The sequence below is a fragment of the Novosphingobium marinum genome (assembly GCF_013408095.1).
Classification (GTDB): Bacteria; Pseudomonadota; Alphaproteobacteria; order Sphingomonadales; family Sphingomonadaceae; genus Novosphingobium; species Novosphingobium marinum.
The window spans coordinates 225,093-339,059 of record NZ_JACBZF010000002.1; the positions used below are offsets into that span (position 1 = coordinate 225,093).

107 protein-coding genes, 2 tRNA genes and 2 pseudogenes (2 of these 111 running past the window's edge) are annotated in these 113,967 nt (G+C 61.4%); 66 read left to right on the forward strand and 45 right to left on the reverse strand.

Annotated elements, in window-relative coordinates:
- From FHS75_RS05720 to FHS75_RS05760, 9 genes are all read left to right on the forward strand, one after another.
- Nucleotides 1–46, forward strand: partial view of an SDR family NAD(P)-dependent oxidoreductase gene (locus tag FHS75_RS05720; RefSeq protein ID WP_179406778.1) — the 3' portion only. It extends 749 nt beyond the left edge of the window; 46 of the gene's 795 nt are visible here — the last part of the coding sequence; its start codon lies off the left edge, out of view; it ends in the stop codon at nucleotides 44–46.
- A 48-nt stretch (nucleotides 47–94) separates the two neighbouring features.
- The gene (locus FHS75_RS05725) at nucleotides 95–883 is read left to right on the forward strand and encodes an SDR family NAD(P)-dependent oxidoreductase (RefSeq protein ID WP_218845151.1); all 789 of its coding nucleotides are present in this window, start codon (nucleotides 95–97) and stop codon (nucleotides 881–883) included.
- Nucleotides 884–893: 10 nt separating this feature from the next.
- The gene (locus tag FHS75_RS05730; protein ID WP_179406779.1) at nucleotides 894–1,235 is read left to right on the forward strand and encodes a hypothetical protein; all 342 of its coding nucleotides are present in this window, start codon (nucleotides 894–896) and stop codon (nucleotides 1,233–1,235) included.
- 55 nt (nucleotides 1,236–1,290) lie between these two features.
- Nucleotides 1,291–2,688 (forward strand): aromatic ring-hydroxylating oxygenase subunit alpha, encoded by a 1,398-nt coding sequence (locus FHS75_RS05735; RefSeq protein ID WP_179406780.1) that lies wholly within the window; start codon nucleotides 1,291–1,293, stop codon nucleotides 2,686–2,688.
- Nucleotides 2,685–3,380, forward strand: a complete 696-nt coding sequence (locus tag FHS75_RS05740) for an SDR family oxidoreductase (protein ID WP_179406781.1) — start codon at nucleotides 2,685–2,687, stop codon at nucleotides 3,378–3,380. The genes FHS75_RS05735 and FHS75_RS05740 overlap by 4 nt, the downstream gene beginning before the upstream one ends.
- Before the next feature lie 109 nt (nucleotides 3,381–3,489).
- Complete coding sequence (locus tag FHS75_RS05745) at nucleotides 3,490–4,092, forward strand: TetR/AcrR family transcriptional regulator (RefSeq protein WP_179406782.1); 603 nt, start codon at nucleotides 3,490–3,492, stop codon at nucleotides 4,090–4,092.
- Nucleotides 4,093–4,237: 145 nt separating this feature from the next.
- Nucleotides 4,238–4,804: a VOC family protein gene (locus FHS75_RS05750; RefSeq protein WP_179406783.1), complete on the forward strand. Its 567-nt coding sequence runs from the start codon at nucleotides 4,238–4,240 to the stop codon at nucleotides 4,802–4,804.
- Nucleotides 4,805–4,880: 76 nt separating this feature from the next.
- On the forward strand, nucleotides 4,881–6,839 hold the full coding sequence (locus tag FHS75_RS05755; protein WP_179406784.1) for an oxidoreductase: 1,959 nt from the start codon (nucleotides 4,881–4,883) through the stop codon (nucleotides 6,837–6,839).
- A 4-nt stretch (nucleotides 6,840–6,843) separates the two neighbouring features.
- Nucleotides 6,844–8,457, forward strand: a complete 1,614-nt coding sequence (locus FHS75_RS05760; protein ID WP_179406785.1) for a GMC family oxidoreductase — start codon at nucleotides 6,844–6,846, stop codon at nucleotides 8,455–8,457.
- Nucleotides 8,458–8,494: 37 nt separating this feature from the next.
- Here FHS75_RS05760 and FHS75_RS05765 read toward each other — a convergent pair whose 3' ends face one another.
- From FHS75_RS05765 to FHS75_RS18240, 3 genes are all read right to left on the reverse strand, one after another.
- Complete coding sequence (locus FHS75_RS05765; protein WP_179406786.1) at nucleotides 8,495–9,481, reverse strand: 5'/3'-nucleotidase SurE; 987 nt, start codon at nucleotides 9,479–9,481, stop codon at nucleotides 8,495–8,497.
- Nucleotides 9,482–9,557: 76 nt separating this feature from the next.
- The gene (locus FHS75_RS05770) at nucleotides 9,558–10,064 is read right to left on the reverse strand and encodes a nuclear transport factor 2 family protein (protein WP_179406787.1); all 507 of its coding nucleotides are present in this window, start codon (nucleotides 10,062–10,064) and stop codon (nucleotides 9,558–9,560) included.
- Nucleotides 10,065–10,080: 16 nt separating this feature from the next.
- Nucleotides 10,081–10,296, reverse strand: a complete 216-nt coding sequence (locus tag FHS75_RS18240; RefSeq protein WP_373285040.1) for a response regulator transcription factor — start codon at nucleotides 10,294–10,296, stop codon at nucleotides 10,081–10,083.
- A 165-nt stretch (nucleotides 10,297–10,461) separates the two neighbouring features.
- Here FHS75_RS18240 and FHS75_RS05780 point away from each other — a divergent pair, with 165 nt between their 5' ends.
- Complete coding sequence (locus tag FHS75_RS05780) at nucleotides 10,462–12,789, forward strand: TonB-dependent receptor (RefSeq protein WP_373285036.1); 2,328 nt, start codon at nucleotides 10,462–10,464, stop codon at nucleotides 12,787–12,789.
- A 224-nt stretch (nucleotides 12,790–13,013) separates the two neighbouring features.
- Here FHS75_RS05780 and FHS75_RS05785 read toward each other — a convergent pair.
- Nucleotides 13,014–13,100: transfer RNA gene (locus tag FHS75_RS05785), tRNA-Leu, on the reverse strand.
- Between the two features lie 206 nt (nucleotides 13,101–13,306).
- On the opposite strand from FHS75_RS05785, the gene acs reads away from it, so the two are divergent.
- Nucleotides 13,307–15,265, forward strand: coding sequence for an acetate--CoA ligase (acs, locus tag FHS75_RS05790; RefSeq protein WP_179406790.1), 1,959 nt, complete (start codon nucleotides 13,307–13,309; stop codon nucleotides 15,263–15,265).
- A 19-nt stretch (nucleotides 15,266–15,284) separates the two neighbouring features.
- Here the strand turns inward: acs and FHS75_RS05795 are convergent, their stop codons facing one another.
- Nucleotides 15,285–16,325 (reverse strand): zinc-ribbon domain-containing protein, encoded by a 1,041-nt coding sequence (locus tag FHS75_RS05795; RefSeq protein WP_179406791.1) that lies wholly within the window; start codon nucleotides 16,323–16,325, stop codon nucleotides 15,285–15,287.
- A 140-nt stretch (nucleotides 16,326–16,465) separates the two neighbouring features.
- Between FHS75_RS05795 and ftsE the strand changes: the two genes are divergently transcribed.
- Genes ftsE through FHS75_RS05815 form a run of 4 tightly spaced genes read left to right on the forward strand, consistent with a single transcriptional unit; the run spans nucleotide 16,466 to nucleotide 19,370 of the window.
- Nucleotides 16,466–17,206, forward strand: a complete 741-nt coding sequence (gene ftsE / locus FHS75_RS05800) for a cell division ATP-binding protein FtsE (protein ID WP_179406792.1) — start codon at nucleotides 16,466–16,468, stop codon at nucleotides 17,204–17,206.
- Nucleotides 17,207–17,217: 11 nt separating this feature from the next.
- Nucleotides 17,218–18,138, forward strand: a complete 921-nt coding sequence (locus FHS75_RS05805) for a cell division protein FtsX (protein ID WP_179407391.1) — start codon at nucleotides 17,218–17,220, stop codon at nucleotides 18,136–18,138.
- A gap of 9 nt (nucleotides 18,139–18,147) precedes the next feature.
- Nucleotides 18,148–18,675, forward strand: a complete 528-nt coding sequence (locus FHS75_RS05810; protein WP_179406793.1) for a YdcF family protein — start codon at nucleotides 18,148–18,150, stop codon at nucleotides 18,673–18,675.
- Nucleotides 18,675–19,370 carry a lysophospholipid acyltransferase family protein gene (locus tag FHS75_RS05815; protein WP_179406794.1) on the forward strand — a complete coding sequence of 232 codons (696 nt, stop codon included), beginning with the start codon at nucleotides 18,675–18,677 and terminating at the stop codon, nucleotides 19,368–19,370. The genes FHS75_RS05810 and FHS75_RS05815 overlap by 1 nt, the downstream gene beginning before the upstream one ends.
- On the opposite strand, the gene FHS75_RS05820 is transcribed toward FHS75_RS05815, so the two are convergent.
- The 3 genes from FHS75_RS05820 to hisC form a co-directional block, all read right to left on the reverse strand.
- Nucleotides 19,367–20,143, reverse strand: a complete 777-nt coding sequence (locus FHS75_RS05820) for a transglutaminase-like domain-containing protein (protein ID WP_179406795.1) — start codon at nucleotides 20,141–20,143, stop codon at nucleotides 19,367–19,369. The genes FHS75_RS05815 and FHS75_RS05820 overlap by 4 nt on opposite strands.
- A gap of 90 nt (nucleotides 20,144–20,233) precedes the next feature.
- A complete protein-coding gene (locus tag FHS75_RS05825) occupies nucleotides 20,234–21,148 on the reverse strand; it encodes a prephenate/arogenate dehydrogenase family protein (RefSeq protein WP_179406796.1) in 915 nt (304 codons plus the stop codon).
- A complete protein-coding gene (gene hisC / locus FHS75_RS05830; protein ID WP_179406797.1) occupies nucleotides 21,145–22,263 on the reverse strand; it encodes a histidinol-phosphate transaminase in 1,119 nt (372 codons plus the stop codon). The genes FHS75_RS05825 and hisC overlap by 4 nt, the downstream gene beginning before the upstream one ends.
- 96 nt (nucleotides 22,264–22,359) lie before the next feature.
- On the opposite strand from hisC, the gene metX reads away from it, so the two are divergent.
- Together metX and metW are read left to right on the forward strand one after the other, a co-directional pair.
- Complete coding sequence (metX, locus tag FHS75_RS05835) at nucleotides 22,360–23,469, forward strand: homoserine O-acetyltransferase MetX (protein ID WP_179407392.1); 1,110 nt, start codon at nucleotides 22,360–22,362, stop codon at nucleotides 23,467–23,469.
- Nucleotides 23,466–24,074: a methionine biosynthesis protein MetW gene (metW, locus tag FHS75_RS05840; RefSeq protein ID WP_229735640.1), complete on the forward strand. Its 609-nt coding sequence runs from the start codon at nucleotides 23,466–23,468 to the stop codon at nucleotides 24,072–24,074. Before metX ends, metW begins: the two co-directional genes overlap by 4 nt.
- Here metW and fdhD read toward each other — a convergent pair whose 3' ends face one another.
- Nucleotides 24,075–24,896, reverse strand: a complete 822-nt coding sequence (fdhD, locus tag FHS75_RS05845) for a formate dehydrogenase accessory sulfurtransferase FdhD (RefSeq protein ID WP_229735639.1) — start codon at nucleotides 24,894–24,896, stop codon at nucleotides 24,075–24,077. It lies immediately after the preceding gene.
- Nucleotides 24,897–24,963: 67 nt separating this feature from the next.
- On the opposite strand from fdhD, the gene FHS75_RS05850 reads away from it, so the two are divergent.
- Nucleotides 24,964–25,380, forward strand: coding sequence for a hypothetical protein (locus tag FHS75_RS05850; RefSeq protein ID WP_179406798.1), 417 nt, complete (start codon nucleotides 24,964–24,966; stop codon nucleotides 25,378–25,380).
- 104 nt (nucleotides 25,381–25,484) lie between these two features.
- Nucleotides 25,485–26,156, forward strand: coding sequence for a glutathione S-transferase family protein (locus FHS75_RS05855; protein ID WP_179407395.1), 672 nt, complete (start codon nucleotides 25,485–25,487; stop codon nucleotides 26,154–26,156).
- 3 nt (nucleotides 26,157–26,159) lie between these two features.
- On the opposite strand, the gene FHS75_RS05860 is transcribed toward FHS75_RS05855, so the two are convergent.
- Nucleotides 26,160–27,116, reverse strand: a complete 957-nt coding sequence (locus FHS75_RS05860) for a complex I NDUFA9 subunit family protein (protein WP_229735638.1) — start codon at nucleotides 27,114–27,116, stop codon at nucleotides 26,160–26,162.
- Between the two features lie 183 nt (nucleotides 27,117–27,299).
- On the opposite strand from FHS75_RS05860, the gene FHS75_RS05865 reads away from it, so the two are divergent.
- The 3 genes and pseudogenes from FHS75_RS05865 (at nucleotide 27,300) to FHS75_RS05875 (ending at nucleotide 30,249) form a co-directional block, all read left to right on the forward strand.
- Nucleotides 27,300–27,386 (forward strand) — tRNA-Leu (locus FHS75_RS05865).
- Between the two features lie 398 nt (nucleotides 27,387–27,784).
- Entirely contained in the window at nucleotides 27,785–28,774 is a 990-nt protein-coding gene (locus tag FHS75_RS05870) for a GSU2403 family nucleotidyltransferase fold protein (protein WP_179406799.1), read from the forward strand.
- Nucleotides 28,775–29,090: 316 nt separating this feature from the next.
- Nucleotides 29,091–30,249: pseudogene (locus FHS75_RS05875) on the forward strand (IS3 family transposase).
- 205 nt (nucleotides 30,250–30,454) lie between these two features.
- On the opposite strand, the gene FHS75_RS05880 reads toward FHS75_RS05875, so the two are convergent.
- On the reverse strand, nucleotides 30,455–32,371 hold the full coding sequence (locus FHS75_RS05880) for an AMP-binding protein (protein WP_179406800.1): 1,917 nt from the start codon (nucleotides 32,369–32,371) through the stop codon (nucleotides 30,455–30,457).
- On the reverse strand, nucleotides 32,368–33,297 hold the full coding sequence (locus FHS75_RS05885) for a DMT family transporter (protein ID WP_179406801.1): 930 nt from the start codon (nucleotides 33,295–33,297) through the stop codon (nucleotides 32,368–32,370). Before FHS75_RS05885 ends, FHS75_RS05880 begins: the two co-directional genes overlap by 4 nt.
- A 79-nt stretch (nucleotides 33,298–33,376) precedes the next feature.
- On the opposite strand from FHS75_RS05885, the gene FHS75_RS05890 reads away from it, so the two are divergent.
- The 9 genes from FHS75_RS05890 to FHS75_RS05930 all read left to right on the forward strand — a co-directional run bounded on the left by FHS75_RS05890 (nucleotide 33,377) and on the right by FHS75_RS05930 (nucleotide 43,144).
- Entirely contained in the window at nucleotides 33,377–34,813 is a 1,437-nt protein-coding gene (locus tag FHS75_RS05890; RefSeq protein WP_229735637.1) for an aromatic ring-hydroxylating oxygenase subunit alpha, read from the forward strand.
- A gap of 24 nt (nucleotides 34,814–34,837) precedes the next feature.
- On the forward strand, nucleotides 34,838–35,362 hold the full coding sequence (locus tag FHS75_RS05895; RefSeq protein WP_179406802.1) for an aromatic-ring-hydroxylating dioxygenase subunit beta: 525 nt from the start codon (nucleotides 34,838–34,840) through the stop codon (nucleotides 35,360–35,362).
- Between the two features lie 42 nt (nucleotides 35,363–35,404).
- A complete protein-coding gene (locus tag FHS75_RS05900; protein ID WP_066762443.1) occupies nucleotides 35,405–36,502 on the forward strand; it encodes an NAD(P)-dependent alcohol dehydrogenase in 1,098 nt (365 codons plus the stop codon).
- A gap of 74 nt (nucleotides 36,503–36,576) precedes the next feature.
- Nucleotides 36,577–39,243, forward strand: a complete 2,667-nt coding sequence (ppdK, locus tag FHS75_RS05905) for a pyruvate, phosphate dikinase (protein WP_179406803.1) — start codon at nucleotides 36,577–36,579, stop codon at nucleotides 39,241–39,243.
- 53 nt (nucleotides 39,244–39,296) lie between these two features.
- A complete protein-coding gene (locus FHS75_RS05910) occupies nucleotides 39,297–40,259 on the forward strand; it encodes a dihydrodipicolinate synthase family protein (RefSeq protein WP_066762435.1) in 963 nt (320 codons plus the stop codon).
- Nucleotides 40,260–40,284: 25 nt separating this feature from the next.
- On the forward strand, nucleotides 40,285–41,298 hold the full coding sequence (locus FHS75_RS05915) for a ketopantoate reductase family protein (protein ID WP_066762432.1): 1,014 nt from the start codon (nucleotides 40,285–40,287) through the stop codon (nucleotides 41,296–41,298).
- Nucleotides 41,299–41,311: 13 nt separating this feature from the next.
- A complete protein-coding gene (locus FHS75_RS05920; RefSeq protein WP_066762429.1) occupies nucleotides 41,312–42,379 on the forward strand; it encodes a tartrate dehydrogenase in 1,068 nt (355 codons plus the stop codon).
- A gap of 44 nt (nucleotides 42,380–42,423) precedes the next feature.
- Complete coding sequence (locus tag FHS75_RS05925; protein WP_066762426.1) at nucleotides 42,424–42,708, forward strand: DUF1330 domain-containing protein; 285 nt, start codon at nucleotides 42,424–42,426, stop codon at nucleotides 42,706–42,708.
- 10 nt (nucleotides 42,709–42,718) lie between these two features.
- The gene (locus tag FHS75_RS05930; RefSeq protein WP_066762424.1) at nucleotides 42,719–43,144 is read left to right on the forward strand and encodes a BphX family protein; all 426 of its coding nucleotides are present in this window, start codon (nucleotides 42,719–42,721) and stop codon (nucleotides 43,142–43,144) included.
- Here FHS75_RS05930 and FHS75_RS05935 read toward each other — a convergent pair.
- The 3 genes from FHS75_RS05935 to FHS75_RS05945 form a co-directional block, all read right to left on the reverse strand.
- A complete protein-coding gene (locus FHS75_RS05935; protein WP_066762421.1) occupies nucleotides 43,130–44,062 on the reverse strand; it encodes a 2-dehydropantoate 2-reductase in 933 nt (310 codons plus the stop codon). The two genes, FHS75_RS05930 and FHS75_RS05935, sit on opposite strands and share 15 nt — an antisense overlap.
- Before the next feature lie 4 nt (nucleotides 44,063–44,066).
- Nucleotides 44,067–45,356, reverse strand: a complete 1,290-nt coding sequence (locus FHS75_RS05940) for an LLM class flavin-dependent oxidoreductase (RefSeq protein WP_229735636.1) — start codon at nucleotides 45,354–45,356, stop codon at nucleotides 44,067–44,069.
- 92 nt (nucleotides 45,357–45,448) lie between these two features.
- Nucleotides 45,449–46,378, reverse strand: a complete 930-nt coding sequence (locus FHS75_RS05945) for a fatty acid desaturase (protein WP_066762417.1) — start codon at nucleotides 46,376–46,378, stop codon at nucleotides 45,449–45,451.
- A gap of 193 nt (nucleotides 46,379–46,571) precedes the next feature.
- Between FHS75_RS05945 and FHS75_RS05950 the strand changes: the two genes are divergently transcribed.
- Nucleotides 46,572–47,423, forward strand: a complete 852-nt coding sequence (locus FHS75_RS05950; protein ID WP_229735635.1) for an IclR family transcriptional regulator — start codon at nucleotides 46,572–46,574, stop codon at nucleotides 47,421–47,423.
- Nucleotides 47,424–47,523: 100 nt separating this feature from the next.
- On the forward strand, nucleotides 47,524–48,756 hold the full coding sequence (locus FHS75_RS05955; RefSeq protein WP_229735634.1) for a multidrug effflux MFS transporter: 1,233 nt from the start codon (nucleotides 47,524–47,526) through the stop codon (nucleotides 48,754–48,756).
- Nucleotides 48,757–48,765: 9 nt separating this feature from the next.
- Here FHS75_RS05955 and FHS75_RS05960 read toward each other — a convergent pair whose 3' ends face one another.
- From FHS75_RS05960 to hpaH, 3 genes are read right to left on the reverse strand one after another with little or no spacing between them, the layout of a single operon-like run.
- Nucleotides 48,766–49,932 (reverse strand): CaiB/BaiF CoA transferase family protein, encoded by a 1,167-nt coding sequence (locus tag FHS75_RS05960; protein WP_066762408.1) that lies wholly within the window; start codon nucleotides 49,930–49,932, stop codon nucleotides 48,766–48,768.
- A gap of 2 nt (nucleotides 49,933–49,934) precedes the next feature.
- Nucleotides 49,935–50,723: an HpcH/HpaI aldolase family protein gene (locus FHS75_RS05965; RefSeq protein ID WP_066762406.1), complete on the reverse strand. Its 789-nt coding sequence runs from the start codon at nucleotides 50,721–50,723 to the stop codon at nucleotides 49,935–49,937.
- Between the two features lie 9 nt (nucleotides 50,724–50,732).
- Nucleotides 50,733–51,548 carry a 2-oxo-hept-4-ene-1,7-dioate hydratase gene (gene hpaH / locus FHS75_RS05970; protein ID WP_179406804.1) on the reverse strand — a complete coding sequence of 272 codons (816 nt, stop codon included), beginning with the start codon at nucleotides 51,546–51,548 and terminating at the stop codon, nucleotides 50,733–50,735.
- Between the two features lie 139 nt (nucleotides 51,549–51,687).
- Here hpaH and FHS75_RS05975 point away from each other — a divergent pair, with 139 nt between their 5' ends.
- The 10 genes from FHS75_RS05975 (at nucleotide 51,688) to FHS75_RS06020 (ending at nucleotide 62,358) form a co-directional block, all read left to right on the forward strand.
- Nucleotides 51,688–52,548, forward strand: coding sequence for an alpha/beta fold hydrolase (locus FHS75_RS05975; protein ID WP_179406805.1), 861 nt, complete (start codon nucleotides 51,688–51,690; stop codon nucleotides 52,546–52,548).
- A 119-nt stretch (nucleotides 52,549–52,667) separates the two neighbouring features.
- Nucleotides 52,668–53,171 (forward strand): TIGR02444 family protein, encoded by a 504-nt coding sequence (locus FHS75_RS05980; RefSeq protein ID WP_179406806.1) that lies wholly within the window; start codon nucleotides 52,668–52,670, stop codon nucleotides 53,169–53,171.
- A gap of 43 nt (nucleotides 53,172–53,214) precedes the next feature.
- Entirely contained in the window at nucleotides 53,215–54,132 is a 918-nt protein-coding gene (locus FHS75_RS05985) for an SDR family NAD(P)-dependent oxidoreductase (protein ID WP_179407400.1), read from the forward strand.
- Between the two features lie 10 nt (nucleotides 54,133–54,142).
- Nucleotides 54,143–55,312, forward strand: coding sequence for an acyl-CoA dehydrogenase family protein (locus tag FHS75_RS05990; protein ID WP_179406807.1), 1,170 nt, complete (start codon nucleotides 54,143–54,145; stop codon nucleotides 55,310–55,312).
- 108 nt (nucleotides 55,313–55,420) lie between these two features.
- Nucleotides 55,421–56,635: a CoA transferase gene (locus tag FHS75_RS05995; RefSeq protein WP_179406808.1), complete on the forward strand. Its 1,215-nt coding sequence runs from the start codon at nucleotides 55,421–55,423 to the stop codon at nucleotides 56,633–56,635.
- A complete protein-coding gene (locus tag FHS75_RS06000) occupies nucleotides 56,632–57,846 on the forward strand; it encodes an acetyl-CoA C-acetyltransferase (RefSeq protein ID WP_061939684.1) in 1,215 nt (404 codons plus the stop codon). Before FHS75_RS05995 ends, FHS75_RS06000 begins: the two co-directional genes overlap by 4 nt.
- A 2-nt stretch (nucleotides 57,847–57,848) precedes the next feature.
- Nucleotides 57,849–59,441 (forward strand): acyl-CoA dehydrogenase family protein, encoded by a 1,593-nt coding sequence (locus FHS75_RS06005; RefSeq protein ID WP_179406809.1) that lies wholly within the window; start codon nucleotides 57,849–57,851, stop codon nucleotides 59,439–59,441.
- Nucleotides 59,438–60,298, forward strand: coding sequence for an HTD2 family dehydratase (locus tag FHS75_RS06010; protein ID WP_061939682.1), 861 nt, complete (start codon nucleotides 59,438–59,440; stop codon nucleotides 60,296–60,298). The genes FHS75_RS06005 and FHS75_RS06010 overlap by 4 nt, the downstream gene beginning before the upstream one ends.
- Before the next feature lie 22 nt (nucleotides 60,299–60,320).
- Nucleotides 60,321–61,196: a MaoC/PaaZ C-terminal domain-containing protein gene (locus FHS75_RS06015; RefSeq protein WP_061939680.1), complete on the forward strand. Its 876-nt coding sequence runs from the start codon at nucleotides 60,321–60,323 to the stop codon at nucleotides 61,194–61,196.
- On the forward strand, nucleotides 61,183–62,358 hold the full coding sequence (locus FHS75_RS06020) for an acyl-CoA dehydrogenase family protein (RefSeq protein WP_179406810.1): 1,176 nt from the start codon (nucleotides 61,183–61,185) through the stop codon (nucleotides 62,356–62,358). Before FHS75_RS06015 ends, FHS75_RS06020 begins: the two co-directional genes overlap by 14 nt.
- 94 nt (nucleotides 62,359–62,452) lie before the next feature.
- Here the strand turns inward: FHS75_RS06020 and FHS75_RS06025 are convergent, their stop codons facing one another.
- From FHS75_RS06025 to bphC, 18 genes are all read right to left on the reverse strand, one after another.
- The gene (locus FHS75_RS06025) at nucleotides 62,453–63,637 is read right to left on the reverse strand and encodes an acyl-CoA dehydrogenase (protein WP_179406811.1); all 1,185 of its coding nucleotides are present in this window, start codon (nucleotides 63,635–63,637) and stop codon (nucleotides 62,453–62,455) included.
- 12 nt (nucleotides 63,638–63,649) lie between these two features.
- Entirely contained in the window at nucleotides 63,650–63,943 is a 294-nt protein-coding gene (locus FHS75_RS06030) for a hypothetical protein (protein WP_179406812.1), read from the reverse strand.
- Nucleotides 63,944–64,054: 111 nt separating this feature from the next.
- Complete coding sequence (locus FHS75_RS06035; protein ID WP_179406813.1) at nucleotides 64,055–64,420, reverse strand: c-type cytochrome; 366 nt, start codon at nucleotides 64,418–64,420, stop codon at nucleotides 64,055–64,057.
- Nucleotides 64,421–64,451: 31 nt separating this feature from the next.
- Nucleotides 64,452–65,918, reverse strand: a complete 1,467-nt coding sequence (locus FHS75_RS06040; RefSeq protein WP_098108426.1) for an FAD-binding oxidoreductase — start codon at nucleotides 65,916–65,918, stop codon at nucleotides 64,452–64,454.
- 13 nt (nucleotides 65,919–65,931) lie between these two features.
- Nucleotides 65,932–66,156, reverse strand: coding sequence for a non-oxidative hydroxyarylic acid decarboxylases subunit D (locus FHS75_RS06045; protein ID WP_098108427.1), 225 nt, complete (start codon nucleotides 66,154–66,156; stop codon nucleotides 65,932–65,934).
- Nucleotides 66,153–67,607 (reverse strand): non-oxidative hydroxyarylic acid decarboxylases subunit C, encoded by a 1,455-nt coding sequence (locus FHS75_RS06050; protein ID WP_098108428.1) that lies wholly within the window; start codon nucleotides 67,605–67,607, stop codon nucleotides 66,153–66,155. Before FHS75_RS06050 ends, FHS75_RS06045 begins: the two co-directional genes overlap by 4 nt.
- 19 nt (nucleotides 67,608–67,626) lie before the next feature.
- Nucleotides 67,627–69,072, reverse strand: coding sequence for an aldehyde dehydrogenase family protein (locus FHS75_RS06055; RefSeq protein ID WP_179406814.1), 1,446 nt, complete (start codon nucleotides 69,070–69,072; stop codon nucleotides 67,627–67,629).
- Nucleotides 69,073–69,114: 42 nt separating this feature from the next.
- Nucleotides 69,115–70,674, reverse strand: coding sequence for an FAD-binding protein (locus tag FHS75_RS06060; RefSeq protein ID WP_229735632.1), 1,560 nt, complete (start codon nucleotides 70,672–70,674; stop codon nucleotides 69,115–69,117).
- Nucleotides 70,671–71,240, reverse strand: a complete 570-nt coding sequence (locus tag FHS75_RS06065) for a hypothetical protein (protein WP_179406815.1) — start codon at nucleotides 71,238–71,240, stop codon at nucleotides 70,671–70,673. The genes FHS75_RS06060 and FHS75_RS06065 overlap by 4 nt, the downstream gene beginning before the upstream one ends.
- A 2-nt stretch (nucleotides 71,241–71,242) precedes the next feature.
- The gene (locus FHS75_RS06070) at nucleotides 71,243–71,848 is read right to left on the reverse strand and encodes a UbiX family flavin prenyltransferase (RefSeq protein ID WP_280526256.1); all 606 of its coding nucleotides are present in this window, start codon (nucleotides 71,846–71,848) and stop codon (nucleotides 71,243–71,245) included.
- A gap of 166 nt (nucleotides 71,849–72,014) precedes the next feature.
- Nucleotides 72,015–73,487, reverse strand: coding sequence for an NAD-dependent succinate-semialdehyde dehydrogenase (locus FHS75_RS06075; RefSeq protein WP_179406817.1), 1,473 nt, complete (start codon nucleotides 73,485–73,487; stop codon nucleotides 72,015–72,017).
- Nucleotides 73,488–73,619: 132 nt separating this feature from the next.
- Complete coding sequence (locus tag FHS75_RS06080; protein WP_179406818.1) at nucleotides 73,620–76,190, reverse strand: TonB-dependent receptor; 2,571 nt, start codon at nucleotides 76,188–76,190, stop codon at nucleotides 73,620–73,622.
- A gap of 30 nt (nucleotides 76,191–76,220) precedes the next feature.
- Nucleotides 76,221–78,407: a TonB-dependent receptor gene (locus FHS75_RS06085; RefSeq protein WP_179406819.1), complete on the reverse strand. Its 2,187-nt coding sequence runs from the start codon at nucleotides 78,405–78,407 to the stop codon at nucleotides 76,221–76,223.
- A 28-nt stretch (nucleotides 78,408–78,435) separates the two neighbouring features.
- Nucleotides 78,436–79,023 (reverse strand): 2-hydroxychromene-2-carboxylate isomerase, encoded by a 588-nt coding sequence (locus FHS75_RS06090; RefSeq protein WP_179406820.1) that lies wholly within the window; start codon nucleotides 79,021–79,023, stop codon nucleotides 78,436–78,438.
- Nucleotides 79,020–80,282, reverse strand: coding sequence for an aromatic ring-hydroxylating dioxygenase subunit alpha (locus FHS75_RS06095; protein ID WP_179406821.1), 1,263 nt, complete (start codon nucleotides 80,280–80,282; stop codon nucleotides 79,020–79,022). Before FHS75_RS06095 ends, FHS75_RS06090 begins: the two co-directional genes overlap by 4 nt.
- A 24-nt stretch (nucleotides 80,283–80,306) precedes the next feature.
- On the reverse strand, nucleotides 80,307–80,798 hold the full coding sequence (locus FHS75_RS06100) for an aromatic-ring-hydroxylating dioxygenase subunit beta (protein ID WP_179406822.1): 492 nt from the start codon (nucleotides 80,796–80,798) through the stop codon (nucleotides 80,307–80,309).
- On the reverse strand, nucleotides 80,795–81,121 hold the full coding sequence (locus tag FHS75_RS06105) for a non-heme iron oxygenase ferredoxin subunit (RefSeq protein WP_179406823.1): 327 nt from the start codon (nucleotides 81,119–81,121) through the stop codon (nucleotides 80,795–80,797). Before FHS75_RS06105 ends, FHS75_RS06100 begins: the two co-directional genes overlap by 4 nt.
- Nucleotides 81,122–81,165: 44 nt before the next feature.
- Nucleotides 81,166–82,065: a biphenyl-2,3-diol 1,2-dioxygenase gene (bphC, locus tag FHS75_RS06110; protein ID WP_179406824.1), complete on the reverse strand. Its 900-nt coding sequence runs from the start codon at nucleotides 82,063–82,065 to the stop codon at nucleotides 81,166–81,168.
- Nucleotides 82,066–82,294: 229 nt separating this feature from the next.
- Here bphC and FHS75_RS06115 point away from each other — a divergent pair, with 229 nt between their 5' ends.
- From FHS75_RS06115 to hcaB, 18 genes are all read left to right on the forward strand, one after another.
- Nucleotides 82,295–83,710 (forward strand): SRPBCC family protein, encoded by a 1,416-nt coding sequence (locus FHS75_RS06115; RefSeq protein WP_179406825.1) that lies wholly within the window; start codon nucleotides 82,295–82,297, stop codon nucleotides 83,708–83,710.
- Complete coding sequence (locus FHS75_RS06120) at nucleotides 83,707–84,204, forward strand: aromatic-ring-hydroxylating dioxygenase subunit beta (RefSeq protein WP_229735733.1); 498 nt, start codon at nucleotides 83,707–83,709, stop codon at nucleotides 84,202–84,204. The genes FHS75_RS06115 and FHS75_RS06120 overlap by 4 nt, the downstream gene beginning before the upstream one ends.
- Entirely contained in the window at nucleotides 84,188–85,180 is a 993-nt protein-coding gene (locus tag FHS75_RS06125; RefSeq protein ID WP_179406826.1) for a PdxA family dehydrogenase, read from the forward strand. The genes FHS75_RS06120 and FHS75_RS06125 overlap by 17 nt, the downstream gene beginning before the upstream one ends.
- 10 nt (nucleotides 85,181–85,190) lie before the next feature.
- A complete protein-coding gene (locus FHS75_RS06130; protein WP_179406827.1) occupies nucleotides 85,191–86,471 on the forward strand; it encodes an aromatic ring-hydroxylating dioxygenase subunit alpha in 1,281 nt (426 codons plus the stop codon).
- Nucleotides 86,468–86,956 (forward strand): aromatic-ring-hydroxylating dioxygenase subunit beta, encoded by a 489-nt coding sequence (locus FHS75_RS06135; protein ID WP_066762504.1) that lies wholly within the window; start codon nucleotides 86,468–86,470, stop codon nucleotides 86,954–86,956. The genes FHS75_RS06130 and FHS75_RS06135 overlap by 4 nt, the downstream gene beginning before the upstream one ends.
- A gap of 42 nt (nucleotides 86,957–86,998) precedes the next feature.
- Nucleotides 86,999–87,604 (forward strand): glutathione transferase GstA, encoded by a 606-nt coding sequence (gene gstA / locus FHS75_RS06140; protein ID WP_179406828.1) that lies wholly within the window; start codon nucleotides 86,999–87,001, stop codon nucleotides 87,602–87,604.
- Between the two features lie 168 nt (nucleotides 87,605–87,772).
- Nucleotides 87,773–88,624 carry an alpha/beta fold hydrolase gene (locus FHS75_RS06145; protein ID WP_179406829.1) on the forward strand — a complete coding sequence of 284 codons (852 nt, stop codon included), beginning with the start codon at nucleotides 87,773–87,775 and terminating at the stop codon, nucleotides 88,622–88,624.
- Between the two features lie 19 nt (nucleotides 88,625–88,643).
- On the forward strand, nucleotides 88,644–89,567 hold the full coding sequence (locus tag FHS75_RS06150) for a catechol 2,3-dioxygenase (RefSeq protein WP_179406830.1): 924 nt from the start codon (nucleotides 88,644–88,646) through the stop codon (nucleotides 89,565–89,567).
- Nucleotides 89,568–89,569: 2 nt separating this feature from the next.
- On the forward strand, nucleotides 89,570–90,001 hold the full coding sequence (locus FHS75_RS06155; protein WP_010891019.1) for a GlcG/HbpS family heme-binding protein: 432 nt from the start codon (nucleotides 89,570–89,572) through the stop codon (nucleotides 89,999–90,001).
- Between the two features lie 39 nt (nucleotides 90,002–90,040).
- A complete protein-coding gene (locus FHS75_RS06160) occupies nucleotides 90,041–91,525 on the forward strand; it encodes a 2-hydroxymuconic semialdehyde dehydrogenase (RefSeq protein WP_179406831.1) in 1,485 nt (494 codons plus the stop codon).
- A 4-nt stretch (nucleotides 91,526–91,529) separates the two neighbouring features.
- Complete coding sequence (locus FHS75_RS06165) at nucleotides 91,530–92,324, forward strand: fumarylacetoacetate hydrolase family protein (protein WP_179406832.1); 795 nt, start codon at nucleotides 91,530–91,532, stop codon at nucleotides 92,322–92,324.
- 22 nt (nucleotides 92,325–92,346) lie between these two features.
- Nucleotides 92,347–93,285, forward strand: coding sequence for an acetaldehyde dehydrogenase (acetylating) (locus FHS75_RS06170; protein ID WP_066762514.1), 939 nt, complete (start codon nucleotides 92,347–92,349; stop codon nucleotides 93,283–93,285).
- Nucleotides 93,282–94,313 (forward strand): 4-hydroxy-2-oxovalerate aldolase, encoded by a 1,032-nt coding sequence (dmpG, locus tag FHS75_RS06175; RefSeq protein ID WP_010891015.1) that lies wholly within the window; start codon nucleotides 93,282–93,284, stop codon nucleotides 94,311–94,313. The genes FHS75_RS06170 and dmpG overlap by 4 nt, the downstream gene beginning before the upstream one ends.
- A gap of 1 nt (nucleotide 94,314) precedes the next feature.
- Nucleotides 94,315–95,085, forward strand: coding sequence for a 2-keto-4-pentenoate hydratase (locus FHS75_RS06180; RefSeq protein ID WP_179406833.1), 771 nt, complete (start codon nucleotides 94,315–94,317; stop codon nucleotides 95,083–95,085).
- Between the two features lies 1 nt (nucleotide 95,086).
- The gene (locus tag FHS75_RS06185; RefSeq protein ID WP_179406834.1) at nucleotides 95,087–95,323 is read left to right on the forward strand and encodes a 2-hydroxymuconate tautomerase; all 237 of its coding nucleotides are present in this window, start codon (nucleotides 95,087–95,089) and stop codon (nucleotides 95,321–95,323) included.
- Nucleotides 95,313–95,594 (forward strand): 2Fe-2S iron-sulfur cluster-binding protein, encoded by a 282-nt coding sequence (locus FHS75_RS06190; RefSeq protein ID WP_082924270.1) that lies wholly within the window; start codon nucleotides 95,313–95,315, stop codon nucleotides 95,592–95,594. Before FHS75_RS06185 ends, FHS75_RS06190 begins: the two co-directional genes overlap by 11 nt.
- A gap of 30 nt (nucleotides 95,595–95,624) precedes the next feature.
- Nucleotides 95,625–97,118 carry an aldehyde dehydrogenase family protein gene (locus FHS75_RS06195; protein ID WP_229735734.1) on the forward strand — a complete coding sequence of 498 codons (1,494 nt, stop codon included), beginning with the start codon at nucleotides 95,625–95,627 and terminating at the stop codon, nucleotides 97,116–97,118.
- 31 nt (nucleotides 97,119–97,149) lie between these two features.
- Complete coding sequence (hcaB, locus tag FHS75_RS06200) at nucleotides 97,150–97,950, forward strand: 3-(cis-5,6-dihydroxycyclohexa-1,3-dien-1-yl)propanoate dehydrogenase (RefSeq protein ID WP_179406836.1); 801 nt, start codon at nucleotides 97,150–97,152, stop codon at nucleotides 97,948–97,950.
- A 60-nt stretch (nucleotides 97,951–98,010) separates the two neighbouring features.
- Here the strand turns inward: hcaB and FHS75_RS06205 are convergent, their stop codons facing one another.
- The 7 genes from FHS75_RS06205 to FHS75_RS06235 all read right to left on the reverse strand — a co-directional run bounded on the left by FHS75_RS06205 (nucleotide 98,011) and on the right by FHS75_RS06235 (nucleotide 106,862).
- Nucleotides 98,011–99,051, reverse strand: a complete 1,041-nt coding sequence (locus tag FHS75_RS06205; RefSeq protein WP_179406837.1) for a 2Fe-2S iron-sulfur cluster-binding protein — start codon at nucleotides 99,049–99,051, stop codon at nucleotides 98,011–98,013.
- 82 nt (nucleotides 99,052–99,133) lie between these two features.
- The gene (locus FHS75_RS06210; RefSeq protein WP_179406838.1) at nucleotides 99,134–100,237 is read right to left on the reverse strand and encodes an alkane 1-monooxygenase; all 1,104 of its coding nucleotides are present in this window, start codon (nucleotides 100,235–100,237) and stop codon (nucleotides 99,134–99,136) included.
- Nucleotides 100,238–100,328: 91 nt separating this feature from the next.
- Nucleotides 100,329–102,899: a TonB-dependent receptor gene (locus FHS75_RS06215; protein WP_179406818.1), complete on the reverse strand. Its 2,571-nt coding sequence runs from the start codon at nucleotides 102,897–102,899 to the stop codon at nucleotides 100,329–100,331.
- 52 nt (nucleotides 102,900–102,951) lie between these two features.
- Nucleotides 102,952–103,503 (reverse strand): 3-phenylpropionate/cinnamic acid dioxygenase subunit beta, encoded by a 552-nt coding sequence (locus tag FHS75_RS06220; RefSeq protein ID WP_179406839.1) that lies wholly within the window; start codon nucleotides 103,501–103,503, stop codon nucleotides 102,952–102,954.
- Between the two features lie 14 nt (nucleotides 103,504–103,517).
- Entirely contained in the window at nucleotides 103,518–104,885 is a 1,368-nt protein-coding gene (locus tag FHS75_RS06225) for an aromatic ring-hydroxylating dioxygenase subunit alpha (RefSeq protein ID WP_179406840.1), read from the reverse strand.
- Between the two features lie 38 nt (nucleotides 104,886–104,923).
- The gene (locus FHS75_RS06230) at nucleotides 104,924–105,451 is read right to left on the reverse strand and encodes an aromatic-ring-hydroxylating dioxygenase subunit beta (RefSeq protein WP_179406841.1); all 528 of its coding nucleotides are present in this window, start codon (nucleotides 105,449–105,451) and stop codon (nucleotides 104,924–104,926) included.
- Entirely contained in the window at nucleotides 105,444–106,862 is a 1,419-nt protein-coding gene (locus FHS75_RS06235) for an aromatic ring-hydroxylating dioxygenase subunit alpha (protein WP_229735690.1), read from the reverse strand. The genes FHS75_RS06230 and FHS75_RS06235 overlap by 8 nt, the downstream gene beginning before the upstream one ends.
- A 142-nt stretch (nucleotides 106,863–107,004) precedes the next feature.
- On the opposite strand from FHS75_RS06235, the gene FHS75_RS06240 reads away from it, so the two are divergent.
- Both FHS75_RS06240 and FHS75_RS06245 read left to right on the forward strand, forming a co-directional pair.
- Entirely contained in the window at nucleotides 107,005–108,651 is a 1,647-nt protein-coding gene (locus tag FHS75_RS06240) for a sigma-54-dependent Fis family transcriptional regulator (protein WP_179407404.1), read from the forward strand.
- Nucleotides 108,652–108,758: 107 nt separating this feature from the next.
- Complete coding sequence (locus FHS75_RS06245; RefSeq protein ID WP_179406842.1) at nucleotides 108,759–109,982, forward strand: NAD(P)/FAD-dependent oxidoreductase; 1,224 nt, start codon at nucleotides 108,759–108,761, stop codon at nucleotides 109,980–109,982.
- Nucleotides 109,983–110,001: 19 nt separating this feature from the next.
- On the opposite strand, the gene FHS75_RS06250 is transcribed toward FHS75_RS06245, so the two are convergent.
- Nucleotides 110,002–110,790 (reverse strand): 1,6-dihydroxycyclohexa-2,4-diene-1-carboxylate dehydrogenase, encoded by a 789-nt coding sequence (locus tag FHS75_RS06250; RefSeq protein WP_066762559.1) that lies wholly within the window; start codon nucleotides 110,788–110,790, stop codon nucleotides 110,002–110,004.
- 151 nt (nucleotides 110,791–110,941) lie between these two features.
- Here FHS75_RS06250 and FHS75_RS06255 point away from each other — a divergent pair, with 151 nt between their 5' ends.
- The 3 genes from FHS75_RS06255 to FHS75_RS06265 are packed head-to-tail and all read left to right on the forward strand — an operon-like array spanning nucleotide 110,942 to nucleotide 113,640.
- Nucleotides 110,942–111,928, forward strand: coding sequence for a dihydrodipicolinate synthase family protein (locus FHS75_RS06255; protein WP_179406843.1), 987 nt, complete (start codon nucleotides 110,942–110,944; stop codon nucleotides 111,926–111,928).
- Nucleotides 111,929–111,970: 42 nt separating this feature from the next.
- Nucleotides 111,971–113,146, forward strand: coding sequence for an aromatic ring-hydroxylating oxygenase subunit alpha (locus FHS75_RS06260; RefSeq protein ID WP_179406844.1), 1,176 nt, complete (start codon nucleotides 111,971–111,973; stop codon nucleotides 113,144–113,146).
- Nucleotides 113,143–113,640, forward strand: coding sequence for an aromatic-ring-hydroxylating dioxygenase subunit beta (locus FHS75_RS06265; RefSeq protein WP_179406845.1), 498 nt, complete (start codon nucleotides 113,143–113,145; stop codon nucleotides 113,638–113,640). The genes FHS75_RS06260 and FHS75_RS06265 overlap by 4 nt, the downstream gene beginning before the upstream one ends.
- Before the next feature lie 227 nt (nucleotides 113,641–113,867).
- Here FHS75_RS06265 and FHS75_RS06270 read toward each other — a convergent pair.
- Nucleotides 113,868–113,967 (reverse strand): annotated as a pseudogene (locus FHS75_RS06270) (IS256 family transposase); its annotated part runs 479 nt beyond the window's last position; the annotation flags it as partial.

Here is a 113,967-nt window from a genome sequence, read left to right on the forward strand (position 1 = left end):
GGGCCAGACCTTCATGCTCGAAGGCGGGATGCACACTTTTCCGTGACCGGAACAGGCTGACTGCCTGACCGAGAGATAGGGAACATCGGGGCGCATGGCCCCGCAAATGCGACAGGAGAGCGAGATGGGACAACTGGAAGGCAAGGCCGCACTGGTTACCGGCGGCGGAAGCGGCATCGGACAAGCGGTGGCGATCGCATTCGCGCGCGAGGGTGCGAAGGTCATGATCTGCGGCCGCCGCGAGGAAGCCGGCATGGAAACGGTCGGAATGATCGAAAAGGCCGGCGGGACCTGCAAGTTCTTCCAGTGCGATGTCACGCAGGCCGATCAGGTGGAAGCGCTGGTTGCCGAGACCGTCAAGGCATACGGCCAGCTGGACGTCGCGTTCAACAACGCAGGCGTGTACTTCGGCATCGGGCAAGTGGCCGACCTGACCGAGGAAGACTGCGTCAAGAGCTTCGACAGCAATATCCGCTCGACGTTCCTGTGCCTGAAGTACGAAATCCAGCAGATGCTCAAGCAGGGCAAGGGCGGCTCGATCATCAACAACGCATCGGCCCAAAGCCACCTCGCGCTTGGCTATTCGGCGCATTACACCTGCGCGAAGCATGCGATCCTGGGGTACACGCGGGCGGCCGCGGTCGACTACGCCAAGGACAACATCCGCGTGAATGCGGTGGCACCGGGCGTGGTCCTGACCCCGATGATGGCCGGATTCGATCCCGACGCGCCCGAAAACGCGACGCTCATGTCTCGTCTGCCGGCGGGCCGCGTTGCGACGCCCGACGAGATCGCGGGTACCGTCGTCTTCATGGCCTCCGATGCTGCGCCTTACATGCACGGAGCGTCGGTCGCCGTCGATGGCGGCTGGACGGCGCACTGAGGGGAACGCCATGGCCAAGCGATATCGCTACATCGCCCTCGTCAACGCCGCGCCCGGCAAGGACGACGAATTCAACGAGTGGCACACCCATACGCACATGCAGGAGGTGCTCGACGCGACCGGTTTCGAATACTCGCAACGTCTCAGGCTCGTGCCGGGGACCAGCGGCGAGGGAGAGAAATATGGCTACCTGATCACGATGGAGATCGAGACCGACGATCCGCAAGGCGTGATGGCCAGGATGGGCGCGGCAGTCGAATCGGGGGAGATAGGGCTTTCCGACACCCTGGCTCCCCCGACCTGGGCCGGCCTGTTCGAAGAGATACCGGGCGCCAGGAAGGAGCACACCTGATCCCCGCAAATGCAAGCCACGGCGAGCGGAAAACCCGCCGCCACTGGAGAGGACGATGAGCAACGACGTGACGAGCACCCCACCCGGAGCGGCACGATGCCCCGGGGTCAGTGTGCAGGACATCCTTGCGGATGATAGTCGCCCCGTTCCCGACTACCTGACCGACCAGAGCTACGAATTCCTGGGCGACGAGGACATTCCGGTCGAACGCTACACCTCGCAGGCGTTCTTCGAGCGGGAGATTCGCGAGATGTGGCCGCGCGTCTGGCAATGGGCCTGCCGCGAGGAGCACATCCCCGAGGACGGCGACTACGTCGTCTACGACGTCGGCCCCTACTCGGTCCTTGTGGTGAGGCAGCGGGACGGTTCGATCAAGGCTTTCAGGAACGCCTGCATGCATCGCGGCACCATGCTCAAGCCGCAGGGGAGCGAAGGCAGCGCAAACTTCGTCCGCTGCCCGTACCATGGCTGGCAGTGGGACCTCGACGGGACGTTGCAGACGCTGCCGTGCCAGTGGGACTTTCCCCATGTCGATCGTGCCGAGTACGCCCTCGCACCCGTGAAATGCGATACCTGGGGCGGGTTCGTATTCATCAACCTCGACGAGGATGCCCAGCCGCTCCTCGACTATCTCGATCCGCTGCCGAAGCATCTTTCGGGAGACATCTTCGCTAACCGCTATGTCGCGATGCACATTCGCAAGGAGCTGAACTGCAACTGGAAGATCGCTTCCGAAGCGTTCCTCGAAGCCTATCACGTCATGGAAACGCATCCGCAACTCATGCGGACCAATGGCGATGCGAACACGCAGTACGATTTCTACGGCGACAACATCAACCGGCTGATCAACGTGGCCGGAAGCCCGAGCGCGTTCATCGACGAGGAGCTGTCGGAGCAGGATATCCTCGACAGCTTCCTGATGGGCGACAAGGGCGACATCGGCGAGAAGCTCACGGTCCCGGAGGGAAGCAGCGCCCGCAAGGTCATGGCGCAATTCTTCCGCGACGTTTCCAAACAGAAGGGCATGCGCGATCTCGACCAGACTTCGGATTCGGAAATCGTCGATTCGATCGCCTATTTCGCATTCCCCAACCAGCAGTTCTTCTCAGGCGTCGCCTTTCCGATCGTCTATCGCTTCCGCCCCGACGGCATGCAGCACGACAAGTCGGTCTTCGACCTGATCATCCTGAAGCAGCGCCCGACCGACGGAACGAAGTGGGAAACCGCCGAAGCCTTCCGTCTGAAGTCCGACGAATCCTATACCACCGTGCCCGGCATCGATCCGTATATCGGGAACGTCTACGACCAGGACACCGGCAACATGGAGGCCGCGCAGCTCGGCTGCGCCACGCTCGGCCGACCGGGGGTCACTCTCGCCAACTATCAGGAAATCCGGATTCGCCACATGCACCGGACCCTCATGAAATATCTCGAACCGGAGAGCGAACGATGAAGAACATACTTATTACCGGCGCTTCCCGGGGGCTCGGTTACCAGATGGCCCGCCAGTTCGCAGAGCAGGGAGAACGCGTCTTCGCAACGTGCCGCAATCCCGACGGTGCCAAGGCCCTGCAGGAAGCCGCCGCCGCGAGCGACGGCCGCCTCACCATCCACCGCATGGACGTGGGCGAGATGGAATCGGTCAGTGCCTGCAGGGAGGAGCTGGGCGATACCCCTATCGATATCCTGATCAACAACGCCGGCGTCTTCGGCGGTCTTGCCACCCAGACCTTCCAGAACATGGACTACGACAACTGGGCACGCGAACTGAATATCATGCTGATGGGGCCGTTCCGCGTGATCCAGACTTTCCTGCCGAATGTCCGCGCCGGGAACGACAAGAAGATCGTCTCGCTGACGAGCCAGGTGTCGGCCCATGCCTACGATCACCTGATCGGGTATTCCTATGCAACCGCGAAGGCAGGCCTCAACCGGGCGATGACGGCGCTCGCGCAGGAAATGGCCGACGAGGACCTGATCTTCTCGCTCCTTCATCCCGGCTGGGTAAAGACCGAGATGGCCGGCGACGTCGCCGATCTCGAACCGGCGGCCGCGGCGGCCGACAATATCGCAACGATCCGCAAGCTGACCCGAGAAGACAGCGGCAAGTTCCGCAAGTGGGATGGCGGAATCCATCCCTGGTAGACCAGAGACGGAGAGCGCGGAAGATGAGTAGAGCCTAAGGCCCTTCATTTGCTTGGAATTGGAGGCTAGGGACGCTGACTTGTTGTTCCGGGACACTATGGGGCGTTGAATGCCATTGATTGTCGACCACGATGAGCGGCGCGCGATTATCGCGGACATCGTGAAGGAAATGATCGCGGAAACCGGCATGGATTCGGTTACGGTTCGTGCCGTTGCCCGCAAGGCCGGCTACAGTTCCACGATTCTCTCGCACTATTTCCGCGACAAGCAGCACCTTCTCATCTCGGCATTCGCCTCGGTCCTCGGCGAGGCGCCGAAGCGCGTCGAAGCGGTGATGGAAGCGCGCGGAACGATGCTGGAGTGCCTCTGCGCACTTCTGCCCACGACCGAATCCAACCTTCGCGACTGGCAGGCCTGGTTCGGCTTCTGGGGCAAGGCGACGCACGACCCGGCGCTGGCGGAGGAAAGGCTGATAGGCATCGAGGAGACGCGCAAGATGCTGCACGTGATCCTCGAATACGGTATCAAGCGAGACGAGGCGCCAGCCAACCTGGATATCCCGTATTATGCCAATCACGTGCAGATCTACCTGAACGGACTGGCCGCGATGGTCATCACGAAGCCAGAGGACTGGCCGATGAAAGATCAGCACGCCGCACTCAAATCGCAGGTCATGCTGATGAGCGCATACCCGGAGGGCCCCGAAGATTAACCACGGCAGGGCGCTTCTTTTTATTGTGCAACTGACGCATTAAACGTATCGTTTGGAGCCGGCGATCGGAGTCCGGCACGGCGCCGGCGGGCGACCGCCCCGGCGAAATGCCGGAATCGGGTCGGAGAAAATTGGGGGAGAGCCTATGACCGCGACGCGCGAACTATTCCAGTATGCCTACTTCGTGAACAGCATCGACGAGGCCGCCCGCAAATGGTCTGAAGCTTTCGGCGCCGGCCCGTTCTTCATGATCCGCCACCACGAATGCGACGAGTTCACCTATCGCGGAACGTCCGAGGAAGCCGATGTTTCCTATGCTTTCGGCTATCTCGGCGACATGATGATCCAGTTCATCGAGCAACACGACGAAAAGAGGTCGATCTATCGCGACATGTACGCGAAGGGCGAGGAAGGCTATCACCACATCGCCTACCTCGTTTCCGACTTCGATGCCGAGCGCAACCACTGGCTCGGCCTTGGCTACGAGCTCGCCACCGAACTCTATGCCGACGAGGTCAACGCGGCCTACTTCGACACGCGCAGCCTCAATGGCGGCTTCACCGAAATCCACGGGGATCCGATGCACATCATGGGCATGTTCGGCCTTTGGAAGCGGGCACACAAGGCATGGAAACCGGGAATGCCATGGAAGGTCGAAGGCGAGTACATCACCGATTACGAAAGGGCGACGCTGATTCCCAAGAAGGGCTGAGTTGAGCCTCACGCGGCGGCAAACGCTAGAGCCCGGAAAAGGCCCGCCACTGCCGCGTCACCTGGAGAGGAACGCGATGAAACTGCTCGAACCGATCACGATCGGCCCGGTCGAAGTGAAGAACCGGGTCGTTATCACGGCGCATGCCGCCTATACCGATTTCTTCCGACCGGATTGCGATGGCGAGCGGTACATGGCCTATCTGGAGCGACGCGCGCGGGGCGGCGCCGGGCTGATGATGACCACGGCCATGCACGTCCACGAAGCCAGCCAGATGCTCAATCACTGGGTCTTTGATGCCGGGACGATGGGACCCAAGTTCCGGCAACTGAGTGAGCGCGTGCATCGCCACGGGGGCAGGATCCTCGCCCAGGTCTTCCATTTCGGCGTGATGGGCAAGTCCGAGACCCACGCCGATTTCAAGCCGATCTGGGGCTTCTCGCCGGCGACGAGCGCGGATGGCGAAGCGTGCCACGTCATGACCGACGCCGAAATCGAGGAAGTCCTCGACGCCTTCGTCGCGGCATCGGTCTGCGCCGTCGAGAACGGCATGGACGGGATCGAGCTGCACGGCACGCACGGCTACCTTTTGCAGCAATCGTGGACCCCTGCGGCCAACTACCGCGAGGACAAGTGGGGCCAGCGCACCTTCTTCGCGACCGAGCTGATGCAGCGCGTCCGCGATGCGATCGGGCCGGACAAGGTCCTCGGCATCCGGGTGTCGCTCGACGACTTTCGTGGTCGCGAGAAGAGCGGCCTCGACTTCGACGACATCTGCGACATCGTCGACGAACTTACCGCCACCGGGATGCTCGATTACGTGAACACCTCGGAGGGCAGCGGCAATTTCGACTACGCGCAGGTCATAACCAACTATCGCCACAAGTTCGGCAAGACGCTGCCGGCCGTTCATGCGCTGCGCGAACGGATCGGGCAGCGGGTCCCGGTGATCGGGGTCAACAAGATTCCGACCGTCGACCTGGCCGAGCAGGCGCTTCTCGACGGCGACTGCGACCTTGTGGGCATGACGCGGGCGCAGATTGCCGATCCCGACCTTGTCTACAAGCTCGAGCACGGGGAAGCGCCGCGCATCCGCACGTGCACCGGTGCGAACCAGGGGTGCATCGATCGTGTCAGCATGTATCCGATCACCTGTATCCAGAACCCCGAGGTGGGCGAGGAGAACCGGTTTCGCGAGCTCGACGCGCAGCCGGTACGGCCCAAGCGGGTCCTCGTGATCGGCGGCGGCCCGGCCGGGATGAAAGCCGCCGAGGTCGCGGCAAGGAGCGGGCATCAGGTTACGCTGGCCGAAGCGGGGCACCGGCTCGGCGGACGGCTCAATCTTGTCGAGACGCTGGGAACGTCCTCCAACCTGCTTGCGATGACCTCGTGGCTCGAACAGGAACTGTCGCTGCTGCAGGTGAAGGTCATGCTGCAGACAACGGTCGACGAAGACCTCATCGCCGAGTTGCAGCCGGAAGCAATCATCCTTGCCAGCGGGGCGAAGACCCGTTCCGCCCTCGACTGCGAGACCGACGACAGCGTCCCGATCCTCGACCTCGATGCCGCGGTGAACGGCGAATTCGACGGGCAGACCTTCGAAATGAAGGGCACGAATGCCGTGATTGTCGATCGGCGCGCGAATTACGAGACGTCGCTTTGCGTCGAGGCGCTCGTGCGGCGCGGTGCATCGGTAACGGTCGTCACGCCCTTCCTCCACTTCGGCGCGAACCTTGGGTTTACGCACCTCGCCGACTACTTGCGGCTCCTGCCCCAGTGGAAAGTGAAGGTCATGCCGCAATCGATCGCGATCGCGATCGAGGACGGCTTCCTGCGGGTGATGGACCACTCCATCGCCGAGGAAGTGCGGCTTCCCTGCGACTTCGTGGTGGCAGGCGTTCCTCCCGTGCCGAGCGACGACCTGACGGCGGTCTGCGAGCGGCATGCGCCGACTTCGCTGGTCGGAGACGTGCATGCGCCCCGCTCCGCACTGGAGGCCATCCGCGAGGGCGACCGGGTCGGTCGCACGCTGTAACGCGATGAGCTTCGACTATATCATCGTGGGCGGGGGAACGGCGGGATGCGTGCTCGCCCATCGCCTTATCAGACACGGCGGCAACAAGGTATTGCTGCTGGAGGCAGGGCCACCCGACCACTCTATGTACGTCCACATCCCGATGGGCCTGGGCAAGGTCGCGGGCGATCCGCGGTACATGTGGTACTACCCCAGCGAGCCCGAGAAAGCGACGGGCGGCAAACCCGGCGTATGGCTCCGGGGCAAGACGCTTGGCGGGTCCAGTTCCGTGAACGGCATGGTCTATGCCCGGGGTAACCCCGCCGACTACGATCGCTGGGAGGCAAGCGGCGCCACGGGATGGGGCTGGGACACCATGCGGCGCGCCTTCGTGGAAATCGAGGACCACGAACTCGGGGCGACCGAATGGCGCGGTGCCGGCGGCCCGCTGCACATCACGATCCACAAGACGCGCTCGCGGCTTGGCGAGGCGATCCTTGACGGCTGCGAGCACCTCGGTACGCCGCGCAAGGAGGACATCAACAGTCCCGATCAGCACGGGGTCGGCTATTCGCCGCAGACGATCGGCAAAGGCCGCCGGATGAGCGCGGCCACGGCGTTTCTCAGGCCCGTCATGAGCAACCCGAACCTGACCGTGGTAACCGACGCCCTTGTCGAGAAGATCGAAATTTCCGCCGGTTGCGCGACGGGCGTGAAGTACCGGAAAGGCGGAAAAGTCGAGACGGTCGGGTGCCGGGGCGAGGTGATCCTCGCGGCCGGTGCCGTGGGCTCTCCAAAGATCCTCCAGCTTTCGGGAGTCGGGCCGGCAAACCTGCTGTCCCGGCTGGGGATCGACGTGGTCGTCGACCGCCCTGCCGTCGGAGAGAACCTCTCCGAGCACAAGGGGACCTGGATCGAGAACCACATCACGACTCCGGACAGCCTGAACGTCTGGCTGAGCGGCTGGCGGCTGGTGCGCGAGGCGATCCGCTATCAGCTGTTCCGGACAGGGCCGCTCGCCAACGGCGTGCTGATCAATGGCTTCATCAAGACCCAACCCGACCTCGAACTTCCCGACGCGCAGATCAGCTTCTTCGATCTCACCGTGGTCAAGGGCGCCACGAGCATGACCCTCGAAAAGAAGCCCGGTTTCATGGCCGGCGCCTGGCAATTGCAGCCCGAAAGCCGGGGATACATTCGCCTGCGGTCGCCGGATCCCGAAGACTTTCCCGAAATCCGCGCGAATTTCCTGACCGTCGAGAAGGATCGCGAGGTCATGGTGCGGGCATTTCGCTATCTGCGGCAGCTGATGCAAACGCCGCAGCTATCGCCGCTGATCGAGCGCGAGACGGTCCCCGGACGGGAAGTGCAGAGCGACGAGGAGATCGTCGAGGCGTCCTACGCGGGCGAAAATGCCTATCATGCCACGGGCACCTGCCGGATGGGATCGGACGCCGACGCGGTCGTCGATCCGTACTTGCGCGTCCGCGGCGTCGAAGGCCTGCGGGTGGTCGATTGCTCGGTGATGCCGACCCAGGTCTCTTCGGGCGTGAACGGCCCGGTCATGGCGCTGGCGTGGCACGCCGGCGGACTGATCGCCGGCCAGGCGGCGGGCCCGAAGTCTCCTCTCACGAACTGAAACCTGTCGGCGCGACGGGAAGGGCGTGACGAACGGCTCATTCGCCTTCCGCGAAGAGATCGTCGAGCTGCCAGGCGACGAATGCAGCGCTCGACGATGCAGCCGCGTAGCCCGCCTGCATCGGGCTGACCGCGATGCCGTTGCGGAAGACCACGCCTTCGTCGTTTTCCTGCCCAGGCTCGGGAGCATTTCGGTTAATGTCGAAGCTAAGGCCCGGCAGCGGCGGCACCTGGGCGCCGCGCGCTTCGGCCATCGCGCGCATCGCAGGCGAGGCGCTTTCCGCCATGTTTTCGGTGAATTCGATCCTGTACGCCATGTACGTCCCGACCCGGGTAAGCCGCCATTGTGCGCCTTCCAGAGTATCGGGGAAGTTGACGTTGAGCGCGAGGCCCTGGGGTAGCAGCGGTCCGCCGCCGGCATTGTCTTCGAGCGCATCGATAAGTTCGAGCACGCGCGCCGCGATCCGTGCCGACAGCGGGTTGGCAAGGTCGTCCCCCCGGCTGTTCGTTCCTGCCGAAAGGGCCATTGCCGGAATGCCGCGCACTGCCGCCAGCTGCGCATTGCTGACCGTACCCGAAGCCATGATCATGGCGCCGACATTCTGGCCTTCGTTGGGACCTGACAGGACAAGATCGGGCTGCCCGCCCCAACGCTCCATTCCGGCCACGTCCAGCCCGTAGAGCAGCGCCATGACCGGAGTACCGTCGACGTGGTGGAAATCGCCTGCGGGAAGGTCGTCGCGGGTCATCATTCCGGTGGCCGGGTCGCCGGCCTGCGCGGCATCGTTGAGACAGGGTCGATCGAGCGGGGTCAGGGGGCGGGCGATCGAAATTGCCGCGCTCATACCGCTCTGGTTCGTACAGGGGACCGACACGACGACGTCATGCCCTGCATGCCTGAGGGCGCGATAGAGCGCGACCACGTTGCTGGTCAGCCCGTCATCGTTGGTGAGCACGATGTTGCGCGCCTGGGCTGTCGGGGAAGCAAAGAGGAAGGCGCAGGCAATGAAGATCGAAAAGCGCATGGAAAGGGTGTCCCGTTGCCGACAGGCGCAGAGCGCTACACGCAAACGACGGTCGTCCGCAATTCGCGCCAACCGCCTAGAAAACGAACTTGTACGAAGGGTCGTTCTTGTCCCTCGTTCCCTTGTAGGTCGTGCCTTCGTAGGCGCCGGCATCGCTGTGGGTCGACTTCTGGTTCCTGGCGTAGTCTACCAGAATGCGACGGGCCGAAAGCTTCCAGACTCCGTCGTTCCGCCTGAATTCATCGAGATAGCGACCGCCGAACACGAGCTCCATTTCCTCACCCTCGACATCGAAGAATGCCGTCCCGATCACCTGCGCCTCGCACTTGGCCGTATCCCCGTCGAGAAGGATGATGTGATTGCTTACGGCGTGCTGGGTCCGGCGCATCGAGTCGCCGATAATCTCGAACATCTGGCGGCCGACATCGGGCATCTGGCCCGATACCAGTCCGGCATCGAAATGCGCGCCCTCGATAAAACAGTCGCAGAATAGATCGACGTCCTTGCGATCGACCCCGCGCGCCACCTTGTGCGTAAGCTCCATGATCTCGAGCTTTGCAGCCGTTTCCGTTTCCGAACTCATCTTTCAATCTCCCCGGTCATCCTAGATCATTCCCTCGAGCGCGGCGGTGTACACGGCCGGTCGCACAGCGGTTTCTGGTTTCAAGCTTCGTCATGGCATTGCGCAGGTGGAACCGGACCGTCGTCGAGGTGATCGCAAGCATTTCGCTCGTCTCCCTGTCGCAGTTTCCCGCTGCCATGAGCTTGAGGCAGTCGAACTCGCGCGACGATAGCCTACTTTCCTTTGTCGAGATTTCCCACCCCCGAGCGCTTGCGACGCCTCATCGCTCCGTTGCGTCTTCGTCGCTCGCCTGCGGACGCCAGCCGTACGCCCAGGCAAGTCGCGGGCTATCCGTCGTCCGGACAAGCGAAAGGAATTGTGGTGGCCTTCGGGTTTGCATCTGCCCCCCGAACGGGCGATGCGTGGCCTGATGAAAGCCCGTGTCTGTCTGCTCCTGTTATGCTGTGCATCCCCGGCATTGGCCTCCGGGACGGGGGAAGGTCCTTCCAGAGAAGAAGTGATCATCGTAACCGCCCCCGGCGGCGCGTCCGACCTCGAGGATGCTCTCGGGCTCGAGCGGCAGGACATCCGGGTGGCCGGGACGCCAGACCTGCTGGGTGCGCTTACACGCAATTTTGCCGGGGTCACCTTGCAGGATGCGCAGAATAACCCGTGGCAGCCCAACCTTCTCTATCGCGGTTATGTTGCTTCGCCATTGCAGGGGCAGGCACAGGGGCTTGCCGTCTATGTCGATGGCGCGCGGTTCAACCAGCCGTTCGGAGATACGGTCAATTTCGACCTGATCCCCGATGCGGCGATCGAGGCTGTGACCCTGCGCGATGCCAGCCCGTTATACGGCCTCAATGCGCTGGGCGGAGCGCTTGTCATCGAAACCGCCACAGGCCGCAGCGTGCAAGGGATCGAAGGTGCTGCGGCCATCGGCTCCTACGGCGAGCGCGATATCAGCCTTTCGGCAGGCGATGCCATCGGCTCCTTCAGTTATTTCGGCGCGCTCCAGTATCGCGAGGAAGAAGGGTGGCGCGATTTCAGCCCGTCCGATCTGGTCAACGGCTACATCGATCTGGGGTTCGACGGCGAACGGGCCGGCGTGCACGTAAAGTTCATCGGAGCAGATACCGATCTGACCGGTAACGGCGTTGCGCCGGTGGAACTGCTGGCGGCGCGGCGCAGGTCCGTATTCACCTGGCCCGACAACACGCGAAACCGATACGGCAGGATCAGCTTGCACCCCTGGTTTGCCATCGCCGACGGCCTTCGGTTCGAAGCCACGCTCTATCGCCAGCGGCGCAAGGCCGCGACGCTGAACGGCGATGCTGCCGATATCGAGGGATGCGAGGCGGACGAACTGGAGGGGCTCATTTGCCTTGAAACGGTCGGTGCCGATGAGGAGGAGCAACAAGGCGTCCTCACCGACGCCAACGGCAATACCTTTGCCGATGTTCTCGCCGGCAGCGATTATGGCGTGCTCAATCGCGGAAATATAAAGACGCGGTCCGAGGGGATCCTTGCGCAGGTCGTCGGCGAGCACGACTTCGCAGGGCGCACCAACCGGCTGACAGCGGGCTTCAGCTATGATTCCAGCGAGAGTGAATTTTCTACCTCGACCGAACTGGGCGAGCTGACCGACGAACGCAGCGTGACAGGGCTTGGCCTGTTCATCGACCAGGGGGATGGCTCGATCGCCCCGGTCGGGCTGGAAACCCGCACCCGGTTCTGGAGCGGCTTCCTTAGCGACACGCTGCCGCTTGGAGATACGCTGACGGCGGAAATCGGCCTGCGCTACAACCATGCCCGCGTACGGCTGATCGACCAGCTTGGCACCACGCTCAATGGCGACCACAGCTTCAGCCGCTTGAACCCCGGAATCGAACTCGATTGGAGAGCTGCATCCGGCTTGACGTTGCGCGCGGGGTATTCCGAGACAAACCGTGTGCCTACCGCTGCGGAACTTTCGTGCGCAGATGAGAATGCGCCATGCAGCCTGACCAATTTTTTCATCGCCGACCCGCCGCTTGAGCAGGTGGTGGCCAGGAGCTTCGAACTTGGCGCGTCAGGGAGCCGGGAGCGCGGGGCATGGACTTTCGACTGGCTGCTTTCGGGCTATCGCACGACAAATACCAACGACATCCAGTACGTTGCGGCGGACATCCGGGGACGTGCTTTCTTCAGGAACATCGGAGAGACCCGGAGGCAGGGCGTCGAGGCGTCCATGAAAGCGCGCCGCGGCGGCCTGCAACTGCTGTTTAGCTATGCCTTCATCGATGCAACCTACCGCTCTGCGATCACGCTGAGCAGTCCCGCGAACCCGGAAGCTGGCGAGGGCGGTCTGGTCGAGGTTGCGCCGGGAGATCGCCTGCCCGGCCTGCCGCGCCACAGCGCAACGCTCAGCGTCGACCATTCCGGCCGACTGAGCGGACGCGGCTTCACCATCGGTGGCGACGTGGTCGCGCGCTCGAGCCAGTACCTTGTCGGCGATGAAGCAAACCGGAACAGCCCGATTCCGGGTTATGTCCTGTTCAACCTGCGTGGCAGCGTCGAACTTGCAGGGGGAATCTCGTTTTTCGGCGAACTGCGAAATGTATTCGACCGAAGATATGAGACTTTCGGCACGTTCAGCGAAGTCGATGAAATAGAGCTGGTCGAAGCGCCGGATGCTTCCGACCCCCGTGCTCTTGGCCCCGGCGCTCCGCGCCGATGGACGGCAGGAATGCGCTTCAGCTTCTGATCCGTTTTCCCGGCCCGGGAATGCGAATTCGCAGCCGGCGACGCGAAATAGTTCGCAAGTCAATGCGGGACGGTCGGTGTGGAAAGAGAACCCCGAATGCCGGGGCTGGACCAAGACTCCGGTTTCACCCAGCATGCGACGCTTCGCAAAAGCGTCGCAGAACTGCGCCACTCGACGGGCGAAGATCGCCCGAGGGCGAAAATCCGGTCCACTACAGAACTGCCTGGTGCGGTCGAGAAGACTCGAACTTCCACGGGCTTTCGCCCACAACGACCTCAACGTTGCGCGTCTACCAATTCCGCCACGACCGCTAAATCACGAGGTGCGCTTCGAGGCGCCCCGTCGGCAGGAGCGCGCCCTTAGCAAAGGGCCTTGAGGCCTGCAAGCGGCGATTGACGCAAATCGCGGGACGCGGCTGCCGGTCGCCACGGTTTTCACTGTTTGAACTGCGGCGCGCGATGCGCGATGTACCGGTATCGGAACGAGAGAATATCGAGGCTAGGAGCAGAGGACCCGCATGACGCAAGCCCACGACCAACTGGTACCCGTCCCCGATGCCGCCGTTGCAGGCACCTCCTGTACCCTCGAGCAGTACCGCGAAATGTACGGACGCTCGATCGAGGATCCGCATGGCTTCTGGCTGAAGCAGGCCCAGCGGCTGAACTGGGTGGCACCGCCGACGCGCGTCGGGGACTGGTCCTTCGATCCGGTCCGGATCAACTGGTTCGCAGACGGAACGCTCAACATCTGTTTCAATGCGGTCGACCGTCACGTGAACGCCGGACGCGGGGAGGACATCGCGCTGATCTTCGAGCCCGACGATCCTGTCGCGGACGTGCGCAAGCTGACCTACGCGCAGCTGCTCGAAGAGGTTGTCCGGATGGCAGGCACGCTGCTCAGGATGGGCGTGGCTAAGGGCGACCGGGTCACGATCTACATGCCGATGACGATCGAAGGCGTGGTCGCGATGCTCGCCTGCGCGCGCATCGGCGCGATCCATTCGGTGGTTTTCGGCGGTTTCTCGCCCGATGCGATCGCCGGACGGATCGAGGATTGCGCGAGCGACTGGGTGATCTGCGCCGACGAGGGACTGCGCGGTGCCAAACGCATTCCGCTCAAGGCCAATGTCGATGCCGCCTTGAAGAAGGTGTCGGTCAGGGGCGTGCTCGTCGTTCGCCATACCGGCGGCGAGATCGACATGACCGAGGGGCGCGACCACTGGTACCACGAATTGTCACAGGGCGTCCCTGCCGAGTGCCCTTGCGTCACGATGAATGCCGAGGACCCGCTGTTCATCCTCTACACCTCGGGTTCGACCGGAAAGCCGAAGGGGGTGCTTCATACCACGGGCGGATACGCTGTCTGGACCGAAACGACCTTCCGCTACGTGTTCGACTATCGCGCCGGCGAAATCTACTGGTGCACCGCCGACATCGGGTGGGTAACAGGCCACAGCTACATCGTTTACGGCCCGCTGCAGAACGGCGCGACCGCCCTGATCTTCGAAGGCGTGCCCAACTACCCCGAGCACGACCGCTTCTGGCGCATCGTCGACAAGCACAAGGTCGCCATTCTCTACACGGCTCCAACGGCGATCCGCGCGCTGATGCGCGAGGGCGACGACTGGGTGACGCGGCACGACCTTTCATCGCTCAGGCTCCTCGGATCCGTGGGCGAACCGATCAATCCGGAAGCCTGGCGCTGGTATCGCGATGTCGTGGGCAAGAGCCGCGTGCCCGTGGTCGATACCTGGTGGCAGACCGAGACCGGCGGCGTGATGATCACGACGCTCCCCGGGGCCCACGCCATGAAGCCGGGGAGTGCGGGGCGGCCGTTTTTCGGCATCCGGCCACAGATCGTCGACAATGAAGGCAAGGTGCTCGCCGACGAGGACAAGAACGTCGCGGCCGAGGGCAACCTGTGCATCACGGCAAGCTGGCCGGGCCAGGCGAGGACGGTCTATGGCGATCACGACCGCTTCGTCCAGACCTACTTCTCGCACTACAAGGGCAAGTATTTCACCGGTGACGGCTGCCGGCGCGACGGCGACGGATACTACTGGATCACCGGACGCGTGGACGATGTCATCAACGTATCGGGCCATCGCATGGGCACGGCCGAGGTCGAGAGCGCGCTTGTCCTGCACGAAAAGGTGTCGGAGGCCGCGGTGGTTGGATATCCGCATGACATCAAGGGCCAGGGCATTTACTGCTACGTCACGCTCAAGGCGGGCGAGGAGCCGGACGACGATCTGGCCAGGGAACTGCGCAACTGGGTCCGGACCGAGATTGGCCCGATAGCCTCTCCGGATCATATCCAGTTCACTCCGGCGCTGCCCAAGACGCGCTCGGGCAAGATCATGCGCCGGATCCTGCGAAAGATCGCGGAGGATGATTACGGCTCGCTCGGCGACACCTCGACGCTCGCAGATCCTTCGCTCGTCGACGGGCTGATCGCAGGCAGAAAGAACCGCTGAGCGTCAGGGACGGCCGGGGTCAGCCCGGTTTCCAGCCGATCTCCGCTGCGGTCGCCGACTTGGGAACGTCGGTGACCGCTTCGTTTACCGTGACGCTCTCACCCGGTGCGAGCTGGCGCTGCGGCGGCGCGACCTCCCAGCTGTAGACGATTCGTTCGCGTGCATCGCGCAACACGATGAGGATCGCCGGAACCGTGCGCCTTGACTGGCCGACGTTGGTGATCGTCCCGCTCGCCCCGAAAAACTCGGTTCCGTTGGGCAGGGTGCGCCGTTCCTGCCTGTTCGGCGGAAACTCGAGGACGAGGTCTGGCTGTGCCTCGGCGAAGGTCGCGCGTTTCACCGGCACCCAGTCGGGCAGGCCGTAATAGGAAACGGCAGCCGCGGCCCCCAATGCGACGAGCGCGAAAAGGATCGCACCGATCATGAGAATCTTCGCGCGGTTGCGGCGGGGACGGAACGGTGGTTCGAATTCGAAGCTCGATGGCGCTTCGTCGAAATACCGGCCCTCGGTATCGTCGTCGTACCTTGCCCCCGCATTGTCTCCCCTGTCGCCGATTTCGGCCAGCGGCGGTTCGGGTTCCTCACGCGGTCCGATAGGGCTCTGGCGCCAATGCAATGCGGCGTCCGGCGTCGGGCTCGCCATTTCTGGAACTGCTGCAGGCTGCGCAGGCTGGAAAGCCGTCTGCGGTCGCGGCGCGGGCCCTTGTTCGGCGTCGCCGACCTGTGGCGTCACCTCTTCCTCGGCGGCATGGCCGTGGCGCGCCTCTCCAAAAGGCTTTTCGCCGCTTTCTTCCTCCGCGACGGGTTCCGCCTCGGGCGCAGGTTCGGCAGGCTCGGGCTCGGGCTCGGGCTCGGGCGGAAGAGGTACGGGTGCTGCCGTCGGCGCGGGGACACCGGCTTCCTCGAAAGGATCTTGCGAAGCAACCGGGTCCGCAAGATCCGGACCTTCCTGAAACCAGCTGTGCCGGCACTTGGCGCAGCGCACCGTGCGTCCTTCGGCCCCGATCGCACTGTCGGGCACGACGTAACGGGTCGAACAGGCAGGGCAGGCGATGATCATGGCACCACCGCTTAAGCACGAGCGAAAGCGAACCGGCAAGACAGCGGCTGCCGGACGGCCTGCTTAACGCCCTTTTTTCCACATTCATTGACGGGTATAGGCCTGTCCGCACCCCGCGAGACCGGACTATAGACAACAAGATGAGCCAGAATTCCGACGGGGAGATCGTTCACTTCGACAATGTCGGGCTGCGTTACGGCACCGACCGCGAGGTGCTGAGCGACCTGTCATTCACACTCTATCCCGGCAGCTTCTACTTCCTGACCGGCGCTAGCGGTGCCGGCAAGACGTCGCTTCTCAAGCTGCTGTACCTCGCCCAGCGGCCTTCGCGCGGCATGATCCGGATGTTCGGTTCGGACGCGATCACGCTTTCGCGCGAACGGCTTCCCGCGCTGCGGCGCAGGATAGGCGTCGTCTTCCAGGACTTCCGGCTCGTTCCGCATCTATCGGCATTCGACAACGTCGCGCTGCCGCTGCGCGTAGCGGGGGTCACCGAACGCGAGCTTGAGAAGCCGGTTCGCGACATGCTCGACTGGGTGGGCCTCGCCGATCGCATGCAGGCGCGCCCTGCGACGCTTTCGGGTGGCGAGCAGCAGCGCGTCGCGATTGCCCGCGCGGTGATCGGGCGGCCCGAGATGCTGGTGGCCGACGAGCCGACCGGAAACGTCGATCCTGACATGGCAGTCAAGCTGCTGCGCCTGTTCGAAGCGCTGAATGGCCTAGGCACGACCGTTGTCGTCGCGACCCACGACGTGCACCTCCTCAAGAAGGTGCCCGATTCGCTGATCATGCGGCTCGACAAGGGGCGGCTGTCCGATCCGACCGGGGCGCTGCGATATCCGCCCAGGCGGATGCCCGCGATGGCGGGACAGCGCGCGTGAGCAGCGCCGAAATGCCGAGCCTCGTGGCGCGAAGCTGGCGCAGCCTGTCCGCGACCGGAGAGACCGAGATCGTTCCTCAGGCCCGGCTTTCCGGCCCGATGCCCTGGGTTATCGCGATCATGGTCGCGATGACGGTTATCGCGCTCGCCGCGGGCCTCGCTCTTCGCAACACCGCCCAGGCGGCCGCCGCCGAGCTGGAGGGCGGGGTGACGGTGCAGGTCATGGAAGCCGATCCGGACGCGCGCAATGCGCAGGCACAGAATGCTCTGACCGTGCTTCGCGAACTGCCGCAGGTCGCTTCGGTCAGGCTGGTGCCTCGGGAGGAAGTCGACCAGCTAATCGAACCCTGGCTCGGCGAAGCGGGCGGAGGTGAAAGCGCCTCTATTCCGGTTCCGGCGCTGCTCGACGCCCGCATCGACGGAAAAGTGACCGCCGATGCCATCGAAGGGATTCGCGCGGCCGTTGCGGAGGCGGCACCAGCCGCGCGCGTCGATGCCCAGTCGAGCTGGCTCAAGCCGGTATTCGACGCCATCGTATCGCTCCAGTGGCTCGCCGCCGCGCTCGTCGTACTGCTATCCGTCGCGCTGACTGCCGCGGTCCTGCTTGCTGCGAGGAGCGCTCTCGGCACCAATCGCGACACGATCGAGATCGTTCATCTGCTCGGCGGTACCGATGCCCAGATCGCGCGCGTGTTCCAGCGATCGATCGGAGTCGATGCGGCGGGTGGCGGTCTGGTCGGTTTCGCACTTGCGGCGGTCGTCATCCTGTTCCTCGGACGACGTTTCGCGGGACTTGGGGCCGGGATGGTCGACGGGGGCGCGCTCGGCGTGACGGATTGGTTGCTGCTGGCGCTGGTTCCGATCGTGTCCGTGTTGCTGGCGATGGCCACGGCCCGCGTTACTGTGCTCCACGCCTTGCGCAAGATGCTGTAGGGCACACCGATGGTTCGCCGTGTTGCCGCCCTGGCCGTGCTTGCATGGCTGCTCGGATTTCTCTGGTTCGCGATCGCGTTGCCGCAACCGGAGTCAGAGACGCGCACCGATGCCGTCATCGTGTTCACGGGCGGTAGCGGCCGTATCGACCGTGCGATCGAGGTCCTGAGGAAGGGGTGGGCCGACCGCCTTCTTGTCTCCGGTGTCGATCGCGAGGTTCGTCCCCGGGAATTCCGGACGGAGTATGGCGTCTCCCGGCGCCACATGGAATGCTGCATTACGCTCGGCTACGAGTCGGTGGATACGCGGACCAACGCGACCGAAGCAGCCGCATGGATCGCGGAAAACGACTTCTCGTCAATACGCCTGGTGACGACAGACTGGCACATGCGCCGGGCCGACTTCGAGCTCGAAAGGAACGTTTCGGGAGTCGAGATCCTGCGCGATGCGGTACCCTCGCAACCAAGCCTGCGGATCCTCTTCCTCGAGTACCACAAGTTGCTGGCCCGGCGCGTTTCGTCGATCTGGGAAAAGTGATGGCGCGAGCCGTAGAAGTCTTTCGCAGCCTTGCGTTCTATGCGGCCTTCTACATCGGCACCGCGGTTTACGTGGGCGCCGCGCTCGCCACGCTGCCGTTCAGCCGAGGCGGGTTCATCCGGGTAGTGGACGGCTGGTCGCATTTCCACCGTTGGTGCGTGATCCACGTACTGGGAATACGGGTCGAGATCGAAGGCGAGGTTCCCGACAGCGGCGTGCTCGTCGCGATCAAGCACGAAAGCTTTTTCGAGGCGATCGACCTGCCTACGGCGCTGAACCATCCGGTGGTCTTCGCAAAGGCCGAATTGCTTCGCATACCCTTCTGGGGCCGTGCCGGCGGCGCTTACGGCCTGATCCCTGTGGAGCGGAACCAGGGGGCGAGCGCCTTGCGCGCCATGATCAAGAAGGCCCGCGCCCTCACCGCGGAAGGACGGCCCCTGGCGATCTTTCCCGAAGGCACGCGCGTCGCCCACGGCGAGCGCCCCGAACTGCGTTCGGGATTTGCAGGAACCTACAAGCTGCTCGGGCTTCCGGTCGTTCCGGTGGCGGTGGACAGCGGCCCGCTCTACCACCGGCGGTGGAAGAAACGCGGCACGATAACCTATCGGGTGGGCGAGCCGATCCCGGCAGGCCTGCCGCGCCCGGAACTGGAAGGTCGCGTCATCGAGGCGATCAATTCGCTGAATAGTCCTTAGGCTTCCTCGACCCAGACCTGCTGCGCATTCAATTGCGCAAAGCCGTAACTTGTCAGGAAGGACACGTCGGCGGCGTCACGCCCGACGCCGATCTTGGCCATCTGCTGCGCGGTCGACATTCCGGTCGGATCGATGAGGTACCACGTGTTGTCGAGGAAGACTTCGGCAACCGCGTGAAAGTCCTGCGGCTGCACGCCGATGCCGTAGACGCTTGCAAAACGCGCCGGGATGCCGCTCGCCCGTACCAGCGTGATCATCAGGTGGGCGAAATCCCGGCAGACCCCTTGCCGGCTGACATAGGTTTCCATCGCGCCGGTGAAGGCGGTGCTCGATCCGGGGCAATAGTCGATCGCGTCCTCGATCCAGTCGCGTATTGCCATGACCCTGCTGCCGCCGCCGCTCTCGCCGAATTCGGCATCGACAAGGTTTTGGAATTCGTCCGAGGGGCAATAGCGCGAGGGCATCAGGTATTCGACCGTCTCACCGGGCAGAAGGTGCGGCTCGACGGACTCGAGCGCGCCGCAGTCTGCAGTGAGGCGGTGTACGTCCACGGTAGCAGTGTAGGTGACTTTCAGATTGCCCTGGTGGCGAAGCCAGATGCGCTCCCCGATCGTGTCGTGACCGGGAACGCGTGCGAAATGATCGGTTGGCGGCAGGTCGATGTGAGCCGCTTCCACGGTCTGTTCGGGAATGGCCGCGGCTTCCAGTTGCAAGAGCACGTCGGTTTCGGAGGGGAGGTCGTAATCGAGTTCGGTACGGATCGAGAGTTTCATGGCTTACCCGGATTCAAGGTCTGATGCGCCCCCAAAGCGCGAGCGGCGGCGCGGCTCCATGGTTGCAAAAATTTCGTGCGGCGATCCGGTTCAGCCCGCGTCGTGATCGCTGCGGCCGAAATCGGGGCGTGCATCGTCCTGACCTTCGGCGATGATCGACCGCCTGATGGCCCGCGTCCGCTCGAACTGCGCGAACAGGGCGTCCCCGTCGCCGACACGGATCGCGCGCTGCAGCGCCGTCAGGTCCTCGGTAAAGCGCTGAAGCATCTCGAGCACGGCGTCCTTGTTGGACAGGAAGACGTCGCGCCACATCGTCGGGTCGGACGCGGCGATCCGAGTAAAGTCGCGGAAGCCGCCAGCCGAGTACTTGATGACCTCGCTGCGCGTCACTTCCTCGAGATCGGATGCCGTACCCACGATCGTATAGGCGATGAGGTGCGGGAGATGGCTGGTGACGGCGAGGACAAGATCGTGGTGGCGCGCATCCATGATCTCAACGTTGGCCCCCAGCGCTTCCCAGAACGTGACGAGTTCGGACAGCAGCACGAGATTGGTTTGCTCGGGCGGCGTGACGATGCACCAGCGATTGCGGAAAAGGGTCGCGAACCCTGCGTCCGGCCCGGAATTCTCTGTACCCGCCACCGGGTGGGCAGGGATGACCGGGTTGTTCGGAAGCGCGGTCGCCAGCGCTTCTGCGACGGATTGCTTGCATGAACCGACATCGCTGACGAGCGCGCCTTCGGGAAGCGTGCCGGCGATTTCGGTTGCCGCATCGGCCATCGCCCCGGGAGGGACGCAGAAAATGACGAGATCGGCCCCGCGAACGGCTTCGGAGGCAGTCTCACAGACCGTCCCGACGAGCCCGCGCGCCGCGGCGCGGGTGCGCGTGGCGGGATCGCGGTCATAGCCGGTCGTCTCTATCTCGCCGAGGTACTCGCGCACGGCGAGGCCGATCGATCCGCCGAGAAGGCCAAGGCCGATGATCGCGACGCGCTCGAAGCTCATTGCGCGCCTTCTGCCATTTCGCGGAGCGCCGCGGCGATGGCGTCCATCTGGTCGCGCGTTCCGATCGTTATGCGCAGCCCGTGCGGCAGGCCCTGCCCCGGCAGCCAGCGCACGATGTAGCCGCGTTCGGCGAGACCTTCGTAGGCCTTCTCTGCGGTGAGAGCGCCTTCGAAGAGCACGAGCACGAAGTTCGCCTCGCTGGGCAGCGGACGGAGCCCATGATTGCCCAGCGCCTCGATCTCCGAGGTAAAGCGCGCGCGCTCCTGCGCATTGTGGACGCGCGACCGTTCGACGAAGTCGCGGTCTTCGAGCGCGGCGAGCGCCGTCGCCTGTCCCGTCGACGTGACGTTGAATGGCCCCCGAATGCGGTTGAGCGTAGCGACGATCCCCGGTGCGCCGGTGGCCCAGCCGATCCGCTCTCCGGCAAGGCCGTAGATCTTGGAAAAGGTCCGCGTGACGAGCACGTTGTGGTGACCGGCCGCAAGCAGCAGGCCGCCGTCATCGTCTTCCGGCGCAAGGTACTCGCCGTAAGCTTGGTCGAGCACGAGCAGGACGTCGCCGGGCAGGGCCGCGTGCAGCCGCGCGATCTCGCCCTTCGGCAGGAAGCTGCCGGTCGGGTTGTTGGGATTGGCGATGAACACGACCCGCGTGCGCTCGCTGACGAGCGAGAGCAGCGCATCGACATCGGTGCCGTAATCGCCGTCGGGCGCGACGACCGGCGTCGCTCCGCACCGTCGCGCCGCGATATCGTAGACCGAGAAGCCATAGCGGACATAAAGCACCTCGTCGCCCGGACCGGCGTATCCCTGTGCGGCGAGGTTGAGCAGTTCGTCGGACCCCGTCCCCATGACGACGCGCGCCGGGTCTATGCCGTGCATCTGACCGATTGCCCCGCGCAATGCCTTTGCCTCGGGATCGGGATAGCGCGACGGCGCGAGGGCATCGGCCCTGGCGGAAAGCGCGTGTTCGCTTGTCCCGAGCGGGTTCTCGTTCGCCGAAAGCTTGACGAGCGGACGTCCGTCCGGTGCCGCAGACTTGCCGGGAACATAGGCATGGAGCGCCTCGATCCACGGCTTGGGCTGGGGCGTTCGCATTGTCGTTTCTGTATCGGCCATAGCGCCGTGGCCCTTAGCGAAAGCATGCGCCGAATGACAGCCTCGCTTTCGCGCACAATTGACAGCTTACCTGCGCTCGCCCAAGTGCCGCTCACCATGGCCACGGCCCCGACCACCGTTGCGAGCGAGACCCTGACGCTCCCCGGTCCGCTGCAGCTTGACTGCGGACGGCAGCTCGACCGCGTCGATGTCGCGTATGAAGCTTATGGCGAATTGTCGCCGGCAAGAGACAACGCCGTGTTCGTCGCCCATGCCCTGACCGGTGACCATTACCTTGCCAGTCCCCACCCGATCACGGGCAAGCCGGGCTGGTGGGCGCGGATGGTGGGGCCGGGAAAACCGATCGATACCAACCGCTTCTACGTCATCTGCGCGAACGTGCTGGGGAGCTGCATGGGCTCGACCGGCCCGGCCAGCCTTGCGCCCGACGGCAAGCCCTACGGGATGCGCTTTCCCGTCATCACGATCCGCGACATGGTGCGCGCGCACGTCGCGTTGCTCGACGCGCTTGGGATCAAGCGGCTCCATGCCGTCGTCGGCGGCTCGATGGGGGGCATGCAGGCACTTTCGCTCGCCGCCAATTTCCCGGAGCGTGCATCTGCGGCGCTCGTCCTGGCCGCAACGGCGCGTCACTCCGCGCAGAACATCGCGTTCCACGAGGTCGGCAGGCAGGCGATCATGGCCGACAGTGCCTGGCAGGACGGCGACTACTACGCATCGGGCAATCGGCCTGAAAAGGGGCTCGCGGTGGCGCGCATGGCCGCGCACATCACCTACCTGTCCGAAGCGGGGCTGACCGGGAAGTTCGGGCGCAACCTTCAGGACCGGGCGGAGAAGACGTTCGGCTTCGATGCCGATTTCCAGGTCGAAAGCTACCTGCGCTATCAGGGCATAAGCTTCACCGACCGGTTCGACGCGAATTCCTATCTCTATATCACCCGGGCGATGGATTATTTCGACCTGGCCGAAGAGCACGGCGGATACCTGGCCAATGCCTTCCGCACCACGAAGGCCCGGTTCTGCCTCGTCAGCTTCGATACCGACTGGCTCTATCCCACGGCGGAATCGCGGAACATCGTCCATGCGCTGAACGCTGCTGGCGCGCCCGTCACCTTCGTCGAACTGTCCGCGCCCTATGGCCACGACAGCTTCCTTCTCGAGGTGCCCGCGCTCGACCGGGTCGTGACGGGGTTTCTCGATCAGTGAGCCCGGCGCTCACCTCGCTGCGGCCCGACCTTTCGGTCATCGCCCAGAACGTCGAGCCGGGAGCCCGGGTGCTCGACGTCGGCTGCGGCGATGGTGCGCTGCTGGCGGCGCTGCGCGACGAGCGCGGCTGCGATGCGCGGGGCATGGAGATCGATCCGGCCAACGTGGCAGAATGCGTGGCAAAGGGCCTGCCCGTCATTCAGGGCGATGCGGACGAGGACCTTGCCTTCTATCCCGACGCCAGCTTCGATTACGCGATCCTCAGCCAGACCTTGCAGACCACGTTGCGTCCCGCCGTCATCCTCGAGGAACTGCTGCGCATCGGCGGGCGCGCGTTCGTCAGTTTTCCTAACTTCGCGCACTGGCGGGTGCGCCTCTCGCTCCTGTTCGGTGGACGCATGCCGGTTACGCGGCTGCTGCCCGTGGCGTGGTACGAAACGCCCAACATCCACCACGTCACGGTCGACGACTTCCGCTCGCTCCTCGACGAGCGCGGTATCGCGGTCGAGAAGTCGTGGTTCCTCAACGGAGACAAGCAGACGAGCGCGGCGGCCGCCAACTTCCGTGCCGAGCATGCGATCTTCCTGCTTTCGAAGCAGCGCTAGTCAGTCGCTCCCCGAAGCGTCGTTGACGAAGAGCACGCTGTCGTCACGGGCAAGCGCCCAAAGGCTGAGGCCGGCTTTAGAGGCTCGCTCGACGGCCATCGATGTCGGGAGCGATATCGTGACCAGGCTCGTCGCGCCGCCGCGCACGGCCTTCTCGACGATCTCGTAGCTGCATCGCGCGGTCGACAGGACAAGCCCGGGCGAGAGCGGATCGCCCGCGATCGCCATCGCGCCGACCAGCTTGTCCATCGCATTGTGCCTCCCGACGTCTTCGCGGACGCAGCCCAGGTTCCCATCCGGATCGGCCCAGGCCGCTGCATGCGCAGCGCCGGTCGACTGTCCCAGCGGCTGGTACTGGCGCAAGGCGGCAAGCGCCCTGAACACCGCAGCGTGCGAAAGCCGCGGATGCTTCGTCACCGCCGGAAGCGGCCTTGCCACCTGTTCCAGATTCTCGATTCCGCACAGGCCGCAACTCGATTCCGCGACGCGGGTTCGTATGCGTTCGGTCAGTTTCTCGATACCCAGACCAGATAGCCGCGTGCGCACGATCCAGCCCGTCTCGACTTGTGCGATGTCCGGCTCCGCGATGTCCGACGCATCTGCAGCCAGCCCCTCGCACAGTGCGAAGCCCGTGGCGAAATCCGCAAGGTCGGCAGGCGTCGCCATCATCACCGCGTAGGACAGGCCGTTGAATTCCAGCGCCACGGGAACCTCCGGAACCCAGTCGCCGAACGCAGGCTCGTCACGACCGTCGGGAAATATGCGAACCGGCTGCGCCATCGGGGCAATGTCGGCCACCCTCTCCGGGGCGTCAATCGCCATTCACGGCCGGGCAATGCACGATCGCTTAGGATGCCTCCACCAATCCGCCACCCAAGGGTTCGCGAAAATGACACGTCTCGCCAGGATGATCCCGGCCATTGCAGCGCTTTCCCTCGCCGTTCCCGCGATGGCTCAGGACAGCGGCGCTGCCGATATTGCCGACGAACTGTCCGATCCGGTCAACCAGATCGCCGTCACCGCCGCGATTTCCGCCATGAGCGAAGCCCTGCTCGATCTCGAGATCGAACCCTTCGTGAAGGCGATGGAGGCGGTCGGGCGCGACGACAGCGTGCGCGATCTCCCGCCCGACGCGCGCCTGCGCGATCTCGCCGGCCCAGAAGCCGAGGCGCTTCCCGCCGAAATGGCGTCCGAAGTGCCGAGAATGATGGGCCGCATGGCGCAAATGGCCGATGCCATGGACGCCATGCTTCCTGGCCTGAGGGACATGGCTGAGCGAATGAAGGATGCCATCCCGCGCGAATGATCCGCGCCTCCTGTGTATTCGCGGGGACTTATCCACCCCATTAAACGCGACCACATGTGCTGGCCGGGTGGACGCCGCGCGCGGCCTTGGGCCATACCGGGCGCATGTGGCAGCTTTACCAGTTTCCCCTCTGTCCCTTCAGCCGCAAGGTGCGCCTGCTGCTGAGCGAGAAGGGTGTCGAATACGAACTCTGGCGCGAGAATCCCTGGGAAGGCCGGGACGAATTCTTCGCCATGAACCCGGCAGGGCGCGTGCCCGTACTCCACGATCCGGAACGCGGTATCTCGCTGTGCGACAGTCGGGCGATCTGCGAGTATTTCGAGGAAACGGTCGATCGCAACCAGATGATCAACGGCACATCGGTACAGAGAGCCGAGATCCGTCGTCTTGTTGCCCTTTTCGACGAGAATTTCTTCGGAGATGTCTCAGGACCGCTGCTGCACGAACGGATGACCAAGCGCCTCGTCTACCGCCAGTCACCCGATTCGCGGGTCCTGCGTGAGGCGATGAGGCTGGCGCACGAGCACCTCTACTACATCGATTACCTGATCGACCATCGGCCCTGGCTCGCCGGTTCGACGATGAGCCTTGCCGACCTTGCCGCCGCCGCGCAGATCTCGGTTGCCGACTATCTCGGCGGGATCGACTGGTCGAGCCACGAACAGGCGCGGGGATGGTATTCGGTCTTCAAGAGTCGACCGAGCTTCCGGCCATTGCTGTCCGAGCGGATGGAAGTGATCCAGCCGCCCAGCCATTACGCCGAAGTCGACGCCTGACCGTCAGCGGGCGTCGGCACTTTCCGTGAAGCGGCCATGTTTGCGGAACCTGACCATCCAGCGATCGAGGAACAGGCCAAGCGGGCGCGGCGCAATGCCGAGCGCCTCCATGCCCGGATAGTCGCCCGTTGCCACGTTGCCTTTTTCCAGTAGCGCCCACTGATCGCTGGTGATCGGCGTGCCGGGAACCGCTGCGACTGCCGAGGAAACCGCATCGGGCAGCGGGAGAAAGTGCCGCTTGCGCGCCTGAGCCTTCGCGATGCGCTCGTTCAGGTCGAGCATGGTGAGAACTTCGGGGCCGCAGATTTCGTACGTCTCGCCGCCGTGTTCCGCGGGTCTCGCCAGCGCATTCCCGATCGCTTCCGCGGCATCGTCGACGAACACCGGCTGCAGCCTGGCGTCCGGTCCGAATACGGGCAGGATCGGAAATGTCGAAATAAGGCCTGCGAACATCATCACGAAAGAATCGTCCGATCCGAACAGGATCGAAGGGCGGAATATCGTTGCTCCGGGGAAGGCGTCCCGTACCGCGATCTCTCCCTCGCCCTTGGTGCGGGCATAGGCGACCTCGGACTGCGCGTCTGCGCCGTTCGCCGAAACGTGCAGGAACGAAGTCGCACCTGCTTCCTTCACCGCTTCTGCGATGCGGCCAGCCCCGCGCCCCTGGATCGCATCCAGATTGCCGGTAAAGGCCCCGACCAGGTTGACTACCGCATCGGCGCCGCGAACGGCAGCGGCAACGCTTTCGGGCCTCGTCACGTCGCAACGCACGAACTGTGTCTGGCCAAGGTTGCCCAGAGGCTTGATCTGGTAAGCCTTCTCGGGGTTCCGGCTCGCGATCCTGATGCGCGCGCCGCGGCCGAGCAGTTCCTGAGCCACGTGCTCGCCGAAAAAGCCGCTGCCGCCCAGCACGGTCACGACCTTGCCGTAAAGGTCCATCCCGTCGTTCGCCTGTGTCATCGCCCGTCCGTTTAGTTTCACGCCAAGTCTTTCGAACCGCCCCATGCACTGCCGGTAATGGCGGCGCAACAGCCTTGGCCCGCACCACCTGAAAACGACGCATCGGCGATTGACAAAACCCCACCCCCGCCGCTATCCGCCCGCACCTACCCGGCGCAACGCAAAACGGCGTTCGCGCCCCGTGCCCAGATGGCGGAATTGGTAGACGCACCGTCTTCAGGTGGCGGCGCTCGAAAGGGCGTGGAGGTTCGAGTCCTCTTCTGGGCACCATTAGCTTAAAGCATTGAAATACATAGAAAAAATGGGATACTTTGAGGACTCACATTGGTTCTCCAAATTCTTGTCTCGGCTTGTCTTTTCCCTTCTCTTTCAATGCCTATCGGTCTCCAGCGTTCGAATCATCGATAGTCCCGGATCATTCTGGCTTGAAATTCTTGCGGGCCTTTCTGTGGGCCTTCTGAAAATCCGAATTCGGAGGCCCGCATCGTCATTCCCGTGAGGAACGCCTCTTTCCTGTCTCTTGAGCGATTGCCACGCTTGGGGAAGTTTGGGGAGCGGTCTAGGCAACTTACCCTGCAATTCGTATGAATTGAGGAGATGCTGCGTAAATCTTGCATTTCCGGTCTTTACCCTGCATTTTCGTGAAATCGCAGATTGCAGGGTAATACATGAACTTCAAACCGTTTTCCGACGAACAGGCAAGGGTGATCGTCAATCTCGAGCAGACCTACCAGGTCTGGATGGAGGCCCTGCGTGCGCTGAATGAGATGCCCTACAACATGCGCATCAAGGAGGTTTCTGGTCGAGAATATCTTTATGAGGTTACAGATCGGCGCGGATCGATGAAGAGCAAGGGCCCGCTCGATCAGGAAAAGCAGGCTGAATTCGACGATTACAAGGCTGAGAAGGCAGAGCTCAAGGAACGTCTTTCAGGAAGCAAGGACGCGCTCAAGGAACAAGCGAGCCTGTACCGCGCGCTGCGTCTCCCAATGCTCCCGGCGGAGGCGGGCAAGATCCTGCGCGAAGCTGACCGCCTTCGTTTTCTTGGAGATCAGGCCATGGTAGTCGGCACCAACGCTCTGATTGCATATGCCTTGGAGGCAAATGGATTCATTCGAGATGCGCCCGACACAACACTGGATTTTGACATGGCGTTGACCGGAATCGAGGCTGATGAGGACCGACCAACCTTATGGAAAGTGCTTAAAGAAGCCGACTTGACCTACTCGGTGAACACCGAGCGGCCTTTCCAGGCACGCAACGCCAAGGCATACGAGGTGGAAATTCTTTCGGCCCCTAGCCGCATTAGCGGACAAGTTTTGCAGGACCGACCTCGGCCCATACCGCTACCCGAACAGGAATGGCTGTTGAATGGACGACCGGTCGACCGCGTCGTTGGTGTACGCGACGGCGAAGCTGCGCGCATGGTTGTTCCCGATCCGCGATGGTTCGCCTTGCAGAAACTGTGGATGGCAGAAAAGCGTGAGCGCGATCCGCAAAAGAAGCCCAAGGATCGCAAGCAAGGAAATGCCGTGCTTGATGCAGTCTGGGTTGCCATGCGGCATTACCCATTGGATGAAGAATTCTGCAAAGAGCTGCCCGAAGTATTGAAGCCGCATTTTGAACGATGGGATGCCAAGAAACCGCAGCGCGATTAAGCGATCCGACGCCGGCTCCCTTGTTATCGGTTGCTTTCAGGTCATCGGTAGGTGTCGCCGTACTAAGCTTTCCGGGATCACTGTCGTAGCGATGGTGACAGAAACTGGGCCGATTGCGGACTGTCGGCTTTTTGGGAAATTTGTACGGATATTACATGTAGCGGCGCGAGGCTGGTCGGAGCGAGAGTCTCGCGCTGAATTTTGTCTTCCGACATGCGTTGTGAGCGGGGTGGGTTATTGCGCCGTCGCTCTCCAGTTGAATAGCCCCTAGATTTGTGGACGCCTTCTTTCCTAAATTTGAGGACAGGAGGCGACGATGGGGAAAGCTAATTTCAGCGACGAGTTCAAGCGTGATGCGGTGGCCCAGATCACCGAGCGCGGCTACCGGGTGGCGGAGGTTTCGCAGCGGCTCGGGGTCAGCCAGCATTCGCTGTATGCATGGAAGCGGCAGTTCGCACGGCGGCCCGAAGATGGGTCGAAGGATGCCGAGATCCGCCAGCTGAAGCGCGAGCTGCTGCGGGTGACCGAGGAGCGCGACATCCTAAAAAAAGCCACCGCGTATTTGACCTTTGGCCACTTCGTTCCACCAGGGATGCAAAGTGAGATACGCGTTCGTTGCCGAGCATCGCACGCTGTTCCCGGTGCGTGTGATGTGCCGGTGTCTTCGCATCCAGCCCAGCGGCTTCTACGCCTGGTTGAAGAACCCGTTGAGCAGACGGGCGAAGGAAGATGCTCGGCAGACCGAGCTGCTCCGGCAGGCGTGGGAAGACAGCGGCAAGGTCTATGGCTACTGCAAACTGCACGACGACCTGCTCGATCAGGGCGAGACCTGCTGCCCGAACCGCGTGGCGCGTCTCGCCAGTCTGGCGGGTATTAAAGCGAGGATCGGCTACAAGCGCAGGCCGGGCAGCTATGGTGGCAAGCCATCCAGGGTGGTCGACAATACGCTGGCCCGCCAGTTCGATGTCGCGGCACCCGACAAGACATGGGTGACCGACATCACCTACATCAGGACGCAGGAGGGCTTTGCCTATCTGGCGGTGGTGATCGACCTTTACTCCCGCCGAGTGGTGGGCTGGTCGATGCAGAACCGCCAGATCACCGATCTGGTCCTGCAGGCACTGCTGATGGCGGTGTGGCGCAGGAAGCCGAAGAACACCGTGCTGATCCACTCGGATCAAGGATCGCAGTTTACCAGCATGGACTGGGCCTCGTTCCTGAAGGCGCACAACCTGGAGCACTCGATGAGCCGGCGTGGCAACTGCCATGACAACGCCGTGGTCGAGAGCTTCTTCAACCTGCTCAAGCGCGAACGCATCCGGCGACGGACCTATCGCTCACGAGACGAGGCCAGGCAGGATGTGTTCGATTACATCGAGATGTTCTACAACCCGATACGCAAGCATGTGAGGAACGGGATGCTGTCACCCGTAGAGTTCGAACGGCAGCAGATGATGAGCACCGAGGGCGTCTAGACAACTCGGGGCTATTCACAGTTCCGGCAGGTGATAAGCAACATGGTCGAAATGGAAGCGACCAAGCTGGCGGTCATTCACGTTTTTTGGGCAACCTCCGCCATGCTCTTAATGGCCACGGCCCTCATCTGGCTCGCCCCGCGACCGACGAAATCGGGCGGCATGTCAATGGGGCATTGAATCGCGAAACGAGCTGCCGCGATAGTCATTTCGCCGACTTGGCCTCCACTAACGTGGCAATTGCCGCGGGAACAGAAGTGTCCTCAATTGTGGGAGGAATTTCAAAAGGCTCGCTGTTGACGATCTTGCGCAGCAAGTTGCGCAGAATCTTGCCGGAACGGGTTTTGGGCAATTGCGGCACAACATGGACTTTCTTCAGAGCCGCCAGCGGGCCGAGCTCGTCGCGCACGGCTTCAACTATGCGGCTTGCCAGAGCCTCGTCGCCGTCGTGCCCGGTGCGGGCAGAGACAAAGGCAATCGGAATCATGCCTTTGATCGGATCATCGGCGCCAATTACAGCACATTCGGCAACGCCGTCCTGGCTCGCGACGATCTGTTCCATCTGACCGGTCGAAAGCCGGTGACCAGCGACATTGATGATGTCGTCGGTGCGCCCCATGATGTGGAGAAAGCCGTCGAGGTCGCGATAGCCGGCATCGCCGGTTTCATAGAAACCGGGAAAAGTCGCAAAATTCTTCTCATAGCCCGCCTTGTTGTTCCAAAGGGTCCGGAAGGCCCCAGGCGCTAGCGGCGCACGAATGACGACATTGCCGCTGTCGCCTTCGGCAACGGGCTTTCCGTGATCGTCCAGGATCGCGAACTCATAGCCCGGCACCGCCAAGCCGGCGCTGCCGCGCTTGCGGCGTCGATCACCCAGGCCAATGCAGGTGGCGATGGCGGGCCAGCCCAGCTCTGTTTGCCACCAATGGTCGATCACGGGCAGGCCGCTGTTCTGTTCAAGCCAGTCTATCGTATCGGGATCGGCGCGTTCGCCAGCCAGAAAGATTGCCTGGCATCGTCCGGTGCCGATCTGCCCGAGCAACCTTCCGTCAGGGTCTTCCTTGCGGATGGCGCGGATTGCGGTCGGCGCGGTGAAGAACGACTTCACGTGGTGACGGGCGATGATCCGCCAGAATGTCCCGGGGTCGGGTGTCCCGACCGGCTTGCCTTCGAACAGGACGGTTGTCGCTCCGACGAGCAAGGGTCCATAGACAATATAGCTGTGACCGACCACCCAGCCGACATCGGAAGCCGCCCAGAACGTGTCACCGACTTCGATACCATAGATATTTTCCATGGACCAGGCCAGCGCCACAGCATTTCCGCCATTCTCGCGCACCACGCCTTTGGGCAGGCCAGTTGTTCCCGAAGTGTAGAGTACATACAGCGGATCGGTTGCCGCTACCGGAGCGCAGGGCGGTATTTCATCGCCAATGGTGCGTGTACGAAGTTCCATCCAATCGATATCGCGGTACGGGTTTAGCGTGGCGGCAACCTGTTCGCGCTGGAGGAGCACGACGTTCTGGACCGGGTGAGAGGTCAGCGCGATCGCCTCGTCCACCAATGGCTTGTAAGCGATCGTTCGTCCGCCTTCGATCCCACAAGAAGCGGTCAGGACAAGTTTCGGCGTGGCATCGTCGATGCGTTTGGCGAGTTCGAGTGGCGAAAAGCCGCCGAACACCACCGAATGAACCACACCGAGCCGGGCGCAGGCGAGCATGGCAAAGACGGTCTCCGGGACCATCGGCATGTAGATGACCACCCGATCTCCTTGCGCCACTCCCAGGTTCTTGAGCATTGCTGCCACCCGACCCGTTTGTTCGAGAAGTTCGGAATAGCTGTACCGCTTGATCGTCTTGGTGACCGGGCTGTCGTAAATCAGCGCAGTGGATCCGCCGCGACCTGCTGCCACATGCCGGTCGAGACAATTATGGCAGGTGTTCAGCTTGCCGTCCGGGAACCATCCCTCAATATCATCAAATGCCACATTCGGGGGCGTGAACCAGTCGATGGCTTGGGCTGCCCGCCCCCAGAATTCGGCTGCGTTCTCGCTGGCTTCTTGCTGTGCCCTCTCAAGGCGGCGTATTGCGCCCTGCGACGATGGGTTTCCGGTTGAACTCATTTTTTGACTTTCCTCGACAACAGGATCGACGCGATTATGATCAGCGATCCAAGTACATGATATTGCTCAAACCTCTCTCCCAGGAGCGGTACAGCCATCAATACGCCAAACACCGCCGGAAGGTTCATGTAGATGCCGGCCCGCATCGATCCAATGAGGGCAACCGCCCGGTTGAACAAGGCATAGGAAACGAGTGAAGGAAAGATGCCAATGAACACCAGCGCACTTGCCGAGGTTAGCGAGAGAGCGGACGCGCCTTCGAGCAACAGGTGCAATGCGTAGGGGATGGCAAGCGAGACGATACCCGCCGCAAACAACACCACCAGCAGGCTCAGGTGATGCAGCTGGGGTGCCTTGCGCAAGGACGTCGCATAGGCGGCGTAGAGAAACACCGCGGCCAACGCTAGCAGATCGCCAGTGTTGAGCGCCTCGAGGCGCAGGTTCGCCAATTGCCCCTTGGTCATGAACCATGCGACGCCCAAGATCGACAGTCCGGCGCAGGCAAAATGGAGCAAGGCCACGCGTTCGCGGAAAATCACTGCCGGCATGACCAGCGTCATGATCGGCATGGTGGATTGGAGCAGCAGATTGTTTGTTGCCGTAGTCAGCTGGAGACTACTGTAGACGAGCAAGGAAAAGACCCCGACACCAAAGAACCCCAGCAATCCCAGGAAGGGCCAGGACCGGCGAATAGCCGGAAGGTCATCGCGAAGATGCGGCCAGGCGAATGGCAGGACACATGCCGCGGCGATAAGCCATCGCCAGAAGCCTATCGTCACTGGGGTCAGGTCGTCTCGAATCGCCCGACCGACAATCGGGTTCAATGCCCAAAAGAAACTTGCCAGGCACAGCAGCAGCGTCGGAGTGTGCCAAAAACTGGACACAATTCCGTGCCTGAAACGTCGGACGTGATCGACTGTCGACATTGCACTCTCACCCGGCACCGGGGACCGAAAGATACGGCTTGCACCCCACAAGAGTATTGCATATCGTGCATCGCGTTGCATGTATAGCGCGAATCGCCTATGCAGTACTCAGACAAAAAAGCATGGGAGCGATGTGATGAATGGATCGTCGGCACTCGTCGACAACATCGGTGCGAGCCAGTCTCGCCGGGTGTTCTGGGATCAAGATGTCTATCAGCTGGAGCTGGAGCGGATATTCTCGCGGTGCTGGCTCATGATCGGACATGATTCGCTAGTTCCCAAACCGGGCGACTTCATTACGACGTACATGGCAGAAGACCGTGTCATCTTGTCGCGGCAGCCGGACGGTTCGCTGAAGGCGTTCATTAATTCCTGCACTCACCGCGGCAACCAGATCTGTCATGCCGACAGCGGCAGCGCCAAGGCGTTCGTGTGCAATTATCATGGTTGGGTTTTCGGTCAGGATGGTTCGCTCGTCGATGTTCCGATGGAAGAGCGGTGCTATCACAGCGATCTCGACAAATCCAAGCTGGGGCTCGCGCCGATCCGGGTCGAAACTTACAAGGGCTTCATCTTCGGCTGCCATGATCCCGAAGCGCCCTCGCTTGAGGACTATTTGGGGGACTTCTGCTGGTACCTCGATACGATCTGGGATGGTCCGGACGGTGGTCTGGAACTGCTCGGGCCGCCGTTGAAGAGCACCCTCGCCTGCAATTGGAAAGTCCCGGCCGAGAACTTCGTCGGCGATGGGTATCACGTGGGCTGGACGCATGCCGCCGCTCTCCAGATGATCGGGGGCGAGCTGGCTGGCCTGTCGGGCAATCGCGCCGACATGCCGTTTGACGACCTTGGTCTGCAATTCACCATGCGGCATGGCCACGGGTTTGGCCTGATCGATAACGCTGCGACTGCGATCCACGTCAAGCGCGACGGGTACGTCAAATATCTCGAGGAGACGCGGGGCGGAATTCGCGAAAAATTCGGGCCGGAGCGCGAACGGCTTTATGTCGGTCACTGGAATACGTCGATCTTCCCAAACTGTTCGTTCCTCTACGGAACCAACACCTTCAAGATCTGGCATCCGCGCGGGCCGCATGAAATCGAGGTCTGGACCTATACCATGGTACCGAAGAATGCCGACACCGAAACTAAGCGGTCGATCCAGCGCGAAGCGATCCGTTCATTTGGTACGGCGGGAACGCTCGAAAGCGACGATGGCGAAAACATGTCGTCGGCCACCTACAACAACAACGGTATCATCACCCGCAAGGGGTGGATGAATTCGAGCATGGGCAAGGACCGCGAAGGGCCGCACCCCGTCTATCCAGGAATTGTCGGGGTCAGCTTCATCGGCGAAACCTCGTATCGGGGCTTTTATCGTTTCTGGCAAGAAATGCTCGATGCGCCGGATTGGGCCGCCATCCGGGCCAATGACGACACCTGGGATGCAATGTGGACCAACCGTAATTTCTGGCCTGATCGTCTGTCGGCGAAGCAAGCCGAGCCGCAAGACTGATCCGACAGCAATCTGGACCGCAAGATGACCGAAACACGCAAGCCCGTAGGCATGGAACTGCATCATGCCATCGTCAGTCACTATTCCGCCGAGGTGCGGATGTTGCAGAACCAGCAATATCGCGAATGGTTCGATACTGTAATCGCCGAAGATATCCATTACTGGATGCCAGTTTACGAACAGCGGTACGCACGTGACCGCCGCCCGGATCCAACCCCGGGGGATGCCGCAATCTACAACGATGACTATGCCGAGCTGCAGCAGCGGGTCGACCGGTTGCTGACGGGTCAGGTATGGATGGAAGATCCGCCATCACGTATCCGCTATTTCGTCACCAATGTCGAAGCATTCGAAATTGCACCGTTTGAATTCGAGGTCTTCTCTAATGTTCTGGTGCACCGCAATCGCCGACAGAACGAAGTTTACGTGCACACGCTGGGACGCGAAGACAAGCTGCGGAAAACAGACAGCGGCTTCAAGGTATTCAGCAGAAAGCTGAATATCGACGCGCGCGTCGTGCAGGACAAGAATCTCTATTTCTTTGTATAAGCAAATTCAATCAACTGGAAATCAGGAAACGGGAGAGGAAAAATGGACGCATACGCGGCAATTATCGAGCGTCAGGGCGGCGAATTCGTTCTGGATAACGTCTCTATCGAGGATCCGCGCGACGGCGAAGTGCTGGTCAAGGTTGCCGCAGCTGGCATGTGTCATACCGACCTGACGGTTCGCGATCAATATTACCCGACGCCGCTGCCGGCGGTGCTGGGCCATGAAGGTTCGGGCGTTGTCGAAAAGGTCGGACGTGGCGTCACCACTGTCAAGCCAGGCGACAAGGTCGTGCTCTCCTTCAGCTATTGCGGCACCTGTCCATCGTGCCTCAAGGGGCATCAGGCCTATTGTCCGAGCTTGTTCCCGCTCAATTTCATGGGCCGCCGCCTGGATGGTTCGACGCCGATTACCCGCAACGGCCAAGAGGTCAACGCCTGCTTCTTCGGGCAATCCTCGTTCGCGACCTATTCGATCGCGTCGGAAAACAACTGCGTCAAGGTTGCCGACGACGCACAGATCGAACTTTTGGGCCCACTGGGCTGCGGTATCCAGACCGGGGCGGGCAGCATCCTCAATGCGCTTTGTCCCGAACCTGGCTCCTCGATCGCGATCTTCGGGGTCGGGTCGGTCGGCCTCAGCGCAGTGATGGCCGCCAAGGCCTCGGGCTGCCTCAAGATCATCGCGGTTGACCGCAACGCAGACCGCTTGGAACTGGCGCGCGAACTGGGCGCCACCGATGTGATCGACGCCAACACGGTCAACGCTCAGGAAGCGATCGTCGCGATGACCGGTGGCGGCGCCGACTATGCCATGGATACCACCGCCATTCCAGCGGTGCTGCGCTCGGCGGTGGACAGCACGCACAACATGGGTGAAACCGCAGTGGTCGGCGGGGCGAAGCTGGGCACCGAATTTTCGCTAGACATGAACAACATGCTGTTTGGCCGCAAGTTGCGCGGCGTAGTCGAAGGATCGAGCACCCCGCAGGTCTTCATCCCGCAACTGATTGCGATGCAGGAAGCCGGGCTGTTCCCGTTCGAGAAGCTCTGCACCTTCTATGATCTCGACCAGATCAACCAGGCCGTCGAGGATACCGAAAAAACCGGCAAGGCGATCAAGGCCATCCTCAAGATGTAGGCCCGCGACCCAGTGGGCAGCAGCGGGTACATCGCGCGCTGCCCACGGGGCGGTCACCAGGACTTCCAGCTGAAATGAATAGCGTATTTTCCTTTGGCTCGGGCATTGGACCCGAAGGCGCGCTCGTGCTGGACAAACGCGTCCTTGGCGGGAAGGGCGCAAATCTTGCCGAAATGGCGCAAATCGGCCTTCCGGTCCCGCCGGGCTTCACTATTGCCACCGGCGAATGCCTGGCCTTTCTCGAACAGGGCCGGGCATCGCTCGGACGAATTCGCGATCAGGTTGTGAAGGCCCTCGAACGGATCGAACAGGCCACGGGAAAGGTTTTCGGCGACCCTGACGATCCGCTGCTGGTCTCGGTGCGTTCGGGCGCGCGGGTATCCATGCCGGGGATGATGGACACGATCCTGAACCTTGGCATCAATGATGCGACCGTCACCGGCCTGGGCCAGACCTCCGGGGATGAGCGGTTCGCGCTCGACAGTTATCGCCGCTTCATCCAGATGTATTCCAGTGTCGTGCTCGAAATCGAGCATGGCGTATTCGAGGCAGCCCTTGACCGCATCAAGGAAGATCGCGGCGTCGATGAGGATATCGATCTTCGAGTGGAGGATCTGCGCGGCGTGATCGCGACCTTCAAGGATCTCGTGCTTGCCCATCACGGCGCGGCCTTTCCTCAGGATGTACAGGAACAACTCTGGACGGCAATCGAGGCGGTGTTCCGCTCATGGGACTCACCGCGAGCCAAGGTCTACCGGCGCCTGAACGATATCCCCGGAGATTGGGGCACGGCGGTTAACGTCCAGGCCATGGTGTTCGGAAATCTTGGCGAGACCAGCGCTACCGGCGTCGCCTTTACCCGCAACCCTGCAACCGGCGAGAAGGCTTACTACGGCGAATGGCTGGCCAACGCCCAGGGTGAGGATGTTGTCGCCGGCATCCGCACGCCCCAGTATCTGACCAGGGCTGCCCGCGAAGCCGCAGGTGCGCGGCTTCCCTCAATGCAGGAAGCGATGCCGAAGGCCTATGCCCAACTTGCTGAGGTGTTCGAACTGCTGGAGCGCCACTATCGCGACATGCAGGACATCGAATTCACAGTCGAACGCGGCAAGCTCTACCTCCTTCAGACCCGTTCGGGCAAGCGCACCGCCAAGGCCGCGCTCAAGATTGCCGTCGACATGGTCGAAGAGAGCCTGGTCGACGAAGTGACCGCGCTGCTCCGCCTCGACCCGGCCTCGCTCGACCAGTTGCTTCACCCCTCGCTCGATCCGAATGCCCCGCGGGTGCTGCTCGGAAAGGGTTTGCCTGCCTCGCCCGGGGCAGCCTCGGGAGGTGTGGTATTCGATGCGGAAACAGCGGCACGGTGGGCCGAATTGGGAGAGAAGGTCATCCTCGTCAGGCATGAAACGTCGCCTGACGACATCCATGGCATGCACGTCGCAACCGGCATCCTGACGGCGCGCGGCGGCATGACCAGCCACGCGGCCGTGGTCGCGCGGGGTATGGGCCGGCCATGCGTGGCGGGCAGCGCCAGTCTCAAGATCGACCCGGTCGCGCGGGTCGCCGAGATCGGCGGCCAGCGGCTCGAAGAGGGCGCATTCATCACGATCGACGGTTCGACCGGCGAAGTGTTCCTGGGCGAACTGCCGACGATCCTGCCCAATCTTTCGGGCGATTTCGCAACGGTGATGGCATGGGCTGACAAGCATCGCCGCCTGAAGATTCGGACCAACGCGGAAACCCCGCTCGATTGCGAAATGGCCCGCCGGTTCGGGGCCGAAGGGGTCGGGCTTTGCCGAACCGAGCACATGTTCTTCGATGAAAGCCGGATCCTCGCCATGCGGCAGATGATCCTGGCCGACAGCGAAAAGGAACGACGCTCCGCGCTCGACCAGCTATTGCCCGAACAGCGCGCCGACTTCCGCCGGATCTTCGAGATCATGGAAGGCTTGCCAGTCACCATCCGCCTCCTCGATCCGCCGCTGCACGAGTTTCTGCCGCATACGGATAGCGAACTCACCGAGCTTTCGCGAGCGATGGGTATTGACGTGGAGCAGGTTCGGCATCGCGCAATCGAATTGACGGAAACCAACCCCATGCTGGGGCATCGAGGCTGCCGACTGGGCGTGGTTTATCCCGAAATATACGAAATGCAGGCTCGCGCGATTTTCGAGGCTGCGCTCGAAGTCGCGGGCGAGGCGGGCATGGCGGTCTGTCCCGAAATCATGATCCCGCTGGTCGGATTGCCGCATGAACTGGAATCACTGAAGGATACCCTGTACAGGGTCGCTGAAGTCGTGTTCGCCGAAAAAGGCGAGCGGATCGCCTTTAGCGTTGGCACCATGATCGAGCTGCCGCGGGCAGCCCTGGTTGCCGACGAAATCGCTGCAAGCGGGGAATTCTTCTCGTTCGGAACCAATGATCTGACCCAGACTACGCTGGGGATCAGCCGCGACGATGCGGCGCGTTTCCTGGGTGCTTATGTGGAAAAAGGCATTATCGCCAAGGACCCGTTCGTCACCCTCGATATCGAAGGGGTCGGCAAGCTGATCGAAATGGCATCGCGCAAAGGGCGCGAAACCCGGCCCGACCTAAAACTGGGGATCTGCGGCGAGCACGGCGGCGATCCGGCCACGATCGCCTTCTGTGAGGAGATCGGGTTGGACTATGTCAGCGCATCGCCTTTCCGGGTGCCGATTGCCCGACTGGCTGCGGCCCAGGCGGCGCTGGCGCCTCTATGAACGGACGATGCAAGCTGAAATTCTGAACCAAATCGAGATGAGGTGCACCTAAAATGGAATATGATCGTAAGGATGCCAAGGCCTGGGCAACAAAGACCGTAAGGGGCTTCTATCAGTGTCCGATCACCCCGATGACCGCCGATTACAAGTTCGATGTGGACGGTATCCGCTACAACATCGATAAATATGTCGAAATGGGCGTAGATGGCTTGGCCGTCGGCGGGTTCATCGCCGAATGCTGGAACGTCTCAGCGTCAGACTGGTTTCGCTATCACGAGATCGTTGCCGAGGCGAATGCCGGGCGGCTCGATCTGTGGACCATCGTGCTCGATCCAAGCGTCTATACCGCGATCGAGAAGATGCAGTTCGTCGAGAAGCTCGGGTATAACGGGGCTGAGGTGATCAACCCGGTTGTGCAGCTCAAGCGCGACGACGAAATCTATTCCTGGTTCAAGTTCCTGACCGACCACACCGATCTGGCCGTCTGCCTCTACCGGACCCCGGTTTCGGGCACCGTGCTGAGCTGGGACCTGATGCGCCGCCTGGCCGATATCGAAACCGTGATCGGCGTCAAACAAGGTGCCATGAGCCGTGCCGAGACAATCAAGATCCGCCAGCTAATGCCCGAAGGCTTCAACACGATGGAGCCATTCGAATACTTCTTCCTCGACGATCTGCGTCTTGGCGGCACCGTTTGCTGGGGTGAATTGTCCTACATGCTGTACGGCAAGAAGCGCCATTTCGCCAAGGAATACATCCGCCTGGCGCATGAAGGAAAATGGGAGGAAGCGCGGGCCGCTTCCGATCAGCTCAGCGAAGTCCGCGAATTCTATCACGACAACTTCCTGTGGGATATCGCCCGCACCGCGACCTATGCCAGCGCACTTGCCAATGTGAAGGCCTGGTACGAAGCGATTGGCCTCAAGGCTGGCCCGATCCTGCCGCCGGTGGCTGATGTGACGCCGGAAAAGAAAGAGCAGATCAGGGCCAAGCTGGTCGAACTGGGCATTGCCTGAACCGAACCAACGGGAATCCCAAAGCATGTCCAAGCAATTGCATTTCTGTTTCCACGGCGCCGGCGGGCTAGGCTCGGTCATCGGCGGATTCCTGGCGCGCGGCGGCCACAAGGTCACGCTGATTGCGCGCAAGCCCCATGTCGAGGCGATCCGCCGGGATGGCCTGAGTATTTCGGGTGTGCGGGCGCAATTCGTCCAGCGCGAAAACCTCTTCGCGGTCGAAACGCCCGAGGAGGTTGAAGGCGACATCGACTATTACATCCTGCTGACCAAGGCCAAGGGTACCGATCAGGCGCTGGACGATGCGCAGGTGTTGGTCGATCGCACCGCTTGCGCGCTGACTTTGCAGAACGGCGTGGGCAAGGAAGGCAAACTCCAGGCCGCGTTTGGCAAGGACAAGGTGATCGGCGGCTCGATCATGGACGGGGCGACCCTGCTCGAACCGGGCAAGGCGCTCAATCACATGGCGGTTCCCGTCACCGCCTATTTCGGCGAGCTGGAAGGCGGGGAGAGCGAGCGCACGCGGATCATGGCCGAAGCGCTCGACGCTGCGGGCATGGGTTCGCGCTCAACTCCCGATATCGTCCATGTCCATTGGGAAAAAGTGGTTCAGGTCGGTGGAGCATCGTCGTGGAGCGCCAGTACGCTGGGCGCGCTTCCAAAGCTCGATTTTGTGGATGGTGTGGCGGTTCGCGAAGGCGCCGAACACTATGTCCACGTCGTCAAGGATCTGCTGGCGATCTACAAGGCACTTGGCTACGAACCGCAGAACTATTTCGCGCCTGTATCCAGATTGGTCGAGATTGACCGTGAAGGCTTTGAAGAGGCAGTGTCCGGTGTCATGGCGATGGGCACCAGATTCAAGCCGGAAAACCGTCCCGTCCGCACCTCGATGCATGACGATCTCGTAGCGGGCCGGCGGATGGAAGTTGACGAGGTCCTGGGGCCGCTCGCGGCGGCAGCGGAGCAACTGCAGGTTCCTGCGCCAGCCTTCCTCAGCGCCTATCGGGTGCTCAAGACTTTGAACAGCTATCTGTAGTGAAAGATTGACCATGAGGCGTTATTCTATCGCCAGCATTCCGGGAGATGGAATTGGCCGCGAGGTGGTGCCTGCCGCAATCGAGGTGCTGACGGCGGCAGCGGCCAAGTGCGGTTTCGTGCTCGAATTCCGGCACTTCGACTGGAGCTGCCAGACCTACCTCAAAACCGGCAAGATGATGCCCGATGACGGGCTAGACCGGTTGCGCGATCATGATGCGGTGTTCCTCGGCGCGGTCGGCTTTCCCGGGGTACCCGATCATATCTCGCTGTGGGGGCTGCTGCTGCCGATCCGGCGCGAGTTCGAGCAGTACGTCAATCTGCGTCCGGTGCGGCTGCTGCCGGGCATCGCTTCGCCCCTGCGCGACAAGGCTCCTGGCGACATCGATTTCTGGGTGGTGCGCGAAAACTCGGAAGGCGAATATTCCCAGATCGGCGGTCGGACCGGGACCGGCGAGAACGAAATCGTCGTCCAGCAGGCGATCTTCACCCGCCGGGGCACCGACCGCATCCTGCGCTATGCCTTCGACTTCGCTCGGCGGAGCGGGCGCAGGCATGTGACCAGCGCGACGAAGTCCAATGGACTCTATCATTCGATGCCGTTCTGGGACGAGCGCTTTGCCGCGATCGGCGCCGAATACCCCGATGTTGCCGCCGATCAGTATCATGTCGATATTCTCGCCGCACGCTTTGTGATATCGCCCGAACGGTTCAATGTGGTGGTTGGTTCGAACCTTTTTGGTGATATCCTTTCCGATCTGGGGCCGGGAATCACTGGCACCATCGCTGTGGCTCCTTCTGCTAACCTCAACCCCGAACGGCGGTTCCCTTCGATGTTCGAGCCGGTCCACGGGTCTGCCCCGGACATCGCCGGGCAGGGCATCGCCAATCCGATCGGCCAGATCTGGTCGGGTGCCATGATGTTGGAGCACTTGGGCGAAGACGAAGCCGCCGCGCTGGTGATGCGCGCGCTCGAAGCCTCGCTCATTGCTCCTGATATTGAAAAGACCCCCGATCTTGGCGGAAACGGGACAACCGCCGGATTTGCAGAGGCAATCCGCACCAAGTTGCTGGGATTCTAGCCTGAAGGCTGGCGATCCTGGCCATGACGAAAGGAAACAGAGTGATGGCTGCTTATTTCATCGGATCGATCAAGTCGCACGACGAAGCCTGGGTGGCAGACTATATGGCCGCGGTTCCGGCGCTGGTCGGACGGCACGGCGGGGAAATGGTCTGCCGTTCGCACGAGTTCGTCCGTTATGAGGGCGAGGGAGCCGCACCTGACTATGTCGTGGTGATCCGGTTTCCTTCGATGGAGGCGATCGACGCCTTCATGAACGATCCAGACTATGCGCCGCACAAGGATGCGCGCATCGCCTGCGCCACATCGGATATCTTCGCGATCGCCTGAGGAGGCCGCCATGAAGGTTCTGCGCATTTTCCTGATCGCCGTGGGGATCTGGTATCTCTGCAATCTCGTGCTGCTCTGGCCTCCGGTCTACGGCGGGGCGCTGCCGTTGATCTACCCTGGGATCGCGCTGGGGCAGGGGACGCCGATGTTCGGCCTGTTGCTCGACGCATGGCTGATCGTCGGCGTCCAGTTGGCCGCGATCGGCGTCGTGGCACTATGGGGTGCTCGCGACCCGATGCATTACCGCGCGCTCGTCCCGGTGATCGTGCTGACCGAGTTGGTCGGTTCGGCCTGGGACATCTATAGCATTGTCTGGAGCGGTGAGGCTTTGTGGGTCGGGTTGACGACCTTGGTAGCGCACGCAGTGATTGTCGCGGGCGCTTGGTTTGCCGTGCGCGCGGTTGAGCGGGAAACCGCCGGATCAGTCAAGGCGTAGTCCACGGGCGCGCAACCGCGCAATAACATCGTCTGCCGCAGGGCAGGGCAGCCCTGCCTGCCGGGCGAAACGAGGAATCGCGCCGGTGAGGTGAGCGAATTCCGAAGGTCTGCCGCTTTCGAGATCGCGCTGCAGCGAACTGGTGACGTCGGGTGGAAAGCGGCCGATGAAGTCCAGCTTCTCGTATATGCAATCGGGCGGCAATTCGATGCCCAACGCCGCTGCGATCCGTTCGACCTCGGCCATGGCCTCGCGCAAAAGCGCGCTGGCCTGGGGATGGCCCAGCACCTGACCGACCTTCAGGCCGAACGCCGGGGCCACCGCGCCGATCGTCGCGGCCATCAGGAACTTGTCCCACAACGCTGGGCGCATGTCGCCTGTCAGAGTGGTGGGGACCCCAGCGGCTATAAGGTCGCCCGCAAGGATTGCCGAGGCCTGTCCGGCAGCCGGGTCGGTTGCGCGATCGGCGACCGGGCCGGCCAGCAGCGTGGCGGGGACGCCGGTGTGGCGCACGATCCCGTCTTCAAGCTCGAAGAAGCCGTGCATGCGTGCGCCAAGCACGACAGCGCGGGGCAGGGCGGCCTGGGCGATGCCGGGTGCTTCGACCCCATTCTGCACCGTCAGCAGCGTGAAGCGGCTTCCGCGCAGTGGTTCGAGCAGGGCAAGCGCGGATTCGATCTGAAACGTCTTGGTTGCCAGGATGGCATGATCCGGCGGCGTTGCGGGATCGCATGCTGCGGACACCGGCACACGCACTTGCCGCTCGGCCCCGCCTTCGGACAGCAGCACGCCCGTGTTTCGCAAGACCTCGAGCCGCGCTCCTCGGGCGATCAGCAGAACTTCATGCCCGGCGTTGTGCAACCGCGTGCTCAGGAAACTGCCGATTGCCCCGGCGCCGATGATGACAAACCGGCTCACCGCATTAGGCGAAGAAGCGGTTGTCCGGGCGCGGCAGGCCTAGATGGTCGCGCAGCGTTTCGCCTTCGTATTCGGTGCGGAAGAGGCCGCGCGCCTGCAGTTCCGGCACGACCTTGCCGGTGAAGTCTTCCAGACCTTCGGGCAGATAAGGGAACATGGTGGTGAAGCCGTCGCAGGCGCCCTGCTCAAGCCAGTGCTGCATTTCATCGGCGATGGTCTTGGCGGTGCCGACAAAGGCCAGCCCGCCATAGCTGCCGGCCTTGGCGGCGAGTTGCCGGATCGTCAGATTCTCCGCCTGAGCCAGTTCGATCATGAACCGCCGCGAACTTTTGCTGGCGTTGGATTCGGGGATGTCGGGCAGGGGGCCATCGGGATCGAAGCTCGATACGTCGTGACCCAGCATGCCGGACAGTGAATGGATGCCGCTGTCGTAGTGGACCAGGCTGTCCAGTTTCGCGCGCTTCGCGTGGGCTTCCTCGACGGTGTCTCCAACAACCAGGAATACGGCCGGCATGATCTTGATGTGATTGGGATTGCGTCCTACCGTCGCCGCCCGCCCTTTGACGTCGTCGTAATAGGCTTTGCTGCCTTCCAGCGTCGATTCCGCAGCAAATACGGCTTCGGCGGTTTCGGCAGCGAGCTGGCGGCCCGGGTCCGAGGCACCGGCCTGGAAGATGACCGGCCAGCCTTGAACCGGACGGGCGATGTTAAGCGGCCCGGTGACCGAGAAATGCTCGCCCTTGTGGTTCAGCGCACGCATCCGGGCGGGGTCGAAATAGATGCCCTTTGCTGCGTCCATAACGAAGGCATCGTCGGCGAAACTGTCCCACAGCCCGGTCACCACGTCATGAAACTCGCGGGCGCGGTGATAGCGCGCGGCGTGATCTGGCTGGGTCTCTAGGCCGAAGTTGCGGCTGCTGTCCGGATTCGAAGTGGTCACCACGTTCCAGCCGGTCCGCCCGCCGCTGATGTGATCGAGAGAGGCAAAGCGGCGCGCGACATGGAACGGCTCTTCGTAAGTGGTCGAGGCCGTTGCGACGAGGCCGATTCGCTCAGTCACCCCGGCCAGTGCGGAAAGCAACGTGAATGGCTCGAACGAGGTCACAGTGTGGCTGCGCATCAGCGCCTGGCGTGGCAGGTTGAGCACGCCGAGGTGATCAGCCATGAAGAAATAATCGAACTTGGCAGCTTCCAGGCTGCGGATGAAGCGCTGGATCGCTTTGAGGCTGAAGTTCGCGTCGCGGATCGCCCCGGGATAACGCCATGCCCCGGTGTGAATGCTGACCGGACGCATGAACGCGCCGAGGTGAAGTTGCTTGGCCATCAGTGCGTTTCCCGGTCTGGAGGTACGGCCGGACCATACCGAACGGTCCGGCCGTTATTTCGTTAGGCAGGCCTTGCCTTGCCTTGCGCCTGGTCGAGTTCCCGGCGAACGGCGAAGTGTTCTTCGTAGTTTTCGGGCTTCAGGGCGAAGGCCTTCTGGCGCGGGATGCGGTTGGCGTTGATTTCATCATATTTGAGGTAATAGGCCTTGTGCATCCGGTAGAACGGGATTTCCGGCCAGAGGTGGTGGATCAGGTGGTAATTCTGATAAACCAGCAGCGGGTTGAGCAACCATTCCCAGCCGAACCGCATGGTTGTCGCCATGTAAGGGTCTTCGTCTTGCGCGATGATCGCGGGATGATGTGGCAGGATGACGAAGACGATGGCGATGATGAACAGCGTGATCCGTGACGGCACGAACCACAGCATGAACAGTTCCCAGCCGAAGCCGAAGTAAATTGCCGCAACGAACAGCAGAGCGAGCAGCGAGTAGAATACGACCAGTTCGGTGCCATGTTTCTTGCGCACGTTCTGACCATGCTTGATGAAATACCAGATGTAGGCACCGTCAAAGAAGGTCCAGCGGAATGGAACCTGCCACCAGGGCGATTCATGCTCGAACCGGTCGGGGTCTTTGGGGCCGTTGGTATGCGTGTGGTGCTTGTTGTGGACCCAGCGCAGCAGTACCATCGGGGCGTAGGGGAAGAGGAAGAAAAGGCCGATCGCACCGATCGTTTCATTGATCCAGGAAACACTCGACAAGGACTTGTGCGCGGCGTCGTGGATCACGCTGAAGAGCAGATAGGTGATCAGTCCGTTGGCGATTGCGCCGACCCAAAGCGGAAGCATCGAGTTCAGCGCCAGGTACCAGGTCGTTGCGATCCCTGCCATGGAAATGACAAACAGGAGAGCCGTCGGCAGGGCGAGAACGGGCGCCTTTCGCAGCTGTTCGAAATGCTCTTCGGACGATCTGGGAAACGCGATTGCAGCCATTACCCGGGTTCCTTTCCTCTCACTGGTTTAGAAGCGCCTAGTTGGGTTGACGCTTGGCCTCTTTGTCGTAATTGACCGAGGTCATACCCTTGCACAATTTTCCCGCCTACACTATTCGTTGGACATTATGCAACTCTTTTCCCGTCATCCAAGGGGACTTCGGGCCGGGGAATGCTGGTAATCGGAGTACCGAATGAATGCACGCAAGGCTATCCAGCTTGCAGCGAAAGGTGATGAAATGGAACATCAGGCTACCGAGCGCTTGCCTCCCAAAGATTTGAGTGCGAATGATTCGCCGCGCAAGGCTATCCAGTCCGTGGAAACTGGTGTTCGCGTCCTCAGGGCCTTGATGGATTGCCCAAGGGATGGCGCACATCTGCGTGATGTTGCCGAGAAATCGGGTCTGTCACGCAGCCAGGCACACCGTTACCTGCTGTCTTTTGTCAATACAGGCGTGGTCGAGCAGAAGGTCCAGAATGGCCGCTATGCACTAGGTGAGTTTTCAGTTCGTATTGGCATGGCCGCGCTGGCGCGGGTGGAGCCGGTACGGATCGCTGGCGATAATCTGGCGAGCGTGCTGGAAGAACTGCAAACGACAGGGTTGCTGTCGGTCTGGGGCAATTATGGGCCAACGGTGATTCGCTGGATCGATGGCGGTCTGCCCCTGTTTACCAGTTTGCACGTCGGCTCTGTTTTGCCCTTGCAGGCTTCGTCCAACGGCATCCTGTATTTGGCCCATTGTTCACGAGCTTTGACTCGGCCCGTCATCGCCCAGGAGCGCGCCAGCGGGCTGGTGGTTTCCGACGACGAACTGGAAAGGCAGATAGTCCAAGCGCGCGAGATGGGATACGCGACCACACAGGGTACGGTTGTGCCTGGTCTCTCTGCCTTGAGTGTACCTGTGCTTGGTTCCGGGAACAGGCTTGTTGCAACGATGAGCGTTCTCTCGCGAGTTCAGGAAAAGCATTTTTATTCAAAGCCGAAGATCGAAAAGATCCGTTCGGCGGCCATGGCAGCGAGTCGTGCGATCGGCTGGCAAGGATAGCTCCTGCGGTTTTCCATCAGAAGTGGACTGGCCTCCATATTGGTGGACCGGCTTCATGGCGGGGGCGCTGCCAGGCCCGACCATCCGGAAGGTATGAAGGTTGTCGCTGACCCATAAAGAGCCAATCGGCAAACGGGAGTTCATCGCCATGATGGCGATGATCCAGGCATTGCAGTCACTTGGGTTTACAACTTTGCTTCCGGCCTTAGGTGTCATGGCAAACGATCTGGGGGCAAGCGGTTCAAACCAGCGGCAATGGGTCATCGGCACCTTCCTGATCTGCTCCGGCCTGTTTTCGCTCGTCCCGGGGACGATCTCCGACCGGCTTGGGAGGAAGCCGGTCCTGCTGGTTTGCATGGGCCTGTTCGCCCTGATCAATCTGCTTTGTGCTTTCGTGGCTGACTTTTCCGTCCTGCTGGCGGCCCGCGCGCTGCTTGGCTGTGCCTCGTCCGCCCTGACCGTCCTTCCTATGGCGATCATTCGCGACCGCTATCAAGGCGAAGACATGGCCAAGCTGCAAGCCTTTGTCGCGATGCTGTTTATGGCAGTCCCGACCCTTGCCCCAAGTTTGGGTTATGTGATCTTTACTACGCTCGGCTGGCGTGCCGTCTTCATTGTCATCGGCGTGCTGTCGATGGGAGTGTCAGCATGGTATTTCTACCGCATGGAAGAAACGCTGCCGCTTTCCCGGCGGCAGTCCCATGGTGCCAGAGAATTGTTCGGTAACATCCGCCTCGTTCTGACAAACCGCCGGTCGATCGGTTACGTCATTGGCATGGCCCTGATTTTCGGCGCTCACTTCGGCTTCATCAACAGCTCGCAGCAATTGATCGGCGAACATTTCGGGGCCGGCGGGGCCTATTCGGTAATCTTTGGCTTGATGGCGGGCTCGATGATGCTGGCCAGCATTGCCAATTCTGCGATCGTACACCGTTTCGGAACCCGGCGGCTTGGGCATGCCGCGATCCTCTGCTACCTCATCGTCTCGGTCTGCCAGGTCTATCTGGCATCGCGCCCGGGCGAGACCTTGTTGCAATTTGTCTTGCTGATGTCCGCGAACATGTGCCTGCTGATCACGGTATTCATCAATTTCACCGCAATTTCACTGCAGCCGTTCGGTAAGCTCGCTGGCGCTGCCGCCTCGGTCCAGACCTTCTTTCGGTTGGTACTTGGTGCTGGGCTGGGTGCCTTGATCGGTCAGGCCTACGACGGTTCGCCACTGCCTTTGGCCTATTCGCTCGTTGGCGTGGCGACTGTGACTATTCTACTGGTACTGTTCAGCGAGGGGGGCAGACTGTTCGCAGCGAGTGTGGCGGTACGGACGAAAGGCTGATCGCCGGACTTATTCGACCTTGAAGGGCTGAGGTATGCCCGGTGCCGGTCGGTCCGAAACCATTCTCACACCGTCTATCACGATCGGGCTAGCGACACCCTTGTAGCCTTCCGGGGTTACCGCCAGACCCCTTGCAACGACATGCGGATCAGCGAACACTTCGTCGAGCTCGTTGATCGGTCCGGCGGGTACGCCCGCGTCCTCCAGCGCGTTGAACAGTTCCTGCCGGTTCCATCGGGCCGTAAGCGTCTCCACGGTTTCGATAAGTTCGGACCTGTTCGCAAGCCGTGCGGGGTTGGTGGTGAAGCGCGGATCGTCATGCAGCGAGCATTCGAGGATGCGGCAAAGGCTGGCGAACTGGCTGTCATTGCCCGCCGCAATCACCAAGGGCCCGTCAAGCGTGGGGAAGGCTTGATAGGGTGCCAGATTGGCATGACCGTTGCCGAACCGGCGCGGGACCTTGCCCGAAGTCATCCAGTTCATCGCCTGATTGGCCATGACCGCCACCTGGGTATCGAGCAGCGCCATGTCGATATGGGCGCCGCTGCCGGTGCGGTCCCGGCGGTTGAGCGCGGCGAGAATCGCCACAGTGCTGTACATGCCCGTGAACAGGTCGGCCACCGCGATGCCCGCCTTCTGTGGCTCGCGATCGGGTTCGCCGGTCATCGACATCATGCCGCCCATGGCCTGGGCGATGAAATCGTAGCCCGCGCGGTGGGCATAAGGCCCGGTCTGCCCGAACCCGGTGATCGAGCAAGTAATCAGGCGCGGGTTCAGTTCGGACAGCGCGGCATGGTCAAGCCCGTATTTCGCCAGCCCGCCGACCTTGTAGTTTTCGATCAGGATGTCGGCCCCGTTCGCCAGCTCGCGGATGATGGCCTGGCCTTCCGCGCTGGCGATGTCGATCGCGAAGGAGCGCTTGCCGCGATTGGTCGAATGGAAATAGGCCGCGCCCAGACTCGTACCGTCTTCTGCGGTGACGAACGGCGGCCCCCAATGCCGCGTGTCGTCGCCCGCACCGGGCCGCTCGATCTTGATCACTTCGGCGCCCAGGTCCGCCAGCAATTGCCCGCACCAGGGGCCGGCCAGAATGCGGGCGAGCTCAAGCACCCGCACCCCATCGAGCGGTTTGGACGGATCGCCGGTTACCGCGGCCCGCCAGGACGGTTTCGCCATGGTCAGTCTCCGCCCAGCGCGGCGATGCGTTCGCGCCAGCGGCGAAGCCCGTCGCCTGCACCTTTTGCCAAGGTGAAGCTGTCGATCCCGTTGGCGATGAAGCGGGCACCGCCATCGAGGAACTGCTGGACGAGCCGCTCGTCGCGCGAAAGGATCCCAGCCGGTTTGCCGGTTGCCACGATACGCGCCAGCGCCTCGCCGGTCAGCTTGAACAGGGCATCGAAGCTGCTTCCGCCCAGCAAACCTTCGGTCGCGGCCAGGTCCGCAGGTCCAAGAAACAGCGCGTCGATCCCGTCCACTGCGGCGATCGCCTCAATATTGTCGACGGCGGTCGCGGTCTCGATCTGGGCGATGATGCAAACCTGCGCATTGGCTTCTGCGACATAGGCAGGATAGCCACCCCAGCGCGCGGCACGGGCGCCACCGAGGCCGCGTTCGCCTGCAGGCGGATAGCGGGACGCAGTTACGATGGCCTGGGCCTGTTCGGCGGTTTCGACCATCGGAACCATCAGAGTCTGCGCTCCAAGATCGAGAACCTGCTTGATTGCTACCGGATCGTGGCCGGCAATCCGGACGATCGCCGAACACGGCGGCGTCGCCTCGATCGCACGCAGCTGCGCGACGATGCCGGGCAGGGTCTGCGGGCCATGTTCGCCATCGATCAGCAGCCAGTCATAGCCATGGCCCGCGCAGATTTCGGCAATGTCTGGATGGGCCAGGGCCAACCAGAAGCCAAGCTGGACCGGACCTTCGCGCAAGGCCGCCTTGAAGCGGTTGACGGGTGTTTGCATTTTCGCCCCCTAAACGAACCGGAACCCGATTGAACCAAACTCGCCGAAATCGGCATTGAAGACATCGCCCGGCGCCGCTTCGACCGGGCGCGTGAACGATCCGCCGAGCACGACTTCTCCGGCTTCTAGCCCTTGCCCCCAGGGCGCGAGCCGCCTTACCAGCCACGCGACGCCGTTGGCGGGATGGTTGAGCACCCCTGCCGCAAGGCCGGTCTCCTCGATCACCCCGTTGCGGCTGAGCAGGGCGCCGATGCGGCGCAGGTCGAGCCCGTCGGGTTTCGCCGGCAGACCGCCGACAATGATTCCGGCATTGGCGGCATTGTCGCTGATCGTGTCCAGGACCTTGCGCGCGGCCCCGGTTTCGGCATCCTTGGGATGCACCCGTGTGTCGATGATTTCGATTGCCGGAACCACATAGTCGGTGGCGCTCAGGACATCGAAAATCGTCGTCTGTGCTCCTTCCAGGCGGCGCCCGAGCACAAAGGCCAACTCGACCTCGACCTTGGGCGTGATGAACCGCGCGGCCGGAACGTCGCTGCCCTGTTCGAACACCATGTCATCCAGCAAGGTGCCGTAATCGGGTTCGGTGATCCCGGCTGCCTGTTGCATCGCGCGCGAGGTCAGGCCGATCTTGTGGCCATACACAGTCCGCCCCCGCGCCAGCTTGAGATCGACCCAGGCCTGGTTGATTCGGTAGGCATCCTCGATCCGCATGCCGGGGAAGCGCACGGAGAACGGCCGGATCCGTTCACGGGTCTGCTCGGCATGGTCGAGTTCCTGCGCCAATTGCGCGACCAGTCGACCGTCGAATGTCTCGCCTGTCATGTGTTCTGCTCCCAATGCGTAACACTTGAGAAAACTCATTGCACAATGTCAAACGATATCTTAGGCTCCGGCAAAATTGACTGTGAACTCCGGCGAGGAGTCGCGCGAATATTTCGTCAGGATCACATGGGAGAATGTCATGGCTGTTGAAGGGGTTATCAGGGAAGAAAAGATCACGGGCCGGGGCTTGACCTCGCACACCCTCTTGGCGGGCGATCCGTCCAAGCCGGCAATTCTGCTGCTTCACGGTGCGGGTCCGGGCGCACATGCCGCATCCAACTGGTATCACCTGATACCGGACCTTGCCGAAAACTTCTTCGTGATCGCGCCCGACCTGATCGGTTTCGGCCAGTCGGTGATTCCCGATCCGTGGCCTGACAGCGTGATGGGCTGGATCGGCACGCGGGTCGATCAGTGCTTCGGCTTGCTTGACGCACTGGGCGTCAAGAAGGCCCACGTTGTTGGCAATTCGATGGGCGGCGCGCTGACCCTGCAGATGATGAGCGAAGAACCCGACAAGATCGACAAAGTGGTCTTGATGGGGTCGATCGGGGCGCCCGGCCCGCGCACCCCGGAATTGATCCGCCTGCTCTCGTTCTATTCGGACCCGCGTTACTCTCGCTATCGCCAGGTGATGCACAGCTTCGCCTACGATGCAGAGAAGTTCGAAGGCATGGAGGAAATCGTCGAGAACCGTTACAAGATCGCCACCGATCCGGGAATCATGAAGACCGCGGTCAAGATGATCGATTCGATGAAGAACGGCATTGAGACGCTCAACATGCCGCCCGAACTGCTGGGCAAAATGCCGCACGAAGTGCTGATCTTCCATGGCCGCCAGGACCGGGTGGTGCCGCTCGACACCAGCCTCTACCTGATCCAGCATCTCAAGCATGCCGAGCTGTACGTTCTCGACCGTTCGGGCCACTGGTCGCAGCTGGAACGGTGGGATGTCATGCGTCCGATGATGGAAATCCATTTCGGCGCCCGCACGTTCTAGGCGGTTGGCCTCGTTGCATGTCTGGTCAGCATTTTCACCAAGGTCCGCGATTGGGTACTTCGGCACGGTCGGACCAAGGCCCGGTCGTGCCGCCAGTGGGTGATGGAGCTTCAGTTCAGGTGGAGCAGCACGCGGCGGCGTTATGGGACTATTCTTTACACATTTATGCCAAGCCGGGTGTGGCAGCTTCCTGCCTTGCCTTGCAGGACCAGCATGGTTGTGACGTCAACACGGTGTTGCTTTGCCTTTGGTTGGCAGGGGCGCGTAGCACCATTCTCGCTGTTTCGGACATCGAGGCCGCGCAGCACTCGGCAGCAACTGCGAATGAACGCTTCGTGCAACCGGTCCGTTCGGTGCGGCGCTGGATGAAGCAGTGGTGCCAAGGTACGCCTGAGTCGGAAATTAACGCCGCAGCCTATGCGGCGCTGAAGACGGCAGAGTTGCATGGTGAACGTCTGGTCCAGTCCCAAATGCTCACTGGGCTGGACCTGGACCAGTTGACCCGTGCCGAGTCGTCCGAAGCAGCAGTCCAGGCAAGCTTCGCCAACTATTGTACCTTGGCGAGCACATCTGGCGGAGTGGCAGAGGAACTGGGTGAGCTTGTTGCCAGGGCCTGGCATTGAGCCAGTCCTGCCTGTCGGGCTAATTGCATTTGAGGAACGGGATATGGATCGGTGCCTGGATGGATCAGTTGTCGCGATCACTGGTGCCGGGCGCGGAATAGGTCGCCAACTGGCGTTGTATTGCGCCGCGCAGGGGGCGGCAATTATCGTCAACGATCCTGGCGTGGCGCAGGCGGGCAACGGCGGCGATACCGCATTCGCTCAGAACACCGCCAACGACATCATCGCTGCCGGGGGCAAAGCGGCTGCCAACTTCGGTAATGTTGCAGATCCGGCGGAGGCGCAGAGCATTATCGAGGATGCGGTACGGAAATTTGGCCGAATTGATGCGGTCGTGAACAATGCAGGCATCCTGCGAGACAGCATCTGGCACAAGATGAGTCACGCGGACTGGACCAGCGTCATCGCGGTCAATCTTACTGGTGTCTTCAACGTTTCCAAGGCCGCCACGCCCTATTTTCGTGAACAGAAGGCGGGCAGTTTCGTTCATTTCACTTCGACGAGCGGTCTGATCGGCAACATCGGGCAGGCGAACTATTCGGCGGCAAAGTTGGCCGTCGTCGCGCTTTCGCAGTCTATTGCGCTCGACATGGCGCGGGTTGGCGTCCGCTCGAACTGCATCGCGCCTTTTGCGTGGAGCCGCATGACCTCGTCAATTCCCGCGACAACGCCTGCCGAACACGAACGTGTCCAACGGTTGCAATCCATGTCGGCAGACAAGATCGCGCCGTTGGTTGCCTATCTGGCATCCGACCTGTCCAAGGACGTGACGAACCAGATTTTCGCGGTTCGCAAGAATGAAATCGCCCTGTTTTGCAAGCCCCGGCCGATCCGGTCGATGACCAAGGTCGAAGGCTGGACGCCGGAGGCAATTGCCCACGAGCTTGTACCTTCGTTTCGCAACAGCTTCGCGCGCGCCGATGAAGTCTCGGCGCATGTCTTTCCTTATGATCCAATCTGACAGGTAACCGATGAGCAACGCCGGCATGAATACAGAAGTCTTCGAACAATTCTTGATACAGCTTGAACGCTTCGTGCGCGACCGGCTCATTCCTGTCGAGCGCAAAATTATTGAAACCGACCTCATCCCCGAAAACGTCCTCGAAGCGATGCGCGACATGGGTCTGTTTGGATTGACCATACCGGAAGAGCATGGCGGCGCCGACATGAACATCAGCCAGTATATCCGCACCATGCACACGCTAAGTTATGCGATGCCGGCATTCCGCTCGATCATCTCGATCAATGTCGGCATGTTCGCCTCAGCCTTCAAGAATGGTGGAACAGAAGCGCAGAAGGCTGCATGGCTGCCGCGCATTGCTGCGGGTGAAATCGCCGCTTTCGGCCTGACCGAACCCGGTTCGGGATCAGATGCGGCGGGTCTGCAGACAACTGCGGTGCCGACCGCCGACGGCTGGCTTCTCAATGGCACCAAGCGATATATTACCAACTCGCCCTTTGCGAAGGTAGGACTGATCATGGCGCGGACGGCCACGGAAAATCTGCCCAAGAACGCCCATATATCGGCATTTATCGTCCCTCTTGACATACCCGGCGTGACGATCTGCAAGTCGGACAGGAAGATGGGCCAGTCTGGTAGCCATATCGCCGATATCGTGCTGGAAGATGTCCACGTTGGCAGCGAGGCTCTGCTCGGCGGCGAACTTGGCAAGGGCTTTGCATTAGCGATGATGAGCCTCGACAACGGCAGGATGTCGGTGGGCGCCGCAGCGACCGCTTATGCCCGCCGGGCGCTGGACAGCGCCATCCGATACGCGACCGAGCGCAAGGCATTCGGCGAGCCGATTGCCAACTTCCAGTTGATCCAGCAGATGCTCGCCCAGAGCGAGATCGAAATCTATGCCGCCGAATGCATGATGGACGATGTCACCCGGCGCGCCGACGCAGGCGAGAACATCTTGCGCAAAGCAGCGGCGTTCAAGGTTTTCGCGACGGAAATGTGCGGCCGGGTGGTTGATGCCTGCGTCCAGATCCACGGCGGTGCCGGCTATCTTGCCGAATACGATGCCGAACGTTTCTTCCGCGATGCGCGCATATATCGGATTTATGAAGGCACGACCCAGATCCTGCAACTCCAGATTGCTAAGCACATGCTGCGCGAATTTGCGGCGGCGAATTGACCTTCGTGGGTTGCACTTCATCCGCAGGCTGCACCATGGGCGGCCAAGGGTTTCATTCCGCCCCGCCCTGGCGCGTGGCCAATTCGCCTGCGGGCCGGATCAAACGCCATGTATAGTTTTCTCGATGGCCTATCGATCATTGAGGCATCGTCATTCGTCGCCTCTCCCACGGCGGGCCTTTATTGCGCGCAATTTGGCGCACAGGTGATACGTGTCGACCACACTGGCGGCGGCCCCGATTACCGGCGCTGGCCTGTGACGGAGGCGAACGACTCGCTCTATTGGGAGAATCTCAATCGTGCAAAAAAGTCAGTCGCGGTTGATCTTCGCAGGCCTGAGGGGCGTGAAATAGTGCAGGAACTGGTGAGGGCAACCGGCCAGCTCATCACCAATTTTCCGGTGGATGGTTTCCTGTCCCATGCCCTCCTCGCGCAGGGGTGTCCGGATCTTGTCACCTTGCGGATAATGGGGTGGGCCGATGGCTCGCCCGCGCTCGATTACACCATAAACAATGCCGTGGGATACCCTATGCTGACTGGAACCGGCCCCGATCCGGTCAATCATGTCCTGCCCGCGTGGGATCTCATTTCCGGCGCATACGGAGCATTCGCCATGCTTGCCGCGATGCAGTGGCGAAGCACAAGTGGCGAAGGATGCGAGATCCGGCTGCCGTTGTCAGACGTGGCGATCGGCACGGTCGCAAACCTCGGTGGACTTGCAGAAATGCTCTATACGGGCCGGGATCGTCCGCGCCTTGGCAATGCAGTTTATGGCTTGTTCGGTCGCGACTTCACCACGCGTGACGGGGTGCGGATAATGATTGTCGTTGCCACGCATCGCCAGTGGGCCAATTTGCTGGTAGCGCTGGGCCTTTCCGAAGATGTTGCGGCCATCGAACAAGAGCGCGGTGTTTCTTTCGAACACGATGACGGCCTCCGATATACCTTGCGTGACATGCTCTATCCCTTGTTTGAACGGGCAATCCGTTCGCGTGATTACGCCGATCTGTCCACTGCCTTCGCTGCGGGGGGAATCGTCTTTTCGCCCTATCGCAGGATGCTTGATGCGGTTCACGATCCAGCGCTGGTAGCGAATAATCCGATTTTCGGGACGGTGCCAAATCCCAGCGGCTTCGACTATCCCGCCGCGGGCACATTCGCCACCGTTCCTCAAATGCACCGTCGGGAGCCTTGTCCCGCGCCGTACAATGGCCAGCATACCGAAGAAGTCCTGGCGGATCTGCTCTCGCTGCCTGCCGCCGAAATCGGCCGCCTGATCGACGCAGGTATTGTGGGCAACATAGCGAGTGGAGACCCGAAATGACCCTTCGTCGCGCAGCCATTGTCATGCCGATCCGCACTGCGGTGGGCAAGTTTGGCGGCTCTCTTTCGCCGATGACTGCAGGCGAGCTTGGCGCAGTCATCCTCAAGGCCCTGATCGAGCGCACGAAGATCGATCCCGCCCGGGTTGACGATGTCGTGTTCAGTCAGGGATATGGCAACGGCGAGGCGCCGGCCATCGGCCACTGGTCATGGCTGGCTGCCGACCTGCCGCTTGAAGTCCCCGGCTATCAGCTCGACCGGCGCTGCGGTTCGGGGCTGCAGGCGATCGTCAACGCCGCGATGATGGTGCAGACGGGGATGTCCGACGTTGTTGTCGCCGGCGGGGTCGAATCAATGTCCAACGTCGAACATTATTCAACCGACCTTCGCGGGGGCAAGCGTTCCGGCAATATCACCCTTCACGACAGGTTGACGCGCGGACGCCTTATGTCTCAGCCGACGGAGCGTTTTGGTGTTATTTCCGGCATGATCGAAACGGCCGAAAATCTTGCCAGGGATTATGACATCAGCCGGGAACAGGCAGATGCCTATGCCGTGCGCAGCCACCAGCGGGCCGCGGCTGCCTGGGCGAATGGAATGTTCGACGACGAAATCGTGCCGGTCGTGGTGCCGCAAAGAAAGGGCGCGCCTGCCATCTTCGCACACGATGAAGGTTATCGCGGCGACGCGACGATGGCTTCGCTCGGCGCGCTGAAGGCGATTGAGGGCGGCGTCGTAACCGCTGGCAACGCCAGTCAGCAGAACGACGCCGCTGCAGCTTGCCTAGTGGTGGCCGAAGACAAACTCGACGAGCTGGGGGTGGAACCGATCGCCTTTTATCATAGCTCGGCCGCGGCGGGCTGTGATCCCAGTCGCATGGGAATTGGTCCCGTTCCTGCAGTGCAACGCTTGTTCGCCCGCAGCGGCCTTGGCTGGGGCGATATTGATCTGGTTGAGCTGAACGAAGCCTTCGCACCGCAAGTCCTGGCGGTTCTGAAAGGATGGGGCTGGTCGGATGACGACGGCCGGAACGAAATCCTCAATGTCAATGGTTCGGGTATATCGCTTGGCCACCCGATCGGTGCAACCGGTGGTCGTATTCTTGCCAACCTTACCCGCGAACTTGTGCGCACGAAAGGCCGCTACGGTCTTGAGACGATGTGCATCGGCGGCGGACAAGGCATCGCCGCAATCTTCGAGCGCGCGGCCTGAAGGTGGCTGATCTGCGCCAGGCCCTGAACGCCGCGAGAGACTATCGCGCCTCGGTCAAGGCAGCGTTGGGCGCGCGCTTGGTGTCCGGAAGGATTGATGAGGAGCAGCGGGCCGCGCACGGCTATGCCTGGGTGGCCACGCTTGTGGCTGCGCTGGAAGCGGTGCTCGAATGGTCCGAGGCCAGGGGCAGCAAGAATGATCTTGACGCCAGGATCGCCATTCTGGCCTTCGCTGAATGCATTGGCCAGATCGGTGGCGGCCTGCCGATGGGCCAGAACGAAATCTTCCGCCCCGGCGACCTCGGACTTGGCAGCGCTGCCCGCACGCTTTTCGACCGGTGCGCGGACCTGCTCGATGTGGACTATGCGGCAACCAGAGGCGAAGTGGCCGCAGCCCTGGCCCAGGGGCAATGGCCAAGCGAGTCGCTCGATGATGCCGAAGCCGACACGATCCGCGAGCAATACCGTCGCTTCACCAATGCTGTCATCGTGCCTCAGGCGCACGGATGGCATCTGGCGAATGACCTGATCCCCGAGGCAGTGATTCAGGCCATGGCCGATCTCGGTACATTCGGAGTCTGCATACCCGAAATCTATGGGGGTCTTGGCCTTGGCAAGCTAATGATGTGCATCATAACCGAGGAATTGTCGCGCGGCTGGATTGGCGCGGGTTCGCTTGGCACGCGGTCCGAAATCGCCGGCGAACTGATCGGCTTGAACGGCACCGAAGCGCAAAAGGCCTGGTGGCTGCCCAGGATCGCGAGCGGCGAGGTTTTGCCGTCAGCAGCCTTCACCGAACCCGACACCGGATCGGATCTTGGCTCCATTCAAACCCGCGCACGGCACGACGGCGATCACTGGGTCATCAACGGGGCGAAAAACTGGATTACCCATGCCAGCCGATCAGATCTGATGACGATGCTCGTGCGAACATTACCTGAAGCCAAGGGTTACGCCGGGCTGTCGATGTTGCTGGTGCCCAAGCCTCGGGGCACGAGCGATGACGGTTTCCCAGCCCCTGGCATGACCGGAAGCGAGATCGAGGTCCCCGGTTATCGCGGGATGCGCGAATATGCCCTGCAGTTCGATGCCATGACCGCGCCGGCAGACGCCCTGCTGGGCGGCGAGGAGGGGAAAGGGTTCAAGCAGCTCATGCGTACCTTCGAGGGCGCACGCATCCAGACCGCCGCGCGGGCAGTCGGCGTCGCGCGGCGGGCCCTCGAACTGGGCCTCGACTATGCCTTGGTTCGCAAGCAATTCGGCAGGGCCATCGTCGGGTTTCCGCGCGTGTCGGACAAGCTGGCGATGAGCCTTGTCGATTTTGTGATGGCGCGTGAACTCTGCTATGCTGCCGCGCGAGCCAGGGATTCGGAAAAGCGCTGCGATATTGAGGCCGGCATGGCAAAGTTGCTTGCCGCTCGCGCCGCCTGGTCGAACGCCGACGCTGCGCTGCAGATCCACGGCGCCAATGGTTATGCCCTTGAATACGAGATCAGTCGCATCCTTTGCGATGCGCGCATCCTCAACATTTTCGAGGGCGCTGCGGAAATTCAGGCTCAGGTGATTGCCCGCGGCCTGACCGGAGATGATTTATGACCACCCAGCCAGACGAACAATGGCAAAGCTGGATCGGTCGTGAAGAATTGCGTCACGACTATCTGGAACTCGCTGCCGCAAGACGGTGGCTGGCGACTTTCGACCGCGTTGCGCCGGCAGATGGCAGCGTGCCGCAAGGCTATCATTGGTGCCTTTGCCTGCCAGACGCGCCAACAGCGGCATTGAGCGTGGATGGCCATCCGGTGCGCGGCGGCGAAAGCAGCTTCATGCCACCACTTCCTCAGTCGCGCCGGATGTGGGCATCGAGCAAGATCGAATTTCTTTCGCCGTTGCTCATCGGTCAGAAGGTGCAGCGCAGATCGCGGATCAATTCCATCGCCGAAAAGCAAGGGGCGACCGGCAAGCTTGTTTTCGTCGAGATAGCACAAGAAACCCGCTGCGAAGGCGAACTCTCCGTTCGCGAAACCCAAGCGATCGTTTATCGGGATCCCATGCCTTTGGGCACCGCAGAGCTGCCAAGGCCGTCTGACATGATCTTCGACGGATCCCGATGGGTTGCGCACCGCGCGCTGGTCCCCTCCGAAACCTTGCTGTTCCGATTTTCGGCGCTGACCTTCAACAGTCACCGGATTCATTATGATCGGGCCTACACCTGCGAAATCGAGGGGTATCGCGGCCTCGTCGTTCACGGTCCGTTGACGGCGACACTGCTGCTGGAACTCGCCCAGCAGCACTTCGGCGACAATGCGCTTCGGTGCTTCGATTGCCGAGCGGTGTCTGCCGCGATCTGCGGCGAGGAACTGCATTTGGCGCTTCGCGCGAACGGCAATAGTGTTCAGTTCGTCGCCCATGCGCGCGATGGCCGTCCGATCATGGTTGCCAGCGCCACCCTTTGACCACCTTCCAGGGAAATTGAAAGTGACAATCGATCCGCAAAAATTGCTCAACTTTCGTATTCCTGCGGTTCGTCAGACCGTCACTCCACGCGATGCTGCATTTTACGCCTTATCGATCGGGATGGGGCGAGATCCTACCGACCTCGCGCAGCTGCCATTCGTGGATCCCCTTCGTGGACCGGTTGCCATGCCCGGCATGGCGCTCGTTCTCGCGAGTCCCGGGTTCTGGCTGGGGCACCCTGATTCTGGTGTAGATCCGGTTTCCGTCCTGCATGCCGGCCAATCCATGGTACTGCTTGGCCCGGTTCCGGCAACTGGCGAAGTCGAAAGCACAACCCGCGTCACCCACATTGTCGACAAAGGCGCGGGCAAGGCCGCGTTGATATTCACCGAAACCAATATCCGCGATGATCGCGGCACCTGCTTTGCCTGTCTTGAACGTACGATCTTCATTCGCGGCGGCGGCGGGTTCGGAGGGGAAGGCGAAGCACCGCGAAGTTCGCCGGTACCCGTGGCGGAAGGCAATGCCGGTCTTGTCATTGACCTGACGACCGGTCCCGAACAGGCCCTGATCTATCGTCTCAATGGAGATCTCAACCCGCTGCACAGCGATCCCGCAATCGCGGCGCGCGCCGGGTACAGGATGCCGATATTGCACGGCTTGGGCACGATGGGCATCATCGTTCACGCCATCCTCCGCGGGCGACTTGGCTACCAGGCCGAGCGCCTGCGCGCAGTGCAACTGCGTTTCGCCGCGCCGGTGTTCCCTGGTGAAACCATCAGAACCGAAATCTGGAATAATGGCGCTTTTCGGGCATCGGTGCTCGAGCGCGACGTCATCGTTGCAGATCAAGGGTTTTTCACAATCTCTCAGGATGAGGGCGATGCAGTTTCTTAGTCCTTTCGAACCTCAACACTTTCACGAAATCCGCGACGGCGTGCGCCGGCTGTGTGAAAAGTTCCCGGGTGAATATTGGCGCAAGCTCGACGCTGATCGCGAATATCCGACCTCCTTTGTGGATGCGTTGACGAGCGCTGGCTATCTTTCGGTGCTCATACCCGAGGAATATGGCGGATCAGGTCTGGGCCTTTCGGCTGCAGTTGCCATCCTTGAGACGATTCAAGCGATGGGTTGCAACGGAGCGGCATGCCATGCCCAGATGTATAACATGGCCATCATCCTCAGACATGGATCGGATGAGCAAAAGCGCCTTTATCTTCCCGCGATCGCAAGCGGCGCACTGCGCTTGCAGGCTTTCGGCGTAACCGAGCCGGGAAGCGGCTCCGATACCACTGCGTTAAGGACGACGGCAGTTCGCGATGGGGACTATTTTGTGGTGAGCGGCCAGAAAATCTGGACCAGTCGCGCCGAACACAGCGATCTCATGCTGCTGCTAGCGCGGACTTCGCCGCGCGATCAAGTTTCGAAGAAAACCGACGGTCTTTCCATATTCATCGTCGATATGAATCAGGCTCGCACCGCGGGTTCGCTAACGATCCGGCCTATCCGCACCATGATGAACCATGCCACGACGGAACTTTTCTTCGACAGGATGCGCATCCCGGTCGCCAATCTCTTAGGCAAAGAAGGCAAGGGCTTTCATTGCATCCTTTCGGGCATGAATGCGGAAAGAGTTCTTATTGCTGCCGAATGCGTCGGTGATGCAAAATGGTTTACCCGAAAATCCATTGCTTATGCCAATCAACGGGTGGTTTTCGATCGCCCCATTGGCATGAATCAGGGCGTCTCTTTCCCGATCGCGCGAGCCCACGCAAATATGCGCGCTGCCGAGCTCATGGTCCATGAGGCCGCGCGCCTTTACGAAGCGGGGCTTGAACATGGACCCGAGGCGAACATGGCAAAAATGCTTGCCGCGGACGTAGCAGTCGAAGCGGGCAACGCCTGCATCCAGACATATGGCGGATATGGCTTTGCTGAGGAATACGACATCGAACGGAAATTTCGAGAGGCCCGCCTTTATCAGGTGGCACCTGTTTCGACCAATCTCATATTGTCATTCATCGCAGAGCATGTCCTGAAACTACCGCGAAGCTATTGAGGCGGCCACCACGCTCCGTCGTTTCCGCTCACTCGACACAACGATTGTTGCTGCGACCAGGCAGCGCAACACTGAAGAAGAAAGGTGGCCTGCCCTAGAATGCGGCAATGCCAGTGAGTGCTCGACCAAGGATGAGCGCGTGCACATCGTGCGTGCCTTCATAGGTGTTGACGGTTTCCAGATTCACCATGTGCCGCATGACTTGATATTCATCGCTGATGCCATTACCGCCGTGCATATCTCGGGCATGGCGCGCAATATCAAGCGATTTTCCGACATTGTTACGCTTGACGAGAGAGACCATCTCCGGCGCGAACCTGCCTTCATCCATTAGGCGGCCGACACGCAATGAGGCTTGCAACCCTAGCGCAATGTCTGTTTGCATATCGGCGAGCTTCTTTTGATAGAGTTGGTTGGAGGCAAGCGGCTTTCCAAACTGGTGCCGATCAAGCCCATATTGGCGGGCTGCGTGCATGCAATATTCTGCTGCGCCGAGCGCTCCCCAACTGATCCCATAGCGTGCGCGGTTTAGGCAATCGAAGGGGCCCTTGAGACCCTGGACCCCGGGGAGCAAGGCTTCTTGGTCAACCTCAACCTCATCCATCACGATCATGCCGGTGGTCGAGGCGCGCAGGCTGAGCTTGCCCTTGATCTTGGGAGCGGAAAGCCCCTTCAGGCCCTTTTCAAGCACGAAGCCGCAAATGGCCCCATCATGTGCTTCGCTCTTTGCCCAGACGACAAAGACGTCGGCGAAAGGAGCATTCGAAATCCATGTTTTGATGCCGGAAAGGACATAGCCACCATCAATCCTCTTCGCGATTGTGCGCATGCCCGCAGGATCAGATCCCGCATCAGGTTCTGTCAGGCCGAAGCAGCCGATCAGCGAGCCTGCGGCTAGGCCAGGCAGATATTTAAACCGCTGTTCCTCCGAGCCGAAAGCAAAAATCGGATACATGACGAGCGAGCTTTGCACCGATGCCATTGAACGATAGCCCGAATCCACGCGCTCAATCTCGCGCGCGATCAGACCGTAGGAGACATAGCCAGCTCCAGCACCGCCATAAGACTGTGGGATCGTCGCTCCAAGCAAGCCGGCTTGTCCCATGAGTGGAAACAACTCTGCTGCATCCAGCTCTTCGCGGAAGGCATTGATGACCCGGGGCTGAAGTTCGCCTTGCGCGAAGCCATGAGCCGCATCACGCACCATTCGTTCTTCTTCAGTCAGTTGATCGTCAAAGTTGAAGGGATCGCTCCAATCAAACCGTGCCATCTCGATCATAAATTCCACTCGTCATATGATATCATTCGGTTCAGATGCAGTAATGGCGAGGAGTTCTTCAAGCGTTACCGCGAACCTTGTGAGTTGGACAAATTCCGAAAGTGAAACAATCCACGCAAATACCCGCATGCGGTTGTAGCGAGCTGAAATTCCCCCGAAGGCTACCCTGCCGAGCATAAGGCCAACCGGGCCAGCGAGGAAAACTGGGCCAAAAGCGCTTTTGTCGAGCAGCGAAGCGGAACCGAACACCAGTGCAATCAAGCGATAAATTGCGCGTCGTAGCCATAGATAACGACGACTATCCAACACAAGGTGCGTCCTCAATATGGCGACTGGCTATCCGCATACTCCTTTGGCGTCGCACCAAGTTCAGCCATAGGAACCCTGTTGATCTTTCTCGCCCATTTTGATTTAAGTTTACGGTGTTTTGTTTTTGGCGGGTTGAGCCTTCGCGGGGGGAAGCTTCTGCGCCATGATGTGATCGTAGATCTGCTTGATTTCCGTGTCCGACAATTCGGTCGGGCGGAACGGCGGCATTTCGATCAGGCCCTGGCGAACGACCGAATGTAGGTAATCGTAATCTAAGTCCTTGCGACCGATGAGCGAAGGCACCGGAGCACCTTTTTCGGCCAGCAGCATGGTGCCACCGTGGCCCGGGCCGGGGTTGTGGCAACCTGCGCAGTAACGCTCATAATTCTCCGCGCCATCCGCGACCACTTCTCCTTGCTTGGACGAACAGGCGCCAAGAGTGGCGAGGAACGAAAGGACGAGGAGCTTGTTCATTGTACCTCCGCAGGCATGGCGACGCATCGGCTCAGACCGAGGCAAAGATCGAGTTGGGATCGAGCGCCTGCTTGACCCGCGCATGCAGGGCCGAGCGGCCACCCTTTTCATAGGTCTTGGCAACCGCCGCCCCCAGCCCGGGGTCGGTCAGGATCTGGCCGAAGCCGGCCTCGGCCTGCGCGGCGATCAGGGCTTCGGCGCAATTCTTGGCCCGTGCCGCATCCTCGCCCTTCCCGGCGGCATGGGACAGTACCTGGCGATGGTTGGCCGAACGCCAGATCGCGGTGGTTTCGCCAACGAAGTCGAAGCCGTTCTTGGCACAGATATCGCGCGACAGTTCATAAAGCTTGACGGCTTCCTCGCCATCCACAGGGCTGACCGGGTTGACCGTAAGCGCCATGTCGCCGCTCCAGCCCGCGGTCCTGGCCGGGGGATCGGTCACGACGCCGGTCATCGAGCCCATCCGCCATGCCCACAGCTTGGGATCCACGCCCTTGCCATCGACGATGACCCTGGCGCCGCTGATCGACGAAAACGCGCCCTTGACCATGTCCCACAGGATCGCGACGTTGTCTGGCAACCCATAGAGCGAGCCGTAGAGGTTCCAGTAGCCAAGGCCGAGTGATTCGCCCGCGGCTTTGACCGCGCTCGCCGCCATCGGCCCCTGGCCTTCAAAGTCGGCGCGACGCTTGCCGAGCAGGGCCGCTTCGTGAAGCGCATTGCCCACCGCGACGCCATTGGCCACCACCATGTTGAGCTTGAGTGGCCCGAGCACATCCAGCAATGGGCCAAGATCGTCCTCTTTGGGAACCGCGACCATGAAGGTCTGGTGCGCCGGAGGCTGCGGCATCATCCACATCCCGACCTTGGTCACCACCCCGAAATCGGACTGGGTGAACAGCCCATCAACCCACGGGCCATAGCCGAACTTGAACAGCTGCCAGCAGGTGCTCTTGGGCATGGCACCCATGCCGGTTCGCACCATCTTGCCATCAGCCAGCATCACCTCGAGCCCGCACTGCATCAGGAAGTGATCGGAATAGGGGGTGTAGCCGGGGCGCCGGTTGATGAAACTGGCGGCCACGCTTTCATCGGGATTGCCGGGAAAGTCGACCCACAGCTTAATCCCCTTTTCCTTGATGTGGGCATCGAGCTGGCGGAAGGTGACGCCCGGTTCGACCAGGCAGGTGGCCAGTTCGTCATTGACCTCGAGGACCTTGTTCATCTTCTGCAGGTCAAGCACGATCACCTTGTCCTGTACGGCTTTTTCAAGTCCGTAGGCGCCGTTGCAGACCGTCTGGACCACACCGCCGCTGGTGCGCGCGGCTTCCAGCACCCTGGCGAGCTGGGCTTCATCGGCCGGAAGCACCACGCCTGCCGGTACCATCCCCGGGGCAGCATAGCGGGCCAGGGTCTGCGGGCTGGTATCGACGGTCTCCTTGCCCAGTGCCTGGGTGAGGGTGCCGAGCGTGGCCGTCTGGCGGGCTTGATCGATCATGGCGTTGGGAGCCTTATTGCTGGAGAATCTTGGGATAACGTTGGAGATCGCCGGCATCGACGGCAAAATCGGCCGAGCGCGCAGCAGGGTCGATCGCGCGGGCCGGTTCGCTGTCGCGCCAGGAAAAGTTGCAGGTCGGGCAGCGCAGGATCGTCCACACGACCGCGCCGTCCTGCCTGCCCTGATGATCGGTGACAGCGCCGCTCGATTTGCAGCGCCCGCAGACGGTGGTAGTCATGACAGGGCTCCCAGCTGCATTTCGCGGATCCGCTTGCTCAGGGCGTCGATCTCGTCCCCGGTTGGCGGGGTGACAAGGTGCGCTTCACCCACCGGATCGGGCGGGAGATAGCTGGTCGCGTCGATGATAAGGCGGTGCCCCTTGCCTGGGATCACTGCCGAAGGATCGATCGGAACGGCAGGCATGTTGGGCAGCACGATGATATCGTCTGCACGGGTGCGGGTCGAAAGCGCCCACATCACCTGGTTGAGATCGAACGGATCGACATCGGCATCGACCATGATCAGGTTCTTGAGGTACATCACGCCGTGCGGCGTGCTCAGCGCGCGCAGCGCGACCGTCTTGGCAAAGCCGGCCATGCGGTTCTTGACCGAGATGATCCCGGTCAGTCCGTGCTGGTAAAGCGCGTTGACCGCGGTGACTTCGGGGAAGCTCTCGCGCAGCTGGGCATAGATCGGGGCGGAGGTGTGCAGGCCGATCAGGGTATCGTGCTCGGTCCAGCCGCGCCCGATGTAGATGTTCTCGAAGATCGGATCGCGCCGGTGCGACACCGCCGTGACCTTGAAGATCGGCGCCTTGCGGACACCGCTGTAGGAGCCGGGGAATTCGCCGAACGGCCCCTCCAGCTCGCGTTCTCCCAGTTGCAGCTCGGCCTCGATCACGATTTCGCTGTCGGCCAGGATGTCGATCCCGTTGCCCGATTTGGTCAGCCGCATCGGCGCGCCCATCATCGCCGAGGCATAGGAATATTCCGATTCCTCGTAGCCGATCGGGGTGGCAGCAAACACCGCAAGGCCGGGATGATTGCCCAGCATGACCGCAATCTTGAGTGGAACGCCTTCCCGTTCGGCCGCCATGATCTGACGTCCCATGTCGTGGGAGGGGATCGTCATCAGGGTGAAACTGTCCGGCCCCTGGATCTGCAGGCGATAGATGCCGACATTCTGCTTGCCGAAATTGTCTGGATCGAGCGGATCGCGCGAGGCGACCGAGGCCTTGCCGATGTAGAACCCGCCATCATATTCGTTGATCCGATAGACCGGGAGGACATCGTAAAGGTTGATGTCCTGTTCGATCCGGCATTCGTGCACCGGGGCCTGGGCTTCGGGAACAACGCTGATCTGCGCTTCCTGATCGCCCCAGCGGCCGGCGATCTCGAAGAACAGCTCGCGGATTGTCGTGCCTTTGGGTCGGCCCAGCAGCAGGGCGATGTTGTCCCACGAACCATGAACGCCCACCGCCAGGCGCTTGCCGGGATAGCCGGTGATGTTGTCGAACACGATCGCCGGCGCGCCGTTGGCATCGCGCGAGGCGGCAACCGCAATGTTGCGCACGCCGGGTTCGGGCATCACCGGATCGCTCCAGGTGATGGCCTGGCCCGAATCCTCGAGCAGTTCGAGGAAATCGCGCAGCGAGGAGATCGACCGGGCGCGGTTGGGAAGATCGTTCATTGCCGTTGCATCCCGCCTGTCAGTGTCCGCCCGCGCCCGCAGTCGCCGACTGCATCGTGACCCATTTCCATTCGGTCATGATTTCGAGATCGGCTTCGGTCCCTTCGCGGCCAAAACCCGATGCCTTGGTCCCGCCGAACGGAACGTGCGGCTCGTCGTGCAGGGTCGGCGCGTTGATGTGGACCATCCCCGCTTCGGCCCGCTGGGCAAAGGCCAGCGCCTTGTCGAGATCGCGGGTGAAGATCGAGGCGCTGAGGCCGTATTCGGTGTTGTTGGCGAGTTCGAGCGCCTCCTCGAGCGTGTCGAACGGATAAAGCGAGGTCACCGGCCCGAAGGTCTCTTCTTCGAAGACCGTCATTTCCGACGTGACTCCACGCAGCACCGTGGCGGAACAGCAGTTCCCGTCCCATTCGCCGCCGGCAAGTACCTCGGCGCCCTTGGCGCGGGCATCGTCGATGTGGCGGCGGACGCGGTCGCGCTGGCGCTCCGAAATGATCGGCCCCAGCATGGTGGTCGGCTCGCGCAGTTCGCCGCTCTTGGCGCGGCCTGTCGCGGCGGCGAAAGCTTCAGCGAACTTGTCGAAGATCGACCGTTCCACATAGATCCGCGAAGCCCCCATGCAGACCTGGCCCTGGTACATGAAGATGCTGAACAGCGCGGCGTTGACCGCCTTGTCCAGATCGGCATCGGCGCAGATCACCAACGGGCTCTTGCCGCCCAGCTCCAGCGTGTACTTCTTGAGGTTGCGGGCCGCGATTTCGGCAATGTGCTTGCCGACGCGCGAGGACCCGGTGAAGGTTATCGATGCGACCTTGGGATGGCCGGTCAGCACGTCGCCGATCTCCGCGCCATTGCCGTAGACCACGTTGAACAAGCCGTCGGGAACGCCGGCCTCCTTCCACAATTTAGCGAGCAGATCGGCGATCATTGGCGCGGATTCCGAGGGTAGCAGCACGAAGGCGTTGCCTGTAGCCAGGGCCATGGCCGACTGTTTGATCCCCTTGATCAGCGGCACGTTGAACGGGGTAATCCCGGCAACCACACCGACCGGCTGGCGCAGGCTCATGCTGAACCGCCCAAGGGTGTCCGAAGGGATCGTTTCCCCCCGAATCCGGCGCGGCACGCCGATCGCCGCGCGCAGGAAGCTGACCGCGAAGCGGGTTTCGAACCCGGCCTTGGCGATCGGCGAACCGATTTCGTCGACCAGCACGTCGGCGAATTTGGCGGTATCGCGCTCCATGATTTCGGCGGCTTTCGCGATCCATGCTTCGCGCACCGGTGCGGGCAGATCGCGATGTTTCAGATAAGCCTGATAGGCGGTTTCGACCGCGCGGTTCACGTCATCGGCGGTGCCGGCCGGCACCCGCGAATAGACCGAATCGTCGACCGGATTGAGGTCGTCGAAGTAGGCACCGTTCGATGCGGCAACGGCGCCTCCGCCAATCCAGTGTTCAAGTTGGGTCATGGTCTCTCGATCCTTGTATTCGTCTTGCAGGCGGTCGTACGCTCACCCCTGGTTGCGCATCGCCTTGGGCCAGATCCCCTGCTTGCCCGGGGAAAGGATGCCGTTGGGGTCGAGCACATCCTTGAGGCGATGGTGCAAATCCCACAGCGCCCCATCGTTGTGCTTATAGGTCTTGGCGATCTGGTCCATGAAGGCGAGGTGCGTTCGATACTCGCCAAAGCCAGCATCCGCCGCTTCGTCGACCAGCTTGGCGAACAGATCGTAGGCTCCCTTGCGCATGACCTCGTCGGCGCGGTCGTACATGATCATCAGGATGTGGTGCATGTCGCGCCACCCCACGAGAAACTCGCCGATGTAGTCGAAACCGTAATCATGGCAGCGTTGCTTGATCAGGTTGTACTGGCTCAGCGCTTCCTTGCCGTCGGGTGCCGAGATCGGCGAGAAGTTGATATGCCCGCCGCCGCCGATCCAGTTCATGATGCTGAACTCGGTCATGTTCGGCTCGCCGCGCATGAGCTGAATTCGATAATCCCAGGCGGGATCGTTCTCGCGGCTGAGGTACAGTTTTGCGCCGGGAATGCTCATCATCGCTTCCTCGACGAGCTTCCAGTTGTTCTCGATGATCGGAGGCGGGCCGTACAGCGCGGCATAGAAGTTCCACATGCCCAGGTCATGGTCCGAAGCGATCTTCTTGCGGATCGAGTCCGGGATAGGGCCCTTGCCGTCGAAATAATGGCGGCGCGTGGTCTTGGCGGAGACTTCCCACAGGAGGTCGACCGCCACAGCGGCGTTGGGGATCACCTGGTTGATCTTCAGCGGCAGCACCGCGTCGAAGATCGCAGCAAGGTCTTCCTCGCGCTCGTAGGTGATCATGAACGGCTTGTAGCCCGGCGGTTCAGGCATCAGCCAGATGCCCATCTTGGTCACTACGCCGAAGTTGGACTGGGTGAACATGCCGTCGAAATGCGGGCCCGCTGCATGCTTGGTGGATTGCCAGTGCGGCGATCCCTCGATTGCGCCCTGGCCGGTGCGGACGACCTGGCCATCGGCCAGAACCACTTCCATGCCACATTGCATGATGAAGTGATCGCCATAAGGCGTGTAGCCGGCACCGTGTTCGAGCGCGTTGCCCATCACGCCACCCCAGCCCGGAGCCGCCGGATCAACCCAAAGCTTGCTGCCGATCTGGCGCAAATGGCGGTGAAGCTGATAATAGGAAACGCCTGGTTCGACCAGCGCATAGCCGTATTTCTCGTTGACTTCGAGAATGCGGTTCATCCGCTTGAGGTCGAACATGACATAACCGGACTGGCGCGGGGCCGGGCCGCCATAGGCGAAATTGCGGCCGTTGCCGAATGTCCAGATCGGCAGCTGGTAAGCGTTGAATACCTTCAGCGCCTGCTGAATCTGTTCCATGTTGGCCGGTGCCACAGCAGCCGAGGGCAGCAACTCGCCATCGGCTAGCGGTGAATAGGCATCGCGGTAGGTCGACAGCGGAAGCTCATCGACAAAGACCCATTCTTTGCCGACGATCGCGGCCAGTTCGTCAAGCGCCTTGCGAAAGGCCGGGGCATCGACGCCTTGGGGCATGCGCGTGCTCACGAGTGTTGTACTCCCGCTTCGAATGCCCATGAAACGAGCATGCCGGGGCTCTTGCCATCGAGGCCGCAATGTCCTGACTGGCACCGCAGTTCAGCATCTTGGCGATCGCCGACGAGCGCATCCTGCATGTGGTGGGCAAGAACGCTGGGCCAGCCGACGCTGGCCCGCGCAAGCAGCGTCGGCGCGCCACCAGTCTGGTGTTCCCAGCGCAGCTTGCGGTATTGATGGGTCCACTGCAGTAGCGGGCGGGCGCCGCCGGCCACCAGGATCTGCCCTGCGATCATAGCCGCGGGATCGGAAGTAAGGCCGACCAGCACGCCTTCAACCGGTTCAAGTTCATGCAGCAGGCCGTTGAGCGAGCGGTCGATCCGGATCACTCTTGCGGCTCGCCCCGAGTTGACGAAAGTTTCGGCAAAGAGCCTGCTTTCGGGAACTTCCGTCTCCTCGATGACGATGATCTTGCGCGGCCGCTGCGCCAAAGCGCTGCGGCCGATTCCCAGACCGGCAACGACAGCACCCACGGCGCCACCGCTCATTACCGTGCGACGGCTGACATCCCACGCCATTCTCAATTCCCTTCCATTTGCCCAGCACCCGAAACAAGGCTTGCCGCCTCTTTGCTAAGGCCTTGCCAGCGTTTCTCCGACTTCGCATGAAGCCCGAACAGATCCAGTACCCGCATGCAGCTGTGTTCGACCACGTCGGCCAGCGAGCTCGGCCGCGCATAGAAGGCCGGCACCGGGGGGAAGATCACCGCCCCCATTTCGGTGCAGGCCGTCATGTTGCGCAGGTGCGCCAGGTTGAGCGGCGCTTCGCGGGTGATCATCACCAAGCGGCGCCGTTCCTTCAGCATCACGTCGGCCGCGCGGGTGATGAGGTTGTCGGACAGGGCGTGCGCCACCGCGCCCAGCGTGCGCATCGAACATGGCGCGATCGCCATGCCTTCGCACACGAACGAACCGCTGGCGATCGAGGCGCCGACGTTGCGGACGTTGTGCACCACATCGGCCAGCGCTTCGAGCCGAGCCTTGCCTTCGGGCAGTTCCTCGCGAATGTTGAGCAGCGCCGCCGGAGACATCACCAGATGGGTTTCCCAACCGCCCGTCTCGCGCAGCAGCTCAAGCAGGCGAAGACCATAGACCGAGCCGGTTGCGCCGGTAATCCCCACGACCATGCGCTTCAAGGCAGGAGACTTTCCTGCGCGTTTTGGGCGGTCAAGGTCGCGTAAGGCCTAGCCTTGAAGGGCATGCTGAATTCCATCTCCCGCTCTTTTGTCGACATCATACAATGCATTCCGCATTGAGCAACAAAAATCTTGACTCCTTGGGACCGCATTCCGCTTACACCGGACTCTCGGGCCGGACCCCAACACTGATAGTCTTCATCTCCAGGAATTCTTCAATACCGTGTCGCGAACCTTCTCGGCCCAGTCCCGATTCCTTGATGCCGCCAAACGGGGCGGTCTCGGTCGAGACGATGCCGCTGTTCAAGCCGACCATCCCGGTCTCAAGGCCTTCGGAAACCCGCCAGGCGCGGTCAATGTCGCGGGTGAAGGCATAGGCCGCCAGCCCCGAGTGCGTGGCGTTGGCAAGCGCCAGCGCTTCGGCCTCGGTTTCGAAACGGAACACCGGGGCAACCGGCCCGAAGGTCTCCTCGTCCGCCAGTCGCATCGCCGGGCTCGCTCCGGTCAGTACGGTTGGTTGGAAGAACAGATCTCCGGCCTCGTGTCTCTTGCCGCCGGTGACCAGCTGGGCACCTTGCGCCGCGGCATCGGCGACATGCCCCTGAACCTTGACCAAGGCTGATGCGGTGATTAACGGTCCCTGGTCGGTTGCGCCTTCAAGGCCGTTGCCGACCCGGAACGCGGACACCCTGGCGGCCAGCGCCTCGACGAAGCGGTCATGAATGCCGCTCTCCACGAGGATCCGGTTGGCGCAAACGCAGGTCTGTCCGGTGTTACGGAATTTCGAGGCGATCGCCCCCTCGACAGCCTGATCGAGATCGGCATCGTCGAACACCAGCAGCGGGGCATTGCCGCCCAGTTCCATCGAAACCCGCTTGAGCGTGGCAGCGCATTGTGCGGTCAACAACTTGCCAATCGCGGTCGAACCGGTGAAGGTGAACTTCGTAACATCGGGATGGCTGGTCAGGACCGATCCGATTGCGGGCGCATCCCCGCAGACCACGTTGAACACGCCGGGCGGAATGCCCGCTTCGAGGGCGAGCTTCGCCAGAGCGAAAGCGGTCATGGGGGTGAGTTCGGACGGTTTGAGGGTCACGGTGCAGCCCGCCGCCAGTGCAGGCGCGACCTTGCGGGTGATCATCGCGGCGGGAAAGTTCCACGGCGTAATTGCGCCCACCACGCCGACTGGCTGACGGATCACGACGATCCGCCGGTCAGCGCTGGCCGGAATGACCTCGCCATAGACACGGCGCGCCTCTTCGGCAAACCACTGGATGAAGCTTGCGGCGTAATCGACCTCGCCCAGCGCTTCGGCCAGCGGTTTGCCCTGTTCGGCGGTCATCAGCAAACCAAGATCGTGGCGATGGAGCCGGACTAGCGCCAGCCAGTCATGCAGCAGGCGCGCGCGTTCCTGAGCGGGCCGCTTGCGCCAATCGATGAAGGCGCGGGAATTGCTTTCAATTGCCCGGCGCGTCTGGGCAGCGCCCAGCTTGACGACATTCGCCAGCGTTTTGCCGGTTGCCGGGTTAGTGACCGCGTAGGTAGAGCCGGCACAGATCTCGGCGCCGTCGACAAGCGGTTGGCCGGTCAGGAAATCGCTGCGCTTGAGCGGGGGGATCGTAACGCCCAAGACATTGCTCCTTTAGCCGCAAGACAAGTTGCCAATACCAAATTGGGCGGCGAGGTGTCTGGCAGGCTCTTGGTCGGTGCCACCAGAAGGGTGAGGGCGGCGGCGGACCGCCGCCCTCGGGGGTGGTAAGTGTCAGTACTGATAGGCGAGCTTGAGGAACCATTCGCGCGGACGCGAGAAGCTTGCGGTGGCGGCGCCGCCGATGTCGAGATCGACGTACCCGCCTTGGATGTATCGTTTATCGGTCAAGTTGGTGACGCCGCCAGTCACGGTGAAGTGTTCGCTTTTGTCAGTGAACGACGCGCTCGCACCGAACACGCTATATGCTGGCTGAAACAATTGCGGGCTATTTACCGCATCCTTGAAGGTGCCGCTTTGATGGAACCAGTCACCACGAAGCGTCAGTTTGCCGGCTTGCCCTTCATAGACATCCGCATTGATAGCTGCCGAAGCTGTCCACTCGGGTACGAAAGCAAATTTCGAATCCGTGGTGACGGGGGCGGCTGCTAAGTCGATGTCGGTGTAATAGGCATCCAGATAACCTACACCAAAGGTCAACTGAACCTGATCGATTGGAGCCGCTTCGCCCTCGACCTCAAATCCCTTGATCCGGCCGGTGCCCGCATTTCGTACCTTCGGTGCGATTCCCTCATTAACAACGATCTGCATATCGGAATAATCGGAGAGGAACGCAGCCAGGTTAAGGCGAAGCCGCCGGTCGAAGAACTCGTTCTTGAGGCCGATTTCGTAGGATTCAACGAATTCCGGCGTGAACGAGGGGGTCGCGATTTCCGCCGGGAAGATGCGTTGGCTGAACCCGCCGTTCTTGAACCCCTTCGAATACGAAGCATAAATCAGTGTATCGTCGGTGATCTTGTAGTCCGCCGAAATCGCCGGGGTCCATTCCTTCGCCTTTGCCTGGACCTGGACAGCCGGCATCGTGTGGTTGCCTCCGGGGTTGGTTGCCGAAGGCTCGCACCCGCCTGGAAGCGGGAAGCCGGCAAAGGCTTCGAACCCCGGAACACCTGGTGGGATCACGCCCGGCACGGCCTGCCCGACGATGCACTGGCTGAAGGCAATGAAAGCGCCATCGGGATAAAGCGAAGAAAGCACCGGATCGAACCGCGACCGATCATTGTAAATGACCTGTAGCGACGGATCGAACCGCTTGGTTTCGTTGGTGTAACGAATGCCTGGCGTGATTGAGAACCGGTCGGTTACTTTGAATGTCGCTTGCAAGTAGGAAGCGTAACTGTCGTTGTCGATCTCACCCCCGGAGAAGAACTGGGCGAACCCGAATTCGAGCGGCTCTTTGTCAATGCCCTTTTCTTTCAAATAATAAGCGCCCAAAACAAAATTCACGCGATCATCCAATATGCTGCCAGTCAGCTGCAACTCCTGTGATGCCTGCCAAAGATCAATATTGTTGGTAAGTTGGAGAACATCGTGCGGGGTGCCATCGAAATCGTATTCGAAGACAGACTTCTGATCGCGGTAAGAGCTGATCGACTTCAGGCTGATGTCGCCGAAGTCATAGTCCAGGGTCAGGTTGACCCCCCACAGATCGAAGTCCGAACGGTTGTTGCCGCCAGCCCAGGTGGTGTCGGGATCGCCTGTGATCCAGCGCGTGCTGGCGCAATCCGGGTTGCTGGTCGGCGCTAGTGTACCAGGTATCGGACCGGTGGGCCCGAACCCGCCCCAAGCCGCGCCGCAGGCGCCCGTAGCGGCTCCGGCCGCAGAGATCTTGTTCCAAAAATACATCGAGCTCGGCGCGGCGATCAGACGATTGGAACCGCCCGGCGGCGCACTGTTCGGAATTTCGACAAAGCGCAGCGGGACGGCCTGGTCCTGCAGTTCGATCAATGAGATAGCCGTTTGTTCCTCGCGGCGGATGTTGACGTCACCGCTCAGGTTGACGGTCAGCTTGTCCGTCGGCTCCCACTTGAACGCAAGCCGGGCACCGAAGCTGTCTTTGTTGCCCTGGCGTCCGCCGTCGAACAAACGCTTCTGGTAGCCGTCGCGGGTTTCATAGGACGCGACGGCCCGCATTGCGAGATTGTTGCTAAGGGGCACGTTGACCATGCCTTTGAAGTCGGCGCGGTTGAACCGGCCGGTCGCCGCTTCGAGCTTCATGTCGAAATCGTACTGCGGTTCGACGGAATTGACGACGATCGCGCCGCCGATGGTGTTCTTGCCGAACAGTGTGCCCTGCGGCCCGCGCAGGACCTGGACGCTCGAAATGTCGGCCATGTCGAGCAGCGCGCCAACCGAGCGGGCGACATAGACGCCATCGACATAGACGCCCACGCCCGGGTCGACGGTGATATTGAAATCGGTCTGGCCCACGCCGCGGATGAACGAGGTGATCGAGGCGCTCGAACCCGAAATGTTGGCGACCGGCTGGATGTTCACATTAGGAGCAAATTTAGCGACCTGTGCGACATTGTTAATCTGCCGTGCTTCGAGCATTTCTGCGTTCATTGCCGTGATTGCAACGGGAGTTTCCTGCAGATTCTCGGCTCGCTTGCGCGCCGTCACGATGATCTCGCCAAGCCCGCCGCTCGCCGCATCTTCAGCCTGAGGCTCACTTGTTGCGGCGTCCTGCGCATGCGCCGCCATCGGTGCGAGCCCGATTGATCCGACGATCGCCGAGGCGCTGGCGCGCAGGACGACCTTCCTGAAATTGATCGATTGCTTTGTCATTGGTGTCATTCTCCCTGTTGTTATGTCACTTTAAAACTCGGTCTCGATTGTCATTCCAATCTTACGAGGTTGTTCATAGAACCCGTCGGTGCTGAGTGCGCCGGGCCGGACCGTCTGCAGCACCTTCTCGTTGGTGAGGTTGGTGACCCACAACCCGATCTTGAATCGCTCGCTCTCGGGCGTCCAACTGACCGACCCGTTGATGAGCGTGTAGGACGGTTGCGAGAAGAGGTTCGCGAAGTCGTAATAGACCCGTGAGCTCCAGGACAGGTTACCTGCGAAAGTGATACGACCATTGCCGACGTCACTGCCCCAGTCGATGCCGAAGTTGCCGGACCATTCGGGGGCCCGGGTCATGACATTGTCCGAAGCGTCGAATGTCACCACGTCGTTGCCGCCGTCGGCGCGCGGAAAGAAGCCCTGGGCATCGGGGAAATCCTGATAACGGGCGTGGGTATACGCTACCGCGCTCCGCAGCGTCAGGTCTGCTACGGGACGGACGAAAACCTCGAACTCGCCGCCGTAGATTTCCGCGTTGGCGGCGTTTTGCAGGATGTAACTAGGACCGATGGCGTCTTTCGCCTGTAGCTGGAGATCCTGGTAATCGTAGTAGTAAATCGACAGGTTCGTCCGCAACCAGTCGAGCGGATCGGATTTGATGCCGAACTCTGCGGCGCTGATATTCTCGGGATCGACCGCCGTCGCGCTCGCTGCGGCCATATTGAACACCCCGCTCTTGAACGCGGTGCTGTAAGTGGCGTAAACGCTGGTGTTATCGGTGATCTCGTAGCGAACGCCGAGTTTGTAGTTGAACTTGTTGAAGGTCTCTTCGGCGTCGTTGACGACGACGTTTCCATTGATCCGCTGCGTGAAGTTACGCGTTTCGGTAGTGTACCGTGCGCCAACGGTGAAAAATAATCCGGGCGTTACTTCGTAAGTCCCTTCGCCAAAGCCCGCGAAGGAGCGGCCTTCGAGCTCGGGTTCCAGCGTTGGACCTGCAAGAGGGAGCGTGGGATTTGCGGCGGTCCACGGCTGAAGGAAGGAATTCCCGCCGAATTGGTAGAAGTAGCCGCCCAGGAGCCACTGGAAAGGACCGGGATTAGCCGAGTTCAGCTTGATTTCCTGGCTGATCGATTCGACATTGAAATCCGCTAGGAAATTACCGAGCTGCAGGTTGGACGCGTCGGAATCGGTGTCCTGCTTCCAGCGCAGCAGCATGTATCCGGTTGTCGTGTCCAGTGCGACCGAGCCGAGATCGAGCTTCGTATGCAGCGCTGCGGAATAGCGCTTGAGGTCCAACGTCGGATCCTTCGTAAGCGATGCCTGCCACGCGTCCATCGGGAGGATGACGCCGTCGAACCTCCGGCCCGCGGTATTGCCGTCGAGCGGCTGAGGAGAATTGGTAGTGCTCTGCTGATCGAAATACTCACCGGTCAGGATGATGTCGAAGGTGTCGCTGGCTCTCAAAAGGACCTTGCTGCGCAGATCGATTACCTGTTGGTCGCCGAGACCGCCGCCCCGCACCAGATCGGTGATATAGCCGTCATTCTTGCGGTACAGTCCGGCAAAATCGGCCGCGACCGAACCGCTCAACGGACCGGTCACGTAGAAGCGAGCATCATAGTCGCCCGCGTCGCGGCGCATCCGCCCCACCCGCAGCGATGCCTTGCCTCGAAAATCGAAGCTGGGATCGGGGGTGATGACATTGATCAGACCGCCGGTGGCATTGCGTCCGAAGGTTGTACCCTGCGGGCCGCGCAACACCTCGACGCGTTCGACCTCGACCAGATCGATCCAATTGGCGGCGGATTCAGGCTGATAGACGCCATCGACATAGGTAGCGATGTTGGGCTCGTCGCCGATCGAAATCCCCGTCGAACCGACACCGCGCACGACCGGCTGGAACACGCCCATGTTGCGGCTGCCGATGAAGCCGGGAACAACCTGCGTCAGTGAGCGGACTGTCGACACGTCGGCCGCGGCAAGTGTATCGCCGGTCACCGCAGTAACCGCAACCGGCACATCCTGCAGCTTCGCCTCGCGCCGGGTGGCTGTCACCACGATATCGCCCAAGCCTGTTTCTGCTTCTTGCGATGCCTCCGGTCCGGTTGAGGAGTTCTGTTCTTGCGCGGTGTTGACACTCTGGGCCAAGACCGTCTGCGGGGTCAATGCAGTCGCGCAAAGCAGGGTAATCGAATGAGTTTTCAGCCACGCCATTTCAGTACTCCCATCTTATTTTATGTATTTATTTAGTAAGGTAATCAGAAAGAAAATCTATTCGATCGTTGCCCCAGAATATTTGGTCGTCGACAAACATCATTGGGGCACCGAACACGCCGCGCTGGATCGCCTGGCTCCGGGCCTTGCGATATTCGTTCTGTCCGATCGGAGAATCGACGAATGCCAGCAGCGCATCGGCATCGAGGCCTGCCGCTGTCGCGCAAGCGGCGAGTTCGCCGCGGTCACGCGGATCGATGCCCTGGCCCCAGATCCGGCGATACGCGTCGGTCACGAACTGTTCAGCCCTGCCGTGCTTTCGGGCGTACATGACCGCGCAATTCCAGTGTGCGCAGTCGAAGCTGGCCGGAAAGTTGAGGGGCACGCCATAGCGCTCGGCCCAACGTTCGAGATCGGCTTTCATCACCTTGATCTTGGGCAGGACCTCGCGGTTCGAGGGTCCATAGTTGCCGGCGGCAATCTTGGCTTCGGGTATGTCGATCGGCCAGTAGTCGACCTCGCACCCCGCCGCCCGGGCGATTTCCGGCAGCTTGAGCTGCGCAAGGTAGCTGAACGGGCTGATGAAATCGAAGTAGAAGTCGATCGTGCGGGTCATGCGGGCTCAAGGTCGAATCCGACCATCTCCCGATAGTTGTCCCAGAAGCCGATGATCGCGCCCTCGGTGACGAGATGGTCGGCATCCTCCGCTCGGCCGCCACCCATCGCGATGTAGGACGTCGCGCTTGCCTCGCCGACGATGGCGTCCTGGACAATTTCCACCGCTTCGCCGTCTTCCATCGAAATGAGCCCGGCGGGGCCGATCAGGTTGGCTTGCTTGAGCCGGATGGCCTGCATTTCCGCATCGTCGTCCTGGTAGCCGAAATGGGTCCAGACGAGCTCGAATTCATCCGGCCCGTAGGTCACCGTCTGGCGCACCGCGAGCGTGTTCTGGATCTGCTGAAGGACCAGATTGGGGTAGACCGCAAGGATCACCAGCGTGACGTTATCCGCGAACTCCTGCCGACCTTTCAGCAGCGACATGTCCTGCAGCTTGAATTCGGTGTCGAAGGTGCGCGCATCGCCATAGGCCTGCTTGTCGGCGGCATCGTCGTTGCTGGCCGCGATCGAATAGAGCAGCGAGTGGCGTTTGTTGGCATCCATCAATGCCTCACCTGTCTGGGTCGAGCGATAGAGACCAAACGTGTTGTGGAACAGGTGCAGCAGGCTGGCGTGGTAGGGATCGCGGGTGTTCTCGGCGTAGAGCTTCCAGTTCCCGCGGATCCGCTGGCGCTGGTCGCCCAGCACGGTGATCGGCTTGCACATGATCCGCTCGATCTGCTCAACCACGATCGGACCGAGGAAATCGCGGCAGGATTCGACAGTTTCGGAGAAAGAGGCAAACACCAGACCGCCAACGGTTTCGGTGCGCAGCTGGCGAAGATTGTGCTGGGACATGTCGAAATCGCCCGGCATCCCGCCCTGTCCCTTGAGGCCGCGGCGGAAGGGAACCCCGATCAGGTTCCCCTTCAGATCGTAGGCCCATTGGTGGTAGACGCATTCCAAGCTTGCGCGGTTGCCGCGCATTTCGCGGCAGACCAGGGCACCGCGATGGGCGCAGCGATTGACCACGACATGCAACGAGCCGTCGCTGTCGCGCGTGAGGATCACCGGTGTTTCGCCCACGAAGGTCGATTTGAAATCACCCGCCTGCGGAACTTCAGCCTCAAGTCCGACGAAGGACCAGCAGTTACCCTTGAAAATGTTCTCCTGTTCGCGATCGTAGTACTGGCGATCAGTGAAAACGCGGTACGGAACCCGGCATCCTGCAGTGGACGGGGCTTGATCGAAGGCGTCTGTTTGCTGGCGAATGGACATAATTGGGTGCTTTCAACTTTGCAGCTAGATCGGGCGGACCATCATCGTATCGATGAGGTGGGTGTCGAAGATCGCGGTCTTGGAAAGGAAGCGCGGGGCAGCCCCGGAAACGTCGATTTCATCAACATATTTTCCGGAATTGTAGATCGACGTCTGACCGTCGTTGCGCGTCATCAGGACCACATAGTTGGTCTGTGTGGTGACGATCTGCCCGCTCGTCGACTTCACGCGGGTCGGACCGAGAATATGCCGGTAGCTGTGCGCGGGAAAAATGTTGGCGCGGCGCAAAGACACGATGCGATCGACCAGCATGCCGCGGCTGTCGCAGAACACCGCGGCCAGATTCAGCGAACGATTGTGGTTCTCCGCAGAGATCACACTGTATCGACAATTTTCCTCGAACAGGTCGGGCCATTCTTCCAACCGGTCGTCATCGATCAGTTCCGCGTGAAGCGCATTAACCTGCGCAGCGGCATGCTGTAACTGCATCTGCTCAAGGGTGGGAAGGCCCATCATGCTGCCTCTTCGGGCTTCGCGATGCAGACCCAGCCATCCTCGATTTCGACCGGATATGAGACGATCGCCACCTGGCAGGGAAAGGCCTTGGCCGCCCCCGTCTTGATGTCGAACGAGCCGCCGTGAAACGGACATTCGATGACATCGCCGTCCTGGTACCCGTCGGTAAGCATGGCATTGCCGTGGGTGCAGAGATTGTCGGTAACGAAGATCTCGCCATCGACATTGTATACAGCGAGCGCAGGCATCCCTTCGGCGAAGGCCGCAACAGGCTCACCGTCCTTCACGTCGGCGACTTCACAAAGGCGTAATTTTTTCGACATGGTCGATCTGTTTCCCTGTCAAGAACTGATTCAAATTGAGATTGTCAGAGCAGCGGAATGTCCATCCCGTAACCGGCTGCCTCGTTCCCGTGCCCGAAGATGTCGCGGGTGTAGTATTCCTGCTGGCTCGGCGCCTGGCGCGCACCCCAGCCAAATTCCCACAGCCAACCCGACGGGTTAGCGCAGTAAAATGTCAAGGCCTGGTCGTTGGCGTGCTTGCCCAACTGGAGCGCTACGTCGATCTTCTTCGCACGCACAACGTCATGGGCCATGCCGAGATCGTCGAGATCGGTGTATTCGAACATCAGGTGGTTGATGCGCTTTTCCATCGGTCCGAGGCCGAAGGCTACCGAGTGCTGGCGCTCGTTGCAGTGCATGAAATAGGGCTGGGCGACCATGCCGTTGGGCAGGTGGAGATGGTATTCAACCGACCCGCGCAGGCCGAGCAGTTCATAGAACTGGGCCGCCGCCTCGACATCGTCCTGGCGCAGGATGCAGTGCCCGATCCCTTGCGAGCCGGTCAGGAACTTGCCGAACATCGGGCGTCCGGGATGAAACGGCTTGTGCGTATCGACCTGGGGGCCGAAGAAAATCTCGGTCGGGTTGCCGCCCGGATCGGCCAGCTTGAGCAGCCCGAGAACCCGGCGTTCGCGCGCCTCGGCTTCGGTGCCCACGGTGAAGGGGATTTCCGCCGCGCTCAGCTTTTCCTGCATCGCGGCGAATTCCTGCGGCCCGGCCACGCGCCAGCCCATGTAGGCCAGGTCATCGCTGCCATCAGCGTGCAGGACGATGCGGTGATGCCAAAGGTCCATCCGCAGATAGAGCCGGTCCCCTTCGCCTTCATCGACGACTTCCATGCCGGCGACTTCGGCGGCGTAAGCGCGCCAGGCAGCGAGATCGGAAACGGAAAGACCAAGATAGCCGAGTTCGGTGACGACCGACATAGTTCAAATTCTCCCAATTCACCCCAAAGCGGGGACATTTTGCGTTTTGCTGGCCGCCTTGCTTCGATTCGAGTCGCCAGTTTCAGCCATTTCTGCGCAATCATCTACCAGAGCGTTTTTCATTGTGCAATACGTTGCACGACGTGAGAGAATGCTGTAGCAAGAGGTGCGTTTCGCGTTTGATTCGCGGAGGCAAGGGTTACCCGAAGCACGGAACGGGAGAGGATAGATGGAGCTTGCTGAGAAAATCGGCGGCAGGATTGCCGACTTGCAGGGCTTGAAAGAGCGCATGCGCGCTTGGCTCAAGAAGGATCACGAGCGCGGGATCTTCCAGCTGGACCGCGCCGCTTTCACCGAAGCTGCGCTGTTTGAGCTCGAAATGAAGTACATCTTCGAGCGCAACTGGGTCTATCTGGCGCATGAGAGCCAGATCGCTAAACCTAACGATTTCATCACGACCAAGATCGGGCGCGTTCCTGTCCTGGTCACCCGTGACAAGACGGGAGAGGTCCGAGCCTTCGTCAATGCGTGTTCGCACCGTGGCGCGCGCATTTGCCGCGAGCGGGCCGGGAACAAGCGCAACCACATGTGCCCGTTCCATGGTTGGACGTTCTCGTCCGGGGGCGACCTGTTGGACGTCACCGATGAGAGCATCGGGGGCTATCCGGAGGCATTCAATCGCGCTGATTTCGGGCTTCAGCCGGTCGCCCGGGTGGAAAGCTACCGTGGCTTCATTTTTGCCAGCCTCTCCGCCGATGTCGTCCCGCTGGTCGATCACCTCGCCGGCGCGCGGGATTTCATCGATATCTTGGTGGACCAGTCCAAGTCCGGCGCAATGGAAGTTTTGCCCGGAACCAACCGCTACCGCTATCACGGCAACTGGAAGATGCAGGTCGAGAACGGGCTCGACGGCTATCACGTCATGACCACGCACGCCAACTACTTCATGACGGTTCAGCGCCGCGTCGAAGGCGTTTCGAAGAACGAAACCAAGGCGATTAGCTTCGACGGCTTCACCGCGCGCGATGGCGGGTCGTTCTCGTTCCACAACGGGCACACTGTGTTGTGGGCCGACTATGCCAACTTCATGGATCGCCCCAATTTCGAGATCGTCGACTGGCTCGAAGAGTCCTACGGCGCCGAAAAGGCCAAGTGGATGAACAAGCGCATCCGCAACCTGCAGCTGTTTCCCAACGTCTTCCTGATGGACCAGACCAGCACGCAGATCCGCATCATCCAGCCGCTGGCGGTGGATGAGACCGAAGTCAGCACGGTGTGCATCGCCCCGGTCGGCGAAAGCGCCGAGGCGCGGGCCCTGCGGCTGCGTCAGTATGAGGATTTCTTCAATTCGACCGGCATGGCGACCCCGGACGACCTGACCGAATTCAACAACTGCCAGACCGGCTATGGCGCCGGCGAAGGCCGCTACAACGAGATGTCGCGCGGTTCGACGCGCTGGGACACCGGCCCGGGCAAGTTCGGCGAGCCGCTCGATTTGAATGTGGTGCTGAGCAGCCCGGCGGTTGCCGACGAAGGCCTCTATGTGGCGATCCATGACGAGTGGCTCACGCTCATGGAAAAGGCCATCGACAGCGAGTGCAGCGAGCTTGCCGCCTTCCTTGAGCGTTCGCTGGAGAAGGCATGATGACCGCATTCCATTCGCGCTGGCTGGCGGTTTCCCGCTTCATCGGTCAGGAAGCCATGGCGCTTGACGACAAGGACTGGGATGCCTGGCTGGCGCTCTATCACGAAGATGCGGAATACTGGGTTCCAGCCTGGGACGATCACGAACGGCCGACTGCGGATCCGCAGAACGAAGTCTCGCTGATCTACTATCCCAACCGGGGCGGGCTTGAGGATCGGGTGTTCCGGATCAGGACCCGGCGCTCGGCGGCGAGCACGCCGCAGCCACGCACGGTTCACCAGTTCTCCCTGCTGTCTGCTGAGGAGAGCGATGGCCAGGTGCATGCGCGGACGTCTTGGACCACGGTTTCGGTGCTGGAAGGAAAAGTCGCCACGCTCAGCGGGTGGGCCTTCTATGACCTCGAACCTCGGGATGATACGTTCGTGATCCGCCGCAAGAAGACGGTTGTCGTCACCGACCTGTTCCAAGAAGTAGCCGATGTCTACAGCCTCTGAGCGGGTGCGCCCCGTCGTCGGGACGATGATCGGCGATCCCGCCGGGATCGGACCGGAAGTGGCGGTCGGGGCGCTGGCCGACGGTGCCGTCCACGCGGATTCGATCCCCGTGCTGGTCGGGTCTGCTGCGGCGGTAGAGCGGGCGCTCGATTTCACTGGCATCAAGGCACGGCTGCGGGTGATGCGCAGCTTCGAAAAACCCAGCGACGATCCCGCGATCATCGACGTTATCGATACCGGCGCGCTGCCCGATGGCGTTCTGCCCCTGGGCGAGGACACCGAGGCCGCCGGGCACGCCACCGCGCAATGGCTGGATGAGCTCGACGCGTTGGCGCGCGACGGCTCCTTCGCGGCGACGATCATGGGGCCGATCAGCACTGGTTCGCTTAAACTGGCCAAGAAGCTCGACAGGGTCATCAGCCCGACCCCGGGCGAAAGCTATCTGGTGCTGCTGACCGGGCCGCTCAGGGTTGCGCACCTGACCGACCACATGTCGCTGCGGCAAGTGATCGACGTTATTTCAGCCGATCTCGTCGCCACGGCGGTGGGGCAACTGCACGAGGCCATGCAATCGTGGGGCATCGCCCAACCGCGGATCGCGGTTGCCGGTCTCAACCCACATGCCATGGGCGACGAGGATCGCCTTGAAATTGCGCCTGGGATTGAAGCGGCGCGGGCAAGGGGCATCGATGTCGAAGGGCCTATCGCGCCCGATTCGGTCTTCCGCCAGTGCATCGAGGGCCGTTACGACATGGTCCTCGCGATGTTCCACGATCAGGGTCACATCGCTGTCAAGACCTGGGGCTTTTCGGGCAACAGCGTCATCATCATGGGGCCACCGTACCTGCACATGTCGGTCGCGCATGGCACGGCTTACGACATTGTCGGAACCGGCAGAGCCGATGCAGCGATGATGCTGAGCGCGATGCGCACCTGCGGGCGTCTGGCCTCAGGCCAGGGCTTCGAACAGGCCTAGGGAGAAGACCATGAACGCCAAAACCATGCCCGTCGCCGCGGGGTCGGAGCCGACTGCGGTCGATTACGCAGTCTATCACAGCCAGGCGATCTTCACTGCCGAACAGGAAAACATCTTTCGCGGACAGACCTGGTGCTACCTCGGCCTCGAAGCCGAGCTGGCCAACAGCGGCGATTTCCGTTCGACCCATGTCGGCAATACTCCGGTGGTGGTGACGCGGGCAACCGATGGCACCATCCATGCCTGGGTAAATCGCTGCGCCCACAAGGGCGCAACCGTGTGCCGCTCGCTGCGCGGTAACCAGGCCGACGGGGCGTTCGTCTGCGTCTATCACCAGTGGGCCTACGACGCGACCGGTGCGCTTGTAGGCGTGCCGTTCCGGCGGGGGATGAAAGGCGTGGGCGGGTACCAGGCCGATTTCGATCCAGCCGAGCATTCGCTGGAAAGGCTGCGAGTGGAATCCTTTGCAGGCATGGTGTTCGGCACGTTCAGTCCGGCCATTGCCCCGCTTGAAGACTTTCTCGGTCCGGTGATGCGCAAGTATATTTCTCGCGTCTTCCAGCGTCCGGTCAAGGTGCTGGGTTATGCGCGACAGTTCATGGCCGGCAACTGGAAACTCTATTCGGAAAACAGCCGTGACAGCTATCACGGGGCACTGCTTCACCTGTTCTATCCGACCTTCGGCATATACCGTCAGAGCCAGGAAAGTGCAGGCGAGCTTTCGGAAGAAGGCTTCCACAACGTGTTCACGGTGTCGAAGCCCAAGGGCGATGTCGACTACGACTCGTTCGGTGACGAGGCCAACCGCGAGATGCAGGGTGAGGCCAAGTTGCAGGACGAGCGCCTGCTGGCATTCCGCCCGGAGATCGCTGATGATGTCGGACTGCACATCCAGTCGATCTTCCCGTCTGTCGTTGTCCAGCAGATCCAGAACACCCTCGCCACCAGGCAGATCGTGCCCCACGGGACCGACAGGACCGAGCTGGTCTGGACCTATTTCGGTTACGCCGACGACGACGAGGAAACGACCCGCCACCGGCTGCGCAACCTTAATTTGGTTGGGCCATCCGGGCTGATCTCGATGGAAGACGGAGAAGCGGTGGAGCTGTGCCAGCAGGGGACGATCGGCGCCGAAGGCAAACGCAGCTTCGTCGAAATGGGCGGCGACGACGTGCGCCAGTATTACGCGCCGATGGGCATGGATGAAAATTCGGTGCGGGGGTTCTGGAAGGGCTATCTCGGGCTGATGGGCAATGCCCTGGCCGATCTCGCAGCGGAGGGCCGGGCATGAGCGCTGCAGCCGAAGTAGCGCAAGTCGCGCAAAGTGCGATCGACGATTTCAACGCGGCTTACGGGCTTTGCCTTGATGATGACCGGCTCGAGCAATGGCCCAACCTGTTCGTTGACGATTGCCTGTACCAGGTGATCGCGCGAGAGAATGTCGATAACGGCTTGCCAGCGGCGGTGATGTATTGCGACAGCAGGGCGATGCTGGTCGATCGGGTGGTCGCGCTGCGCAAGGCAAACGTCTTCCCCGAACATTTCAACCGGCACCTGATTGGGCGTGCGGTAATCACCGGCGTGGAAGGCGACCAGGTTTCTGCTGAAGCCAGCTATGTCGTCTTCCAGACCCGTAATGATGGTGAAACGCGCATCTACAATGCCGGCAAATATGTCGATCGGTTCGATCTTAGCGGTGGAACCGTTCGACTGAAAAGCCGGACCTGCATCTATGACACGCTGCGCATCGCCACGCTGTTGGCGACCCCGATCTGAGCCAATCCCCAATTTCCTGTTTTCCCCAGAAGGAGACTGTCCATGAAGCTGTTCATTAGCCCTGGTGCCTGTTCGCTCGCTCCGCATATCGCCCTGCGCGAAACCGGCGCCACTTTCGATACGGTGAAGGTCGATCTGGCGACCCGCAAGGTCGAGACCGGAGACGATTTCCTGACGGTCAACCCGTCGGGCAAGGTTCCGGCGCTGACCCTCGACAGCGGCGAAACCCTGACCGAAAATCCCGCGATCCTGCTTTACATCGCCGACCAGAAGCCGGAAGCCGGCCTGGCGCCGCGCGACGGCACCATGGACCGGTACCGCCTGCTCAGCCGGCTGAGCTTCCTGGGTTCGGAGTTCCACAAGGCCTTCGTGCCCCTGTTTACGCCCGGCACCAGCGATGAAGCCAAGGCAGCCGCTACGACCGCAGTCAAGAATCACTTGGCCGCGCTCGATAAGGATCTCGCCGGCAAAGAGCACTATGTGGGCGCCGATTTTAGCGTGGCCGACATCTATCTGTTCGTGATACTGGGCTGGCCTGCCCATGTCGGGATCGACATGAGCGCCTATCCCGCGCTGGGCGCCTATTGCGGTCGGATTGCGCAGCGGCCTGCGGTTGGGGCGGCACTCAAGGCTGAAGGTCTCATCTGATCGAAGAGCGCGGGGCGGCGGCGATTGCCGTCGCCCACGTCGTTCTTCATTTGCAAATGCGTTTCAAATAGTGCAATGGATGAGGCTGCTGGCGACAGAGACGGCGATTCGGCGTTCAGGTCCAGCCGAATGCAAAATCATCGAGGCGGGAAAGGATCGGAGGGTAGAATGGCAGACGCGACTTTGGACACGACCCGTCCGGAAATTGGCAAGTCGCTGGTTGTCGGCGGAAGCTCGACCAATTACCACGACGTCGGCGAAGGCGACCCGGTGCTGCTGGTCCACGGATCGGGCCCCGGTGTGACAGCCTGGGCCAACTGGCGGCTGAATATGCCGATCCTCGCCGAGGATTTCCGGGTCATCGCGCCCGACATGTTCGGCTTCGGCTATTCGGACAGCAAGGGCCGGATCGAGGACAAGCAGGTCTGGGTCGATCAGCTCGCCGGCTTTCTCGACGGGCTGGGAATCGACAAGGTTTCGATCGTCGGCAATTCTTTCGGTGGCGGGATCACACTGGCGTTCATGATTGCCCACCCCGATCGGGTGGAGCGCGCCGTTCTGATGGGACCTGCAGGGCTCAACTTTCCGATTACCCCTGCGCTCGACAAGGTCTGGGGCTATGAACCCTCGGTCGAGGCGATGCGCGAATCGCTCAAGTACCTTGCCTGGGATCACAGCCGCCTGACCGAGGATCTGGTTCAGTCGCGCTATGTCGCCAGCGCCCGGCCCGAAGCACATGAACCCTATCATGCAACGTTCGGCGGCGCCGACCGCCAGGCCAACGTGGCGATGCTCGCCAGCCGCGAAGAAGACATCGCCGCGATTGAGCACGAAACCCTGATTTTGCACGGGATTGCCGATCAGGTAATCCCGCTGGATTCGACCGTGCGCCTCGCCACGTTGTTGAAGCGGGCCGACCTCCACCTTTTTGCCGAATGTGGCCACTGGGTCCAGATCGAGCGGATGGCGAGTTTCAATCGGACTGTCGCAGAGTTCTTTAAAAGTGGCCTCAAGGCCTGATCGGAGAGGAGTAAACGTCATGGCTCTAACAGGTGTCATTCGTCCTGGTTACGTGCAGCTCAGGGTTCTCGACCTGGACGAAGCCATTTCCCATTATCGGGATCGCATCGGCCTGAATCTTGTCAGCCGTGACGGCGACCGCGCTTTCTTCCAGGCCTTCGACGAGTTCGATCGCCATAGCATCATCCTGCGCGAGGCCGATCATCCCGGCATGGACGTCATGGGCTTCAAGGTCGCCAAGGATTCAGATCTCGATCACTTCGCGGAACGCCTGCTCGATTTCGGTGTGCATGTCGATGTGGTCCCGGCTGGCGAAGATCCAGGGGTTGGCCGCAAGATCAGGTTCAATACGCCCACACAGCATGTGTTCGAACTTTACGCCGAAATGGAACTTTCGGCCACCGGTCCGGCGACCAAGAACCCGGATGTTTGGGTGGTTGAGCCACGCGGGATGCGCGCTACCCGCTTCGATCACTGCGCGCTGAACGGCGTGGACATTGCCGCCTCGGCGAAGATCTTTGTCGATGCGCTCGATTTCTCGGTGACCGAGGAGCTGGTCGATGAGGGCAGCGGCACCCGCCTAGGCATTTTCTTGAGCTGCAGCAACAAGGCGCATGACGTCGCCTTCCTCGCTTATCCCGAAGACGGCAAGATCCACCATACGTCGTTCAACCTCGAATCCTGGCACGACGTCGGCCATGCAGCCGACATCATCAGCCGCTACGATATTTCGCTCGATATCGGGCCGACGCGTCACGGGATCACCCGCGGCCAGACGATCTATTTCTTCGATCCCTCGGGTAACCGCAACGAAACCTTCAGCGGCGGTTACATCTATTATCCCGACAATCCGCAGCGCATGTGGCAGGCAGAGAGCGCCGGCAAGGCGATCTTCTACTACGAAAAGGCGCTCAACGACCGCTTCATGACGGTGAACACCTGATTATGGACGGGGTGGTTTCGGTCCGGACGGTAGGCCACGAACTGGCGCTCAAGGCAGCGGCTGCCGCCGTCGCCACGGGTGCGGCGGCGGGCTGTCCGGTCGTTGCCGCGGTGGTCGGTGCCGGGGGAGATCTGGTCGCGTTCGTCCGCGCCAGCGGCTCCCCTTCGCCATCCGCAAAGATCGCGCAAGATAAAGCTTACAGCGCCGCCAGCTTCCGCGTCCCGACGCCGGATCTCTATGCGATGGTTTCCGGCAATCCGGCCCTGCGCGACGGAATCGTCGCGCAGCCGGGATTAGCAATGTTCGGCGGCGGCCTGCCGATCGAAATCGCCGGTGTATTCGTCGGTGCGATCGGTGTTTCCGGCGGGAGCGAAGCGATGGACGTCGAATACGCCAACGCCGGTCTCGCTGCGATCGGCGCAAGGCAATTCTGACGCACCATGGCCTCCGGCCAACTTAGGTATTATGCTCCAATGACCTCAACTTCCTCCTCTCCGGTCACCGAAACTATCCTGAACTTCATTGACGGTTCCTATCGCAAAGGTAGCGAGGGTAAGTCGTTTCCCAACGTCAATCCGGCCACCGGTTCGCAGATCGGGCTTGTCCACGAAGCAAGCCAGGCCGACGTCGCAGACGCCGTGACTGCGGCCAAGGCAGCGCTTACCGGGCCATGGGGCAAGATGACCACGGCCGAGCGGGTCAAGCTGATCGCCGCCGTGGCGACCGAGATCGAACGACGAGCGGATGATTTCCTGGCTGCCGAAGTGGCCGACACCGGCAAGCCGCGCCACGTTGCCTCGCACATCGACATTCCGCGCGGGGCCGCCAACTTCCGCATGTTCGCGGATGTCGTCTCGACTATGCCGGGCGAAAGCTTCAACACATCGACCCCCGATGGCGGCCAGGCGCTCAACTATACCGTGCGCAAGCCCAAGGGTGTGGTCGCGGTGGTCTGCCCGTGGAACTTCCCGCTGCTGCTGATGACCTGGAAGGTTGGCCCGGCGCTGGCCTGCGGCAATACCGTGGTGGTCAAGCCGTCCGAGGAAACGCCTCGGACTGCTGCCCTGCTGGGTGAAGTAATGAACGCGGTGGGCATGCCCAAGGGTGTCTACAACGTCGTCCACGGATTCGGTCCGGGTTCGGCCGGCGAATTCCTCACGTCCAACCCCGATGTCGATGCCATCACCTTCACCGGCGAGACCGGCACCGGACAGGCGATCATGCAGAAGGCCGCGATCGGCGTTCGCGACATTTCGTTCGAACTCGGTGGCAAGAACCCGGCGATTGTGTTCGCCGATGCCGACCTCGACAAGGCGGTCGAGGGTCTGTCGCGCTCGGTCTTCCTGAACACCGGGCAGGTCTGCCTCGGAACCGAGCGGGTCTATGTCGAGCGACCGATCTTCGACGCCTTCGTGGCGCGGATGGCGGCGGCGGCGCAGGGCTTCAAGCCGGGCGTGACCGGTGATCGCGCCTATCTCGGCCCGCTGATCAGCGCCGAGCACCGCGAGAAAGTGCTGGGTTACTATCGCCGTGCGGTCGAGGACGGGGCCACCGTGGTCACCGGCGGCGGCGTTCCCGAAATCTCGGGTGCGGAAGCCGGTGGCTTCTTCGTGGAACCGACGCTGTGGATCGACGTCGCCCACGGCGATACCGTGATGCGCGAGGAAATCTTCGGACCGTGCTGCGGTATCGTGCCGTTCGACAGCGAGGACGAGGTGATCGCACTTGCAAACGATACGGTTTACGGCCTGTGCGCCTCGATCTGGACCGAAAACATGTCCCGCGGACACCGCGTGGCGGCGGCGATGGACGTGGGGGTGTGCTGGGTCAATTCCTGGTTCCTGCGCGATCTGCGCACGGCTTTCGGCGGGTCCGGCCATTCCGGCATCGGCCGGGAAGGCGGGGTGCACAGCCTCGAATTCTACACCGAGATCACCAACATTTGCGTGAAGCTGTAAGACGATGACAATTGATCCCAAGACTATCGAACAAGCGGCCTTGGCCCTGCGCGGCGCGGCCGAAACGGGGAAGCCTGTCAGCCCGATCCGCGACCTGATTTCGGCTGGTGGCGTCGAAGCCGCCTATGCCGTGCAGGAAGCCAACACCAAGCACTACCTCGCCAATGGACGGCGCCTGGTCGGCCGCAAGATCGGGTTGACCTCGATCGCGGTCCAGCGCCAGCTTGGGGTGGATCAGCCCGACTATGGGATGCTGTTCGCTGACATGGACGTGCCGGAAGGCATCCCGGTGTCGCTCGACCAGGTGATCCAGCCCAAGGTTGAGGCCGAGATTGCGATCGTCGTTGGGCGGGATTTGCCCCACCCCGACATGACGACCGCCGAAATGATTCGCGCGGTCGAATATGTCGTTCCGGCAATCGAGATCGTCGACAGCCGCGTCGCAAACTGGGACATCAAGATCTGGGACACGATCGCCGATAATGCCTCGAGCGGGCTGTTCGTGCTCGGCGCGGTGCCGCGCAAGCTCGACGGGCTCGATCTGCGCAGCTGCGGCATGGTCATGGAAGCCAAGGGTGAGCCGATTTCGGTCGGTGCCGGGATCGCCTGTCTGGGCAGCCCGATCACCGCCTCGCTGTGGCTGGCGCGGGTGATGGCCAAAGCGGGGCGTCCGTTACTCGAAGGCGATGTAATCCTGTCGGGCGCGCTCGGGCCGATGGCCGGGGTTGCGCGCGGCGATGTGGTCGAAGCCCGGATCAACGGAATCGGAACGGTCCGCGCCGCGTTCGCCGCTGACTGAATTCAAATTGGAGGCTGGTCAAATGGCCAAGATGAAGTGCGCAATTATCGGCTCCGGCAATATCGGGACCGACCTGATGATCAAGCTGCTCAAGGGTTCGGATACACTGGAGCTAGCGGCGGTTGTCGGGATCGATCCGGCCTCCGAAGGGCTGGCGATGGCCAGCGAACGCGGCGTCCCGACGACCCACGAAGGAATCGAGGGCCTGTGCCGGATGCCGCAATATGCCGATATCGGCATCGCCTTCGATGCGACCTCGGCCTATGCGCACAAGGCGCACGACGAAATCCTCGCCCGTGACGGCAAGCTGATGGTCGACCTTACCCCGGCCGCGATCGGCCCGGCGACCATTCCCCCGGTCAACCCGGCGGTCGATGCCGCGGTGCGCAACATCAACATGGTGACCTGTGGCGGGCAGGCGACAATCCCGATCGTCGCGGCGGTCTCGCAGGTCGCCAAGGTGCACTACGCCGAAATCGTCGCGTCGGTTTCGTCGCGTTCCGCCGGTCCCGGCACCCGTGCCAACATTGATGAGTTCACCCGCACAACGGCGCGGGCGATCGAAACTGTCGGCGGCGCGGCCAAGGGCCGGGCTGTGATCATCCTTAATCCCGCCGAACCGCCGATGATCATGCGTGATACGATCTTCACGCTGTCGGAAATGGTCGATGAGGACAAGGTGCGCGATTCGGTCCTGGCTATGATTGCAAGGGTGCAGTCGTACGTGCCGGGCTACCGGCTCAAGCAGGAAGTACAGTTCGAACGCTTTGGCTCGAACCGGCCGCTCAATATCCCCGGCTACGGTGAATTCGAAGGACTCAAGACCAGCGTGTTCCTCGAGGTCGAGGGCGCGGGCGATTATCTGCCCAACTATTCCGGCAACCTCGACATCATGACCGCTGCCGCCAAGGCGGCAGGCGAGAGCCTGGCCAAGACTCATATGGAAAAGACTGCAGCATGACCTTTGATCCAACATCTGATCGGCTCTACATCCAGGACGTGACCTTGCGCGACGGGATGCACGCCATCCTGCATATGTATGGCACCGACAGCGTCCGCACGATCGCTAAGGCGCTTGACGAGGCAGGGGTGGATGCGATCGAGGTCTCGCACGGCGATGGCCTGAACGGTTCGACCTTCAATTACGGATTTGGCGCCCATACCGACTGGGACTGGATCGAGGCTGCCGCCGACGTAATCAAGAACGCGGTGCTGACAACGCTTCTGGTGCCCGGTATCGGCACCGCCGAAGAACTCAAGCGGGCCTATTCGATGGGAGTGCGCTCGGTCAGGGTCGCGACCCACTGCACCGAGGCCGACGTCGGCAAGCAGCACATCGGCATCGCGCGCGATCTGGGCATGGACGTATCGGGCTTCCTGATGATGAGCCACATGATCGAGCCCGAGGCGCTCGCCCAGCAGGCGCTGCTGATGGAAAGCTATGGCGCGCATTGCGTCTATGTCACCGACAGCGGCGGGGCGCTCGACATGGATGGCGTGATTGCACGTCTCCAAGCCTATGACCGGGTGCTCAAGCCCGAAACCCAGCGCGGCATCCACGCGCACCACAACCTGTCGCTGGGCGTGGCCAACTCGATCGTCGCCGCTCAGGCCGGCGCGGTGCGGATCGACGCGAGCCTTGCCGGGATGGGTGCGGGAGCCGGTAACGCACCGCTCGAGGTGTTCATCGCCGCCGCCAACCGCAAGGGCTGGAAGCACGGCTGCGACGTGATGGCGCTGATGGACGCGGCGGACGACATCATCCGTCCGCTTCAGGACCGTCCGGTGAGGGTCGATCGCGAGACGCTCAGCCTGGGCTATGCAGGCGTCTATTCAAGCTTCCTGCGCCATGCGGAAAAGGCAGCGGAACAGTACGGAATCGATACCCGCGAGATCCTCGTCGAATTGGGCAACCGCCGGATGGTCGGAGGCCAGGAAGACATGATCATCGACGTTGCACTTGATCTGATCAAAGCCAAGGCGAACTGAGATGGACAGGCTTGCACGCTACGCCGAAACCCTCGACACCGCTGCTCGCGAGGCGAATGCTACGCCGCAGATCACGCCTGTAGATACGGAGTTCTCCGTTACCGAGGCGTACCAGGTGCAGAAGCTCTCGGTCGATCGACGCCTGTCGCGCGGCGAGCGACGCATCGGCGTGAAGATGGGGCTGACCAGCCGGGCCAAGATGCAGCAGGTCGGTGTCGATGAGGTGGCCTGGGGCAGGCTGACTGATGCGATGCTGGTCGAGGAAGGATCCGCCCTTTCGCGCGCGCGCTACGTCCACCCCCGGGTCGAACCGGAAGTCGCCTTTCTGATGAAGGCCCCGCTGGTCGGTAAGGTGACTGCCGCCGCTGCGCTGGCAGCAGTCGAAGCGATCGCCCCGGCGATGGAGATCATCGACAGCCGTTACGAGAATTTCAAGTTCGCGCTCGAGGACGTGATCGCCGACAACACTTCCTCGTCGGGGCTGGTGATCGGATCCTGGCACGATCCCCGGATCGATTTTTCGAATCTGGGCGTGATCCTCGAAATCGATGGCGAGGTGGTACAGGTCGGGTCGACCGCGGCGATCCTTGGCCACCCCATCCGTTCGCTGGTTGCTGCGGCCCGGCTGGTTGCCGAAGCGGGCGAAGAGATCAACGCCGGTGACATCGTCATGGCTGGCGGCATCACCGCCGCGCCCAACCTGGCTCCCGGCCAGACCGTGCGGACGACCGTGCAGAACCTTGGCGCGGTCATGTTCCAGGTGGAGGCCTGACATGCCGATCATCGAGGTCAACCTGCTCGAAGGGCGCCCGCCAGAAGCCAAAGAGCGGCTGATCAAGGCTCTGACCGATGCTGCCATCGATGCGATCGGGGCCCCGCGTGAGTCGGTTCGCGTCATCCTTCGCGAGATGGCGCCGGCCCATTTCGCGGTAGGCGGGCAGAGTCTTGCAGCCAAGGCCGCCGGTGCGAAGCAAGTCAAGGTCGAAGAAGATTGGTCGGATGACAGCTGATTCACATCAAATCACATTGGTCGGTGGCGGACAGTTCCCTTGCCGGGGGGATGAACGCGTACTGACCGCGATGGAACGTAGAGGGGCTGACCACATAAGCATTGGATGTCGCGGTGGTGGTTGCGGAGTTTGCCGAGTTCGCGTCGTCGAAGGCAAGTACCGGACAGGGAAGATGAGCGCCGCCAAAGTTTCCGCGGCAGACCTGCGCCAAGGCTATGCGCTCGCCTGTCGGCTCTACCCATTGGATAACCTACTGATCGAAGTTTCATGAATTGAAGGGAGAATCGTGATGGCTACGCAGTTGAAAAGTACAGAAAACGAATACGGCATAAAGTCCGAGTACGGCCATTATATCGGCGGCGAGTGGATTGCCGGGGACAGCGGCAAGACCATCGATCTGCTCAATCCCTCGACCGGCAAGGTGCTGACCAAGATCCAGGCCGGCAACGCCAAGGACATTGAGCGTGCGATTGCCGCTGCCAAGGCTGCTTTTCCCAAGTGGTCGCAAAGCCTGCCCGGCGAGCGCCAGGAGATCCTGATCGAAATTGCGCGCCGGCTGAAGGCACGCCAGTCGCACTACGCGACGCTCGAAACGTTGAACAACGGCAAGCCGATGCGCGAATCGATGTTCTTCGACATGACCCAGACTATCGGTCAGTTCGAGCTGTTCGCTGGCGCTGCCTATGGCCTGCATGGCCAGACGCTCGACTATCCCGATGCGATCGGCATCGTTCACCGCGAACCGCTGGGTGTCTGCGCGCAGATCATCCCGTGGAACGTACCGATGTTGATGATGGCGTGCAAGATCGCGCCCGCGCTGGCCTCGGGCAACACTGTCGTTCTGAAGCCGGCCGAAACGGTCTGCCTTTCGGTGATCGAATTCTTCGTGGAAATGGCTGATCTGTTGCCGCCGGGTGTGATCAACGTCGTCACCGGCTATGGCGCGGACGTGGGCGAGGCGCTGGTCACCAGCCCCGATGTCGCCAAGGTCGCCTTCACCGGGTCAGTAGCGACTGCGCGCCGGATCATCCAGTACGCCTCGGCCAACATCATCCCGCAGACGCTCGAACTCGGCGGCAAGTCTGCACATATCGTTTGCGGCGATGCCGACATCGACGCGGCGGTGGAAAGCGCGACCATGTCGACCGTCCTCAACAAGGGCGAAGTGTGCCTGGCCGGTTCGCGCCTGTTCCTGCACGAGTCGATCCAGGACGAGTTCCTGGCCAAGTTCAAGACCGCGCTGGAAGGGATCCGACAGGGGGATCCGCTCGACATGGCGACCCAGCTGGGTGCCCAGGCATCGAAGATGCAATTCGACAAGGTTGAAAGCTACCTGCGCCTGGCCACCGAGGAAGGGGCCGAGGTCCTGACCGGCGGCAGCCGCTCGGATGCCGCAGATCTGGCCGATGGCAATTTTATCAAGCCGACCGTGTTCACCAACGTCAACAACTCCATGCGGATCGCGCAGGAAGAGATCTTCGGACCGGTCACCAGCGTCATCACCTGGAGCGACGAAGACGACATGATGAAGCAGGCCAACAATACAACTTACGGCCTCGCTGGCGGCGTCTGGACCAAGGACATCGCCCGAGCCCACCGGATTGCGCGCAAGCTCGAAACTGGCACGGTCTGGATCAATCGCTACTACAACCTGAAGGCCAACATGCCGCTGGGCGGTTACAAGCAAAGCGGCTTCGGGCGTGAATTCAGCCATGAAGTGCTGAATCACTACACCCAGACCAAGTCGGTGGTGGTAAACCTCCAGGAAGGTCGCACCGGAATGTTCGATCAGTGATCGGCAAGCAACGATCATTGGGAGAAACGATGTGACTGCAAGACTCGAAGGACAGGTGGCGCTGCTGACCGGCGGCGCCACCGGGATCGGCGCGGCGGTCGTCGCCCGCTATCTCGAAGAAGGTGCAAAGGTAGGCGTCCTGGTCAGAGACGCCGACCAAGCTGACATGGTGCGCATGCGGCATGGCAAAGAAATAGTCGTGGTTGAGGGTGATGTCCGCAACTATTCCGACAACCAGAACGCGATTGCGGCGACCGTGGCTACCTTCGGCAAGCTCGACGTGTTTGTCGGCAATGTCGGCATCTGGGATTTTATGACCCCGCTGGCGGACATGGATCCGGACAAGCTCTCCGAAACGCTGGACGAGATTTTTGGGGTCAACGTCAAGGGCTACTTCTTCGGTGCCCGCGCTGCAATCCCGGAACTCAGGAAGACCAAGGGCAGCATCATTTTCACGGCCTCGACCTCGAGCTTCTATACCGGCGGCGGTGGCACGCCCTATGTGGCATCGAAGCACGCGGTCATTGGTCTGATCCGCCAGCTGGCATGGGAACTTACCCCCGATGTCAGGGTCAACGGCGTGGCTCCGGGCGGCACCAGGACACCCCTGGGCGGCACCAAGGCGGGCGGAACGGCCGATGTCCACCTGGAGGACATGGAAGGCCTCGACGCGATGATTGCCGGGATGACGCCGCTCGCGCGGATCGCTGAACCGGATGATCACACAGGGCTCTATGCCTTGCTAGCCTCGCGTCGGGACTCGGCCTACATGACAGGAACGGTTTTGCTCAGCGATGGTGGCATGGGCATTGGCAAACGCCCCGGAAGCTGAAGCGGCTTAGATCTCTCCACCCTTGGCGGGTGCTCGATTCGTCGAGCGCCCGTCTTTTTTTTACGTGCGATTGCTGCGATCAAGAAAGCGGTCGGCCGAAATGACCGAACGTGAGAGGCCGGCGGCGAGCAATTGCGCTTCGGCAAAGTCGATCATCGCCGGTGGGCCACACAGATAGGCTTCGTGCGCCGCCAGGTCTGCAACGCCCGCAATCTGCTCGGTGATCAGCCCACGCGCTCCTGCCCAGTCGCTGTCTGGCTCTTCATCCGACAAGGCCGGGACGAATTCGAAAGGGGCCATCCAGCGTTGACGAAGGGCCGCAATTTTGTCGAGGGCATAGAGATTGGACTGACGGCGCGCACCGTACAGCAGGTGCACCGCCCGGTCTGCGCCCCGGTCAAGCGCCTGCTCCAGAATCGAGATTATCGGCGCTAGACCACTACCCCCTGCGATGCAAAGAATGGGGGCAGTGCTGTCCTTGAGGGCGAATTGCCCATAGGGGGCGGTAACCTTCAGCTCCATTCCGGTGCGATCGGTGCAGAACAGCCAGTCGGTAAATGCGCCGCCCGGAACGTGCCGGATGTGAAAATGCAGTTGCTGGGTGGGTTCGCCAGCCGTCGCGAAGGCGAATGAATAACTGCGTGCACCTTCGATGCCGGGAGCGGTCAGATCAGCGTATTGTCCGGGAGTGAAGGCCAATGGCCGATCCAGTTCGATGGTCAGCCCGATGATATCCTCGCACAGCCGTTGTGCAGCGACGATGGTGCCGCGATATGTAGCAATGGCGATCCCTTGCGAGAGTGGCGCATCAACCGCGATTGTCAGATCCGAGCGCGGAATGGCCTGGCAGGCGAGGCGAAAGCCGCTGCGCAGTTCGTCGCCCTCAAGTGCAAGGGCCGACGGGCTCAATTCGCCGATCTTGCCAGACACGAGCTTGAACTTGCAGGTACCGCACGAGCCAACCTTGCAATCGTGCGGCATGGCCAAACCCGCGTCCAGCATCGCTTCAAGAAGTGTCTTGCCCGCCGGTATGTCTAGCGTGGTCGGCGATCCTTCCACGGTTACGGTGTTCATCTTGGATTTGCGCAGGAAAGAAAACATTGTCGGGTTTGTCCGAAATGGGCGGGCGGAATCCGCAGTTGCGGATTGTCGCCCGAATGAGGGTGGACGATTGGCCTGGCGTTCAAGTGCTGGCCAGCCAGCGCGGCCAACCAGCCTGTGCGTTGGCCTGATCCGCCAGCTTGCGTTCGCCGGGGGTGGCGAAACGTTCGTCCCAGTCCTTGAGGCGCGGTTGCGCGATGAAGCGGAACCAGACCGGCGGGATCAGTCCGGCGGCGAAGCACAGGAACAGTGAGGGCATCTGCGGTGCCTGCGGTTCGGGCTTCAGCGCATAGAAGGGGATATGCCCGTCAAGGTGATGGTTGATGTGGTTGGTGATTTCCGCACCGATCGGCCGGACGATCGCTCCGAGATGGTTCCAGGCGTGATGGAGCTCGATCGGCGCCCCTTCGACCCGGATCAGGCCATAGTGCTGGAAATAATTGAACCCTTCCACGAACATCTTTCCCAAAAGCATGGCACCGATGGCAGTCAACGCAGCGGCAAGCCCCGCCGTCAGACCCACATAGGCGACAATGCCGCCCGAAAGCAGCGGAAACAACCACATCACATTCCGCCAACCGAGCCGAGCATGGCCCAGCTTGCCGAGGATTTCGACCGTCTTCTCCCATGAGTCCTTGTAAGAACCCCAGGTCGCCTGGAACACGAAGCTGTAGATGGTCTGCCCGCGCCGAGGGGTATCGCTATCCTTGGCCGTGTCGAGATGTACGTGGTGGGTGACGATATGGGCGATATCGCGATTGGGGTCGCCGTAGAATGCGCTCAGACACTTGGCGACATAGCGTGGAAACCAGTGGCGGCGGTGCATCAGCTCGTGCGCTACCGGCAGGGTCGGCACCGCCGAGAGCCAGCCCAGGCTGAGCAGCGATCCGGCCAGTTGCCAGCTTGAATTGTCGGCGCCGGTGATCGGGTTGATCCCCTTTGTCACCGAAGCGGCAAAGGCCCAGACGAGCAGGATCATCAGGGGCAGTTGCAGGTACATCGCGATGTCACCGAGCATGGCGGCGCCCTTCGCGCGGACTTTGTGATCGGGCGGCAGCAGCAGGTCCAGAGCCATTAGAACCGGGAATGTAGCCGCGCCCAGCCAGACGTAGCTACCGCCGAGCATGAATCCGATAACGCCCGCCAAGGTCATGACTGGGATGAGAAAATACCGTAGTCCGTCCATCGGATTTCTCCCGAGTTATTTTGCTCTGGCCTTGACCGTCGAGGCAAGGGTGAGGGCGGCGGCGGACCGCCGCCCTCGGGGGTGGTAAGTGTCAGTACTGATAGGCGAGCTTGAGGAACCATTCGCGCGGACGCGAGAAGCTTGCGGTGGCGGCGCCGCCGATGTCGAGATCGACGTACCCGCCTTGGATGTATCGTTTATCGGTCAAGTTGGTGACGCCGCCAGTCACGGTGAAGTGTTCGCTTTTGTCAGTGAACGACGCGCTCGCACCGAACACGCTATATGCTGGCTGAAACAATTGCGGGCTATTTACCGCATCCTTGAAGGTGCCGCTTTGATGGAACCAGTCACCACGAAGCGTCAGTTTGCCGGCTTGCCCTTCATAGACATCCGCATTGATAGCTGCCGAAGCTGTCCACTCGGGTACGAAAGCAAATTTCGAATCCGTGGTGACGGGGGCGGCTGCTAAGTCGATGTCGGTGTAATAGGCATCCAGATAACCTACACCAAAGGTCAACTGAACCTGATCGATTGGAGCCGCTTCGCCCTCGACCTCAAATCCCTTGATCCGGCCGGTGCCCGCATTTCGTACCTTCGGTGCGATTCCCTCATTAACAACGATCTGCATATCGGAATAATCGGAGAGGAACGCAGCCAGGTTAAGGCGAAGCCGCCGGTCGAAGAACTCGTTCTTGAGGCCGATTTCGTAGGATTCAACGAATTCCGGCGTGAACGAGGGGGTCGCGATTTCCGCCGGGAAGATGCGTTGGCTGAACCCGCCGTTCTTGAACCCCTTCGAATACGAAGCATAAATCAGTGTATCGTCGGTGATCTTGTAGTCCGCCGAAATCGCCGGGGTCCATTCCTTCGCCTTTGCCTGGACCTGGACAGCCGGCATCGTGTGGTTGCCTCCGGGGTTGGTTGCCGAAGGCTCGCACCCGCCTGGAAGCGGGAAGCCGGCAAAGGCTTCGAACCCCGGAACACCTGGTGGGATCACGCCCGGCACGGCCTGCCCGACGATGCACTGGCTGAAGGCAATGAAAGCGCCATCGGGATAAAGCGAAGAAAGCACCGGATCGAACCGCGACCGATCATTGTAAATGACCTGTAGCGACGGATCGAACCGCTTGGTTTCGTTGGTGTAACGAATGCCTGGCGTGATTGAGAACCGGTCGGTTACTTTGAATGTCGCTTGCAAGTAGGAAGCGTAACTGTCGTTGTCGATCTCACCCCCGGAGAAGAACTGGGCGAACCCGAATTCGAGCGGCTCTTTGTCAATGCCCTTTTCTTTCAAATAATAAGCGCCCAAAACAAAATTCACGCGATCATCCAATATGCTGCCAGTCAGCTGCAACTCCTGTGATGCCTGCCAAAGATCAATATTGTTGGTAAGTTGGAGAACATCGTGCGGGGTGCCATCGAAATCGTATTCGAAGACAGACTTCTGATCGCGGTAAGAGCTGATCGACTTCAGGCTGATGTCGCCGAAGTCATAGTCCAGGGTCAGGTTGACCCCCCACAGATCGAAGTCCGAACGGTTGTTGCCGCCAGCCCAGGTGGTGTCGGGATCGCCTGTGATCCAGCGCGTGCTGGCGCAATCCGGGTTGCTGGTCGGCGCTAGTGTACCAGGTATCGGACCGGTGGGCCCGAACCCGCCCCAAGCCGCGCCGCAGGCGCCCGTAGCGGCTCCGGCCGCAGAGATCTTGTTCCAAAAATACATCGAGCTCGGCGCGGCGATCAGACGATTGGAACCGCCCGGCGGCGCACTGTTCGGAATTTCGACAAAGCGCAGCGGGACGGCCTGGTCCTGCAGTTCGATCAATGAGATAGCCGTTTGTTCCTCGCGGCGGATGTTGACGTCACCGCTCAGGTTGACGGTCAGCTTGTCCGTCGGCTCCCACTTGAACGCAAGCCGGGCACCGAAGCTGTCTTTGTTGCCCTGGCGTCCGCCGTCGAACAAACGCTTCTGGTAGCCGTCGCGGGTTTCATAGGACGCGACGGCCCGCATTGCGAGATTGTTGCTAAGGGGCACGTTGACCATGCCTTTGAAGTCGGCGCGGTTGAACCGGCCGGTCGCCGCTTCGAGCTTCATGTCGAAATCGTACTGCGGTTCGACGGAATTGACGACGATCGCGCCGCCGATGGTGTTCTTGCCGAACAGTGTGCCCTGCGGCCCGCGCAGGACCTGGACGCTCGAAATGTCGGCCATGTCGAGCAGCGCGCCAACCGAGCGGGCGACATAGACGCCATCGACATAGACGCCCACGCCCGGGTCGACGGTGATATTGAAATCGGTCTGGCCCACGCCGCGGATGAACGAGGTGATCGAGGCGCTCGAACCCGAAATGTTGGCGACCGGCTGGATGTTCACATTAGGAGCAAATTTAGCGACCTGTGCGACATTGTTAATCTGCCGTGCTTCGAGCATTTCTGCGTTCATTGCCGTGATTGCAACGGGAGTTTCCTGCAGATTCTCGGCTCGCTTGCGCGCCGTCACGATGATCTCGCCAAGCCCGCCGCTCGCCGCATCTTCAGCCTGAGGCTCACTTGTTGCGGCGTCCTGCGCATGCGCCGCCATCGGTGCGAGCCCGATTGATCCGACGATCGCCGAGGCGCTGGCGCGCAGGACGACCTTCCTGAAATTGATCGATTGCTTTGTCATTGGTGTCATTCTCCCTATTGTTGATGTATTTTTATTTATAAGCGTGGATAGACTAAACGTAGATGTTGAGGTTCTTGCTCAGCAGCACGTTGTGCTTGAGGATCGCACGGCGTTTGACCAGTTGAAAGCTGTTGCCGACCTGGCGCCAGATATCGATACGGTTGCCGATCAGCGAATCCTCGTCGCGTTCGTTGCGATTGCGATAGGCATAGAAGTTCGAATAGACCCGGAACTCGTCGGCGTTTTCGGTAAGCTCCACCTCGACGTTGGTGATGATATGGGTGTAGCGCGTCGCCGGATCCTCCGACCAGGCCGTTCCGGTCTCGAGCCGCGAAAGCCGCTTGAGGATTTCGGGCTTGCTGTCGTTGTAATAGGCCATCCGGGTCAGGTCGGTCACCTGATCGGTCTTGTCCCGGCGGTAGCGGGTTTCGATTCCCGGCATGTGGTAATGCAGGTCTTCCGCCAGCATCTCTGCCCAGTCGGCATAGTTCTCGGTGTCGAGCAGGCGCGCTTCGCGATAAAGCGTCTGGGCCAGCGCGTGGGTCAGTTCGAGCGATGCGGCAGTGCCTTGGCGTGTGCGCTCGAGGGTTGCGGTGTCGGTCATGGTTGTGATTCCTCTCAGAGCGCGAACAGGCCGGGCAGGTCGCGGGTTTCGGCCACGTTGCCAAGCCGCGGTTCGGGGCGTGTCGGCATCTTACTGAAATCGTCATGGGTCATCATGTCGAGCCAGCGCTGGTAGAAGCCGCGCTGGTTGGCGTCGTTGTACTGGCCGCGATAGACGATGCCCGGCAGGGTATCATGTTCGATCTGGCGGCCGATGCCGCAGCGATAGTGCAGGCGCTCGTGCCTGGTGACGACTCCGCGGTTGACGGTGGTGCAGTTTTCCCAGTTCTCCCCGTCATCCATCTCGAAGGTGCCACCGGGGCCGAAGGTCTGCATGACGCCCTTGGTGACTTCTTCCTTGATGTCATCAGGCATGTTCTTGTTGACGATCACCCAGGTCTTCAATTCGAACTGCATCGGTCCCTTGGGCTGCCATTGGCGGAAGGTGGAGATGCCGGGCAGGAACGAGACATTGGGGAAGATTGAGGCCGAGGCGACCGAGCCGAAGATCTTGGAGCGCATCTCGCCCAGGCGTTCTGCCATCTTGGGGCGGATCTTGTTGTAATAGTCCATGACCTTTGGACGGCCGAGCAGGACGAGATCGCCAACGCCCTCGGTGCCGAATTCCCAGCCGTGACCGTTCACGCTGGCATGATAGGAGTTTTCCATGTCGATCGGCGGGAAGGGCATGCCGTCGTTCATCGAACGGCAGCCGGAATCGTGCGTCCAGCCGGCGTGGTAAGCATCGCCGATGAAGTTCTCGACCCCGAACTTCCAGTTCGCGCTCATCACCGATTTGATGCAGCCGCCAATGAATTCGGTGCCACCTTCCTCGTTGTCGAGGATCATGTCGAGATACCAGCGGAAATCGCCCAACCATGCCTCCAGGCTCGGCGCATCGCCGTTGAAGGTGGCGAACACCAGGCCCTTGTAGCTGCTGACCTTGGCGACGTTCTTGAGGCCATGGTTCTTGAAGTCGATATCGCCATCGTCGTAGCAATATTCCTCGTGCATGCCTTTGAGGTCGCCTGCGGTGTCAAAGGCCCAGCCGTGGTAATTGCAGACGAACCGACGAGTGTTGCCGGCATCGGCGAAGCAGACCTTGTTGCCGCGGTGCGGGCAGGAATTGAGCATGACCCGGATCGAACCATCGGCCTGACGCGCGACGATCACCGCGTCTTCGCCCATATGGGTGGTCAGGAAATCTCCGGCCTTGGGGATCTGGCTTTCGTGGGCGACGAACAGCCACGACCGGGCGAAGATCCGGTAAAGCTCTTCCTCATAAATATCGGCGTCGGAAAAGATCCGCCGGTCGAGCCAGCCTTCCTTGAGGTCCATGTAGCGTGAATAATCCGGCTCGCGGCCGATCCGTTCGAAGCGCATGATTTAACTCTCCCAATTGTGATGTTTGAAATTGCAGTTCAGAAGAAGGCGTTGAGATTGCTGTCGGGCAGCACGGAATGGTCGAGCACGATGTCGCGCGCCACGAGCAGCCAGGCCTGGCCTTCGCCGCGCCACAGGTCGGTGCGCGCGGCGGTGAGCACGCGGGTGGTGCCGTCGATCCGGTTGCGGTGCATGATCAGCACCGAATGGACCCGCACCTCGTTCTCCGCAGGTCTGGCCACTACCTCGACGTTGGAGATGGCGCGGCGAATGAAGTTGGGCGGGTCTTCGGCCCAAACGAAGCCGGATTTCAAGCGATCCACCCGCAGCTTGAGACGGCCAAGATCCTCGTTGAAGATCACGCCCGGGCCGACCGGCAAGGGGGGCGAACGATCCGCACGAAACCGGCGGCTCTTCAATTCCATGCGATAGCAGATGTCTTCGTCCAGCATGGCCAGCCAGCCGTCGAAGTCTTCATTGTCGAGCAGCCGCGCCTCGCAGTGGAGCGCCTGGGTGACTGCGACGATTACCTCGACCGGGGGAGGGGACAGGGGCCGGTCAAGCATGTTCGGCCTCCTGCGCTGTCAGCGAGTTGATGTTGTAGGTGGGCACCTCGGCCCAGTTTTCCGCCATCATGTGCTCTTGCCAGCGGCGGTAGAAATAACGCTGGTTGTGTTCGCTCACCAGGCCGGCGGCGATGTCGCCCGGAAAGCCTTCGCGTTTCCCGGAACGCCCCAGGGCCATATTGGTATAGACATCCATCTGCGCCGTGCGCCAGCCGCGCGATTGTTCAGTGCAGGCGGCAAGGTTGTCGCCGTCGTCGTTGTCGAACAGTCCGGCCAGGCCGAAGGTCAGGCACTGGTTCTCGAGGATTTGTGTCTTGACCGCCTCGGGCATGTCGTTTTCGGCCATGGCCCAGGTCCACTGCTCGATCTGCCCGGGGCCCTTGGGATGATAGACCCGAAACCAGTTGAGGCCGGGCAGCAGTTGCAGGTTGGGGAAGATGGTAATGTTGACCTGCGCACCCCAGACCTGCTTACCACGCACCTCGCCCAAGCGGTCGATCACCGTCTGGCGGTTGGCTTCCAGGTATTCGAGGATCGGTTTGGGATCGGGATAGAAGGCGTAGCCCGAAACACCGTCGAGCGCGCTCAGCACCATGTGGCCGTTCATTCCGGCTACTGAGAGCCCGCCATCAAGATCGACGCCCGAATTGCCGACGCTGAGCCCCGTGAGGTCCATGGACTGCACGGCTGACATCGCGCCGGCATGGGCCCAGCCAAGGTGATAGCCATCGCCGCAGACGTTCTCGACCGGCAGCTTCCAGTTGGTGCCTAGCACCATCTTCTGGGTTTCGCCGAGCAGCGCTGATCCGCCCGGCATGGCATCCAGCCAGACATCGAGGAAAAACTTTGCGTCGCCTAGATAGTCTTCGAGGCTGGGCGAATTTGCGTCCCAGCAGCCGAAGACAAGACCCTTGTATTCGGACACTTTAGTCACGGGAACCAGCCCGAACTTGCTGCGGTCTAGCTCACCAAAATAGGCCTCGTTTTCCAGCGGAACCCCGGCGAGCGCCCCATCGGGGGCGAACGACCAGCCGTGGTAGTTGCAGGTAAACGCCCTGGCGTTGCCGCGGTCGGCGCGGCAGACGCGGTTCCCGCGGTGGGTGCAACTGTTCAGGAACGCCTTGATCGACCCGTCCTTCTGGCGAATGACGATGACATCGTCTTCGCCCATGAACGTGCGGAAATAATCGCCTGGTTTGGGAATCTGGCTTGTATGGACTAGAAACAGCCAGCAGCGTCCAAAGATCCGTTCCAGTTCTTGCCGGTAGATTTCCTCGTTCGCGTAAATCAACCGTGATTGCCGACCGGTGCCGGTATCGACAAGACTGGCGATGTCCAAAGCCATGCAAACTGCTCCCATTAGTGCCGCCCGAGTCCCTTGCTCCCGGTGCCTACGCTGAACCCAAAGCACATTTCGTGCCAAGTGTCAAAAGGGTTGAAATTGCAGGATTCCGTAGTAATCCAATCACAAATGATTGAGAAAAATTTACGTATATGTCAAAAATGCTGCGATCAGGACTCGAAAAATGTGACAGATATGGCAAATTGCGGTGATGAAAGCACTGCCGGACTTTACCGACCTAGCTAGCAAGCTCCAGTTCTCACCCGAGATGGGCCGCATCTGGCGCGATGGCGAGCGTTGCGTCTTGCTAAGCAATTCTGCCCTTGCCGGGCTTCGGGGACACATGGTTTCCCAGTTAGGACTGGACGCGGCCAGCAAGTTCTTCTGGGAGCTCGGCTTTGCCGAAGGTGCGCGGTGTGCAGTCGGCGCGAAGGAACTACGACCCGATCGAGACTTTCTCGATGCATTTGCCGTAGGACCCCAGGCCCATGCTTTGACCGGTTTTGGCTGGACCCAGATCGAAGCCCTCGAAAACGACATGTCCCGCGGACACTTCGAAGGACGGTTCCTGGTCCACGATTCAATCGAAGCCGCCATTCACCTCAACGCCGAAGGCCGCGCCACCGATCCGGTCTGCTGGATGCAGACCGGCTTTGCCAGCGGTTTTGCCACTGCATTTGCCGGCCAGCCGATCATCATGCGCGAACTGGAGTGTGCCGGTATGGGCGATGCGGCATGTCTGCTGCATGCCAAGCCAGCCAAGGAATGGTCACACCTTGACAGCCCGGAAAAATCGGCCTCGCCGCTGGAACCGCCGGTCCTGGATTCCGGCGAAAACAGCATGGCCGTTGGCGTATCGGCTGGCTTCATTGCCGTGAAGACGATGATCGAGCGATCGGCGCCAAGCGACGCAACCTTGTTATTCACGGGAGAAACCGGGGTCGGCAAGGAGGTGCTGGCGAAATTCGCGCATCGCTTGAGCCGGCGGAAGGAAGCTCCTTTTGTCGCGCTCAATTGCGCCGCCATTCCTGAAGGGTTGATCGAATCCGAGCTTTTTGGCGTGGCCAAAGGCGCTTTCACCGGGGCCGTGGCTGCGCGACCGGGTCGCTTCGAACTTGCCCATGGTGGGACGCTCTTCCTCGATGAGATATCCACTCTCTCGCCTCTGGCCCAAAGCAAGATCCTGCGTGCGATCCAGGAAGGCGAATTCGAGCGTGTCGGCGACACGCGAACCATTAAGGTGGATGTTCGCCTGATGGCCGCTGCCAACGCCGATCTGACTCAGTCGATGCGCGATGGCCTGTTTCGCGCCGACCTGTTCTACCGGATTTCGACCTTGCCGATTCGGGTGCCGCCGCTGCGCCAGCGCCGCGAAGACATACCCGGGCTGATCGAGCATTTCCGTTTTCGTTTCTCGCGTCGTCACCAACGCGCGGTAGCTGGGTTCACCACGAGGGCGATCAATGCCTTGCTGGTCTACGATTACCCCGGCAACGTGCGCGAACTCGAGCGAATGGTGGAGCGGGCGGTGCTGCTGGCCGATGATGGGCAGGCGATCGACCTCCGGCATCTGTTTCTGGGTACCGATCTACCCGATCTAAAGCCGGCCATGGGATTGGCTAGTGACGGCAAGATTATGCCTGTTACCGATATCCATGATCGTTCGGAGTTGATTCGCCAGGTGCTCGATTTGATTGTCGAGGGTGGCGAAACTCTGTCGAACGTGGAGGGCCTCGTCATCCGGGAGGCGGTGGAAGCCTCGGGCGGAAATTATGCGCGAGCCGCCCGTACTTTGGGGCTGTCGCGTCGTCAGTTGGCGTTGAGAATGGAAAAGATCGGACCCACTGGCCGGACATAGAGCAATCACACATTTGCAACGCATTACATAATGTGGAAAGGTATGGAAGGAAGGTAGTCGAATGACAGCCGGCTGTTCCGGTATGCTTTCAAAGTTGGGAGAAGCACATGCGTTCCATAGTCGTCGTAGGGGCCAATCTTGCCGGTGGCAGGGCAGTCGAGGCCATGCGGCAGGCCGGCTTTGATGGCCGGATCACCCTGATCGGCGAGGAACCCTGGCGTCCCTATGAGCGCCCGCCGCTGTCCAAGGAAGTGCTGTGGGATCCGGCCAACGTACCGGACAACTTTTTCCTCCACGATGAAGCATGGTACGCGGACAACCGTATCGACATGCGGCTCGGGGTGCGGGCAGAAGCGCTCGATCTGACCGCAGGCGGCGTCCGCCTGGGCGGAGACCTGGTCCAGGCCGACCGCATCTTGCTGACCACCGGTGGTTCCGCCCGCAAGCTCAACATGGAGGGTGCCGATGCCGCTAACGTGCATTACCTGCGCACCCGGGACGATGCCACCCGGATGGCAACGGACCTCAAGGACGGCGCCCGCATCGTCATAATCGGCATGGGCGTGATCGGCGCGGAAGTGGCGGCCAGCGCGATCAAGCTGGGGTGCCGAGTGACCGCGATCGAGCCGCTTGCCGCGCCGATGATTCGCGCGCTCGGGCCGCAGTTCGGGCAATGGCTGGGCGAGGAACATCGCCAGCGCGGCGTCGATACCCGCTTCGGACGCGGCGTGAACGCGATGAGAGTCCTAGATGGTCGGGTGACTCAGGTCGAACTCGATGACGGGTCGCTGGTGGATTGCGATGCCGTTGTGGTCGGGGTCGGCATCGTGCCGGAAACTAGCCTTGCCAAGGACGCAGGCATCGTCACCAATAACGGCATTATCGTCGATAGGCAGTGCCGCACCAGCAATGAGAATGTCTTTGCCGCCGGCGACGTCGCCGAACAGGACAGCTTCTTCGGCGGTCATATCCGCCAGGAAACCTACCAGAACGCTGCCGACCAGGCCCAGGCCGCAGCGCTCGCGATGCTCGGGCAGGACGTCGATTACTGCAAGCCGGTTTGGTACTGGAGCGATCAGTTCGATCTCAACATCCAGTTCTGCGGCCATATCCCGGCGCAAGCCGAGGTAACCCTGCGCGGAGACATGGCAAGCAACCAGTTTACCGCATTCTTCCGGTCAGGCGAGACGATCGAGGGCATCCTGACTGTCAACCGCGCCCCGGACATGGGCATCGGCAAACGGCTGATAGAGCGCCGGGCCAAGGCGTCGGCCGCGCAGCTGGCCGATGCCGATGTGTCGCTCCGCGAAATCCTCAAGCAGGCTGGTTAGGCTCGCAAGGCGGGCGGGATCAGCCGATCCCGCCACCTGCGACGTAGAGCGTCTGGCCGGTGATGTAGGACGCCTCGTCAGCGGCGAGAAAGCAGATTGCGGCGGCCAGTTCTTCGGGCTCGCCGAAGCGGCCCAGCGGGGTATCGCGCAAGGTCTGCTCCATCACTTCGCCAAAGCCCTTGCGGTCCGCGTCGGAGGGCGGGGCAGGATTGCGCGGGGTGACACGGGTCACGTTGACCCCGCCGGGAGCCACGCAATTTACCCTGATGCCACAATCCTCCAATTCCAGAGACAACGCAGCGGTCAGCGCCGCCACGCCGCCTTTCGCAGCCGCGTAGGGCACGCGATTGACCCCGCGCGTTGCCACCGAGCCGATGTTGACAATCGCGCCGCGACCTGCCGCGCGCATGTGGGGCAGCACTGCATGGCAGCACCACAGCGTCGGCCACAGCGATCGATTAATCTCGGCGACGATTTCTTCGGTGGTGTATTCCCAATAGGGCTTGGCCCATATCGTGCCACCTACATTATGGACGGCCACGTCGATCCGCCCGAATTTATCGCTTACAGCGTTATACAGGGCAGCGGCTCCAGCCTGTTGCTCAAGGTCGTGGATGGCGGGGTGCGCGTCGACAGATTCGGCCATAAGTCGCGCAACCGCATCCAGTGTCGCCTGTTCTGCACGATCGGCAACCACGACCGTGGCCCCTTCTCGCCCTAGGCGCTGGGCGGTAGCAAAGCCGATCCCCTGGGCTGCTCCTGTGACAACTGCGATCTTGCCTGCAAATCTGCCGTTCGCGTCTGTCATCCCTGATTTCTCCCAACCCACACCGCATCCGGCCGGACGCGTGCAATCCTAGTGGCATTCGGCCTCATAAATCCGTATTCCACCCTTGCCAAGTCAATAGGCAATGCGTTACACATTGGCTAATGATTAAAGAGTCTTTGGGAGATATTTCTTGGCGCGTGAACTGCTGACTGCTGCTGATGTGAAGGGTGCCTGGGCGATCGTGCCGACGCCGGCCAAGGAAGGTGCTTCCGACTGGCGTGCCACTGATACTGTTAATGTCGACGAAGCGGCCCGCATGGTCGACGGCCTGATCGAGGCCGGGGTCGACGGCATTCTCAGTATGGGGACGCTGGGCGAGGCCGCGACCATGACACTTGACGAAAAGCTCGTCTTTATGAAGACTATCGTCGATACCGCCGCGGGCCGGGTGCCGGTGTTTGTCGGCACAACCTGCATCAACACCCGCGACACCATCGCGCTGACCCGCAAGGCAGTCGATATCGGCGCGACCGGGACGATGCTGGGCGTACCGATGTGGTGCGCGCCGAGCGTCGATGTCGCGGTCCAATTCTACAAGGATGTCGCTGAGGCGGTGCCCGATATCAATATTGCAATTTATGCCAATCCCGAAGCATTCAAGTTCGATTTCCCGCGCCATTTCTGGGGTCAGGTCGCCGAAATTCCCCAAGTTGTTACCGCCAAGTATATCGGTGTCGGCACACTGCTGCCCGATCTGGCCGCAATCAAGGGGCGGATCAAGCTGCTGCCGATCGACTTCGATTACTATGGCGCGGCGCGGATGGACGATTCGATCGATGCCTTCTGGACCAGCGGCGCGGTCTGCCATCCTCTCGTCAGTACGACATTGCGGGATCTCGTCGCGCAGGCCCGCGCCACCGGCGACTGGAGCAAGGCCAAGACATTCATGGGGCGGCTCGCGCCCACGGCAGCAACGCTGTTTCCCAACGGCAGCTTCAAGGAATTCTCCACCTACAACATTCCGCTGGAAAAGGCGCGGATGACCGCCGGTGGATGGATGAACGCCGGACCTTGCCGTCCGCCCTATCACCTGTGTCCCGAAAACTATCTCGAAGGTGCGCGTAATTCGGGCAGGATGTGGGCCGAACTGGGCAAGGCGCTCGAGGCAGAGCGTTGAAATGAGCTGAATTGCTGCAATCAAACCTGTGGGGAAACGAGGATGGCTGAAACAACACTGACCTGGCCCAAGAACTATAATGAAGTTCCCAAAGCGGCCTTTACTCGAGCGGATCTCTACGCTGACGAGATCAGGCGGATTTTTCACGGCCCGGAATGGCACCCGATTGCGCATGAAAGCGAATTGCCCAATCCCGGTGATTTCAAGACGATGCGGCTGGCCGGAATCCCGCTTCTGATCTCTCGCGACGAGGCCGGCGTGGTGCGGGTGTTTTACAACGCCTGCTCGCACCGCAGCAACCAGCTCGAAACCGCGGTGATGGGCAACAAGACCGAGTTTGAGTGCCCCTATCACCGCTGGCTGTTCAACGCCAAGGGGGACTTGGTCGGCTGCCCCAACCCGCGCGAATTCCTGCCCGGCTTCGACAAGGCCGATTACCCCTTGGGGCAACCGCGTTTCGAACTTTTCTATGGTCTGATCTTCGTCACGTTTTCGGCCGAGACTGAGCCACTTGACGAGTTCCTCGGCGAAGCCGGCGAAACACTGCGCGAACTGATGGCGGGCGACGGTCGCCTCAAACTGCTGGGTTACCAGAAGGTTCGCTACGACAGCAACTGGAAGGGTTACAACGACAACGACGGCTACCATGCCCCGCTGCTCCACGCGGCATTCAAGATGCTCAATTGGCAGGGCGGCAAAGGGCGGCAATACACCTGCACTAAGCGTGGGCACGTGTGCTTCGAATCGGCGCTCTCGGTGGCCAGTGGCCCCAGTGTTCTCAAGGACAAGGAACTGATCGCGTTCAAGGGGCAGGATCCATCGGTCGGGTCGCGGATCGTCCAGCTGTTCCCCACCTTCGTCTCGACCAAGCACCTCGATGTCATCAATCTGCGCTTTGCCAACCCGGTCGACGCAGAGACTACAGAAGTTCACTACGCCTATTTCGCCCACCAGGACGACGATGCGGACATGGTTCGCCACCGCTTGCGGCAGAGTTCCAACCTGTTGGGTCCCTGCGGGCTGATCAGTATGGAAGACGCCTCGATCTTCCACCGGATCCACATCGGCAGTCACACGCCGGGGAACGCTATCTTCCAGAAAGGCGTGCGTGATCCGGGCAAGCTGGAATCGGAGTTTCTGCAGAACGATGAAAGCGGCAATCTGCCCCGCTGGGAATATTACCGCTCGGCGATGGGTTTCGAGAGGGCAGAGGCATGACGGCCACCACTCCCGAGCTGGAAACAGCGATCGACCGATTGCTGCTGGCCGATGCCAACGCGCTTGACAGCAAGGACATGCCGGGCTGGCTGGCGAACTATGCCGAGGAAGACCAAGCATCCTATTATTGCCGCGCGGCTGAAAATACCGAGCACAACCTCGAGCTCGGATTCATGTTCGACGATTGCCGGGCACGGCTCGAAGATCGCGTCACCTATGTGAACGAGATCTGGGCCGGCACCTTTCAGGACTACCGCACCCGTCATTTCGTCCAGCGCGTCAGCCATCGCCAGGTCGATGCCCGAACGGTGGAAGTGGTTTCGAATTTCTCGGTGTTCATGACGCCGATGGATGCCGGCGTCACCCAAGTCCTAGCCGCCGGCCGCTATCTCGATACAATGCGACTGTCAGACGATGGTGGCGCCAAGTTGCTGTTCCGCCGCGCCGAGCTCGATACATCGGTTCTCCCCCGTTATCTGGTCTACCCGATTTGAGTTGCTGCACTCTGTCTTCAGCCCTAAAATGCGCTTAGACCAACGGGGGTAAGGATAGATGATCATCGACGCGCATGCCCATCTGGTTGCTCCGGCATCGCTTTATGTGCACAGAAGCAGTCTGATTGTTTCGGGGGGCAATACGGAGAGAGCAATAGTGTCCGTCGTCAGAACATTTGGCGCAACTCGCGGCGTAGATTAGCGGAGTGCGGGCCTCGTCTGGGGGTTTCCTTGGTTCCGTCGGGCAGGATGCCGAGCGCGATGTAGACCGCCTTGTTGCGAACGAAGCCTTCGTCGCGGACCTTCACGCGGATCGCGTCGAAGAAC

Coding starts and splice junctions, on each gene's coding strand:
- FHS75_RS05730 (WP_179406779.1), top strand. CDS start 894: ATGGCCAAGCGATATCGCTACATCGCCCTCGTCAACGCCGCGCCCGGC.
- FHS75_RS05885 (WP_179406801.1), bottom strand. CDS start 33,297: ATGTCGACAGTCGATCACGTCCGACGTTTCAGGCACGGAATTGTGTCC.
- FHS75_RS06155 (WP_010891019.1), top strand. CDS start 89,570: ATGGACGGGGTGGTTTCGGTCCGGACGGTAGGCCACGAACTGGCGCTC.
- FHS75_RS05930 (WP_066762424.1), top strand. CDS start 42,719: ATGAAGGTTCTGCGCATTTTCCTGATCGCCGTGGGGATCTGGTATCTC.
- FHS75_RS06185 (WP_179406834.1), top strand. CDS start 95,087: ATGCCGATCATCGAGGTCAACCTGCTCGAAGGGCGCCCGCCAGAAGCC.
- FHS75_RS05870 (WP_179406799.1), top strand. CDS start 27,785: ATGAACTTCAAACCGTTTTCCGACGAACAGGCAAGGGTGATCGTCAAT.
- FHS75_RS06230 (WP_179406841.1), bottom strand. CDS start 105,451: ATGCTTGACCGGCCCCTGTCCCCTCCCCCGGTCGAGGTAATCGTCGCA.
- FHS75_RS05765 (WP_179406786.1), bottom strand. CDS start 9,481: ATGCGCTTTTCGATCTTCATTGCCTGCGCCTTCCTCTTTGCTTCCCCG.
- hpaH (WP_179406804.1), bottom strand. CDS start 51,548: ATGACAGGCGAGACATTCGACGGTCGACTGGTCGCGCAATTGGCGCAG.
- FHS75_RS05725 (WP_218845151.1), top strand. CDS start 95: ATGGCCCCGCAAATGCGACAGGAGAGCGAGATGGGACAACTGGAAGGC.
- FHS75_RS06130 (WP_179406827.1), top strand. CDS start 85,191: ATGAACGCCAAAACCATGCCCGTCGCCGCGGGGTCGGAGCCGACTGCG.
- FHS75_RS06150 (WP_179406830.1), top strand. CDS start 88,644: ATGGCTCTAACAGGTGTCATTCGTCCTGGTTACGTGCAGCTCAGGGTT.
- FHS75_RS06040 (WP_098108426.1), bottom strand. CDS start 65,918: ATGATCGATCAAGCCCGCCAGACGGCCACGCTCGGCACCCTCACCCAG.
- hisC (WP_179406797.1), bottom strand. CDS start 22,263: ATGGCCGATACAGAAACGACAATGCGAACGCCCCAGCCCAAGCCGTGG.
- FHS75_RS06020 (WP_179406810.1), top strand. CDS start 61,183: ATGCAGTTTCTTAGTCCTTTCGAACCTCAACACTTTCACGAAATCCGC.
- acs (WP_179406790.1), top strand. CDS start 13,307: ATGACGCAAGCCCACGACCAACTGGTACCCGTCCCCGATGCCGCCGTT.
- FHS75_RS06010 (WP_061939682.1), top strand. CDS start 59,438: ATGACCACCCAGCCAGACGAACAATGGCAAAGCTGGATCGGTCGTGAA.
- FHS75_RS05750 (WP_179406783.1), top strand. CDS start 4,238: ATGACCGCGACGCGCGAACTATTCCAGTATGCCTACTTCGTGAACAGC.
- ppdK (WP_179406803.1), top strand. CDS start 36,577: ATGAATAGCGTATTTTCCTTTGGCTCGGGCATTGGACCCGAAGGCGCG.
- FHS75_RS06025 (WP_179406811.1), bottom strand. CDS start 63,637: ATGATCGAGATGGCACGGTTTGATTGGAGCGATCCCTTCAACTTTGAC.
- FHS75_RS05915 (WP_066762432.1), top strand. CDS start 40,285: ATGTCCAAGCAATTGCATTTCTGTTTCCACGGCGCCGGCGGGCTAGGC.
- FHS75_RS06050 (WP_098108428.1), bottom strand. CDS start 67,607: ATGAACGATCTTCCCAACCGCGCCCGGTCGATCTCCTCGCTGCGCGAT.
- FHS75_RS05770 (WP_179406787.1), bottom strand. CDS start 10,064: ATGAGTTCGGAAACGGAAACGGCTGCAAAGCTCGAGATCATGGAGCTT.
- FHS75_RS05920 (WP_066762429.1), top strand. CDS start 41,312: ATGAGGCGTTATTCTATCGCCAGCATTCCGGGAGATGGAATTGGCCGC.
- FHS75_RS06090 (WP_179406820.1), bottom strand. CDS start 79,023: ATGACCCGCACGATCGACTTCTACTTCGATTTCATCAGCCCGTTCAGC.
- FHS75_RS05855 (WP_179407395.1), top strand. CDS start 25,485: ATGTGGCAGCTTTACCAGTTTCCCCTCTGTCCCTTCAGCCGCAAGGTG.
- bphC (WP_179406824.1), bottom strand. CDS start 82,065: ATGTCGGTCGTCACCGAACTCGGCTATCTTGGTCTTTCCGTTTCCGAT.
- FHS75_RS06070 (WP_280526256.1), bottom strand. CDS start 71,848: ATGGTCGTGGGGATTACCGGCGCAACCGGCTCGGTCTATGGTCTTCGC.
- FHS75_RS06190 (WP_082924270.1), top strand. CDS start 95,313: ATGACAGCTGATTCACATCAAATCACATTGGTCGGTGGCGGACAGTTC.
- FHS75_RS05805 (WP_179407391.1), top strand. CDS start 17,218: ATGCCGAGCCTCGTGGCGCGAAGCTGGCGCAGCCTGTCCGCGACCGGA.
- dmpG (WP_010891015.1), top strand. CDS start 93,282: ATGACCTTTGATCCAACATCTGATCGGCTCTACATCCAGGACGTGACC.
- FHS75_RS05945 (WP_066762417.1), bottom strand. CDS start 46,378: ATGGCTGCAATCGCGTTTCCCAGATCGTCCGAAGAGCATTTCGAACAG.
- ftsE (WP_179406792.1), top strand. CDS start 16,466: ATGAGCCAGAATTCCGACGGGGAGATCGTTCACTTCGACAATGTCGGG.
- FHS75_RS05950 (WP_229735635.1), top strand. CDS start 46,572: ATGAATGCACGCAAGGCTATCCAGCTTGCAGCGAAAGGTGATGAAATG.
- FHS75_RS06125 (WP_179406826.1), top strand. CDS start 84,188: ATGTCTACAGCCTCTGAGCGGGTGCGCCCCGTCGTCGGGACGATGATC.
- FHS75_RS06115 (WP_179406825.1), top strand. CDS start 82,295: ATGGAGCTTGCTGAGAAAATCGGCGGCAGGATTGCCGACTTGCAGGGC.
- FHS75_RS05965 (WP_066762406.1), bottom strand. CDS start 50,723: ATGCAAACACCCGTCAACCGCTTCAAGGCGGCCTTGCGCGAAGGTCCG.
- FHS75_RS06035 (WP_179406813.1), bottom strand. CDS start 64,420: ATGAACAAGCTCCTCGTCCTTTCGTTCCTCGCCACTCTTGGCGCCTGT.
- FHS75_RS06220 (WP_179406839.1), bottom strand. CDS start 103,503: ATGACCGACACCGCAACCCTCGAGCGCACACGCCAAGGCACTGCCGCA.
- FHS75_RS06240 (WP_179407404.1), top strand. CDS start 107,005: ATGAAAGCACTGCCGGACTTTACCGACCTAGCTAGCAAGCTCCAGTTC.
- FHS75_RS06210 (WP_179406838.1), bottom strand. CDS start 100,237: ATGGACGGACTACGGTATTTTCTCATCCCAGTCATGACCTTGGCGGGC.
- FHS75_RS06080 (WP_179406818.1), bottom strand. CDS start 76,190: ATGACAAAGCAATCGATCAATTTCAGGAAGGTCGTCCTGCGCGCCAGC.
- FHS75_RS05795 (WP_179406791.1), bottom strand. CDS start 16,325: ATGATCATCGCCTGCCCTGCCTGTTCGACCCGTTACGTCGTGCCCGAC.
- fdhD (WP_229735639.1), bottom strand. CDS start 24,896: ATGGCGATTGACGCCCCGGAGAGGGTGGCCGACATTGCCCCGATGGCG.
- FHS75_RS05880 (WP_179406800.1), bottom strand. CDS start 32,371: ATGAGTTCAACCGGAAACCCATCGTCGCAGGGCGCAATACGCCGCCTT.
- metX (WP_179407392.1), top strand. CDS start 22,360: ATGGCCACGGCCCCGACCACCGTTGCGAGCGAGACCCTGACGCTCCCC.
- FHS75_RS05960 (WP_066762408.1), bottom strand. CDS start 49,932: ATGGCGAAACCGTCCTGGCGGGCCGCGGTAACCGGCGATCCGTCCAAA.
- FHS75_RS06250 (WP_066762559.1), bottom strand. CDS start 110,790: ATGACAGACGCGAACGGCAGATTTGCAGGCAAGATCGCAGTTGTCACA.
- FHS75_RS06120 (WP_229735733.1), top strand. CDS start 83,707: ATGATGACCGCATTCCATTCGCGCTGGCTGGCGGTTTCCCGCTTCATC.
- FHS75_RS05890 (WP_229735637.1), top strand. CDS start 33,377: ATGTATAGCGCGAATCGCCTATGCAGTACTCAGACAAAAAAGCATGGG.
- FHS75_RS06170 (WP_066762514.1), top strand. CDS start 92,347: ATGGCCAAGATGAAGTGCGCAATTATCGGCTCCGGCAATATCGGGACC.
- FHS75_RS06165 (WP_179406832.1), top strand. CDS start 91,530: ATGACAATTGATCCCAAGACTATCGAACAAGCGGCCTTGGCCCTGCGC.
- FHS75_RS06225 (WP_179406840.1), bottom strand. CDS start 104,885: ATGCGCTTCGAACGGATCGGCCGCGAGCCGGATTATTCACGCTACATG.
- FHS75_RS05825 (WP_179406796.1), bottom strand. CDS start 21,148: ATGAGCTTCGAGCGCGTCGCGATCATCGGCCTTGGCCTTCTCGGCGGA.
- FHS75_RS06065 (WP_179406815.1), bottom strand. CDS start 71,240: ATGGCGTGGGATGTCAGCCGTCGCACGGTAATGAGCGGTGGCGCCGTG.
- FHS75_RS05985 (WP_179407400.1), top strand. CDS start 53,215: ATGGATCGGTGCCTGGATGGATCAGTTGTCGCGATCACTGGTGCCGGG.
- FHS75_RS05760 (WP_179406785.1), top strand. CDS start 6,844: ATGAGCTTCGACTATATCATCGTGGGCGGGGGAACGGCGGGATGCGTG.
- FHS75_RS06265 (WP_179406845.1), top strand. CDS start 113,143: ATGACGGCCACCACTCCCGAGCTGGAAACAGCGATCGACCGATTGCTG.
- FHS75_RS05910 (WP_066762435.1), top strand. CDS start 39,297: ATGGAATATGATCGTAAGGATGCCAAGGCCTGGGCAACAAAGACCGTA.
- FHS75_RS06160 (WP_179406831.1), top strand. CDS start 90,041: ATGACCTCAACTTCCTCCTCTCCGGTCACCGAAACTATCCTGAACTTC.
- FHS75_RS05780 (WP_373285036.1), top strand. CDS start 10,462: ATGCGTGGCCTGATGAAAGCCCGTGTCTGTCTGCTCCTGTTATGCTGT.
- FHS75_RS06100 (WP_179406822.1), bottom strand. CDS start 80,798: ATGATGGGCCTTCCCACCCTTGAGCAGATGCAGTTACAGCATGCCGCT.
- FHS75_RS05740 (WP_179406781.1), top strand. CDS start 2,685: ATGAAGAACATACTTATTACCGGCGCTTCCCGGGGGCTCGGTTACCAG.
- FHS75_RS05860 (WP_229735638.1), bottom strand. CDS start 27,116: ATGACACAGGCGAACGACGGGATGGACCTTTACGGCAAGGTCGTGACC.
- FHS75_RS06055 (WP_179406814.1), bottom strand. CDS start 69,072: ATGACCCAACTTGAACACTGGATTGGCGGAGGCGCCGTTGCCGCATCG.
- FHS75_RS05925 (WP_066762426.1), top strand. CDS start 42,424: ATGGCTGCTTATTTCATCGGATCGATCAAGTCGCACGACGAAGCCTGG.
- FHS75_RS05940 (WP_229735636.1), bottom strand. CDS start 45,356: ATGCGTCCGGTCAGCATTCACACCGGGGCATGGCGTTATCCCGGGGCG.
- FHS75_RS05735 (WP_179406780.1), top strand. CDS start 1,291: ATGAGCAACGACGTGACGAGCACCCCACCCGGAGCGGCACGATGCCCC.
- FHS75_RS05995 (WP_179406808.1), top strand. CDS start 55,421: ATGTATAGTTTTCTCGATGGCCTATCGATCATTGAGGCATCGTCATTC.
- FHS75_RS06105 (WP_179406823.1), bottom strand. CDS start 81,121: ATGTCGAAAAAATTACGCCTTTGTGAAGTCGCCGACGTGAAGGACGGT.
- FHS75_RS06145 (WP_179406829.1), top strand. CDS start 87,773: ATGGCAGACGCGACTTTGGACACGACCCGTCCGGAAATTGGCAAGTCG.
- FHS75_RS06260 (WP_179406844.1), top strand. CDS start 111,971: ATGGCTGAAACAACACTGACCTGGCCCAAGAACTATAATGAAGTTCCC.
- FHS75_RS05975 (WP_179406805.1), top strand. CDS start 51,688: ATGGCTGTTGAAGGGGTTATCAGGGAAGAAAAGATCACGGGCCGGGGC.
- FHS75_RS05815 (WP_179406794.1), top strand. CDS start 18,675: ATGGCGCGAGCCGTAGAAGTCTTTCGCAGCCTTGCGTTCTATGCGGCC.
- FHS75_RS06085 (WP_179406819.1), bottom strand. CDS start 78,407: ATGGCGTGGCTGAAAACTCATTCGATTACCCTGCTTTGCGCGACTGCA.
- FHS75_RS05895 (WP_179406802.1), top strand. CDS start 34,838: ATGACCGAAACACGCAAGCCCGTAGGCATGGAACTGCATCATGCCATC.
- FHS75_RS06180 (WP_179406833.1), top strand. CDS start 94,315: ATGGACAGGCTTGCACGCTACGCCGAAACCCTCGACACCGCTGCTCGC.
- FHS75_RS06245 (WP_179406842.1), top strand. CDS start 108,759: ATGCGTTCCATAGTCGTCGTAGGGGCCAATCTTGCCGGTGGCAGGGCA.
- FHS75_RS06205 (WP_179406837.1), bottom strand. CDS start 99,051: ATGTTTTCTTTCCTGCGCAAATCCAAGATGAACACCGTAACCGTGGAA.
- FHS75_RS05810 (WP_179406793.1), top strand. CDS start 18,148: ATGGTTCGCCGTGTTGCCGCCCTGGCCGTGCTTGCATGGCTGCTCGGA.
- FHS75_RS05755 (WP_179406784.1), top strand. CDS start 4,881: ATGAAACTGCTCGAACCGATCACGATCGGCCCGGTCGAAGTGAAGAAC.
- FHS75_RS06045 (WP_098108427.1), bottom strand. CDS start 66,156: ATGACTACCACCGTCTGCGGGCGCTGCAAATCGAGCGGCGCTGTCACC.
- gstA (WP_179406828.1), top strand. CDS start 86,999: ATGAAGCTGTTCATTAGCCCTGGTGCCTGTTCGCTCGCTCCGCATATC.
- FHS75_RS06095 (WP_179406821.1), bottom strand. CDS start 80,282: ATGTCCATTCGCCAGCAAACAGACGCCTTCGATCAAGCCCCGTCCACT.
- FHS75_RS05850 (WP_179406798.1), top strand. CDS start 24,964: ATGACACGTCTCGCCAGGATGATCCCGGCCATTGCAGCGCTTTCCCTC.
- FHS75_RS05820 (WP_179406795.1), bottom strand. CDS start 20,143: ATGAAACTCTCGATCCGTACCGAACTCGATTACGACCTCCCCTCCGAA.
- FHS75_RS05900 (WP_066762443.1), top strand. CDS start 35,405: ATGGACGCATACGCGGCAATTATCGAGCGTCAGGGCGGCGAATTCGTT.
- FHS75_RS06135 (WP_066762504.1), top strand. CDS start 86,468: ATGAGCGCTGCAGCCGAAGTAGCGCAAGTCGCGCAAAGTGCGATCGAC.
- FHS75_RS06000 (WP_061939684.1), top strand. CDS start 56,632: ATGACCCTTCGTCGCGCAGCCATTGTCATGCCGATCCGCACTGCGGTG.
- FHS75_RS05990 (WP_179406807.1), top strand. CDS start 54,143: ATGAGCAACGCCGGCATGAATACAGAAGTCTTCGAACAATTCTTGATA.
- FHS75_RS05745 (WP_179406782.1), top strand. CDS start 3,490: ATGCCATTGATTGTCGACCACGATGAGCGGCGCGCGATTATCGCGGAC.
- FHS75_RS06215 (WP_179406818.1), bottom strand. CDS start 102,899: ATGACAAAGCAATCGATCAATTTCAGGAAGGTCGTCCTGCGCGCCAGC.